The organism is Azorhizobium sp. AG788 (assembly GCF_943371865.1).
Classification (GTDB): domain Bacteria; phylum Pseudomonadota; class Alphaproteobacteria; order Rhizobiales; family Xanthobacteraceae; genus Azorhizobium.
Window position 1 is genome coordinate 56,627 of sequence record NZ_CALRWL010000006.1, and the last position, 97,181, is coordinate 153,807.

A 97,181-nucleotide genomic window follows, 5' to 3' on the forward strand; every position below is an offset into this window, starting at 1 on the left:
ACCCTGCGCCGATCCGGCCAAGCTCACGAACCCGTGATCGCATGACCTTGCGCAGGGTTTGGCCGGTCCAAGGGTTCAAACAGAGGAAGCGCGTTCTGCGGACCGGGAAAAATCCGCCGTCAGTGCGGAAGATTGGCCTTAACCGGCGAATGGGATTGAGGAGGAATGCACCATGGTGGCATTCTGCAACCAGGGGCGGGATCGAGTTCCCGGATGCGTGAGCCGAACGACGAAGACCTCATGGCGCGGGTCGCCGGAGGGGACGAGCCCGCATTCCGGGTGCTCAGCGAACGATACGCCGTCCGGGCGGTCGCACTGGCGCGCCGTTTTCTCGGCAACGAAGCCGACGCCGAGGAAATCGCCCAGGAGGCCTTGCTGCGGGTCTGGCGCGCGGCGCCGCGCTGGCAGCCCACCGCCGCCTTCGGCACCTGGTTCTACCGCATCGTGGTCAATCTCTGCCTCAACCACCGCCGCCGCGCCCCGTTCGCGGATCTGGCGGAGGCCGGCGAGCCGGTGGACCCCCGGCCCGACGCCCAGGCCCGGCTGGAGCGCCGGGACGAGGCGCGGCAACTGGCCGCCGCCATTGCCGCTCTTCCGCCGCGTCAGCGTGCTGTGGTCCTGCTCACGTATTGGGAGGGCCTGTCCAACAGCCGCACCGCCGACGTCATCGGCACCTCGGTGGGCGGCGTGGAAACGCTGCTGGTGCGCGCCCGCAAGGCGCTGCGCGGCAGCCTCGGCAGTCGCATCTTTTCGGGAGACTAGGCCATGAGCCGGACCCACAAGACCCCGCCGCTCCCCTCTGCGCTGTCCCGCCGCGCGCTGGAGGAGGCGCTGGCGCGCCACGGCTCCGAGATCACGTTGTGGCCGCCGCAGTTGCGCGCCGGTGCGCACGCTCTCTTCCTGGCCGATCCCCAGGCGCGGACGCTGCTGACCCAGGCGCAGCATCTCGACGGCCTGATCCATCGCGGACTGTCCGGCCCCGCCGCCGCCGAGGACCAGGCGGCAGCGCGGCGCGTGACGGCGCGGCTGGCGGCGCGCCCCCTCCCCGCCCAGGCGCGGCGGATGGCGGTGCTGCCCGGCTGGCTGCTGAATTTCGATCTGCGCCCGGCCTGGCCCAGCATCGCCGCCTTGGCGGGCATGGCCATGCTCGGCTTCCTGCTGGGCTCCCATGCGGTCGGCCCCGGCGGGCTTGCGCCACCGTTTGCCGCCCAACGGGTCACGGTGGCCGATGCGGACGTGAGCGCCATCATGTTCGAACCCGACCCGCTCGCGGAGACCGGCCTATGAGTGGACTGAGCCTGCGCCTCGGCGCCCTCCCCCCGCAGCGCCTGCTCCTGGTGGGCTCGCTGGCGCTCAATTTGTTCTTCGTCGGCGCCGCCGTGGCGGTGGGGTGGCGCCAGGCCCAGGCGCCGGCCCTGCCGGCGGCGGTGGCGTTGGACCGCAGCCCCGCCGCCCGCATCGACCGGCTGGCCGCCACCTTGCCCGGCCCCGACGCCAAGGTGCTCTACGCCCAGTTCCAGGCCGCCGAGCCCACCATCGAAAGCGACCGCGCCGTCAGCCGCCGGGCCCAGGAGGCGGTGCGCCGGGCGCTGGATGCGCCCACGTTCGACCCCGCCACCGCCGACACCGCGCTGTCCGCGCTGCGCGACGCCCGCCGCGCCGTGTGGCGCACCCTGCACGGGGCCCTGCTGCGGGCGGCCACCGAGATGTCGCCGGAAGGCCGCGCTCGCCTCGCCGACTGGGTGCCGCCCACCGAAGAGGGCAACCGGCCGGCACATTCATTCCCCCAAGGCCGCTGAGGACGCTTCCGCCATGCCCCTCTCCGCCCGCCGTCGCCGATCAGGTATCACCTCCGATGAATGACCCACGTCCGCTGCGCGATCTTCAAGGGGAGCCCGTCACCCTGCCGCCGCGCGAAGCCGCACCGGAAGCCAAGCCGCGCCGGCGGTTCGGCTGGACGCCGCTGATCTTCCTTTTGCTGCTGGCTCTGGTGGGGGCGGGCTGGTGGATCCGCCCGCAGGAAACCGCCCCGGCCGGCGGACGGCGCGGCATGGCCGGGCCGGTGCCGGTGGCCGCCGCCACGGTGGAGACCGGCGCCCTGCCGGTGACGCTCACCGCGCTGGGCACGGTCACCGCCATCAGCACGGTGACGGTGCGCAGCCAGATCACCGGGCGCCTCACCGGCATCTTCTTCAAGGAGGGCCAGGAGGTGAAGGCCGGGGACGCCCTCGCCGAGGTGGACCCGCGCCCCTATGAGGCGGCGCTGAAGCAGGCCCAGGGCCAACTGGCCCGCGATCAGGCGCAATTGCGCAATGCCCAGCTCGATCTCACCCGCTTCAAGACCCTGGTGACCAAGAATGCCGCCTCGCAGCAGTCGGTGGATACCCAGGATGCGCTGGTGCAGCAATATACCGGCACGGTGGAGATGGATCAGGCCCAGGTCCGCACCGCGGAGCTGAACCTGGAATATTGCCACATCGTCGCCCCGGTCTCCGGCCGGCTGGGCATTCGCCTGGTGGATGCGGGCAATTTCGTCCAGGGCGGGGATTCCACCGGCATCGTGGTCATCACCCAATTGAAGCCCATCACCGTGGTGTTCTCGCTGCCGGAAGATGCCGTGCCCGCCGTGGTGCGCCGCCTTGCGAGCGGCGCCGACCTGCCGGTGACGGTCTATGACCGCAACCGCCGCGCCAAGATCGCCACCGGCCGGCTCACCACCATCGACAACCAGGTGGACGTGACCACCGGCACGGTGAAGCTGAAGGCGGAATTCGCCAATGACGACAATGCTCTATTCCCCAACCAGTTCGTCAATGTGGACCTGCTGGTCAACACCCTGCCCAGCGCGCTCATCATTCCCTCCGCCGCCGTGCAGCGGGGGGCGCCGGGCACCTATGTCTATGTGATCGGCGCCGACAATGCGGTGAGCGTGCGCAAGGTCACGCTCGGCCCCTCGGCCAATGACAAGGTGTCGATCACCGACGGACTGAAAGCCGGCGAAAAGGTGGTGGTGGACGGCGCCGACAAATTGCGCGAGGGCGCCAAGGTCACCGAGCCGGACGCCCCCGGCGCCACGCCCCGCCCGGCCCGACCGCCGGGCGAGGGCGTGGGCGCGCCCTCCGCCCGCCGCCCGCAGGCCACTGCGCCGTGAACCCCTCCAAACCCTTTATTGAGCGTCCGGTCGCCACCTCGCTGATCATGGCGGCCTTGTTGATGGTGGGCATGGTGGCGTTCCGCTTCCTGCCGCTCTCCGCGCTGCCGGAGGTGGATTATCCCACCATCGCCGTGCGCACCTTCTATCCCGGCGCCAGCCCGGAAGTGATGACCTCGGCCATCACCGCGCCGCTGGAACGCCAATTGGGGCAGATGCCGAACCTCAAGCAGATGAGTTCGTCCAGTTCCGCCGGCGCCTCGGTCATCACCCTCCAGTTCGGCCTGGAACTGACCCTGGACGTGGCTGAGCAGGAGGTGCAGGCGGCCATCAATGCCGCCGGAAACCTGCTGCCCTCCGATCTGCCGGCGCCGCCCATCTATGCCAAGGTGAACCCGGCCGACGCGCCGATCCTCAGCCTCGCCGTCACCTCCAAGACCCTGAGCCCCACGGCGCTGGAGGATCTGGCGGACAATCGCTTGGCGCAGAAATTGTCCCAGGTGCAGGGGGTCGGGCTGGTGAGCATAGCCGGCGGTCAAAGGCCGGCGGTGCGCATCCGCGCCAATCTGGCGGCGCTGGCCGCCTATGGGCTCAATATTGACGACCTGCGCACCAGCATCGCCAACGCCAATGTCAATTCGCCCAAGGGCAGTTTCGATGGCCCCATGCGCGCCTACACCGTGCAGGCAAACGATCAGATCAAGGACCCTGCGGTCTATAACGATCTGGTGGTGGCCTATCGCAAGGGTGCGCCGGTGCGGCTCAGCCAGGTGGCCGAAGTGGTGGGCGGGGCGGAGAATGAGAAGCTCGCCGCCTGGATGGACACCACGCCGGCCATCATCCTCAATGTGCAGCGCCAGCCCGGCGCCAATGTCATCGCCGTGGTGGACGAGATCAAGGCGCTGCTGCCGGAACTGACCGCCACCTTGCCCGCCGCCATGGATGTGCAGGTGCTCACCGACCGCACCACCACCATCCGCGCCTCGGTGCGCGACGTGGAATTCGAACTGGTGTTCGCGGTGGTGCTGGTGGTGCTGGTGATCTTCGTGTTCCTGCGCAACGTGCCGGCCACCATCATTCCCAGCCTGTCGGTGCCGCTATCCATCGTCGGCACCTTCGCGGTGATGTATCTGGCCGGGTTCAGCCTGAACAATCTCTCGCTCATGGCGCTCACCATCGCCACCGGCTTCGTGGTGGACGATGCCATCGTGATGATCGAGAACATCTCGCGTTATATCGAGCAGGGCATGAAGCCGTTCGATGCGGCCCTGAAGGGCTCGGCGCAGATCGGCTTCACCATCGTTTCGCTCACCGTGTCGCTGATCGCGGTGCTGATCCCGCTGTTGTTCATGGCCGATGTGGTGGGGCGGCTGTTCCGGGAATTCGCCATCACTCTGGCGGTGACCATCCTGATCTCGGCGGTGGTGTCGCTGACCCTGGTGCCGATGATGTGCGCCCGGCTGCTGAAGCCGCACGCGCCTGCCCCGCAGACCGCCACGCCCGCGCGGCGCGGCTGGTTCGATGGGCTGGTGGCGCTCTATGGCCGCGCGCTCACCGTGGTGCTGCGGCATCAGCCGCTCACCTTGCTGGTGGCGGTGGCGACGCTCGCCCTCACCGCCGCGCTTTATGTGGTGATCCCCAAGGGCTTCTTTCCGGTGCAGGACACCGGCCTGATCCAGGGCGTCTCCGAGGGGCCGCAGTCGATCTCTTTCGCCGGCATGGCGGAGCGGCAGCAGATGCTGGCGGCGCAGATCCTGAAAGATCCGGATGTGGCCCGGCTCGCCTCCTTCATCGGCACCGACGGCACCAACACCACGCTCAATAACGGCCGCTTCCTCATCGAGCTGAAGCCCCGCGACGAGCGCACCTCCGGCGTGTCCGACGTGATCCGCCGCCTCACCGCCGCCGTTGCCCCGCTCACCGGCATCTCGCTCTACATGCAGCCGGTGCAGGATCTGACCGTGGATGCCACGGTGGGGCGCGGCCAATATCAGTTCGTGCTGTCCGACACCGACCCGGACGAACTGGCCAAATGGGTGCCCAAGCTGCTGGACAAGCTTTCCGCCCAGCCGGAACTGGCGGATGTCTCCAGCAATCTGCTGGACAAGGGCCTGGCGGTGGACATCACGCTGGACCGCGACACCGCCGCCCGGTTCGGCATCACCACCGCCACCGTGGACAATGCGCTCTATGATGCCTTCGGCCAGCGCATCATCTCCACCATCTTCACCCAGACCAACCAGTATCGGGTGATCCTGGAGGCGGACCCCACGCTTCGGGCGGGCCTCAAGGCACTGGAGGATGTGCATCTGCCCTCCTCCGGCGGCGGGCAGGTGCCCTTGTCGGCCATCGCCACCATCACCGAGCGCCCGGCGCCGCTGCAGATCAGCCACCTCAGCCAATTTCCGGCCATCACCGTGTCGTTCAACCTCGCCCCCGACGTGGCGCTGGGCGCGGCGGTGGAGGCGGTGCAGCGGGCGGAAGCGGAGATCGGCATGCCGCGCAGCATCACCACCGCCTTCCAGGGCGCGGCGCTGGCGTTCCAGGGGGCGCTGAGCAACCAGCTGCTGCTGATCCTGGCGGCCATCGTCACGGTCTATGTGGTGCTGGGGGTGCTCTATGAGAGCTACATCCACCCCATCACCATCCTCTCCACTCTGCCCTCCGCCAGCGTCGGCGCGCTGCTGGCGCTGATGGCCACCGGCGGGCAGTTGGACATCATCGGCATCATCGGCATCATTCTTTTGATCGGCATTGTGAAGAAGAATGCCATCATGATGATCGACTTCGCCTTGGATGCGGAGCGCACGCAAGGCCTGGCGCCGCGCGAGGCGATCTATCAGGCCTGCCTGCTGCGGTTCCGGCCCATCCTCATGACCACAATGGCCGCCATTCTCGGCGCCGTGCCGCTGGTGCTGGGCTCGGGCGCCGGATCTGAATTGCGGGCGCCGCTGGGGGTGGCGATCATCGGCGGGCTGGTGGCCAGCCAGATCCTCACCCTGTTCACCACGCCGGTGATCTATCTGGCCTTCGACCGCCTCGCCAAGCGCGTCGCCCGCCTCACCGGGGCGGCGCCGACGGAGGCGACGCGGTGAACATCTCCGCGCCGTTCATCCGCCGCTCGGTGGCGACCACGCTGCTGACGCTGGGGCTGGCGCTGGCGGGGGCGCTGGCCTTTTTCAAATTGCCGGTGGCGCCGCTGCCGCAGGTGGACATTCCCACCATCATGGTCAGCGCCTCCATGCCCGGCGCCAGCCCCGACACCATGGCGGCCACGGTGGCGACGCCGCTGGAGCGGCATCTGGGGCAGATCGCCGACATCAGCGAGATCACCTCCACCAGCACGCTGGGCTCCACCCGCATCACGCTGCAGTTCGGCCTCTCCCGCGACATCGACGGCGCCGCCCGCGACGTCCAGGCGGCCATCAATGCGGCGCGGGCCGATCTGCCGGCGGCGCTCCGCACCAACCCCACCTATCGCAAGGTCAATCCCGCCGACGCGCCGATCATGATCCTGGCGCTGACCTCCAACACGCTCAGCCGCGGCCAGCTCTATGACAGCGCCGCCACGGTGCTGCAGCAGAAGCTCTCCCAGGTGCAGGGCATCGGCCAGGTGACCATCGGCGGCTCGTCGCTGCCGGCGGTGCGGGTGGAGATCAATCCGCATGCGCTGTCGCAATATGGCATCGGCCTGGAGGATGTGCGGGCGGCGCTGTCCGCCGCCAATGCCAATGCCCCCAAAGGCGCCATCGAGGCCGGCGACCGGCGCTGGCAGATCTACACCAACGACCAGGCCCGCGAGGCCTCAGCCTATCGCTCGCTGGTGATCGCCTATCGCAACGGCGCGCCGGTGCGGCTGTCAGACGTGGCGACCGTCGAGGACTCGGTGGAGAGCGTGCGCAATGAGGGCCTGTCCGACGGCAAGCCCTCGGTGCTGATCATCCTGGCCCGCGAGCCCGGCGCCAACATCATCGAGACCGTGGAGCGGGTGAAGGCGGCGCTGCCGGAACTGCGCGCCTCCATCCCCGCCGACATCGACGTCGCCATCGCCCAGGACCGCACCGCCTCCATCCGCGCCTCCCTGGACGATGTGGAGCGCTCGCTGGTGATCGCGGTGGTGCTGGTGGTGGTGGTGGTGTTCGCCTTCCTGCGCGATGCCCGCGCGGCGCTGATCCCGTGCGTGGCGGTGCCGGTGTCGCTGCTGGGCAGCTTCGCGGCCATGTACATGCTGGGCTACAGCCTGGACAATTTCTCGCTGATGGCCCTGACCATCGCCACCGGCTTCGTGGTGGATGACGCCATCGTGGTGGTGGAGAATGTGTCGCGCCATGTGGAAGCGGGCATGGCGCGCATGGAGGCCGCGCTCCTGGGCGCCAAGGAGGTGGGCTTCACCGTCCTGTCCATGACCCTGTCGCTGATCGCGGTGTTCATCCCCCTGCTGCTCATGGGCGGCATCGTCGGGCGGTTCTTCCGGGAATTCTCGGTGACGCTGTCGGTGACGGTGCTGGTCTCGCTGCTGGTCTCGCTCACCACCACCCCCATGATGTGCGCCTATCTGCTGCGGGAAAAGCACGAGGAACGCCCCCCCGGCCGCATCGGCCGCGCGGCGGGACGGGTCTATGCGGGCGTGCTGCGGATCTATGGGGTGTCGCTGGACTGGGCGCTGCGCCATTCGGTGCTGGTGCTGATCCTGCTGGCGCTGACCATCGCGCTGAACGTGCATCTGTTCCGCATCATCCCCAAGGGCTTCTTCCCGCAGCAGGACATCGGCCAGTTGGTGGGCGGCATCCAGGCCGACCAGAGCATCTCGTTCCAGTTGATGCGGCAGAAGCTGGCGCGGTTCGTGGCCATCATCCGCGCCGATCCGGCGGTGGACAATGTGGTGGGCTATACGGGGGGCGGGCAGACCAATTCTGGCTATGTGTTCGTCTCGCTCAAGCCGCTGGCTGAGCGCGACGCCTCCGCCGATCAGGTGATCGCCCGGCTGCGCGGCAAGCTCTCCGGCGTGCCGGGAGCGAGCCTCTATCTCCAGGCCATGCAGGATGTGCGCGCCGGCGGGCGCCAGTCCAATGCCCAGTACCAGTTCACCTTGCAAAGCGACGATCTGGCGGCGCTGCGGCTGTGGACGCCCAAGATCACCGAGGCGCTGCAGCACATTCCCGAACTGGCGGACGTGAATTCCGACACCCAGGAAAAGGGCCTGGAGGTGGATCTCGACATCGATCGCGACACCGCCGCCAAGCTGGGGCTCACCATGAGCCAGATCAGCAACACGCTCTATGACGCCTTCGGCCAGCGCCAGGTCTCCACCATCTATGCGCCGCTGAACCAGTATCATGTGGTCATGGAGGTGGCCCCCGCTTACTGGCAGGATCCGCGCACCCTCGACGACATCCGCATCAGCACCAGCGGCGGCGCTTTGGCCGGGGCCGCGTCCACTGCCGCGGTCGCCGCCGCAGCCGCCAGCACCGGCGATCTGGCGGCGGATGCGGTGCGCAATGCCAATACCAATCGCCTCGCCAATACCACCCGCTCCGGCGCCTCCACCGGGGCAGCGGTGAGCACGCGGTTCGCGCCCTCGGTGCCGCTGTCGGCCTTTGCCACCTTCGGCCCCGGCGGAACGCCGCTGGCGGTGAACCACCAGGGCCTGTTCGCCGCGTCAACGCTGTCGTTCAACCTGCCTGAGGGCAAGACCTTGGGCGAGGCGGTGGAAGCCATCCACCGCACCATGGTGGAGATCGGCGTGCCGTCCTCCATCCATGGCACCTTCCAGGGCACGGCGAAACTGTTCCAGCAGTCGCTCAACAGCCAGCCGCTGCTGATCCTGCTGGCGCTCGCCACGGTCTATGTGGTGCTGGGCATTCTCTATGAGAGCTTCGTGCACCCTATCACCATCCTCTCCACCTTGCCTTCGGCGGGTCTGGGGGCGGTGCTGGCGCTGATCGTCTGCCGCACGGAATTCAGCCTGATCGCCATGATCGGCGTGATCCTGCTGATCGGCATCGTCAAGAAGAATGCCATCATGATGGTGGACTTCGCCTTGGATGCGGAGCGCACCCGCGGCCTTGCCCCGGCCCAGGCCATTCGCGAGGCCTGCATGCAGCGCTTCCGGCCGATCCTGATGACCACGCTGGCGGCGGTGTTCGGCGCCCTGCCTTTGGCGCTGGCCAGCGGCACCGGCGCCGAACTGCGCCAGCCGCTGGGCATTTCCATCATCGGCGGCCTGCTGGTGAGCCAGTTGCTGACGCTCTATTCCACGCCCGTGGTCTATCTGGCGCTGGACCGGCTGCGGCGGCGCGACCGGCGGGTGACGGGCGCCCCGCGCCCGCAGCCGGCGGAATAACTCTCATCTATTGATAGAGAACGCGTTATCCGATCAGCTGGCGATGCAAGCGGATCGGCGCGTGCTCTGGGTCACCGGTTCAGCCACCACACCCCGGCATTGACCGCGCTGGCGAACCCCACCCATACGGCCAGCGGCACCAGGCACCAGGCCGCCAGCGCATCCACCCGGCGGAAGGCGAAGATGGTGGTGAGGATCACCAGCCATTGCGGGATGATGTTCACCAGCCCGAGCATGGGGCTGTGCAGATAGAAGAACATCCACGACCAGGCGGCGTTCAGCACCAGCATGACGAAGAACACGGTCAGCGCCCGCCCCCGGCCCGGCGTGCCCGCCGGGGCGCTCAGGATGCGCCACACCGCATAGGCCATCAGCCCGAACAGCGCGGTCCACATGGGTCCGAAGATCCAGTTGGGCGGATTGTAGAAGGGCTTGGCCAGGCCCGCATACCAGGGGGCCAGATTGGGAAAGGTGGCGATCTGCCCCAGCACCGAGGCCGCCACCACGGGCAGGATCGCCAGGGACAGATTGCGCAAGCCGGTGGGGGACAGGAGCGGGGGACGTTCAACCATGGCCATGCTCTCCTCGCGGTGCCCAGGGTCCGCAGAGCCCGATCATTGAATCGGGCGCTCTTCTATAAAGACGATGGTGTGCGCCGAACAGCATGCACCGAACAAGACCTAAGTCATTGTTTTATCGCAATTCCAGACACGACGCGGCGGTCGGGTGGCTGGACGGGCGCTCAGGGCCGGGCCGAACGCACATCCGTGATCCGGCGGCGAACGGCCGCCGTACCAGATCCCATGGGCGCAACCGACGCGCCGAGGAGACATCATGTCCTTTTATGTGCTCGCCTATGTGGCCACGGCCCTCGTGTTCTTCGGCATCGATGCGGTGTGGCTCACGGTCATGGGCACCGCCTTCTACCGTCCCATGATGGGCGACATGGTGCTGGACAAGTTCCGCGCCGCCCCGGCCATCGCTTTCTATCTGATCTATGTGGCCGGCATCGTGGTGTTCGCCATCGCCCCCGCGCTCGCCTCGGGCAAATGGACCACCGCCCTGGTGTTCGGCGCCTTCTTCGGCTTCTGCGCCTATGCCACCTATGATTTGACCAATCAGGCCACCCTGAAGGCTTGGCCGCTGGCGCTGACCCTGGTGGATCTCGCTTGGGGCACCGTGCTGACCGCCGCCGCCGCGAGCCTGGGCTATGTCATCGCCCGCGCCATTCATGGCGCCTGGCTGTCCTGACGGGCGGGACCGGGAAAGAACGCATTGACCCGGGCCTGATAGGCCCGGAACGCCTCCCCCCGCGAGCGCAGCATATGCTCTTCCAGCGGCGGGATTCCGGAGATGTGCACCAGCAGCGCATACATGAAGGCCGGCCCGGTCAGGGCGAGCCAACCCCAGGGATAAGTGCCGACGCCATTGAGCGCGATCACCGCATAGGCCAGCCAGCCCAGCCACTGGAAGAAGTAGTTGGGATGGCGCGACACGCCCCAAAGGCCCACGTCGCACACCTTGCCCCGATTGCCGGGGTCGGCGCGAAATCGGGTCAATTGCCGGTCCGCCACGCCTTCGCCGAGCACGGCGACCAGCAGCACGCCCACGCCCACCGCGTCCAGCACGCCGAGGCCGGGGGCCGGGTTGCGGGCCGCCACCAGGATGGACACCACCAGCAGAAAGGCGCTGGCCGCCTGGATTTGCAGAAACAGGAACAATTGGGTCCGCGCATCCTCGCCCCATTTGTCCCGCAGGTTCGCATAGCGCGGATCATCGCCGCCGCCTTGGGTGCGCACGGCGATGTGGATGCCGAGCCGCAGTGCCCACAGCGCCACCAGCCCCGCCACCATGATTTGCCGGGCGCTGATCCCCGATGATCCGGCCACCGGCACCAGGGCGGCGGCCACGCCCACCACGCCCACGGTGAGGGACCAGATGCTGTCCACCCAGCCCGATTGGCCGGTGGATTCCGCGATGGCCCAGGCGGCGGTCATGAGCAGCGCGCAGGCGAGCGCCAGAGCCAGGATCAAGATTGGATAACTCATGCGTGCGCCTGCTGGGAGTGAAGCGGGGCAAGCCACGCCGGGGAATGACGGGTCACGGCGGTGATGAACTGGGCCACGTCTCGGGTCACCGGCGCCAGGGGCCGCAACAGCGGCGAGATCGCGCCGAGAAGGGTGGCGTGTCCGACGCGATCATAGGTCTGGACCTCCGCATGCCCCCCGGCGGCGTGGATGCGGGCGGCCAGGCGCACTGCATTTCCGGGGTCCACCACCGTGTCCACCCGCCCGGTGGCCAGCCAGGCCGGCGGCGCGGTGCCATCCACGAACCGGATCGGCTGGCTCTCGGGCCACCGGCTTTCCGGCCCGAAGATGGATTTCAGCACCGCGGTGCGCAGGGGCAGAAAATCATAGGGACCGGCAAGCCCCACCATGCCGCGCAAATCCCGTCCGGGAACCAGCCCGTAGGCGCCCAACCATTGCCGGTCAAAGCTCAGCATGGCCGCCAGATGCGCCCCGGCGGAATGGCCCATGAGCACCATCCGGTCCGGGTCGCCGCCAAAGGTGCCGATCTGGCCGCGCACCCATTGCACGGCGCGGGCGCCATCCTCCAGGAAGGTGGGAAAGCGGACCTCCGGATGGACGCGGTAATCGGGGATGACCGTAACGAAGCCCTGCGCCGCCAACGCCGCGCCGACGAAGCGATACAGCGCGCGATCGCCTTCCACCCAGCCGCCGCCATAGAAGAACACCACCACCGGGGCCGGCGGACGGCCCCGCATGTGCGGGCGGTAGATGTCGAGGCTTTGGCGCGGCCCCGGACCATAGGGCACGCTCCGGGTTTCGCAGTGCCGGCCCATACCGCCGAGCGCGTTGAGAAGCCCCAGGGGAGACAGCACGCGCCCCACTCCTCGTCTCCTGTGCGCGGCCACGGCGGGATGCCGGATCAGAGCCGGACGAAGGGCTGCAACAGGTGCCCGATCATCCCGTGCAGGCGCATCTGTCCCTCCATGGCGATGATGCAGACGCATTCGCCATCGGGGTCGACGATGGGCTGATGGTCCACCTCGCTGTCCGCCTCGGAGAAATCGCCGGGCCCATAGCGGCTGCGCCCATCGGAGAACGAGCCTGACAGAACCAAGGTGAACTCGCGGCCGGTGTGGCCATGCTCGGGAATCTTGGTGTTGGGGGCGATGCGCAGCAGCCGCGCGGTGGCCTTGGGTTGATCGGGCACGATCACCCGGCAGCTCCACACCCCCGGCCCCTGCCACCACCAGCGGCCGAAGTCATAGGCCCGCAGGCTCGCCGGCAGATCGACACCGCCGGGCTGGCGGCGCGGAGTCCGGCGGGGCCGCGGCAGCGGCGCCGGCTGGTCGAGACGGGTCTCCACACGGGCTAGGGCCTGGGGCGAGAGATCCGTGGGCGGCAAGTCATCCAGCAGCGCCCCGCCGGCCACCCGAAAGGCCGCAAGCCGGGCGCGACAGGGGGCGCAGGTCGCCAGATGGCTCTCCGTCACCACCGCCGGCCCCGCCTCCAGCGTGCCGGCGGCATAGCAGAGCAAGGTCTCGTCGCTGGGATGATGCCCGATCACGCCGCCTCTCCCATCCAGACCCGCGACGGGGTTGCGCCCGATCCCGGCTTTGCCTCGAAACGCACACGCGCTGCGGTATCCTGTTGCATCTGTCTTTTCGCGCCTCATCGCCCCCGGACACGCGCCGCGTCCCGACCGGAGCGGGGGCGGTGCAGAGCGGGAAGGATCTGTTCCTGAGGCGTTCTACGGCCCCTGCAACGACTTGGATCAAAGCTGAATGGGGTGATCCACCGTACGTCACCTGCCGTAAGACTCTCTCGACGACGCGTTTGGTATCTCACGCTTTTTAGAGGTTTTCGCATGTTCGCGCGGCCCGGCTCTGCCTCTTTCGATACGCCCTTGCGCATCGCCGTGATCGGCAGCGGGATCGCGGGCCTGTCCGCCGCCTGGCTGCTGTCGCAGCGCCATGAGGTGAGCGTGTTCGAGGCCGATGATCGCGTGGGCGGCCACAGCCATACGGTGGATGCGGGCGATACCCCGGTGGACACCGGCTTCATCGTCTATAACGAGGCCACCTATCCCAATCTGACCGCGCTGTTCGAGCATCTGGACGTGCCCACCAAGGCCTCCGACATGTCGCTGGGGGTATCGCTGGACAATGGACGGCTGGAATATTCCGGCGACAATCTCGCCAGCCTGTTCGCCCAGCCGCGCAATCTGCTGCGGCCGCGCTTCTGGTCCATGCTGCGCGATCTGTTGCGCTTCTATCGCGAAGCCCCCGCGCATGCGCCGCACCTGGGCGCGCTGTCGCTGGAAGACTATCTGCGCCGCAACGGCTATGGCTCAGCCTTTCGCGACGACCATCTCTATCCCATGGCGGCGGCGATCTGGTCCACGCCCGCGGCCGAGATCGGCGCCTATCCCGCCGCCTCCTTCATCCGCTTCTGCGTCAACCACGGCCTGTTGCAGGTAAAGGACCGCCCGGCGTGGCGCACGGTGGATGGCGCCAGCCGCGCCTATGTGCAGCGCCTCACCCGCCCGTTCGCCGACCGCATCGCGCTCAAGCGCGGCGTGCGGGCGCTGCGGCGGCTCGGCGCCGGAGTGGAGGTGATCGACACCGACGGCGTCAGCGCCCATTTCGACCATGTGGTGATCGGCGCCCATGCGGATCAGGCTCTGGCCATGCTCACCGATCCCAGCCCGGCGGAGCGCAGCGTGCTGGGTGCCTTCGGCTATAGCCGCAACGAGGCGGTGCTGCATAGCGACACCCGCCTGATGCCCAAGCGGCGGCGGGTGTGGTCCAGCTGGAACTACACGTCGGTGCGAGAGGGCGGAACCAACCATCTCTCGGTGACGTACTGGATGAACAAGCTGCAAGGCATTCCCGAGCATACCCCGCTGTTCGTCACCCTCAATCCCGTGCGCGCGCCAGATCCGGCCAAGGTGATCCGCACCGACAGCTATCTGCATCCCATGTTCAACAGCGCAGCGCTGGCGGCGCAGCGGCAGCTGTGGTCGTTGCAGGGGGTGCGCAACACCTGGTTCTGCGGCGCCTATTTCGGCGCCGGCTTCCATGAGGACGGCCTCCAGGCCGGGCTGGCGGTGGCCGAGGCCCTGGGCGGCGTGCGCCGGCCCTGGACCGTGCCGGACGAATCCGGCCGCATCGTCCTCGGGCCTCGCCCCGGCATGGCGCAGCCGTTGGACCTGGCCTCGTGAGCGCGCGCGCCTCCGCCCTTTATCCGGGCCTTGTGACCCATCACCGGGTCAAGCCGCGGGTACATCGGCTGAGCTATTCCGTGTTCTCGCTGCTGCTGGACCTGGACGAGATCGACGGTTTGTCGCGTACGCTGAAGCTGTTCTCCCGCAACCGCTTCAACGCCTTCAGCTTCCGCGATACCGACTATGGCGACGGCAGCGGCGCGCCGCTGAAGGCGCAGGTGGAAGCCCATCTGCGCGCCGCGGGCTTGGCCACGGACGGCGGCCCGATCCGGCTCATGACCATGCCGCGGATCCTGGGCTATGCGTTCAATCCGCTGAACGTGTTCTTCTGCTATCGCGCCGACGGCACCTTGCAGGCGATCCTCTATGAGGTGAACAACACCTTCGGCGAGCGCCACAGCTATCTCATTCCGGTGGAAGACCCCACCGTCTCGCCCATCCGCCAGGAAACCCGCAAGCGATTCTTCGTCTCGCCCTTCCTGGACATGGGCCTGACCTATGCCTTCAAGGTCATCCCTCCGGCGGAACGCATGGGCGTGCACATCGCCGCCCGCGACAGCGAGGGGCCGGTGATCACCGCCACCCTCACCGGCTCCCGCACCGACCTCACCGATCGCGCGCTGGCGAAAGCATTTGTTACTTTTCCACTGCTTACACTCAAGGTCATTGTCGGCATTCATTGGGAGGCAATACAAATATTCCTGAAGGGGATTCGGCTGCAGGATCGTCCTCCGCCGCCGGACCTGCCGGTGACCGTTTCCCGCCCTGACGCATAAGGATTTTCGCCGTATGTCCATCCACAGCGACAGTCGCAGCGAAGCGGCCACCGCCGCGCCGCGACCCGACGCCCGTGGCCTCGGCCCATTCGTGCTGAAGCGTTTGCTTTCCTGCCTCGACGCCGGCGCGCTCACCGTGGTGATGCCGTCCGGAACCCGCTTCGAGCATCGCGCCGCCAAGCCCGGCCCGCAGGCCACCCTGGTGCTGCACGACTGGCGCGCCTTCCGCCGCTTTGCCGCCCGCGGCGAGGTGGGCTTTGCGGAAGCCTATATGGCCGGGGAATGGACCACGCCGGACCTCACCGCGCTCATCGAATTGGCCGCCACCAATGTGGCGAAGCTGGAGGATGCCTTGGCCGGCGTGCTGCCGGTGCGCATTTTCCGTCGCCTGAAACACCTGCTGCGGTCCAACACCAAGGTGGGCAGCCGCCGCAACATCGCCTTCCATTACGATTTGGGCAACGATTTCTATCGCCCTTGGCTCGACCCCAGCATGACCTATTCCAGCGCGCTCTATCAAAGCCCCAACGCCACGCTGGAGGCGGCGCAGGAGGCCAAGCTGCACCGCATCGTCGATCTGCTGGACCTGGGGTCCGGCGACAAGCGGGTGCTGGAGATCGGCTGCGGCTGGGGGGCGCTGGCGGCGCGCATCGCCCGCACGGGCGCCCATGTCACCGGCCTGACCTTGTCCACGGAGCAACTGGGCCGCGCCAATGCTTTGATGGTGGAACAGGGCGTCCACGAACAGGTGGACCTGCGGCTCCAGGATTATCGCGACGTGACCGGCACGTTCGACCGCATCGTCTCCATCGAGATGCTGGAGGCGGTGGGCGAGCAATATTGGCCGATCTATTTCCAGACCCTGAAGGATCGCCTCGCCCCCGGCGGCATCGCCGTGCTCCAGGTGATCACCATCGATGAGCCGCGGTTCGAGGGCTATCGCCGCAGCCCCGACTTCATCCAGCATTATGTCTTTCCCGGCGGCATGCTGCCCACCAAGACCATCATGACCGAGCAGGCGGAGCGGGCCGGCCTTGAGCTGGTCTCGCGCGATTGCTTCGGCGCCAGCTATGCGCTGACCCTGGCGGAATGGCACCGCCGCTTCCAGGCCGCCTGGCCGCAGGTGGAAGCGCTGGGCTTCAACAGCAACTTCCGCCGCTTGTGGGAATATTACCTCTCCTATTGCGAGGCCGGTTTCCGCACCGGGGTCATCGACGTGGGGCTCTATGTCCTGAAGGCCTGACGCAAAACGGGCGCGCCCCGCGGGACGCGCCCTTTTTCATGCCAGGCGGGGTGGCGGTCCTCAGCGCACCCGCGTCCAGGTGGCGGTCTGGCAGATCATGCCTGCCACCACGCACCCTTTGGTGGACATGGTGTCGGTTTCCACCTGCATGTTCATGGCATAGGTCAGCGCGCGCTTGCGATCGAACGCCTCGCCGCTCATGTGGGTGTCCGACTTCGGCTTCACCTTCATGACCAACACATCGCCCACATCCTCGCCCTTGCTGGTGTCCTTGACCCAGATATTGGTGGCGCAGAAATCCGACCCGCACGGCTCCACGCGCACGCGGGCATTGCCGTCGCCCCGGTTCCACACGCCGGTGGGGTCAGGTCCGGCAATGGCACCGGAGATGGACAGGATCGAACCGGCGACCAGCACACCGGCCACAACAACAGATTTCATCATGATCGCCCTCGCTCGGCAGGGCGCGGATCCCAAGAGATACGGATCCCAAAGAGATACGGATCCCAAAGAGATCATGTCGCGCCGCAGGGTCCACAGGAGCGCCTCTCTACGGCAGAGCCTGAGGCGGCCTGACTTTCGTGTGTCGGAATGACAGACTTGAAAGTACAACCTTGTTACGCCCGCGGCGTTCCATTGGATCATCTGGCGAAACCCAGCCGTTTGCCGCGAATTGCTTCACGCCCCACGGCACGACGCTTCACCTGTGCGTGAGGGCGCTACTCCAGGAACGTAAACCCCATGGTGCGGGCGTGATAATGCAGCCCGCCATCCTGCACGATCAGGAACAGCGCCCGGCTGTCGCCCCCATTGTGATGGGAATGCGGGGCGCCGGGCGGGGTCACCAAAGTGGCGAAGGGCGACCACGGGCAGCGCACCCCATCCACCATGGAATAGCTATTCTCGCCATGCAGCACCAAGGTGATGGCGGCCGAATTGTGCCGGTGCGCCTTCTGGTGGCTGTGGGGCGGCAAGGTGTTCAGCGACAAGGTAAGGGTCGGCAGGATGTTGCGCGCCGCCTGCTGCCGGTCGGACGAAAAGATCAGCGCAATGCCCGACTGGCCCTCGGCGGGCGCGTGGTCATAGATGATGTCGATCTGCCGGGCGATCTCGGCGGCGGGATAGTGCACCGCTTCCACGGGGCGGCGGCCCTCGCCGGGCGGCAAGTCGCCATCAAACGCCAGTTGCGGCTCGTTGGAGACGGTCCACAGCACCGTCTGTGCGGCGCCGGCGGTCAGGGTTGCCGGGGCATCGGTGAGCAGGAACACATCCCCCGCCGCGAACGAGAGGGTATCAGCCCCCTGCACCGCCGTGCCGCCGCCGGAAATCACGTACCAGATCGACCCGGTGGCGATCATATCCACCGCCAGGGTCTCCCCCGGCGCGATCACCCCATAGCGGGCCAGCATCAAGGGCGTGGTGGCCGGAAACGGGCAGCCCATGGGCACCGATTGGTCGCAGGCGAAAAAGCCGGTGGGGGCGCCGGCCGCCAGGGCTGCCGCCGGTTCGTCCACGAACACCCGGCCCGGGACCGGCGGCAATTTGATGTTGAAGGCATTGCCGGAATTGAAATAGCGCGCCCGCGCTTCCGCCGGTGTGGCCGGGGCCAGCGCTTCCTGGGCGGGCAGATCCGCCATATCGGGCTTGGCGGCGGGCATGCGGGGCGCGGGCGCGGTCATGGCGGCTCCGATCAGGATTGGAGGACGAGTGGCGTGACAGGGGACTCTTGCAGCAGGTCCAGCGCGGGCGTGGCCAACACCTCGGCCAGCACATCGCTCAGCACCTGCGCACCGGCCGCCACATGGGCCGGTTCCGCCCATTCGCTTTCCGCGTGGCTGATGCCGTCGCGGCAGGGAATGAAGATCATGGCGCTGGGCGCCAGCTTGGCCAGATGGCGCGCATCATGGCCCGCCGCCGACAAAATGGGCATGGCGGGAAAGCCGTGCCGGGCGGCTGAGGCGGTAATGCGATCCTGCAGCGCCGGGCTGAAGCCGTTGGACGGGGCATCCACCAACAGATCCGCAGTCACCGTGCAGGGCGCCGCCTGGGCCGCGCACACGGCGCGGACGCGATCCGCCAGCAGATCCAGTGCCGCATTCTCCGGATGGCGCAGATCGATACTGAAAGTCACCCGGCCCGGAATGACCGAAGGCGCATTGGGCTCCACCTTCACCCGGCCGATGGTGACTTTCACCACCTCATCATAGCCGCCCACCTGGGCATTCAGTTCCACGCCCATGCGGGCGAAGGCGGCCACCGCATCCTGGCGCTCGGCCATGGCCAGCGTGCCCGCATGGCCTTCCGCCCCCTGGACGGTGATCTGGAACGTCTTCTTGCCCTGGATGCCGGTGACCACGCCGATCACCTTGTCCTGCGCCTCCAGCAGCGGGCCCTGCTCGATATGCAGTTCCACATAGGCCGCCAGCGGAAAGCCCAAGGGGCGGCGCGGCAGATGGGCAAAGGCCGCGTGCAGACGGCCCAGATCTTCGCCCACGCTGATGCCGGCCAGATCGGTGCGGCTGCGGATCGCCTCCAGGGTGCGCTCGCCGGCGAAGGCCTCCGAACCCATCATCCCCGGCGCGAACCGGCTGCCTTCCTCATTGAGCCAGGCCACCACCACCAGATCGCGGGCGCGCGGCCGATCACTGGCCGCCAGGGTGACGGCCGCCTCCAAAGCGGTGAGCACGCCGGCCGCACCGTCGAACTTGCCGCCGGTGGGCTGGGTATCCAGATGGCTGCCCGCCAGCACCGGCGGCAGGGTGCGATCGGCGCCCGGCAAGGCGAGGAACAGATTGCCCACCGCATCGGTGGACGGCTCCAGGCCCGCTTGCGCCGCCCAGCCGATGACCCGGTGCCAGGACTCGATCTCGCCCAAGGTGAGCGCCTGGCGATCCACGCCGCCATGGGGCAGCGCGCCGATCTGCGCCAGGTCCATGAGCCGCGCCCACAGCCGGTCGCCGTCGATGAGAGGCAGGCTCATGCTCAAGTGGTCCGCATGATCTGGCCGGGAATGGCGCGGGGATCGCGCGGCAGCCAGCGGCCGGCTTCCACCTGGGCGATGAACTCCGCTACCTGGGCATTGAAGGCGGCGGGTTCTTCCAGATTGAGGGTGTGGCCGGTCTTGGGGAACACGCAGAGGCCCGAGGCCGGGATGGTCTTCTTGAGGAAGATGCCCGGCTGGAGGCAATGGTCATCCTCATCACCCACCATGATCAGGGTGGGCACCGTCATGGCTTTCAGGCCCTCTTCCAGATCCCAGAACGAGTGCCGGCGGGCCTGCACGCCGCGCATGGTCATGGCCGCGCCGATGTCCGAATGGGTGGCGAGGCGATCGGCGAACTCCTGCCAGCCGCGCGGATCCTTGTTCTGGAACTGCACCCGGCTGGCGCCCAGCGCATAGATCTTGGCGAATTCCTTGGCGCCCTGGCGCTCGAAATTATCCGCCACCTCGCGGGAGACGCCCTTGAAATACTCTTCGAATTCCTTCTCGCAGCCATAGCCGGCCCCGGCGATGGTCAGCGAGAGCGCGCGCTCCGGCGTGCGCAGGCCGAAGTGCACGGTGGCGAAGCCGCCCATGGACAGGCCGACGATATGGGCCTTGGCGATGCCCAAGCCATCCAGCACCGCCACCGCATCATCCGCAGCCAGAGCCTGGGAATAGGACTCCATGTCGGCGGGGATGTCGGAAGGGGCATAGCCGCGCGCGGCATAAGTGATGACCCGGTGGCGGCGGGCGAAGAACCGCATCTGCGGCTCCCAGCTCTGATGATTGCCGCCGAATTCATGCACGAACAGGATGGGCGTGCCCTCTCCTGCCTCTTCCACGTGCAGTTGGATGCCGTCCTTGGTGGTCACGAACATGGGGGCCTCGGATTTCGTGTATACAAACGGATCAGAATTGTGCACCGACATCGTTCAGGGTGCGGGCCTCGGCCACCAGGGCCGGCAGGCGCTCGCAGAAGGTGTCGATCCAGGTCTCCGGCACCGAGGTGCTGACCTTGACGAACCGATCCCCGAACCGCTCGGTGTGGTAAGTGCCTTGGCGGATCATCATATTTTCCCGCCGGGCGGCTTCAACCAAAGCTTCCGGGCGGATGCCGGCGCCGATGGTCTCCAGCACCAGGAAATTGCCGTGCGAGGGATAGATCGGCAGCGCCAAGCCATTGATTTCACTGACCACTTGATGGATCTTGGCCTTGTTGGCGCGGTCGATGCGGCGCACCTCCCCCATCCACTCGCCCTTCACCGCCAGCCCCGCCTGCGCCGCCCTTTGGGCAATGACGCTGGCGCCCAGCACGCTGGTGGCGGCCTCGGCACAGCGATCCAGAATCTCCGGACAGGCGACCAGAGCGCCGATGCGCAGGCCGGCCAGACCCAGCCATTTTGAGAAGGACAGGGAGACCACCGAGCCTTCCGGCGAGGCGTGCAGCGCGGGATAATGTCCATCCGCGAAATCGCGGTATGTACAATCGTGTACCAACACTGCGCCGACGTCGCGGGCGATGGCGGCGAAGGCCTCGATCTCGTCCTGCGTATAGCGGATGCCGAGCGGATTGTTGGGGTCCACCAGATAGATAACCGACGTGCGCTCATCCACGGCGGCTTTCAGCGCCGCAGGGGTGAGACGGTAATGGCACGCGGCGTCGTAAATGGGGATTTCAATGACCAACGCACCCGCCTGACGGGCAAACAGGCACGGCCACTTCCACGTCGGGTCGGTGGTGACGAAGGTGGTGCCCGGCTTGCAATAAGCCCGGCACACCATGGCCAAAGCCGACACCCCGCCCTCGGTCACCAGCGCCTCCGCGCCGGGGGTTCCCAGGTCTTCGACGATCCCGGCCCTGAGCGCCTCGAACCCCAGCGGAGGCGCATAGGCGTTGAATTCCCCGCCCTCGATGGCCCCGATCATCGCCGCCTTGACGGCGGGGTGGGAGGGGATGTGATTGGTGTTCTGCCCCAGCCACATCAGGCCGGGCGTGGTGGAAAGCGCATCGAAATAGCGATTGCGCTGGCGTGCGCTGGACATGGTATTCCCCAAGACAAACGCCCGACCGCATGGGAGGGCCGGATCAAGGACAACGACGCCCCGCCGCCCGTGGCGGCCGAGGCGCGGGCTGGACGTCAGGCTCAGATCACCGAGCCGCGGGCAGAGATGCCGCCGTCGATGGTCACATTGGTGCCGGTGATATAGGCCGCCCGGGGGGACGCCAAAAACGCCACCAGATCAGCCACTTCCTCGGAGGTGGCGGGGCGCTTGCCGGGATATTTGTCGAACAATTCCTCCCAGCGGCTCTCGTCGCCGAGCATGTCGATGGCCTTGCGCTTCATGATCTTCAGCATGCGATCGGTGGCCACGGGACCGGGATTGACCCCCACCACCCGCACGCCGTCATTGAGGCTCGCACCGCCCAGCGCCTTCGTAAACGACATCAGCGCCGCATTTCCGGTGGAACCGGCAATATAGCTGGCATCCCAATTCTCGCCGGAATTGCCGATGACATTGACGATGACGCCATCGCGGCCCTTCATCATCTTGTAGAAGGCGCGCGACAGCGTGATATAGCCGAACACCTTCAGATCGAAACCTTGCCGCCAGGCGGCATCATCCACCACCTCCAGCGAGCCGGCGGGGATGTCGCCGGCATTATTGACCAAAATATCAACCGGCCCAACGGCTTGCACCAATTGTTCCATGGCGCTGGTGCTGGACAGATCCAGGGCATGGACCGTCACCCGCACCCCATAAGCCGCCTCCAGCTCCCCCTTCGCCACCTCCATCGCCGCACCATTGCGCGCCGCCAAATGCAGATGGCACCCCTCCGCCGCAAACACCTGCGCCACGGCCAGCCCAATGCCCTTGGAAGCCCCTGTAATCAGGGCGGTTTTGTTCGTCAGGTCCAACTTCAAGGCAGCTCTCCTGGCCTAGATCCGATATACAAATCTCTGCAATATGCATACCAAGATGGCGATAGAGGTCAGCCAAAGGCCGCGAGGAAGTCCACAAGGTTGTCGCCGAGCAGGTTGACATGGTCGCGCATGGCCCGATGCGCCCGCTCCGCATCATGGTCCTGCACCGCCGCAATCACCTCCGCATGCTCGCGCAACGTGTCGGCGATGCGGGTCGGCATCCGCGTCACCCGGCGCCGATAGGCGGCCACCTGATTGCGCAATTTGCGGGTCTGATCGGCCAGGAAGGCATTGGCCGATGCCTCATAGACGGCCTCATGGAACTCCTGGTTCACATCATAGAACAGGTCCACATCGCGCAGGGTCGCAACCTGTTCCAACTTCTGGTGAATCGCCTGCAGCTTCTCCAGTTGTTCCGGGCTGGCGCGGCGCGCGGCAAGCCGCGCACAGAGGCCTTCCAACTCGGCCATCACCTGGAACATCTCGATGAGCGCATGGGCGCCAATGGATCGAACCACCGCCCCCTGCCGCCCCCGCAACTCCACGAGATTGCTGGCCGCCAGGAGCCGAAACGCCTCGCGCACGGGCGTACGGGAGACACCATAGCGCGCGGCGATTTCCTGCTCGTCCAGCCGACTGCCCGGCTCCAGCCGCCCGGCGGCAATGGCCGCCTCCAGCTCACGCCGAAGCCGCTCGGCCAAGGTGATCCCCACGGCACGTGCAGGCATTTCCTGCTCATTCACCGGGCACGCTGCCTCTCCTTGTGCACGAAAATTGTCCATACGCGCACCTTTTATCAATCTCAGTATACATTGCGCCGCTGATCCAACTCAGCCAACGGCTTTCGTTCCAGATCTTTGCAAATCGCGGGCCGCCCGTCAGATCCAGCACTCTGGGCGCAGCAAGCCTGCATATCTCCGCGATCCCGGGCACGGCAAGGACGCTTGGCACGCGCATTGCTTTTCAAATCCCAGACTTGCCGGTTTGGCGCATGCCGAAATCGCCACTCATTATACATGCTGGGAAGGACCCGCGTTTGACCATAGGAACCAGCGGCACGGCGCGCCCGATGGGGCAGCCGGACGCAGCCTCAGGATCACCAACGCCCGCAACCTCCAACGTCGCCGCGCTCTTGGAGATGCGTGGCCTGTCCAAGCGGTTCGGCACCGTCACCGCGGTCGAGAGCTTCGACGCGACGATTGCGCCCGGCGAGTTCGTCACGGTGGTGGGGCCGAGCGGCTGCGGCAAGAGTACGCTGTTCAATATCGTGGCCGGGCTGGAGGAGCCCGATGCCGGCAGCGTCCTGCGCTTCGAGGGCCGCAGCGTCCATGCGCATGAATTGCTGGGCAAAGTCTCGTTCATGCCGCAGCGCGACCTGCTGCTGCCCTGGCGCACGGTAGTGGACAACGCCATTCTTGCCTTGGAGATCGAGGGCACGCCGCGCAAGGACGCCCGCGCCCAGGCCCGCGCCATGCTGCCGGAATTCGGCCTCGCCGGCTTCGGCGATCAATATCCGCACCAACTGTCGGGGGGCATGCGCCAGCGGGTGGCGCTGATGCGCACCTTCCTGTTCAAGCGTGAATTGATGCTGCTGGATGAGCCGTTCGGCGCGCTGGATGCCCTCACCCGCTCCATGATGCAGCGCTGGCTGCTGGATGTATGGCGCAAGCATAAGCGCACCATCCTGTTCATCACCCATGACGTGGACGAAGCGCTGTTCCTGGGCGACCGGGTCATCGTCATGTCCGCCCGCCCCGGCCGGGTGAAGCTGGAACTGACGGTGGACCTGCCGCGCCCCCGTGCGGCGGAGTTGGTGACCTCTCCCGAGTTCATCGGCCTCAAGCGCATCGTGCTGGAGGCCATTGAGGAAGAGGCCATGAAGTCCTTCCTCGCGTCCGGGGCCGCGGCCCCGCAAACCGATGCCATGCCCGAGGTGCAGCCGTGAGCGCTCAGACGATCTCCACAGCCCTCCCCGCCGACATGGATGCCTCCGAATGGGAGACACGGGTCAAGCTGGCCGCCTGCTATCGCATGGTGGCAAAGCTCGGCATGGACGATTTGATCTACAATCACATCTCCGCCCGCGTGCCCGGCCATGAGGACCAATTCCTCATCAATCCCTATGGATTGCTGTTCAACGAGATCACGGCCTCGTCGCTGGTGAAGATCGACACCGAGGGTCGCAAACTCCAGGAGACGCCCTACGAGGTGAATCTGGCGGCGTTCGTGATCCATGCGGCCATCCACAAGACCAGCCATGACGCCGCCTGCGTGCTCCACACCCATTCGGACGCCAGCGTCGCAGTCTCCGGCCAGCAAGATGGCCTGCTGCCGCTCAGCCAGTTCGCCATGCGCTTTTATCAGCGCCAGGCGTTCCATGATTATGAGGGGGTCGCCATCGACCTGGACGAGCAGGAACGGCTGGTGCGCGATCTCGGCCCCCACAAGGTGATGCTGATGCGCAACCACGGCATTCTCACCGTGGGCCGCACGCCGGGTGAGGCCTTCATGCTGCTGTATTATTTCGAGCGGGCGGCGAAGATCCAGCTGGCCATGCAGGCGGCCTGCGCGTCCGGCGTCAAGCTGGTGATCCCACCCCATGAGGTCAATGAGCGCGCCGCCCGCCAGTTCTGGGAGCAGCACGGCGACATCCTGATCGCCGGCGAGCGGGAATGGCCCGCCTTGATGCGCCAGCTTGACCGCGAAGACCCCTCCTATCGCCAATAAGAAACCGCCTTCCCTTCCGGAGATTGAACTCATGACCAACAGACGTAACGTGCTTGCCGCCCTTGCCGCTGGCGTGGCGCTGCTCGGTGGCGCAATGACCGCGGCGCCCGCCGCCGATCTCACCAAGGCGACCCTGCGCCTGAAGTGGCTGCCGCAGACCCAGTTCGCGGGCTTCTATGTCGCCGTGGCGAAGGGCTACTACAAGGACGAAGGCATCGACCTCACCATCAATCCGGGCGGCCCGAACCTGCTGGCGGAAAACCTGGTGGCCACCGGCGCCGACACTTTCGGCCTGTCCGGCGGCCTCGACAGCGTGTTCGCCGCCCGTGACAAGAATTTGCCCATCGTCTGCATCGGCATCTCGCACCAGATGACGCCGTTCGTGTTCGTGGCCCGTGCGGACGGCCCGATCAAGACCATCCAGGACTTCAAGGGCAAGACCGTCACCACCTGGTTCACCGGCGCCAACCATGTACTGAATGCCATCCTGACCAAGAACGGCATCGACCCCGCGCTTGTGACCATCCAGCCGCAGCAGGTCAGCGTCACGCCGTTTGTGGATGGCCAAGTGGATGTGATCACTGCCACGCGGTATAATGAGTATTACACCATCAAGACGCGCATGGGCGAAGAGAAGCTGCGGACCTTCGTGGCGGAAGACAGCGGCATCACCTTCCCGCGTGACACGCTGATCGTTTCCGAGACCACCGCCAAGGAGAAGCCGGACCTGGTGAAGGCGTTCATGCGCGCCTCGATCAAGGGCTGGAAGGACGCCTTCAACGATCCCAAGGGCGCCGTGGACACGGTGATGGCCATCGCCCCGACCCTGGATCGGGCCCACCAGGAATTCCAGCTGGCCGAGGCCAAGAAGCTGATGGTGGCCGGCAAGGTGGCGGAGAAGGGCCTGTTCTGGATCGACATGGATGCCGTGAAGGTGACCCAGGAGCTGTTCCTGAACGCCAAGGTGATCTCCAAGCCGGTGGATCTGGCCGCCACCTTCAACACCTCGTTCCTGGAAGCCATTCCGCTGGCGGATCGCAAGCCGTGAGCGCAGCGCCCCTCGTCCACCCGGCCTCAGGGCCGGGTGTCCCCTCCTCCTGGGCGGAATTCGCCGCGGGCCGCCTGGTGCGGTTCGCGCGCGGGCTCGCCGTCCTGGTGGCGGTGTTCGCCGCCTGGGAGGCGCTCGTCATCCTGTTCGCCATCCGGCCCTATTATGTGCCCCGCCCCACCGCCATTTTCGCCGCTTTACTGCAGACGCCGGCGCCTTATATCCAGGGCTTCCTGCGGACGCTGAGCGAAACCCTGATCGGCTTCATCAGCGGCGCCCTGTTCGGGGTCGGCATGGGCCTGCTGTTCTTCCGGGCGCGGGCGCTGCGGGAACTGGTGTTCCCCATCTTCATCGTGTCGCAGACCATTCCGGTGATCGCGTTTGGCGCCTTGGTGGTGCTGTGGTTTGGCAACACGCTGCTGGCGAAAGCCGCCATCGCCTTCTACCTCACCTTTTTTCCGGTGACCGTGAACACGTTGCTGGGCCTGGAGAGCGTCGACCCGCGCCAGGAGGCGCTGCTGCGCTCGTTCGGCGCCTCGCCGGGGCAATTGATGCGGCGGCTGCAATTCCCCACCGCTCTGCCGCAGATCTTTGTGGCGCTGCGGCTTGCCTCCTCGCTGGCCCTGGTGGGCGCCATCGTGGGCGAATGGTTCGGCGACACCGTCGGCCTCGGCGTGCTCCTGCTTCAGGGCATGTATACGGAGAATGTGGTGAGCATCTGGGCCACCCTCCTGGTCTCGGCTCTGCTGGGTACCGGCTTCTACTCCGCTGTGGCGTTTGCCGAGCGCGTCCTGGTGTTCTGGGGAGCCGAGCAATGAGCGCCGCCCCCGATATCATTGCCGCCGTGCCGCGCGCCAGCGGGCGCACGCTTCAACGCGGCGTGCTGGGCATGGTGCTGTTCGTTCTGGCGTGGGAAGGCGTGGCGCGGGGCTTCCAGCTGCCCGCTTATACGCTGCCCGCGGTGAGTGACATCCTCGCCAGCATCTATGCCAAGCGCGCCATCCTGTTCACCGCCGCCGGCTTCACCCTCACAGAGGCGGTGGTGGGCTATGTGATCGGCGCGCTGATCGGCGTCGGACTGGCGGTCATCATCACCTTGGTGCCATTGACCCGTGGCGTGCTGCTGCCGGCGGCCACCGCCATCAATTCGGTGCCGGTGGTGGCCTATTCGCCGCTGATCCTGCTGTGGTTCGGCATCGGCATGCCGTCGAAATTCGTCATGGTGGCGCTGGCGGTGAGCTTCACCGTGTTCCTCTCCACCCTGGCCGGCTTTGACCGGGTGGATCGCCGCTCCGTCGATCTGCTGCGCTCGTTCGGCGCCGGGCGGCTTGCCATCCTGTGGCGATTGCGCCTGCCCACCGCTTTGCCGCTGATGGCGGCGGGCCTTCGGGTCTCCACCGTGCGCTCCATCATCGTCGCCATCGTCACCGAAATGCTGGGCGCCTATGGGGGCCTGGGCTGGGTGATCTATCAGGCGGTGCTGCAGATCGACTTCGTGCAGGTGTGGGGCGCCATCTTCGTGGCCTCCGCCGCCAGCCTCGCTTTCTTCGGCCTGATCGGCTTTGCCGAGCGGCGCATCATCTTCTGGAAATAGAGCCATGACACGGCAGATGCATCTCGGCCTGTTCCTGTTGGGAACCGGAAGCCATATCGCCGGCTGGCGCACCCCCGGCGCCTTCGACAGCTTCCAGGACATCGATGCGGTCTGCGAGATCGCCCGCATCGCCGAACGGGGCAAGTTCGACCTCATCTTCATGGGCGACAACCTTAATGCCGATCCCGCCGCCCACCCCTCCTATACGGTGCGGTTGGAGCCGCTGACCCTGTTGGCGGCGGTGGCCACCGTCACCTCGCGCATCGGCCTCGGCGCCACCGTCTCCACCACCTATTCGGACCCGTTCACGGTGGCCCGCGCCTTCGCCTCGCTGGACCATATCAGCCACGGTCGCGCCGCCTGGAATGCGGTGACCACCGCCGCCCCCGCCGCCGCCGCGAACTTCGGCACGGTGCATCCCGACCATGCCCGGCGCTATGAAATCGCCGGCGAGTTCCTTGAGGTGGTGAAGGGCCTGTGGGATTGCTGGGCGGACGATGCCATCGTCGCCGACCGCACCACCGGGGTCTATATCGACCCCACCAAGGTCAAGCCGCTGGACCATGACGGGCCCTTCTTCAAGGTGAAGGGGCCGCTCAACATCGGCCGGGCGCCGCAGGGCCACCCCATCATCTCCCAGGCAGGCGGCTCGGAGCCGGGCCAGCAATTGGCGGCGCGCACGGCGGATCTCGTGTTCGCGGTGGTCCAGGATATCGACGAAGCCCGCGTCGGCTATGAGGCGTTGAAAGCCCGCCTGCCGGCCCTGGGGAGGAGGCCGGAAGACGTGTGCGTGATGCCGGGCGTGATGCCGGTGGTGGGCCGCACCGATCGCGAGGCGCGGGACAAGCTGAATGCGCTCATGGGTTTCGTCAATGCCACCAATGCCCTGGGCATGCTCTCGGAGCGCTTCGGCGTGGACATGAGCGGCTATGATCTCGACGGCCCCATCCCGGATATGCCCAAGGCGGACACCTACCACTCGTTCACCGGCGTGATGCTGGCCAAGGCCAAGCGCGAGCAGATGACCCTGCGCGATCTGTACAATCTGGTGGCCGCGGCGCGCGGGCACTGGGTGCTGTGCGGGTCCGCCGAGAGCATCGCCGACACGCTCCAGGACTGGTTCGAGACTGGCGCCGCCGATGGCTTCAACATCATGCCGCCCTACTTCCCGGCAGGGCTCGAAGACTTCGTGGATCTGGTGGTTCCTATCCTCCAGGCGCGCGGTCTGTTCCGCGCGGACTACACCGGAACCACGCTGCGGGATCATCTGGGGCTGGAGCGGCCAGCCAATAAGGCGTTTTCGCCGGACGTCTGAGCCGGCGATCCGCCGGAGCGTCGACCGCGCCTCATCCAGGATGCGATCGGAGCGCCATCACGGCATCCCCGATCGCAATGACGCCCCTGCCGCCTCAGCCGATGGTCTTCGGACCGACCAGCGCGAACATGGCGCCCTGCGGATCCATGGCCTGAATGATCCAGGTGCCACCGGGGACCGCCATGGGACCGTTCAGCACCTGCCCGCCCCCACTGAGAACCCGCTGCACCGCCGCGTCGATGTCATCCACATTGGTATAGTAGAGCCAGAACGGCACCGGCACGTCCGCCGGCTTGGTGAACATGCCGCCAATGTCTTTTCCGTCTATCGTGAAGAGCTGGTAGACGCCCATGGGGCCCATATCCACCGCAGTGCCCTTCTCCCAGCCGAACAGGCCATTGTAGAAGGGAAACACCCCTTCCCAATCTGCCGCCATCAGTTCGTGCCAGCCGGTCTGCCCCACGGCCATCTGGTCCGGTTGCGGGCCGGCCATGGTCTCGATCCATTTCATCACACCGAACGTGGCGCCTTGGGGATCGGCCACCACCGCATAGCGCCCGACATCGGGAATATCGTCCGCCGGCGCATGGACGCTGCCTCCAAGGCGCAAGACCTCGGCGACGGTGGCATCCACATCGTCTACCCCCACATAGCCGAGCCAATGCGGCGCCACGCTCTTGGCGACCAGATGCTCCGGCAGGGTCATCAGCCCCGCCACCGGCGTGCTGCCGGCCGAGGCCAGGATGTAGGTCATCCCCTGCGCACCGGAATCCCGCATCGTCCATTGCGCCACAGCGCCGTAGAAGGTTTGCGCGCCGGCGAGGTCCGACGTCATCAATTCGTACCAGGTGAACAATCCGTGCCGATGGGCCATGTTTGCGATCCTCCCTCAACCAGTGAAGCGTGGCGAGCATGGCACCCGTGCGACAGTCCGTACGCCCATCCCTCGAGCCACCCGCCCGGTCAAGGACGCACGGGGCGCACCGGTTCCGACAGGACACAGGCCTCCCCCAGCCGACGCCACCATAACCCCAAACGACAGACGGCCCGGCGCGATCAAACGCCGGGCCTTCTGCGCTCAGCAGAGTAGGTGGATCAGTTGACCACCCGCTCCGCCAGATCCTTCGGCAATTCGCGGCCGTGGAACTTGGCGAACATGGTGGGCAGGGCGCCACTGGCCATGTTCTTGCGGATCCACTCGTCCAGCCATGCCTTCAGCTTCGGCTCGCCTTGGGGCAGAGCGATGCCGAGGTTGAGTTCGCGCATGACGAACTTGGTCTTCAGCGGCCGGTCCGGACGCTTCTCATTCATCATGGCGATGAGCGGCGGCTGGGTGGAGACCACGTCGACCTGCCCCGATACCGCGGCGGCGATTAGGGTGGCGTCATCCTCGAAGCGCACGATCTCGGCGCCCTTGGCATTGGCGGTCACCAACTGGTCGTTGACGGTGGCGCGGGTGAGGCCCACCCGCTTGCCGGAGAGATCGGCATAATCCTTGATCGCGGTCCCCTCGGGGGCGGCGACGATGATGTCGAGGGTGGCGTAGGGAATGGTGAAGTCGATCACCTTCTTGCGCTCGGGCGTGATGCCCAGGGACGCCACCAGGATGTCGGCCTTGCCGGTCTGGATGGTGGGCACGCGAGCGGCGGTGGTGATCTCCACCCACTCCACCTCGACGCCCATGTCCTTGGCCAGCATGCGGGCGGTTTCCACGTCCGAGCCCGTGGGCTTGAGGTCCGGCCCGGCGAACGAGAACAAGGGCGTACCGAGCACCACCGCCACGCGAATCTTCTTGGCCTTCAGAATATCGTCCAGCTGGTCCGCGCGCGCGGCCGGGGCGGCGGCGAAGGCCAGGGATGCGGCGGCAAAGGCAATGGCACCGAATTTCGTCAACAAGGTCATGGCGTTGTCCTCCTGAGTGGTTGGGGTCGATCCCGAACTGCGCCGGGTTGGGGAAAGGCGTGGGGGCTAAAGCCCGTGGGACATGAAGGCCCGCAGTTCCGGGGTCTGGGGATCGGCGAGCATCTCGCCCGTCCCCACTTCCCAGACCAGGCCCTGGTGCATGAACACGATGCGGTCCGCGACACGGCGGGCGAAACTCATCTCGTGGGTCACCACCAGCATGGTCATGCCGGCCTTGGCCAGATCCTCCATCACCCGCAGCACCTCGCCAGTGAGTTCAGGATCGAGCGCCGAGGTCACCTCGTCGAACAGCATCACCTGCGGCTGCATGGCCAGCGAGCGGGCGATGGCGACGCGCTGCTGCTGGCCGCCGGAGAGCTGCTCAGGATAGGCCTGCGCCTTCTCCGCCAGCCCCACCCGCGCCAGGGCTTCGGCCGCCAGCTGGCGGGCATCGGCCTTCTTCTGTTTCTTCACCGTCACCGGGGCGAGCATGATGTTCTCTTCCACGGTCAGATGCGGAAAGAGATTGTAGCTCTGGAACACCATGCCCACGTCGAGGCGCAATTTGCGCACTTCGAGCTTGGGATCATGCACCGCATGGTCGCAGACGAAAATCTCGCCGGACTGGATGGTCTCCAGCCGGTTGACGCAGCGCAGCGCCGTGGACTTGCCCGATCCTGAGCGGCCGATCACCGCGATCGCCTCGCCGCGCTGGACGCTCAAGGACACGCCCTTGAGCACCTCCACCTGACCAAAACTCTTGTGGACATTTTTCAGCTCAATGACGGCCGACATGGAGCTTCCTTTCGAGCACGCGGCTCCAGGCGCTCAGGGGCCAGCACACCGCGAAATACATGGCGCCGGCAATTCCGAACACGAGGAAGGGTTGGAAGGTGGAATTGTTGATGATCTGCGCCGCGCGGGTCAGCTCTACAAAGCCCACCACCGAGGCGAGCGAGGTGCTTTTCACCACCTGCACCATGAAGCCCACCGTGGGCGGGGTGGCGATGCGCAGGGCCTGGGGCAGGATCACCTTGGTCAGGGTCTGCCAGCGGCTCAGCGCCACGCATTCGGCGGCCTCGAACTGGGTGCGCGGCACCGCCAGCACGCAGCCGCGCCAGATCTCGGCGAGGAAAGCGGCGCAATAGATCATCATGGCGATGCCGGCGGCCACCAGCGGCGGCACCTGCACGCCGACGATCCCAAGGCCGAAATAAACCGCGAACAGGATCACCAGCAGCGGAATGCCCTGGATGATCTGCACCACCACGAACGACAGCTGCCGCACGATCCGGAAGCGCGAGATGCGCAGCAAGAGCATGCCGAAGCCGGCAAAGCCGCCCAGCACGAAGGCGAGCGCGGAGAGGATCAGCGTCCACAGGACGCCTTCCAGCATGTAGCCCACATGGGCGAGGGTGAAGGTCTGGGCCATCCCGCGCTCCTACAAGGGGGTGCCGAGGCGCCGGCGCCGCGTGAACAGCGCGAGGCCCAGCAGCCAGAAGGCGAATTTCATGATCAGCGTCAGCAGCAGATAGATGCCCGCCACCACGATGAAGGTCTCGAACGAGCGAAACGTGTTCGACTGGATATTGTTGGCGACCCCGGTCAACTCCTCGGCCGACACCTGCGAGGTGACGGAAGTGGCCAGCATCATCAGGATGAATTGCGAGGTCAGCGCCGGATACACCCGCTCCAGCGCCGGGCGCAGGATGATGTGCCAGTAGATCTGCGGCGTGGACATGCCGAGGCTGTCCGCCGCCTCCAATTGCCCGCGCGGCGTGGCATCCATGCCGGCGCGGACAATCTCGGCGGTATAAGCGGCCACGTTGAACACCATGGCGATCACCGCCGCGATGAACACCGGCAGCCGCATGCCGGCGCTGGCGAGGCCGAAATAGATGAAGAACAACTGGATCAGGAACGGCGTGTTGCGCACCGTCTCCACATAGAATCCCGAAAGGCGCGACAGCACCCGGTTCTGCGAACGCCGGCCAATGGCCACGATGGTGCCAAGCGCAAGGCCCGACACGGTGGCGATGGCGGTCATCTCCATGGTCAGCAGCGCGCCGTCCAGCAGTTGCGGCCAGTATTCCACCAGGGCTTCGAAATCGAACTTGTACTTCATGGCCGGCGCGGACTCCGGCCATTCCATGCGATGGGGCCAGCGGCCCGGATGATGTCTCGTCCCGTGCGCATCTTGTCCTTCAGGCCTTGGTAAAAGGGATCGGGATCAGCGGGAGGCCACGTCGGCCAGGCGCTCGGCCTCGCCAACGTCGCCGATGAAGTAGCTGGGGTTGACGTCGCGGATTTCGCCGAGGCTGGCCCGCAGACCTTCCACATGGGCGCGCATGGCGGCGGCGGCACGGTCGGGGTCATGGGCGGCGATGGCGTCCACCACCGCCGCATGCTCGGAGATCACCCGCACCATACGGCCCGGCTGCGGCAGGGTGAGACGCCGATAGCGATCCACCTGCATCTTCAGTTGCAGCACCACCCGCCAGATGCCGGGATAGCCCGCCGCCTCGGCAATGGACTGGTGGAAGGCCTCGTCGGCCTCATAGAAGCGGTCCTGCTCGCCCTGGGCGGCGACCTCGGTCTGGCGCTCCAAGATGGCGCGCATGCCGGAGATGGCGCTGCCGGTGGCCAGTTCGGCCGCGGTACGGGCCGTGACCTCCTCCAGCGCGATACGGGCGACGATGGATTCGGGCAGCGAGTCCACCGGGATGCGGGACACGAAGGTCCCGGACTTGGGGGCGATCTCCACCAGCCCCTCGTCCGCTAAGCGCAGCAGCGCCTCGCGCACCGGGGTCCGGCTGACGCCATGGGCGGCGGCGATGTCCTTTTCGGAGATCGCATCGCCGGGGCTGCGTCGCATGGAGACGATTTCGTCCCGCAAACGCTGATGAATGATGGTGGCCGCGGTCAAGCCGCGGCTGCCGTCGCCGCCCCACGGAAGGGGGAGGCCAGCAGCAAGCCGGCGTCGCATGGTCGTTTCCTCGTGTGCGCCAGGACGATCCGCCGGCAAGCCGGTCGCCATCCCATGTCGCGTGCAGACTAGTATATCAGATATGCTAGATGGGCAAGGAGACTGCAGGCGCGTCGATGCGAATGCGGATGCAGGTGCAGGTGGAAAGGTCCTGATCCGCTGCCGGTGGCGGCAGTCGTCGGACGCTCAGCACGGAGAGGTCGAGCACCGATGGCGAACCGGAAATGGCCGCTGGACATCCAGACCGGTCGGTCGCACCCGTGAGCGGTCGGTCGCGCCGTACGACGCCATGGGCAGCTAAAGCGCCACTGTCGCACCACCGCAATTGAGAGTTCACACCACCGTCAAACAACCCCGCCACAAGGAGCGGCGATGCGCAGGCGGCGGGGGCCGTCCGCAGCGCGCGGGCATGGGTGGGAATGAGCGATACCGACATCGCCGTCTTCGGGGATCCGCGCTGCGCTGCTTTGGCGGCGCCGCTGTCGGCGGGCGCGCCGCTTGGCGTGGATGTGCGCGAAGACCCGGCGTTCGAAGAGATCGAAATCGAGGTCCGCCGCATCGATACCGAAGGCCCCGCCGGCGTGCGGTGGGCGCAGGTAGCCAATGGCGGCCTGGATCTGATCACCAACCGCGGCCGCGACCTGCTTCTGGTCAGTTGGACCCTCTACGCCCTGACCCAGACCGAGCGTTGGCGTGGCCTTGCGGTCGGCCTCTCCCTGTTGGGTCCGATGATCACGGACCATTGGGACGAAATCCTGCCCAAGCGCGAGCGGGCGCGGGTCGGCGCACTGGACTGGCTGACAGGCCGCATGGTGCCCCTGGTCAGCGAGATGGAGCTGGGGGCGGAGGATGCCGCCGCGGTACTCCATGCCAGCGCGGTGCTGGACCAGTTGCAGCAGTTGCTGCCGGGCAAGCTGGTCAAGGAACAGGTGGCCATCGGCGAACTGGTGCGCCTGATGCGGACAAAGGCCGCCCATGCCAAGGACCTAGTCGCCCGTGCGGCCGCAGCGGCCAAGGCCGCGACCGACGGGGCCGCGCAGGCAGAAGTCGCCGCGAGCGCGGTCGTGGCAGAGCCCGCTGCCATCCCTCAACCACTTGCTACCACGACGCCTGCCCCCCAGGCCCAGCCGGCTCAGACCTCACCGGCCGCGGCGCCCATGACACCTGTCACGCCCCCACCGGCGGCGCCCGCCTCTGGCGCGGACATGGACCGGGCCATGAGCGCGCTGGCCGAGAGCATGCGTCTGCACGCAGCCAGTTTGCGCGACGCAAATCTTGCCGACCCGCGCAGCTATCGCCTCACTCGCGTCTCCGCCTGGCTGGACATCACCATCCCCCCCCAGGCCGCGGGCACCACCACTCAGCTTTTCGCCCCCGGCGCCCAGCGGCTCCAGAGCCTGGAGGCCCTGCAACGGGCAGGCGAACATGACGCCGTCATCCGCATGCTCGAAGGCATGATCGCCGCGGCGCCGTTCTGGCTCGATGGCAATCGCCTGGTCTGCGATGCCCTGGCGGCCTTGGGGCCGCGCTACGGCACAGCCGTGGCTGCAGTTCTGGAGGCGGTGGCCGGCTTCGTCCGCCGCCTGCCGGCGCTGCTGGAGCTGACCTTTTCCGACGGCACGCCCTTTGCCGATGCCGCCACCCGCGATTGGCTGAGCCAGCATGTGGGCTCCGGCACGGCGGCGCCCGCCGAGGCGCCCGCCGAGGGCCTGTCCGAATTGCAGGACGATGTGCGCGCCCTCATCGCCGCCGGCAACAAGTCCGAGGCGCTGGATCGCCTCGCCACCGCCCGCGACCTCGCCCGCCATGGGCGGCAGGTGTTCGATATCCAGGCGCTTCAAGCCCAGTTGTGCCTCGACATGGATCTGCCGGGCGTGGCGCTGCCGCTGGTGGTGCATCTCCAGGCGGTGGCCGAGGCCCGAACCTTGGATTTCTGGGAGCCGGCGCTCGCGCTCAAGGCGGCCGGACTGGCCATGCGCGCCTTCCGCCATCCCTCCGCCGCCAAGGTGCTGGGAGACGATGGCCTGCGCGCGGCGCTGGAAGGCGCACAACAGCGGCTCGCCGCCCTGGATCTGCGGACCGCCGCGCGGTTCGCCCATGCGTAACCCATCCCAATTGCCGTGCATCGCGCACACTTTTTGAAGCCGGGGAGCCTAGACCATGAGTGAGTCCGTCGCGCCGAAGGAACGGGTAAACATCCGCTACCGGCCCGCAACCGGCAATGCCAAGGAAGAAGTCGAGCTGCCGCTGAAGCTCCTGGTGGTGGGCGACTATACGCTGCGCCCCGACGAGCGCCCGGTGGAGGAGCGCCCCCTTGTTTCCATCAACAAGGACAATTTCGACGACGTCCTGAAGAGCCAGAACCTGTCGCTGGACCTCTCGGTGGCCAGCAAGCTGGACGAGGCGGCCCCGGATGCGAAGGTGGCGGTGAGCCTCAAGTTCAGCCGCCTGAAGGACTTCGAGCCGGAAGCGGTGGTCAAGCAGGTGCCGGAGCTCAGCAAGCTGCTGGAGATGCGCGAGGCGCTGGTGGCGCTGAAGGGACCGCTGGGCAACATCCCGGCGTTCCGCAAGCTGATCCAGAGCGTGATCGAGGACGAAGCCACCCGGCAGCGGTTCCTCACCGAACTCACCGGCGAGGCCGGCACCGACAGCGCCAAATCCTGACCCCCGCGTGCAGCGACCTGCGCCCAGCGCGGTCGGGCACATTTGGAGACTTGATCCATGAGCACCGAAGCTTCCACGGAAACCCACGGCGCAGCGGGCACCACCGTCGCCGAAACCTCCATGCTCGACCAGATCCTGCTGGAGACGAAGCTGCGTCCGACCGACGACGGCTATGACGTCGCCAAGCGCGGCGTCGCCGCCTTCGTCGCCGAACTGCTGAAGCCCACCCGTACCGACGAAAAGGTGAACAGCGCCGTCGTCGACCAGATGATCGCCACCATCGATCAGAAATTGTCGGAGCAGCTCGACACCATCCTGCACGACGAGAACTTCCAGCAGCTGGAATCCGCGTGGCGCGGCCTCAAGTTCCTGGTGGACAAGACCGACTTCCGCCAGAACATCAAGATCGAGATGCTCTCCTCCTCCAAGGACGAGCTTCTGGCGGACTTCGACGATGCGCCGGAGATCGTCCGCTCGGGCCTCTACAAGCACGTCTACACCGCGGAATACGGCCAGTTCGGCGGCCAGCCGGTGGGCGCGGTGATCACCAATTTCGACTATGGCCCCGGCGCCCAGGACATCAAGCTGCTGCAATACATGGCCAGCGTCGGCGCCATGTCCCATGCCCCGGTGATCGGCGCTGCCAGCACCGAGATGTTCGGCGTGGACCAGTTCGAGGAGCTGGCCAACCTCAAGGATCTCCAGTCGATCTTCGAGGGCCCGAAATATGCCAAGTGGAACAGCTTCCGCCAGAGCGAGGACGCCCGCTATGTGGGCCTGACCGCCCCGCGCTTCCTGCTGCGCCTGCCCTATGGGCCGGACAGCAACCCGGTGAAGTCGTTCAATTATGCCGAAGACTCCGCCGGCACCACGGCCAATTATCTGTGGGGCAATGCGGCCTATGCCTTCGCCACCCGCCTCACCGACAGCTTCGCCCAGTTCCGCTGGTGCCCGAACATCATCGGTCCGCAGTCCGGCGGCGCGGTGGAAAACCTGCCGCTGCACACCTATGAAGCCATGGGCCAGTTGCAGAGCAAGGTCCCGACCGAGGTGCTGATTTCCGACCGGCGCGAATATGAGCTGGCCGAGCAGGGCTTCATTGCCCTGACCATGCGCAAGGGCACCGACAACGCGTCCTTCTTCTCCGCCAATTCGGTGCAGAAGCCGAAGTTCTTCGGCAACAGCGAAGAAGGCAAGGAAGCCGAGCTGAACTACAAGCTCGGCACCCAGCTGCCCTACATGTTCATCATCAATCGACTGGCACACTACATCAAGGTGCTCCAGCGCGAGAATATCGGCAGCTGGAAGACCCGCGTGGAGCTGGAAAGCGAGCTCAATAAGTGGATCCGCCAATATGTGGCCGATCAGGAGAACCCCTCCGCCGAGGTGCGCTCCCGCCGGCCCCTGCGCGCTGCCTCCATCCAGGTGGAAGACGTGCAGGGCGAGCCCGGCTGGTACCGCGTCTCCATGGCCGTGCAGCCGCACTTCAAATATATGGGCGCGGACTTCACCCTCACCCTCAAGGGCAAGCTGGACAAGGCCTGATCCCGCCATCTCCCCCGCGCCGGGCACGCCCCGGCGCAGGCCCTGTTCCGGCGCCGCGTGTCGCGGCGCCGTTTCCCGCTTGGTGACTGTCCCATGGCCCAGCGTACCCTGGTCGAGCGCCTGCTGGCGGCGGATGTCGATCGCCCGAATGCGCCGCGCATCAGCGGCGAGTTTGCCGACACCTCCGAACTGTTGGACAGCGTGCTGACCAACATGCGCAGCGTGCTGAACTCCCGCGCGGGCTGCTGCCAGATCCGCCCCGACTACGGCATGCCGGATTTCAACGGGCTGGTGGGCCGCTTTCCCGACGCCATCGGCATCATCGCCAATGCGGTGCGCGCGCAGGTGGAAGAATTCGAGCCGCGCCTGTCCGGCATTACCGTTCGCCATGTGCCCGATCGCAGCAACCCGCTGCGGCTCGCCTTCCGCATCCATGCGGCCCTGGTGGTGGGCGACCAGGTGGAGCGACTGTCGTTCGACACCGTGCTGAACAATGACGGCTTCGTCCGGGTGATGGGATAGGCCATGGCGCTCAACCGCTATTACGAGGACGAACTCGCCTATCTGCGCGACCTCGGCGACATGTTTGCGCGGGAGAACCCGAAGCTGGCCGGCTTCCTCTCCCGCAAGGCGTCCGATCCCGACGTGGAGCGGCTGCTGGAGGGGTTTGCCTTCCTCACCGCCAATCTGCGCCAACGTCTCGACGACGATCTACCCGAACTGGTGCATGGGCTGCTGCGGCTGATCTGGCCGCCCTATCTCCAGCCGATCCCACCCACCACCACCTTGTGCTTTCGCCAGACCGGCGGCGGCGATGGCGCGCCGACGACGGTGCCGCGGGGCACCCAGGTTCGCTCCCGCCCCCTGGACGGCACCACCTGCCCCTTTGTGACCTGCTATCCGCTGGACGTCCTGCCGCTGGACGTGACTCAGGTTGACCTGGAGAATACCGCCACCGCCGCCGAACTCACCGCCACCCTCACCGCTTTGCCCCAGGCCGGCTTCACGGCCTTCGCGGATCGGCCGCTGCGGCTGCATTTCAGTGCGGACCGTGATCCGCTGGTGGGACGCACCCTCTATCTGTGGATGCGGCGCCATCTGCGACGCGTCGTGGTCCGCTCCGGTGATGAGACGCTGCTGACATTGCCCCCGAGCGCGGTCTCGCCCGTGGGCTTCGGCACCGACGAGGCGGTGTTGGCCCAGGCACAGAATGCGGTCGAGGGGTTTCGGCTGCTGCAGGAATATCTGCTGGTGCCGCAGAAATTCCTCTATGTGGACATCTCCGGCCTCGGCGCCGCGGCGCAAACCGCCGCACGGACCCTGGACCTCGTGTTCGTGTTCGATCGCCCCCTGCCGCAGCAGGTGCGGGTGTCGCGCGACGCCATTCGGGTGAATTGCACGCCTGCGGTCAATCTCTTCCCCGCCGCCGGCACGCCGATCCATGTGGAAGTGGCCAAGACCGAGTATCGCATCACGCCGCTAGATGGCGATCCGCTGTCCATCCACACCGTCACGCAAGTGGCTGGCTTCGTGCAAGGCTCATCCGAGCGGATCGACTATGTGCCGTTCGAATCCTTCCGCCACGACCTGCCGGGCGGCGGCGGAGGCGCCTATTATCGCACCCGCATCACCCCCTCCGTGGTCGGCCGCCGCATCGATCACTACATCTCGTTCGTCAGTCGGCTGGATCGCCGGGTCATTCCCGCAGCCGAGACCGTCAGCATCGAATTGACCTGCTCCAGCGGACGGCTGGCGGAACGGCTGCCGGTGGGCGCGGTGAATCAGCCGGGGGTGAATACGCCCAGCGGGCTCACCTTCGAGAATATCGCCCGCGTCACCGGCGAAGTGCCGCCACCGCTGGCGGATGGGCTGCTGTGGCGGCTGGTGGCAAGCCTGGCGTGCAACTTCAACTCCATCGCCGATGTGGGCACGTTCAAGCAGTTGATCGCCACCTTCGACTTCCGCGCGGTGCAGGACGAACAGGCCCGCCGCCGGCTGGAATTGCTGCTGGACGGGCTGGAACAGTTCGAGCACGGCACCGGCGACGTGGTCCTGCGCGGCGTGCCGGTGCGCATCCGCCACTACACCCTGGTGTGCCAGGAAAGCAAGGTGGGCGGGGAAGCGGAAATGTTCCTGCTGGGCTGCGTTGTGGAGCGCATGCTCAGTGCATTCGCCACCGTCAACAGCATGCACCAGTTCGCGATCCGCGGCAGCGAGACCAATGTGCGCTATGAATGGCCGCCCCGGCGCGGCACGGCGCAGCCGCTGTGACCGGCACCGAGACCAGCGCCGGAGAGACCTCTTCCGGAGAGACCATCGACCAGCCAGCGCTTGATGCGCTGGATCCTCGTCGCGCGGCCTTCTTCGCCTTGGCGATGCATTTCGAGCGGCTGTTTCCCGATGCCCCGCCGCTGGGCACCACCGGCGATCCCGCCCGCGAGCGCCTGCGCTTCGGTGCCCATGCTTCACTCGGCTATCCGCCGGGCGAGGTGGAGGCGCTGACGTGGAATGGGGAGACCGGCCATGCCCATATGCAGGTCAATTTCCTCGGGCTCTATGGGCCATCGTCCCCCTTGCCGCCGGCCTACACTGAGCAAGTGATAGGCAGCGACGGGGCGGCGGGGGCGCTCGGGCTGTTCCTGGATCTGTTTAACCATCGCCTCACCGGCCTGCTGGTGCGCATCTGGAAGCAGCAGCGCCACCATCTGCGCTACAGCGCCGGCGGCGGCGATGCGATCTCGCAGGCGGTGGCGGCGCTGATCGGCCTGATGCCCGCGGGCGGCACGGTGCATCGGGCGACGCTGTTGCCTTATGCCGGGCTGCTGAGCTGCTACAGCCTGTCGGCCTCGATCATCGCCGGGGTGATTTCCCATTGCACCGGCTTGCCGGTGCGGATCGACGAGTTCGTGCCGCGCATCGTCACCATTCCGCCGGACAAGCGCACCCGTCTCGGGGACACCCCACCGGAACTGGGCGGCGACTTCATCGCCGGGGGCGAGGTGGTGGACCACGCCGGCATGTTCCGGGTGGTCATCGGCCCCCTGGACCAGGACTCATTTCGCGCCGTGTTGCCGGACCAGCCGACCTTCGCCGCGGTGGTGGATCTGGTGGAGCTTTCCCTGCGCGACCCGCTGGCCTTCGATATCCGCCTGGAACTGGCACCCGGCGCGGTACCCGCGTTCGTCCTCGGCGCGGCGCGCCTGGGCTGGGACACCTGGGCCGCCCCTACCGCCGCCCAGCCGGGGCGCGCCGACTTTGCCGGTGACCGGCGTATGGCAACCGTATGACCCTTATGTGCGTGATCTGCCCGGTTGTTATGCCTCTGTCACCGTTCGCGACGAAGGTACCTCTGCGGATCTTCCGGTGCGCAAGGGCAGTTGCGCGCCCCGACGTCGGGGCAGACCGCAACCAGGGCCATACGTGCGTGTCCTGGCGCGCGAGCGGTTCGGCTGATGTCGCACGCCGTCCCGGACTCTCCGGGGCACGAGGGGCAAGGCCGGGCGCGGCACGAGCGCGCTGGAGGGCTGCGGGGGCAGCGACGGGAGGATGGGTGTGCGAGCGCGGCTGACTGTCACCAGCGACCAGCGGCAGAGCCTCGGCGCTGAAGCCTCGCGGGATTTCCCGGAGGTCGGAGGGTTCATCGGCCGCTCTGCAACCTGTGATTGGCGCCTGCCCGATCCGAGCCACACGGTCTCCGCCCGGCATGCGGAGATTCGCTTCAACGGCCACGGCTTCGTGGTGGTGGATCTGAGCACCAACGGCGTTTATGTGAACACCACAGATGCCCCTTTGGGCCGCGGCAACAGCGCGGTTCTGGTCACGGGCGATACGCTCTATGTGGGCGTCTACGTCATTGCCGTGGAGGTTCTGCGCACCGAGGCGGCGCAACGTCCGCACAGCGGAGTAGCGCCCGGCGCCGGCCTTGGCGAACTGCCCGCGGCCTCGCCACGTCTCGACACACCATGGCAGACGCCCGCAGCCCGCCCGGCAGCCACCTATCGCCCGGCCAGCACACCGCGGCAGATCGACCCTTTGGCGGCGCTGGACGGGGCGGAGAGCGCGCCGGAGGGCGACAATCCCTTTCAGGAACTAGGCCTTGTGCGCAAGTCTGGCGAGACCACCACCGGGTGGCGGGACCTGCTGGACAGCCGCAGCCGGCCAGCGCCCGCGACCCCACAGCCCTATGCGCCGCCAGCGCCCGCCCCGCGACCGGCGGCGCCCCCCTATCCGGCCGCCGTGTCGCCGCCACCAGCGCCCGGTACGACAGCGGTCATTCCCGCGGATTTCGCCCTCAATCCGATACCCGGTGCGCCGGTATTCCCGCCACAGAGCGCAGGGGGCAATGCTGTTCCCCCGGCCGCGCCTTGGCCTTCGGCTCCGTTGGGCGGACCGCTGGAGGCGTCCGCCTATCCCCCCGTGCCGCTGGCCGCCCCGCCACCGGCCCAAAACCTGGCGCCGCCCATCCCGGCGCCTGCCTTCGCCCCGGTGCCACCCGCTGTGGGCCTGTCCGAGGGCGGCATTCCGCCCGGCTTCCTTGACGAATTGTCGGTGCTGATCCCGCAATTGACCCCGCGATCGCCTGTGTCCGCGGAGAATCTGCGTCCGCCAGCGGCCGCCCCGGAGGCACCGCTCGCCATCTCGCGCGGCGTGTCCACCCGCACCCCGCCCGAACCAGGTCTGGCCGCCGCCGATCCGGTCTCGCTGCTGCGCCAGCGCGCGGCGGCGCGGGGCGGCACGGTTGGTCAGACATTGCCCACGGCCACATCGCGCCTGCCTGCCGCCCTGGCCTTGGGCGACGAGCGGTCTGCGGCGCCTCGCGAAGCCCCGCCGATACCCCGGACTCCCTTACCCGGCCCGCCCCTGCCCCCCATGCCGCCGGAGGCGTCGGCGGCGGGTGGAGATCCTGCCGAACCGCTCTGGGCGCTGCTGGGCCTCGATGGGCCGAGCCTGTCGCTCCAGGCCCGCGCCATGCTGTTTGCCGATGTGGCCGGCCTGCTGCGCGAGATGGCCGACGGTTTGGTCTCGGTGCTGGAGGCACGGCGGCTGATCAAGGACGGCTTCAATCTGGATCAGACCCAGTTGCGGCCGGTGGAGAACAATCCGTTCAAATTCTGCAGCTCGGGCCGGGAGGCCCTGGACAAGGCGCTGGTGAAGCGCTCGCCCGGCTTCCTGGCGCCGGCAGATGCCGCCCGCGCAGGGTTCGCCGACGTGAAAGTGCATGAGATGGCGGCCATGGAGGCCATGCAGGCCACCATCGCGCGGCTGCTCCAGCGCGTCAGCCCGGCAGCGGTCACCTTCGAGCTGGAAGGGGAAGCCGCCGGCAATGCCAGCCTGTTCGCCCGCAAGCTCGACAAGGGCCGGCTGTGGGATCGCTACCTCGCCATGCACGAGCGTCTCGTGGATGCGCTCGACGTCATCAGCCCGGAGGTGGTGGGGGAAGAGTTCGCCCGCGCCTACGCCCACCATAGCCAAGACCTGCGCCGGAGAGACCCCTGATGCACGGCCCAACCCCCAAGGCCGTGGAGCCCCATGCCCGCCGCGCGGCTTTCCTCTGCCTGCTGGCGCTGCCGTTGGCGCTCACCCTCGGTGCGTGCGCGGCGCCGGGACCGCCGCCGCCGGTGATCACCCCCACCGTCATCACCATTCGGGCGGACGCCAACGTCAATCCGAACCAGGATGGCACCCCCTCCCCCATCGTCATCAAGCTGTATGATCTCAAGGCGCAAACAAACTTCATGAGCGCCAGTTTCTTCGAACTGCTGGATCACGACGTGACCAAGATCGGTCCGGAACTCTTGTCCAAGCAGGAAGTGGAGATCCTCCCCGGCACCACGAAGGATGTGGACCACGAGATCACCGGCGATGTGAAGTTCCTGGGCGTGATCGCCGGCTTCCGCGACCTCAATGCCGCCCAGTGGCGCGCGGTCGTCGAGGTGGTGCCCGGCAAGTCCAATTACTTCCTGGTCACCGTGACCAGCCTTTCGGTGAGCGTGGAGCTGAATGCCACGCGGGGCAAAGGCTGGTTCGGCCTGTGATTGCCCTTATCGCAGACCCGTATTGCCCGGAGCGCTCGACCTCATGTCGCTGACCAGCAAACCCCTCTGGACGGAAGGCATGTTCGTCAAGCCGCAGCACTTCCAGCAGCATGACCGCTGGCTGGAACATGCGCTGGAGGCCCGTGTGCGCGGTCTGGCGCCGTTCGGCTGGGGGCTGCGCCACTTGGAAATCGACCAGGAGATGCTCCGGCTCGGGCAGATCGTGGTGTCGCGCTGTCTCGCCGTGCTCCCCGATGGCACCACCCTGGATATTCCCGGCCAGATGCCGCCGCCCCCGCCCCGCCGGGTGCCGCCGGGGCTGAAGGAAGCGCGGGTGTTCATCGCCGTGCCCGCCCGCGCCCGGGACGGCGCGGAGATCGTCGAGCCCGGTGCCGCACAGCGCCGCTTCCGCGCGGCAGAGCATGCGGTGCGCGACACCAGCGCCCCGGACCGCGAGCCGGTGGAAATCCGTGTGGGCCGACTGAATGTGGGCCTGCTGTTCGAAGGCGAGCCCCAGGACGACCTGATCGCTTTGCCGGTCGCCCGCATCGCCGAGATGGAGCCCGCCGGGTCGGTGGTGCTTTCGCCGACCCATATTCCGCCCTGCCTCGACTATCAGGCTTCCACCCGGCTTGTGCAGGTGCTGAATGAAGTCCATGGCCTGGTCCATAACCGCGCCGAGGCCCTGGCCGAGCGCGCCGACCCAAGCCGCATGGCCGCCGACAGCGCCGGGCTATTGGATGTGCTGGTATTGCGGGTGATGAATGGCGCCGACGCGGTGCTGCACCATCTGTCCCATCTGCCCGGCTGCCATCCGGAAGTGCTGTTCCGCGAGATGGTGCGGCTGGTGGGCGATCTCTCCACCTTCGATACCCAGCATCGCCGCGTGCCACATCTGCCGCCTTATGTGCACGACGATCTGGAGACGGGCCTGGAGCCGCTGCTGGCGGCGCTGCGGCAGGCGCTCAATGTGGTGATCGAGCGCAATGTGGTGCCCCTGCCGCTCCAGGAGCGCGGCTATGGCATCCGCACCGCCACCATCCTGGACCGCACCATCTTCTCCGGCGGCCGCTTCATTCTGGTGGCGAGCGCCGGCATCCCGCACGAGACCCTGCGCACCCAGCTTCCCGCCACCACCAAGGTGGGCTCCATTGAGCAGATCCGCGATCTGGTGAACCTGCAATTGCCGGGCATCCCGCTGCGCTCGCTGCCGGTGGCGCCGCGGGAGCTGCCTTATCTCCAGGGCGCGGTCTATTTCGAACTGGACCAGGGGGTGGAGTTGTGGCGCAGCCTCGCGCGCTCGGCCGCCTTCGCCTTCCATGTGAGCGGTGACTATCCCGATCTCCATATGGAGTTCTGGGCCATCCGGGCGGGGCAGCCGTGACGCACGCATCCGACATGGGCGACGATGAACCCACCGTGATCGGCCACCGGCCGGTGGCGGTGGGCCGCGCTGGCGCGGGGCGGGACGGCGAGCGCCCGTCCGCGCCCAGTCCCGCCATGGACTCCGCCATGCCTTTGCGCCCGGCGCCCGCCGCGCCCGGACAGGCCACGCCACCGCCCGCCCCGGGGCTGCTGGCGGAACTGCCCTTGTCCTCCGACGCCAGCCGGCCGGAGGAATTGATCGCTGCCGCCGCAACGCCGCTGCTGGCCCTGGTGGCCCAGTTGCGCCAGGCGGTGGACTATGCGGACGTCACCGCCCTGCGCACCGAGACGGTGGCCCAAATCAAGAAATTCGACGAGCGCGCCCTCAAGCTTGGCGCCCGTGTGTCCGATGTGAGCGCCGCCCGCTATGTGCTGTGCTCGCTGCTGGACGAGACGGTGATGACCACCCCGTGGGGCGCCGCCAGCAACTGGAGCACCCACAGCCTGCTCAACCAGTTTCACGGCGAGACCTGGGGCGGGGAGAAGGTGTTCGCCATCTTGGACCGCGTGCGCGCCAACCCGCCGCAGCATCTGGCTTTGCTGAAGCTGATCGACCTGTGCTTGGCCTTTGGCTTCGAGGGCAAATACCGGGTCACGGAGGGCGGCCAGTACCAGCTGGAAGAATTGCGGGACGAACTGGGCCGGCTCTGGCGCAGCCATGTGAAGGCGCTGCCCGACGATCTGTCGCCGCAATGGCAGGGGGTGTCGGTGCGCCGGCAGTTGCGCTCGGCTTTGCCGCTCTGGGTGGTGTTCGCGGTGGCCGGTGCGTTGCTGCTGGGCATCTATGGCCTGTTCGCCTTCCGCCTGGACCAGGGCGTGACGCCCATTGAAAACCGGTTTGAACGCATCGGCGCGCCGAAGACCTGAGGAACGCTTATGCTCAACGCCGCCCTCACTGAACTGCTGCGGGTCCGCACCCTGCTGATCCTGCTCGGCCTGCTGTGCGTCGCCATCCTGATCTGGTTCGTCGGCCCGTCGGTGAGCATCGCCGGCGTCACGCCGCTCGCCGGTGTCGGCACCCGCATCGGCGCCATCGTGGGGCTGTTCGTGGTGGTGTTCGCGGCCATGGTGCTGCGCATCCTGCTGGCGCGGCGGGCCAATGCGTTGGCGATCCGCCATCTGCTGGACACCGACGGGCTGGCCACCCTGGCCAGCGAGAAATCCTCCGACGAGATCGAACTCATCCGCGAGCGGTTCGAAGGCACCATGCGGGTGCTGAAGGACACCACCATCGGCAAGGAGTCCGGCCGCAACTACATGATCCAGTTGCCGTGGTACGTCATCATCGGACCGCCCGGCGCCGGCAAGACCACGATCCTGAAGAATTCGGGCCTCACCTTTCCGCTGGCGGAACGGGTGGGCGACGACCCGGTGGCCGGGGTCGGCGGCACGAGATATTGCGACTGGTGGTTCACCGACGAGGCGGTGCTGATCGATACGGCCGGCCGCTACACCACCCAGGACGTCAACAGCGAGGTGGACAAGGCCACTTGGCGCGGGTTCCTGGAGTTGCTGCGCACCCACCGCCCCCGCCGCCCCATCAATGGCGTCATCGTCGCCATCAGCCTCGCGGACGTGGTGTCCGGCGACGAAGCCACCCGCAAGAAGCATGTGGAGGCGGTGAAGAAGCGGCTTCAGGAGTTGATGCGCTTCTTCGGCATGCCGGTTCCGGTCTATGTGCTGCTGACCAAATGCGATCTGGTGAGCGGATTCAGCGAGTATTTCGACGAACTGGACGACACCGGCCGCGCCCAGGCCTGGGGCACCACCTTCCCGCTGGACGACCCCACCGTCCAGCCCGGCGCCGATTTCGAGCACCGCTTCATGGGGCTGGTGGAGCGCCTCGAAGGCCGGCTGATGCGCCTGCTGCACCAGGAGCGCAGCATCGCCCGGCGCTGCCGCATGTTCACTTTCCCCAAGGAATTCGCCAGCCTGCGCGATCCCTTGGCCGGCTTCATCGCCGACGTGTTCAAGACCAGCCGGTTCGAGATGCGTCCGATCCTGCGCGGGCTGTACTTCACCAGCGGCACCCAGGAAGGCACGCCGGTGGACCGCCTTCTGGGGGCCATGAGCCGCAATTTCGGCCTCGCCGGCACCCGCCAGCTGGCGTTCAGCGGCAAGGGCAAGGCGTTCTTCATCAACCGCGTGCTCACCGACGTGGTGTTCGAGGAGCAGGGCCTGGTGGGCGTCAACCGCCAGTTGGAACGGCGGCTCTCCACCGTGCGGGGGCTGGCCTATGTGGCCACCGCCGCCTTGACCATCGGGCTTGCCTCCACCTGGATCTTCGGCTCGGCCCAGAGCGAGATCCGCATCGGCGAAACCCGGGTGGCGCTGGACGATCTGGATCGGCATTTGCTGCACCTGCCGCCGCGCTCCACCTTCAACGACCTGTTGCCGGTGCTGAATGCCGCCACCCGCCTGGACGAGATCACCGGCGGTCCCAACGGCTGGATCAGCACCGAGAGCTTCGGTCTCTCCGCCGCCCCGCGCCTGAGCGCGGCCTCCACCGCCGCCTATGACCGGCTGCTGGTCGCGCGCCTGCTGCCCGCTCTCGGCAATCGGCTGGAGGACCGGATCGATCAGGACCAGCGGCTCGGCACGCCGGCCGCGCTGGAAAATTTGCGTGCCGCGCTGCGCAATTACCTGATGCTCGGGGAGCCGGAGCGCTTCGACCGCGCCACCATGACCCAGGTGGCCAAGACCGAGGCAGTGCTGGCCTTTCCGCTGGATACCGCCAAGCAGGCGCAGATGGCCGAGCATTTGACCGCTTTGATGGCGCTGATGCCCAAGCCCTATCCGCTCAACCAGGCCTTGATCAGCAACGCTCGCGCCAAGCTCGCCAAGGTCCCGCAAGTGGATCAGGTCTATGCCCGGCTGCTGCGGGAGGGCTACCAGACGCCAGCCCTCACCAGCATCGACCTTGGCCAGTTGCTGGGGGCGCGCAGCCTGACCGGCACCCCGGATGCCCAGGCCAATGGCGGCCTCGTCATCCCCGGCCTGTTCACCCGTCCCGGCTTCTACAATTACTTCCTGGTGCAATTGCCGATCCTGGTCAGCGAGGAATTGGGCTCGGACTGGGTGGCCGGTGGCAGCACCCAGCCCCAGGCCCAGGCGCTCGCCCGCCAGATCGCCGACCGCTATGTGAAGGATTATGTGGCCATCTGGCAGGGCGCGCTGGCGCGCATTACACCGGTGCGCTTCAACGACATGCCCCGCGCCATGGCGGTGCTGCAGAACCTCGCCGGCCCGCAATCGCCGGTGGATGCCCTGGTGGCCAGCATACGCGAGAACACCGATCTGCCGCCGCCGGGGCAGGACACCAATGTGCCGCCGCCACCGGGCGCCGCTCTGCCCCAGGTCTCCCCCTTGGCGGTGGCGGCCAGCAAAGCCGGCGGCGCGGTGACCAATGCCGCCACCAGCGCCGCTCTGGGCGATGGCCCGTGGCCGGGCAAGACCATCACCCAGCCGTTCATTCCGCTGATCCAATTGGCTGCGCCGGGAGCCGCCGGCCAATTGCCCGCCCTCGGCCGCATCCGCGACCTCTTGAGCAATGTCTATGGGGTGATGTCCGGCGTCGCCAATGCGCCGCAGCCATCGGTGGCCGCGTTCCAGATCGTCGCCAGCCGGGTCAAGGACCAGAAGAACGATGCGTTCGCGGCCTTGCGGGCGGATTCCGCGCTGCGGCCGGAGCCGGTGCGCACCATCCTGCAGGTGGTGGACGACAGCGCATGGTCCACTTTGCTGTCGCTGGCCTACCAGAATGTGAACCAGGCCTGGAAGCAGGACGTGCTGCCGGTGTGCGAGAGCGCCATCGCCCGGCGCTATCCCATCTATGCGGACGCCAAGGACGAGGTGACGCTCACCGATTTCACCGACTTCTTCCGGCCCGGCGGCACGCTGGATACCTTCTTCACCCAATATATGGCCGGCTTCGTGGTAGACCAGCGCGGCACCTATGTGCCGGTCACGGTGGATGGGTCTCGGGTGCCGGTGAGCCAGGCGGCGCTGGCGCAGTTCAGCCGCGCCCGCCAGATCCGCGAGGCCTTCTTCCCCAACAAGGGGCCGACCCTTTTGGTGAAATTCAGCGTGCGGCCGACCTTCCTGTCGCCCAATGTGCTACGGGCAACCTTGGCGGTGGATGGCAACGACATCGTCTATCGCCACGAGGCCCCGCGCAGCTATGATCTGGAATGGCCCACCCGCAGCGACGCCAGCACGGTGTCCGTGACCCTTACCCCCGTGGACGGCAATGACATCAAGGTGCAACGTTCCGGTCCCTGGGCCCTGTTCCGCTTCATCAGCGCCTCGTCGCCGCGCGGACGCTCGGAGCGGCAGTCGTTCACGGTCAACGGGTCGGACGGCGCCAGCGTCACCTATGATCTGCGGTCGGGCAGCGTGAACAGCCCGTTCAATCTCGGCGCCCTTGCCAGCTTCCGCTGCCCGGACGACCTATGAGCCCCCCGGACCTGCCCCGGGGCGGGCTCTTCGGGAAGATCCCCACCACCGATGACTTCATCCGCCGGCATCTGCCGCTGAGCTTCGTCACCCCCTGGGAAGGCTGGATCGCCCGCGTGCTCGGCGGTGACGGCACCGTGCCGCGGGAGATATGGAACCAGCGCTATCTCATGAGCCCGCCCTGGCGCTTTGCGCTTGATCCCGGCGTGGCCGGCCCCTGCGGCTGGGTGGGGGTGCTGGCCTCGTCCGTGGACAGCTTCGGGCGGGCGTTCCCCCTGACGCTGGCGGTTCCCTTTTCCCGTGCCAGCGGGCTCCTGGACCTGACCGAGGAGACCCATCGCCTCGCCGGAACGCTGGAGACCATGGCCCTGGACCTGATCGGAGGCGACATGCCCGTCGATGCCGCCGCCGAGCACATCGCCGCCATGCGCCTCGCCCCGCCGCCGGAGCGCCATCCGGTGTGGCGGGCGGTGCGGGGCGATGCGGGCCGTGGCAGCCGGGTCTGGGTGCTCACCGGCCGCAGCCATCACTCGGTGGGCGGTGCGGCCAGCGACCTTTTGACCGGCGTGCTGCGGGAAAAGGCCCGCGGCCCCGCCGGCCTCACCTGCTGGTGGCACGAGGAGTGGGGCGACCTGCCCCCGGCAAATGTGCTGGTGCAAGGCCTGCCCAGCCTGGAGACCTATGTGCGCATGATGGATGGCGCCTGGACCGGTGATGCTCCGGCCCCGCGGGCGTTCCCCTCGGAGGCGCCGCAATGATGGATGCGCCCCTGCTCCCGGCCAGCCCCTGGCAACTGGACACCTCTGCCGCCACCCGGACCGGGGTGGCGCGGCAGGTGAATGAAGATTCGTTTGCGGTGATGGCGGATCAGGCGCTGTTCGCGGTGGCGGACGGCATCGGCGGGCTGGTGGAAGGGGCGGTGGCCAGCCGGGCCATCGTCGAGGTGCTCGCCCGCGTGGTCACGCCCGGCGCCACGCTGGAAACCCGGGTGCGCGAGGCGGAGGACGCCTTGCACCAGGTGAATGATGCTCTGTTCCAGGAGGGCATCGGGCGGCGGCCGCCGGTGCATATGGGGTCCACCATCGCCTTGCTGTTGGTGGGAGAAGCGGCCGGCGTGTGCCTCTGGGCCGGGGATTCCCGCGCCTATCTGCGCCGCGGCGACGAACTGCACCAACTCACCCATGACCATTCCTTGTGCGCGCAGCACGGGGACATCCACCCGCGCAACATCATCACCCGTGCCATCGGCCCCAGCCATGAGGTGGAGATCGATTGCTGCGTGGTGGAGATCGTGCCCGGCGATGTGCTCTTGCTGTGCACCGACGGGGTCAGCAATTTCCTCGATGACGCTCGCCTCACCCAGCTGCTGCGCGGCCCCATGGCCGGCATGGCCGACCGGATCGTCACCGAGGCGGTGGCGCGGGGCTCGCGCGACGATGCCACCGCCGTCGCGGTGCGCATCCCGTTGGGAGGCGATCTGCCATGAGCCGGGTGGTCCCGCCGCAGCGGATGGTGGGTCGCGGCACCGGCCAGGCTGCGACGCCGACCGTTCTGCCCCACCATCTCGGCACCCGGCTCAAGGGCCGCTATGAACTGATCCAGGTGATCGGTCGCGGCGGCATGAGCACGGTCTATCATGCGGTGGACCACATCCGCCTGCGCGGCCGCGCCGCCCAGCCCCATGTGGCGGTGAAAGTGGCCAGCATGCCAGCGCCCTATGCCCATGCCGCGCATGAACTGATCCATCGCGAGGCCCAGCGCATGCAGGGCCTGGTGCATCCCAACATCGTGCGGGTGTTCGACAGCGACCATCAGGACGACACCCATTTCATGGTGATGGAACTGCTGACCGGGCGGACGCTGGCCACCGTCCTGCCCGAGGGCACCGGCAAGGGCCTGGACTGGCCGCAGGCGCGGCGGGTGATCACGGGCGTCGCGGCGGCCCTCGCCCACGCCCATGGCGCGGGCGTCATCCACACCGACCTCAAGCCCGGCAACGTGTTCATCAGCGGCGACGGCACCGTGAAGGTGCTGGACTTCGGCCTGGCCCAGCGCACCGGCGGCGCGGAGGATGCCCACCAGGAAGACGCCACCATCCGCTATCTGGACCTGGTGGGCGGCCTGACCCCTTCGTTTGCGTCGCCCGAACGCCTGGCCGGGGCCGACCCCACCCCCGGCTGCGATTTGTTTGCTTTCGGCCTGCTGATCTATGTGGTGCTGTGCGGGGCACACCCGTTCCAGCGGCGAACCTCGCAGGAGGCGCAGAGAATGGGCCTGCAACCGCTGCGGCCGCAGGGCCTTGCGCCGCATCGCTGGCGGGCGCTGAAGGCGTTGATGGCCTTCGACCCCGCGGCGCGACCGGCCAGTGTGGACGCGTTCATGGCCGGCTTCCTCGGCCCGCGCTTCGGCCCGCGGGCGCTGTTGAACGTGTTGCGGATGGGAGCCTGATGCGGTGACGGACCCTGGCGACGATACCCCTCCCGACCTGCCACCCCCGGCGGAGGTTCCGCGCCCGGAGCGGCGGCAGGCGCTGGCCCGGCTGGACCGGGTGTGCCACGAGATCGCCCGCGGCAATTATGGCAATACCGACGATCTGTTCGCGCTCACCGTCGATCCCGACGCCTCCCAGACCATTCGCGAGCTGGCGGAATCCTTCGGCAGCATGCTGGTGCAGGTGGAGGCGCGCGAGTTTCGCCTCAACGGCCTGATCGACGACTTGCGCGAGGCGCAGCGGCAGTTGGAAGAAGCCAACCGGCAATTGGCCCGCGAGAATGTGACGCTGACCCAGAAGGTCCAGACGCTGACCATCGAGATCGACCGCCAGCGCTTCAAGCGCGAGGTGGGCGAGATCGTCGAGAGCGACTATTTCCAGGACCTTCAGAAACGTGCCCGGACCATGCGCGCCCGCGTCAAGGGCGTCGGGGGCGCGCAAGACGAGCCCAAGGGCGAGGCGGGCAAGAGCGACGCAAGAACCAGCGACGCATCGACCAGCGACGCACCCAACGAGCCCACACCGAACGGCGAACCGCAGGACGGTCAGTCATGACGCGTATCGTATCCACCCATTCCTATCGGGGCGGCACCGGCAAATCCAACATCACTGCCAATGTGGCGGCCCTGCTGGCGGAGCGCGGCCATCGGGTGGGCGTGGTGGATACGGACATCCATTCGCCGGGCATCCATGTGCTGTTCGGCCTGGATCCGTCCGCCATCCGCTTCACCCTCAACGACTATCTCTGGGGTCGGTGCGCGGTCGAGGATGCCGCGGTGGACGTGACCGACGCGGCCTTGGGCGACCATTCCCGCAACGGCACCGGCAAGGTGCTGCTGGTGCCCTCCTCCATGCGCACCGGCGAGATCGCCCGGGTGCTGAAGGAAGGCTATGAGGTCGATCTGCTCAACGACGGCTTCCACGCGCTCTGCGACCGGCTGCGGCTGGATTATCTGCTCATCGACACCCATCCCGGCGTCAATGACGAGACCCTGCTCTCCATCGCCATTTCCGATTGCCTGCTGCTGGTGCTGCGCCCGGACCATCAGGACTATCAAGGCACCGCGGTGACCCTGGAGCTGGCCCGCCGCCTGGAGGTGCCGCAATTGCTGCTGGTGGTGAACAAGGCTTTGGCCTCGTTCGACGCCAAGGCGCTGGCCGAGCAGATTTCGCTGGCCTATCGCTCGCCGGTCGCGGCGGTGCTGCCGCTGACGGAAGATCTGGTACGCCTGGGCAGCGCCGGCGTGCTCAGCGCCCAGATGCCCGACTGCGCCTATGTGACCGGCCTGCGCCGGGTCGTGGATCAGCTGGAATCGTAAAGGTCCCGCTCAGAGCTGCCAGTTCGACGCCTGGAGGAAGGCATAGGCATCCGCCAGCCGCTGCTCGGGGTCGAAGGCCAGTGCGGCGCGCAGCGCCGCCTGCTCCTGTGGCCGCAACTGCGGCAGAGGCTCCGGTGTCAGCCCCTTGGCCAGCGCATCCAGCGCCGAGATGCGGCCAAACGGATGGCGCCCGGTCATCATCAGATGGATCAGGCAGCCCAGAGCATAGATGTCGTCGCGCGGATCGCGCGGATCGCCCCGCAGGCGCTCGGGGCTGGCATAGACCGGGGTGAGGGCATCCAGTTGCGAACCATCGAAGCCCCCCTCGTCCCGCGCCGCGCTGGAAATGCCGAAATCCAGGATCTTCAGAGTGCCGTCGGTGCATAGAAACAGATTGGCGGGCTTGAGGTCCGCATGCACCACGCCGCGCCCATGGGCGAGCGCCAGCCCCGCGCACAATTCCCCCACCGCCCGATAGGCGTCCGGACTGCCGATGAAATCGAGGGTGCTGTCCTTCAGCACCGCATCCAAAGAGCGGCCTTCCAGCAGTTCCATCACCATGAACACATGGTCGCCGTCGCGATCGAAATCATGCACGGTGACGATATTGGGATGGGGCAGGTCCTGGGTGCGGCGGGCCTCCGCCTCCATGGCCCGCAAGGCGTCGGGATGGGCGCGGAAATCTCCCGCCAGCAGTTTCACCGCCACATAGGGGCGGCGGGCCTGCGCCTCCAGGCGGCGACGATCCACGGCGCGATAGACCACGCCCATGCCGCCGCGCCCCAATTCCTTGTCCAGCACGAAGCGCTCGCGCAGCATCTCGCCGATCATGCTGCGTTCGGGCGGCGCCTCCGCCACCGGATAGGCGCGGGCCTCCCCGGCCGCGGCTTTGCGGGCATCATGGCGGGTGCGGGCGCCGCGGAACGACGCCAGCGCCGCATCCAGTTGCCGCTGCGGCTCCGGGGGCCGGCTGGGGGCCGCCTTCCGTCGATCCTTATATTGCCCCACCAGGGCCTGGAGCACCACGGCATCCACCTTGCGCCGCAGATCGTCGTCCGGCGCCGGGGCATCCACCGCGCCGGGCGCGGCGGAACCGGGCCGGGGCTGAACCGCTTGGGCGCCGGATGCGGGCGGTGCCGCCTCGGCCACCGGCGCCTTCGCCACGTCCTGATAGACCAGCACACCCAGATCGTACGGCAGGCGCCCCACATCGATGAACGCCTGCAAGCGTTGCGAGAGATGGGCCAGGCCATCCGCGCGACCCTGCACAAGGGCGCGCATATCTTCCACCAGCCCCTCGAACGGACGCCGGCCGGTGAGGAAGGTGGTCAGCGCCCCGTCGAATGGATCTGAGCCGGTCGGGCCCGCAGGCGAACGCTCGGAAATGGTCACCCTCCCGTCCTCACGCCCGCTCCGGTTGCCGGATGGCGTAGCGCTGGACCTTGTCCACCAGACTGCGGCGCGAGATCTTCAGCAGGTCCGCCGCCCGGCTCTGGTTCCAGCCGGTCTCGCGCAACTGCACCTCGATCAGCGCCGCCTCATAGCATTGCACCATGGCCCGCAGCCCGCCAACCGTCTGCGGATCGGCCGGAGGCACCGGCGCCGGCACCGCCGGATCGCTCCGCAGTTCCGGCGGCAAATGCCCCAGTTCCAGGCGTCCTTCGTCGCACAGCAGGATGGCGCGTTCCACCACGTTCTTCAGTTCGCGCACATTGCCGGGAAAACGCCATTTCATCAATGCGTCCAGCACGCCGGGGCTGAGCGCTGGCGGCGTGCGGCCGATGGCCTGGCACGCCCGCCCGAGAAAATGCTCGATCAGCGCCGGAATATCCGAGGGCCGTTCGCGCAGGGCCGGCAAGGTGATGGGAAACACGCTGAGGCGATAATAGAGATCCTCGCGAAACTGCCCGGCGGCGATCTTGGCGGGCAGGTCCGCATTGGTGGCGGCGACGATGCGCACATCGACGATCTCGGTGCGGGTGTCGCCCACCCGGCGCGCCTCGCCCTGGCCCAGCAGGCGCAGGATCTTGGCCTGCAGGCCCAGCGGCATGTCGCCGATCTCGTCCAGGAACAGCGTGCCGCCATGGGCTTCGTGCACTAGGCCCTTCTTGTCCGCATGGGCGCCGGAGAACGCCCCCTTGCGATAGCCGAACAATTCGCTCTCCAGCAGGTTTTCCGGCAGCGCGGCGCAATTCTGCACCACCAGCGCCTTGCCCTTGCGGGGGCCGAGGCCGTGCAGCAACTTGGCGAACACCTCCTTGCCGGTGCCGGTTTCCCCCAGCAGCAGCACCGGCACCTCGGCGGGCGCGGCGCGGCGCAGCAAGGCGACCGCGGCCTGGAAGGCCGGGCTGTCGCCAATCACCCCCTCGCCCACGCCGATTTCGCTGCGCAGGCGGGAGTTTTCCAGCGTCAGGTCCGCATTGGCGCGATCCAACTGGCGGATGAGCTGGCGGTTCTCCTCGAACAGCCGCGCATTGGAGATGGCCACCGCCGCATGGGCGGCGAAGGCGCGCACGATGCGCTCGAACTGCGGCGTCAGCGCCACCGGCGGGCCGCCGGGCTCGGTGCGGGTGTTGATGAGCTGGAGCACGCCCAGCGTCACCCCCTCCAGGCTGCGCAGCGGCAGCACCATGAAGGAGCGGGTGCGGAACGGGCCGCGCGCCTCCTGGCGGTAGAGTTCGGCAAAGTCGAAGCCGCTATAGGCGCGCACATCGGCGATGTTCACCACCCGGCCGGTGACCGCCGCATAGGCGCTGGGATCTTCCATGTGGAAGCCGCCGCCGGCGCGATAGAGCGCCACCGGCTGCCCGAGCCCTGCGGCAGCGGGGGCGCCGTCATTCTGCGCCACCATGCAATAGAGCTCGCGCCCGGTGCGGTCGAGCACCAGCACCCGGCCGCCATCCGCCTGGGTGAGGCGCCGCGCGGAGCTGACCACGGCGCTGATGACGCTCTCCAGCCGCCGCTCGGTGGAGAGGGCGGTGGTGAGCTCGATCAGTTCCTCGATCACCCCCAGCGGGTCGCGCACGGAGAGGTCCGGCGGGGACGCCGGGGCCTGGGTCACGTTTGCGGGGCTCACGTTCACGGTGTCCGACACCGCTCAGGCATCCTGCCGGATGCCCGGCGCCGCGGTGCGCCCGCCCGCCTCCTCCAGGCGATAGATGAACCGCCCCTCCGCAGTGGTGTCCACATGGATGGCGCTGGCCTGCTGCTCCCGGCCCATGCCGTGCAGGATTTCGGTGGCGATGTCCGGCAAGAGGGTCTTGTTGACGATGTGATCAATGTTGCGGGCGCCGGTCTCCACATCGGTGCAGCGGGCGACGATCTGCGCCACCACCGCATCGGAATAAGCGAACGCCATCTTCTGGCTGTCGCGCAGCCGGCGGCCCACCTTGTCCAGCTTGAGGCGCACGATCTCGCCCAGAATGTCGCCCAGCAGCGGATAGAACGGCACGATCTGCATGCGCGCCAGCAGGGCCGGCTTGAAGTGCCGCGACAATTGCGGGCGGATCGCCTCCACCAGCGTGTCGGTGGCGGGGCGCGGGGTCATCTGGCCCATATGGGTCAGGGTATCGGTGGCCAGATTGCTGGTGAGGATGACAATGGTGTTCTTGAAGTCCACCACCCGGCCCTCGCCATCGGACAACACGCCCTTGTCGAACACCTGGTAGAACAGGTTCATCACTTCCGGATCGGCCTTCTCCACCTCGTCCAGCAGCACCACGCTATAGGGCCGCTGGCGCACCGCCTCGGTGAGGATGCCGCCTTCCCCGAAGCCCACATAGCCGGGGGGCGAGCCCACCAGCTTGGAGACCGTGTGCTTCTCCTGGAACTCCGACATGTTGATGGATATCAGGAAGCGCTCGCCGCCGAACAGCAGGTCCGCCACGGCGGTGGCCAGCTCGGTCTTGCCCACGCCGGAGGGGCCGACGAACAGGAACACGCCCATGGGCTGGGTGGGGCTGTTGAGGCCCGCCTTGGCGGCGCGCATGCCCTCGTCGATGGCGGCGATGGCCTGATCCTGGCCCTTGATCCGGCGCTCAAGGTCGCGGGCCAGCGCCAGGATGGAGGCGGCCTCGTCGCGCACCATGTTGCCGGTGGGAATGCCGGTCCAATCGGAAATCACCTGCCCCACTGCCTCGGGGGTCACTTCATAGTGCAGCAGCCCGGTGCGGCCCTGGATCGCGGCCAGTTCGGCCACCACCTGCGCCAGTTCCGCCCGCACTGCGCACGTGGCGTCGTCCGCCGCGCTGTCATCGGCTGGCGCCAGCGGCGCGTCGGTGCCGGGGTCGGCGACGGTGGCGTCCGAGGCCGGCTCGGGATCAGCCAACGCATTGAGCTGCTGGCGCAGGGCGAGGATGCGGTCCACCAGGGCCTTCTCCCGGCCCCAGCGCACCTCCACCTCGGCGATCTCGGTGCGCAGATGCGCCACTTCGTCGGCGATCTCCTGGGCGCGGGGATTGTCGCCGCTGCCCAAGGTGTCCTGGTCGCGGGCCAGCGCGGACAGCTCGCGCTCCAGCGTGGCGATGCGCCGCTCGCGGCTGTCGAGGGCCTGCGGGCGGTTGGTCAGGCTCAGCTTGACGCGGGCGCAGGCGGTGTCGAGCACGTCCACCGCCTTGTCCGGCAACTGGCGGCCGGAGATGTAGCGGGCGGCCAATTGGCTGGCCGCCACCACCGCATCATCGCGCACATAGACATTGTGGCTGCGCTCATAGATGGGCCGGAGGCCGCGCAGAATGGTGGTGGCCTCCGCCGGGCTGGGCTCGTCCAGCTTCACCACCTGGAACCGCCGCTCCAGGGCGGAATCCTTTTCGAAATACTTCTTGTATTCGCTCCAGGTGGTGGCGGCGATGGTGCGCAATTCGCCGCGCGCCAGCGCCGGCTTGAGCAGATTGGCGGCATCTCCGCCTCCCGCCGCACCGCCCGCGCCCACCATCATGTGGGCCTCGTCGATGAACAAGATGATGGGCGTGGGCGAGGCCTTCACCTCCTCGATGATGCCCTTGAGCCGGTTCTCGAATTCGCCCTTCACCCCGGCGCCGGCCTGGAGCATGCCCAGATCGATGCCCACCAGTTCCACCTGCCGCAGGAATTCCGGCACGTCGCCCTGGGCGATCTTGAGCGCGAGGCCCTCCACCACCGCGGTCTTGCCCACGCCCGGCTCGCCGACGCAGATGGGATTGTTCTTCCGGCGACGGCCGAGAATATCGATCATCTGCTGGATTTCGCGATCGCGGCAGAACACCGGATCGATCTTGCCCGCCCGCGCCTGGGCGGTGAAATCGGTGGCGAAGCGGGCGAGCACGCTGTCGGGATTGCGCGCGCCGTGGCCCGCAGGCCGGCCCGCGGCAGGTCCGGCAGGCGCCGCCGTGGCCACACTCTCGGCCGAGGTGGCCAGGAGGGTGTGGAACTCGGCCTTGAACCGGGCGCTGGGCACGGCGCGCAGGGTCTCCCACCACTCGGTGAGGCCGAAGCGGTTGCCGTTGGCCAGCACTGCCAGCAGCACCGCGCCGGAGCGGGTGGCACCCTGCCCCAGCTCCACCGAGGCCAGCAGCCAGGCATCGGTGAGGATCTCGATCAGCACCGGCGCGAACACCGGGCGGCCGGGATTACCGGCCTTCATCTCCTCCACCGCGCGCTGCAACTGGCGCTTCAAGGTGGGGGTCTCCACGCCGTAATGGCGCAGGGCAAGGCCCATGTCGCGGTCGGCATCGTCCACCATGGCCAGGAGGAAGTGCTCGACGCTCACGTCATAATTGCCGCGGCCCACCGCAAGGCCTGCCGCCATCTCCAGCCCGCGCTTGGTGTAAGGCGACAGGCGATCCAGAAGCGGCTTGAGATCCAGCGACAGCATGGCAATGTTCCCCCGCACGGGGCCACGCCGTCCCGCCGAAATCGGCGGGCACCGGCGCACGGCCCATCACGGGCTGAGAGGCGGAGCCGGGCACGGTTCATCCCCCCTGGCCCGGCGCCGCGATCCCATCAGCCCGCGCGCATGGAAGACAGGTTCGATGACCTGGAAATGACACCCATGCAATATACTACCGCACTCCCGTACGGCGTGCGGCGGAATGGGAACCCGAGGAAGCGCCTGCGCTCCCTCGGGCTTGCGGCCGCCGGCTGCGGCGACCGCCATCAGCCAAAGCCGATCAGGTGACGGGCTTGCGCCAATCGTCGGAACCGGAGGTGCCGGCCTTCTCGTGCGTCCAGGTCACCTTGCGATAGGTGAAGGACCAGTCTTCCATGTGCTGGAGCTGGGCATTTTCGGGCAGCAGGCAGTTGGGGATCATCGCCTTGCCGTCCACCAGCACGGCGTCTTCCCACTTGATGGTGTAGTACTTTTCCTGCTGGCCGGTCTTGGACGTGCGCCAGAAGAACAGTTCCACCGTGCTCAGCACTTCGCCGGTGGCGAGGGCCTGCCACAGCAGCGGCGAGGCCTTGTCCTGATACTTGGTGAAGGTGGCGGGCTGGTGCACGCGCCCGCCGGTCGGCTGGCCCGACTGCGGATCGCGGGGGATGATCACGTTGCTCAGGAAGCCCTGGACGATGCTCTCGTCCTCATGGCCTTCCTGATAGGAATTGCCCACGCTGTCGGCGGTGAAGGCGCCCTTGGTGATCAGGCCCTGCTTTTCGCCGGTGATGCTGATGTAAGCGGGAGTCGGCATTATGCCCTCGGTCTTGGGTGCCGGCCGGTCGCCGGTGATCTCCCTTCCGCAAGTCCGATGCCAGTTTTATTTCACGGTTTCGTCATGATGGCCGGTTTGTATTTGCCGCAACGCTTTGATGATTGCTTCTGCCCCCCAGATGACGGCTTTTGGTGCCCCGTTTGCTTCACCCAACTGCGCAGATTTCTGCGCAGTTGGAGCGGGGTTGCCGGCTTCTGCGCACATGACAGCGGTGCGACCCGGCCTCAAACGGCCTCCACAACCCCGAGCGGCGCGAGCGTGCACTGGACATCGAGAAATGCACGCGTCTTCAGATCCAGAACCGCCTCGCCCTGGCAGGCAAAGCCTTCCGCGCCGATCACCGCCTGCCCCGTCACCGCATAGGTGATCACCGCGCGCAGACCGAATTTGGTGCGGATCTGCGGGCTGGCGGCGAGGCGCAACTGCAGGCTGCGCCCATCGTCCAGAAGCACGCTCTGCCAGGCGGGCGCCTCCGGCCCGCCGGCGGGATGCGCCGCCACCAGCGCCCGCACCGATGCGGAAAGCTGCACCTCCAACGCGCTTACGTCGTCCTTCAGCGGCTGCCAGATCATGGGGCGGGGTCCTCGGTGAGTGCCACGGCATGAGGCCCCAGGCGCTCGGCCAGCGCGGTCAGGGCCTGGAGCGGGGCATCCCATGCCCCGGCCCGGGTTTGCGGCAGCACGCGGACGCCGGGATACCATAGGGCCGCGCCCTCCCGGTGGGCGAACGCCCAGGGCTGCGCGGCCGCAACCAGTGCGACCGCGGGAACGCCCATGGCCCCGGCCATATGCAGGGCAAGACCCGCGCTGCCGGCCACCAGATCCAGATGGGACAGGATCGCCGCCAGATCACGGGCGTCGGCCACGTCGGCGCCCGCGTCCACCACCTGCGGACAGGACGGCAATTGCCCCCGCGCCGCGTCGAAGGCCAGCGAGATCAGCGTGCCTCGCCCCGCCAGCGCCGCGACCAGGGGCCCAAGAGTCAGCCCCAGCGGCCCGGCCTCATAGGCCAGGCCGATCCAGGGTTTCGGCAGATGCGCCATGGCCGCGCCCCAGCGGGCACGCCGCGCCGCATCCACCGCCAGATAGGGGGCGCACGCCAGATCCTGCGGGCCGACGCCCAACAGGCCGGGCAGCGTGGGCAGCGCCACGGCATCAAGCGGCGCGGGCGCATCGGTAGCTGCAAGGCCCACCATGCCCTGCACTAGGGGCAGCAGCGCCGCCTCGCAATGGCAGGGCACCCGTGCGCCGTCTCGGCGCAGGCCGATGGCAAAGCGGGCCAGCAGAACCACCTCGCCCGCCGGCAGGCCCTCGGGAATGACCAGTGCCGCTACGGTCAACGGCGACGGGTCCGCGCGCACGGACCAGACCTGCCCGATCCGGCCCAGCGCCAGCCGCAGATGGGCCTGAAGCTGGATCGCCGCGAGTTCGTCGGGCGCGCGCTGCAACGCCTGATCGGCGAAGGCCAGGGCCTTCTCCAGATCCCCGCTCAGCCGCAGCAGGCGGGCCATGGCCAGCAACGCCCCCGGATCGCCTTCGGCCCGGCGCACCACCTGCGCGAACGCGGCGATGCCCGCCGCCCCCTCCCCCTTGAGGATCAGCACCCGCGCCAGGGCATCGGTGGCCAGCGCATCATGCGGCGAGAGGGCCAGCACCCGCCGGGTTGCCGCTTCCGCCTCCGCCAGACGCCCCACATCCATCAGCCGTCCGGCGCGGGCAATGGCGCGGGCAGGATCCGCCGGCGCGGCCAGATAGGCAGCCTCGGCAGCGGCCAGCGCCTCGTGCGGACGCTCCAGGGTGGCGAGCAGGTCCGCCAGCAGCGCAAGGTCGGGCGCATGGGCGGGGCGCAGCACCAGCGCGCGCCGCAGCGCCGCCTCGGCCATCGCGGGCCGATCCCCGCGCAGCATCAGGCGCGCAGCCAGCGACCAGCCTTCCGCGGCCAGCGCCGCATCGTCCGCCGCCTGCGCCAGATGCTGCACGGCGAGGATCTCCGCGCGGGCGCGTTCGGGCGCATCGCGGGCCAGCAGCAGCGCCGCCAGTTCCGCCCGCCGCAGCCCGTCGTCCGGGGCCAGCAGCACCGCCTGTTCCAGGCAGACGAAGGCCTCCTCCGGACGCCCCAGGGCCGCATGGGCGGCGCCCAGATTGGCGATCACATCCGCACGACCGGGATAGCGCGCGGCCAGCGCCGCCAGCAGATCGAACGCCGGCGCCAAGGCGCCGCGCGCCAGCGCGCCGGTGGCGCGCAGCAGCAGCGCATCCACCTGCTCCGGCGCGGCGGCGAGCACCTCCGCCACCAGGATATCCGCCTCGTCGAACCGCCCGGCGGACATCAATTGACCGGCCGCGGCCACATGGGCCGCGAAAGGCGCCGCGGCGCCGGTGAGGTCGATGGTCCTCATCCCACCGTCACCCGCTTGCCGTCGAAGCGCACATCCTCCTTGGCCACCAGCACCGCGGTGGCGGCGGTGGTGCTGGTGATGCCGGCCACCGATTGCATCACCGTGCCGGCCTCCAGCACATCGGTGTCGCGCACCAAGGCAACCCGCGACTGCGCCTGCACCGCGATCTGGTCCGCCACCACCTCCCGCCGCCGGGCGGTGGAGCGCAGATGATCGGCGACCAGAGTGACAAGGCGCCCGACCAGTGAAAAGGCATGGGCGCGGATGGCCACGGTGCGGCTGTCGATGGTTACGTCCCGCGCCGCGACCAGCGCCAGTGTCTCGCCGGCCGCAAGTCCCAGATGCGGGGCTGACACCGTGAGCCGCTCGACACCGGGCGCCGACAAGGTGGCAGTGCCGGGCAAAAGACGATCCAGCACCGCCAGCACATAGGTCTCGCCCTCCACCTGGGCCAGCAGCACCCGGTCCCCCACGGTTGGCTCCACCAGGCAACTGAAGGCGCGGGCGGCCCATAGTTCCGCCTCGTCAACGGCGACCCGCGCCCGCCCATCCGCGGCCATTTCAATCACCCGTGCGCACGGGAACGTGCCGGGCGCAGATTGCGCGGCCGCGGTCGGCGTGGCCGCACCGGGCGCAGCGTGTGAACTGGCGCCGTTGGTGGGCAAGGCGAGCCTGGACGGTGACATGGCGACGAGCCCCTTGCGTCAGCTGATGACTTCAAAATCGACCATGCGCGCGGCCATGCTCTTCTTGGCCGCGGTAAGCCCCTGCTTCACCACGCCGGTGGCATAGTCGCGGATGAAGGCCTCCCCCTTGGTGCCCTTCACCTTTTCAATGCTGATGGAGACTTGGCAGACCTTGCCGTCGATCCCCGCGACATACTTGATATCCGACTCGGTTATTTTGGAATCCGAGCCACAGATTTTGAGATCTTTGGTCGCCACCTTCATGTCCCCGGCGCCGATGCAGTATTTGGCCGACAGACCGAGGATCACGTCCGCCTTGGCCCCCAGCGTCATGGAGGTGGCGGCGCCCAAAGTGATGGTGCTCACCGCCGACAATTGAATGGTCAGGGAGATGGAGGCCTTCAGCGTCTGCTCGAAGCCCATGAAGATGGTGAAGGATTCCCCCATGGAATATTTGGTCGTGGTGCCATAGGTGAAGAAGGTGGTGTCGCCCTGGGACTTGGTCTTCACCATGTTGGTGGCGGTGATGGAGACATCCGCCAGCGCGCCGTCGACGCCGCCGTTGATTTTCACGCCATTGGTGGCCTTGAGGGTATATTGCCCGGCCTTCACCGCATGGGTGGAATCCCCTTGCGTGGTCTGGGTGGCGTAACCGGCGCCGAACTTCATGGTCGCGGCGCCGACGATGTTCACGTCCAGATCCTGCTCGCTATAGAGCAGCACGCCATTGCCGGAGGTGGAATGCGTGGTCGGCGTTACCGTGACCGTATTTTCGGAATTGGCAGTCTTGGTGTCGAAGCCGGTATAGGCCAAGCCGCCCTTGGTGGAACCATAGGCATCTGAATCCGCGGTCGTGACCACGGACGTGGTATAGGTCAGGCCAGACTGCGCGGGCTTTTCATCATCGCCGGCAAAGGAGCCCAGCCGCAGATAGTTGCCCGTGGGCGGCTTGTCGCCCACCACCTTGGGCACATCCATGCGCAGAAAACGGGTGCCGGTGTCGCTGGACCCGTCCTCCATCTCCAGCAGGGTCCCCGCCGTGGTACGCAGCCGGTTGAGGGTGCGCGAGGCCTTCACCACCGGGTCCGCATTGGTGCCATTGTATGCCGCCCCCACGATCACCGGGCGGTCGGGGTCGCCATTCACATAGCCCACCAGCACTTCGGCATTCTTCAGCAGCGGCATGTGCAGGCCGGCGACCGCGCTGTTGGTGGAGGCCCCCGCATAAGGCTGCAACTGCCGCAGCGGCGCGCTGGCCTTGCCGGCGGTGGTGTGGTTGCCGCCGTCATTATAGATGAAGCGCACCCGATAGCGGCCGGCATCATCCAGCGGCGCGCGCTTGTCATCGGTCTCCGCATCCACCTGGGCATTGAACACACCCGACATCACCGGCCGGGGCGTGACCCGCCGCGGACGGAACGGGCGATCCTTGCGGATGGCCACGAAGCTGTTGCCATAGGCGGCGGCGTGCCTGCCGGCGGTAAAGCCCAGCGGGGCCGGATTGCCGGCCTGGTGCGTCACCTCCACCACCACATAAGCGGCGTTGAACGCATCGATGGGGTGCTCGTCCAGCGTGAAGGTGGTTCCGGCCCGCAGCGCGGTGACGGTGCTGCGGCCCTCGAACACCGCCGCCTGCCAGGCCAGTTCCTCGGCGCGGATGGCGGCCAGCTTGCGGCCTTCCCCGTCATTGGGGAAATGGTCGCCATATTCCACGATCTCGCCCACCCCTTCGGTGCCGGTGCTGGCGGAGATCAGATCGGTGCTGGGCGTCGCCTCATTATAGTCGCGCAGGCGCACCTTCTTGATCTGCGGCCGCTCAACGCTGGAGAAGGAGGTGATCGAGCTGTCGTCGCATGACATGGCGTCGCCATCGCCCTTGAACCGCAAGGTGCCGATGTCGACGAAATCGGTGTTCATCGCCCCCACGGTGATCTCATCCTTCGGATCCGTGTCGGACTCATCCGTGGAGATGAAATAGAAGATGCCGTAATGCTCACAGACCCGCGCAAAGAAAGTCAGGTCCGTTTCATTGTATTTGGTGATGTTGGAGCGCTGATATTCCGCCGGCACCGTGGATGAAACGGTGAAATCCAGTTGCTGCCCGTGGCCGCTGGTGGTGCTGCCCTGGGACAGGCTGCCGTCCAGGATGCCGCTGAGCAGCGCCTTCACATCCAGCGGCGTGTCGGCGGCAAAGACCTCGGTCTGCTGGCTGTAGTCCAGCAGCGAGAGGCGCGGCGCGATCACCAGCGCATAGGCAAAATCATTGTGGTTCGGCTTGTCATTGACGCGGAACTCCAGCACCACGCCGGCAAAGGTGGTGCTCTCGCCCTTGGCGGTCACCGTCAGCCAGGCCGGCTTGCCGGCGGCGGACTGGCCGGCCAGATCCATGGGCGTGACCAGGAACACCTCGAACCGGTAGGGCATCGAGATGCCCTCCCGCCCCCGGAAGGCTTCACAGGCGAGATCCTCCACCTCAAGGGCGGGAATCGACACCGAAATACTCAGTTCGGCCGGCATGGGAAATCCCTCGCGGTGAAGATGGGACGCTCGGTTCGGGTGGCCCGCGTCACCGCAGCGCCATCATTTTGATCTGGGACGGACTGATGCGCAGGCCCGGCTCGTTCGGGCAGCTGCCGTTCTGCTTGGTGGGCGAGGTCAATTTGGTGGCGGGCGTGCCGCCCACCATGAAATTGGTGGAGCCCATGGCCGCCTGCGCCGGCCCCATCACCATGTTGGACACCACCCCCATCAGAACGCCCGGCTGGTCGCCATTGGTCATGGGGGTGATGGTGGCCAGGTTATGCGCCGGCATGGCGCACAGCAGCAGCTTGGTCTGGCTGGGAATGGCGGTGGTGGACAGGCCGATGCAGGCATAGGGGATGGGCGTCACCACCGGCCCCATGGGGGTCTTGCACACATCGGGAAAGCCCAGGTCGGTGGCCGGCATGGGGCCTTGGGAGGTCACGAACATCTCAGCGCTCCGGTGCGGCGCGCCGCACCTGTTGGGGATTGTAAAGCTCCGCCGCTGCGCGGTGGGGATCGGTGCCGAGCGTCTCGCCGGTGGCGCCGAAATGCAGCGTGCCGGTGGTGTTGGCCCGATGCAGATCGGTGCGCTTGAAGGTGGCGCCGGTGAAATCCGCCCCCTCCAGCCGCGCCCCGGCCAGCGCCGCATAGGCCAGATTGGCGCCCTGAAACCGGGCCGCGGGGGCGATGGCGCCGGTCATCACCGCCATCTCCAGATCCGCGCCGGAGAAATCCGCCTGGCCGAGGCGGGTCTCCATGAGATTGGCGCCGCTGAGCTTGGCATCCACCAGCGATGCGCCGGTGAGATCGCTCTGGGCGAAATGGGCCTGGGGCGCCGTGATCCCGCTGAGGTTGGCGCCCGCAAGGCCGCAGCCCTTCATGAAGCTGCCGGAGAGATCCACCCCGGCAAGGTTCGCCCCGGTCAGGTTCGCCCCCATCATGTTCACCCGCGTCAGCACCAGCGAGGTGAGGTCGCGACCGGAGAGATCCGCATCCACCAGCAGGACAGTGTCGCAGCGCAGTCCCACCAGTTCGGCGGCCCGCAGGTCCGCCTTGGTGAGCATCAGCCGCGTCGCGCTCACCTCGGACAGATCGACGCCGGACAGGTCGCACTCCATGAGCACCGCGCCATCGATGCGGGCGGCGGAAAACCGCGCCTGCGACAGATCGCATTTCATGAAGATGGCATCGCTCAGTTGCGCGCCCGCCAGCCGCGCCCGGGGCATGGCGCATTGCATGAACACGGTGGCGGCAAGCTGTGCGCCGTCGAAATTGGCGCCGCTGAGGTCGCACTCAATGAATTGGACATCCCGCAAATCCGCCCCGGCAAAGCCGGCGCCGGCCATATCGCATTGCGCGAACACCGCATCCACCGGCGCGGTGCGATCGAGACGCGCGCCGCGAAAGCCGGTGCCGACGCAGCGCACCCCGGCCAGCGGCGGCGCCTCTGTCCAATCGGTGAAGGAAAAGTCGCCGCCCTCATACAGCAGGCCCAGGCGGGCGTGCTCCAGCAGGTCCGCGTGGGCGGGATCACCCATGGCTGGTCTCCAGAGCGAGCACGGTATTGGTGAGGTTCGCGCCGGTGAGGTCCGCTCCGCCCAGCTCCGCGTCGCTGAGGTCGGCGCCGTAGAGATTGGCGCCGCGCAAGGTGGCCCGGACGAGGTTGGCGCGGTGCAGTTGCGCCTCCATCATCTGCGCGCCGACGAAGTCGGCCCCGGTGAGGTCGGCGCCATCGGCGAACACCCGCCGCAGGGACGCCAGGCGGAAGTTCGCCCCGGCAAGGTCCGCCGCCCCGAATGCGGTGCGGTCCAGCACCGCGCCAGCAAAGCGGGCGCCAGACAGAATGGCGTCGAAGAAGCTGCAATCGCTGGCCAGCGCGCCGGAACAGTCCGCGCCGGTGAGCACGGCCTTGCCGACGAAATTGGAGCCGCGCAGGTCCGCATCCACCGCCCGCAGGCCGGGGGCGTTCACCGCCAGCAGGCCGCAGCGATCCAGGAAGGCGCCGGAAAAATCGATGTCCACCATCTCCGCTTGCAGGAAATGGCATTGCCGCAGTTGCGCACGGGCGAACATCGCCCCGCGCAAGGTGCCTTTCAGCACCATCACCTCCTCCAGCCGGGCCTCGGTGAGGTCGGCGCCGTCCAGATCCACCTCCAGCGCCTGGATGTCGCGCAGGATGGCGCCCGCCATCCGGGCGCCGCGCAGCCCGGCCTTCATCAGGCGCGTGCCCTCCAGCCGCGCACCGGCGAGGCGCACCGCCGGGGCATCCACGCCGCACAGATTGGCGCCGGTGAGATCGGTCTGGGACAGATCCGCATGGTCCAGCCGCGCCTGGGTCAAGGTGGCATCCACCAGACGGGCGCCCGTCAGCCGCGCATTGGCGAGGTTCGCCCCCTCCAGGAACACGCCGGTCAGGTCCAGGCCCGAGAGGTCGGCGCCGGCCAAATTCGCCCCCGCCATGTCGCGGCCGCGCAGATCCAGGCCGGCGCGGGCTTCCGCCAGCACCAGATCGCCGAAGGTGCGGGCCACATGGGGGGAGAACAGCTCCTGCGGATAGGCCGCCTCCGGCGCGTTCAGCCGCAAGGCGGCAATGCCGGCCATCAGACGCGGCTCCGCCGCCTCGATCTCCGCGCGGGCGAGCGTCAGGTCGCCCTTGCCCTGCGCCATGCGGGCGTCGGCGCTTTGATCGGCGGCGGCGGGATCGGTCGGGGCCAGTTGTTCCAGCAGCAGGTCCAGCGCCGAGCGGCCCGCTTGCGGCGCCAGGCCCGGCAGGGCCTCGATCAACTTCCGTTCTACGCCGGCCACTTGCGCAGCCAGCGCCGCCCCCTGCTCCGGTGGCATATCCGGGCTGGCCGCAAGGGAGGCGAGCAGCGCGGCCACCGCATCGGCGGGCGGCGGCGGCGTGGGCCGCGCATCCTCCGGCGGCTCCGGCATGGGCGGCAGGGCGATGGCGTCGATGGTGTCCAGGCTGGCCCGCGCGTCCGCCAATGGGCTCGATTCCGGCAGTTGCAGGAAGCGGGCGCGGGCGGCGGCCAGCACCGCCGCGTCGTCGGCGCCCTGGAGGGCATCGGCCAAGAGCGCGCGCCAATCACCCGCCACCGCCGCCGCCGCGAGAGCGGTGTCGAGGGCGGGCGGCATGGGATCGCCATCGAGGTCAGGCGCCGGCGCGGGGCGCTGGGACGCAGCCTCGTCCAGGCTGGCGGCGATGTCCGGCCCGCCCAGCGGCGCCAGACTGGCCAGCAGGGCGTCGATCTGTGCCGTGCCGACGCCGGGGCGCTTGAGATCCGCCATGGCATCCAGAACCGGCTGGCCCTGTTCCGCCAATTGCCGCAGGCTCTCATGGGCGATGCGGGTCTTGGCCTCGATGGCGTCCAGCATGGCGCCGAGATCGAACGCGCCATCCGCCAGGTCTTCCGGCGTCGGCAAAGGCAGCGGATCCGGGTCCGGCGTCGTCGGCGGCGGCCGCAACGCCATCGGCACGGAGAGACGGTCCAACTGGCGGGAGATCAGGAAATCGGTCGCCTCCGCATCCCGCAGGGCACGGTCCCGCGCCTGGGTGGTGCGGGCGGCGACGCGGCGCGCTGCCTCACGGGGGTCCGGCTCCGGCGAGAGCTGGCCCTCGGAGAAGGCGTAGCGCGGGGCGGTTTCAGGGTCGGTGCGCAGACGCCGCACCTCGGCATAATGAGCATGGGAACGGGGCGGGTCGGCCATGCGCTCATAGGCCAGCATCAGATCGGTGACATCCTTGCCGTCCATGTCGGCCACGGGCACGCCGCCGTGCCAGCACAGCACGCCCCGGCGGGCGCCGGCAAACAGCCACAGGGTGTCCAGTTGCAGGGTCAGCTCCACCCACTCCTGCCCCGTGCGGCCCACGAAGGCGCGCGGGCGCAGCGCCGGCAGCTGACCGGACAGGTCCGGCATGTCGCGGGAGAAATTGCGCAGGCGATAGGGCTCGTCGCCGCGCAGATAGGCGGGGAAGCGCTGGTCGGGGGGCGCCGTCATGAAGAAATCGGGATGGATGTCGTCGGCCAGCGCCGGTGCCACATGCTCCACCCAAGCCTGGTCATAGGTGCCCGCCAGGCGCGCGCGCTCGGGATGCAGCACATCCATGGGGCCGAACACCGCCGGGGCGGGTTCGTCGTCCACCGCATAGATCAGGGCTGCGGGGTCTTCCACATTGGGCAGCGCCACTGGCGCGCCGTCCCCGATCCGCGCGGCGGCGCCAAAGCCAAGCCCCGCGGGATTGAGCCGGTGCCCCGGCCCGCCGAAGGCCCGGTCCGGCCCCAGCAGGAGATCGCTCAGCGGCTGCGCCGCCGTCGCCTCATAGCCCATGGCCCCCAGCCGCCACCAGCGATCGCCAAACACCGCCAGCCGCTTGGTGAGGCCGCCCACCTGCGCCTCCAGCAGCAGGCCGGCGCTGTCGGGGGCCTGGATGCGCCCGCCGATGAGCAGTTCGGCCCGGGGCTTGGGCATGCCGGTATCCAGCGCCCCGCCGGTCGGCAGGGCCTGCGCCGCCATCACCCACAAGCCCTGGTCGCCATCGAGGCGGGAACTGTCGGCCAGATCGAACGCCGCCATGACGGTGACGAGGTATTGCGCCCCGCGCCGGCGCCGTTCGACCTTGGTGAGCACCGCCAACGGGCGCGGCTTGATGACGAGGGGCATCGGTCCTGCGGAATCCAGGTTGAACGATGCCTTGTAGAGGTGGGGTCTTACAGTGGTGCGACGCTCGCGTGGCGTGCAGGCGCGCCGATGCCACTCACGGCTTCGGCGTCACCTCATAGAGGCAGAAAGCGTGGCCCTCGGCGGCGCATTGCACTTCGCGGGACGCCAGCGTGCGCGGCGCACCGGCTTGAGCGCAGACGAATTCCAGCGCCCCCGCCAGCCAGGGGGCGAACATGTAGCAGAGCTTGCGCCCGGCGTTCTTGGTCTCGGCGGTCACAAACGAAGAATGGTCGAGGCGCACGGTGGCGGTGCCGGCGGCGGGATCGATGGCCAGGATGGAGAATTTGCCCCAGCCGCGCTGCGACAGGCGCTTCATATAATGGGCGAACACATCCACGCCGACGAGGCCATAGACCTCGCTCTGCTTCTGGCACCACACATAAGCGGACTTGTGCCCGGCGGGCGCCAGCGCCGCGCCATAGGCTTCCGCGCCGAGGGCGGCTTCTATGGCGAAGTGGTTGTTGTTGTAGAAATGCTGCGGCACCAGGATCATCGGCATCTGGTCGGCGAACCAGCGCCCGGTGTCCGGGTCCACGTCGAGCTCGATTTCCGGCTTGGCCATGGGGGCTCCTGAACGCAGGGAAACAGTCGACCACTCCCTTACCAAGGGAGTGGTCGCAAGAGGCTTAACGGTTCACGCCCGCCAGACATCCTTGAGCAGTTGCAGCCAGTTGCCGCCCATCACCTTCTCGATCCGGCCGGTGGACCAGCCGCGCTGTTCCATGGCGGCGGTGAGGTTGGGGAAATCGCCGATCTCGCGGAAGCCTTCGGGATTGATCACCGCGCCGAAGTCGGTGAGCTTGCGGCCGAAGCCCTTGTCATGGGTGATCCAGTCAAAGAACGGCTGGCCATAGCCCTGGGTGAAATCGGTGCCCACCCCCACCACATCCTCGCCGACGATGTTGATCACATAGTCCATCGCCTCCACATAGTCCGCGACGGTGCTGTCCGGCCCCTTCTTCAGGAACGGCGGGAACATGGTCACGCCCACGAAGCCGCCCTTGTCGGCGATGAAGCGCAGTTGCTCGTCGCTCTTGTTGCGCTTGTGTTCCTTCAGACCCGACGGCAGGCAATGGGAATAGGCCACCCGCTGCTTGGAGGCGAGGATCACGTCTTCCGAGGTCTTCGGCCCCACGTGCGAGAGATCGCACAGGATGCCGAGGCGGTTCATCTCCGCCACCACGTCATGGCCATAGTCGGACAGGCCGCTGTCGGTGCTCTCATAGCAGCCGGAGCCGACGAAATTCTGGGTGTTGTAAGTGATCTGGATGATCCGCACCCCCAGCTCGTGGAACAGCTCCAGATATTCCAGATGGTCCTCGATGCCGGTGGTGTTCTGCCAGCCCAGGATGATGCCGGTCTTGTTCTCCGCCTTGGCGCGCAGGATGTCGGCGGTGGTGTAGACGGGGGTGATGAGGTCGCCATGGGCGCGGAAGCTCTCCTTCCATTTGGCGATGTTGCGCATGGTCTCGGTGAAATTCTCCCACACGCAGCAGGTGCAATTGGCCGCGGTGAGGCCACCCTTGCGCATGTCCTCGAAGATGGCGCGGTTGAAGTCGGAAATGATCAGGCCGTCGATGACGATCAGTTGGTCGTGCAGATTGGACACGGGCGTTTCCCTCTTGAAACGGTGGGGTTTGAAAAACTAGAGCGGCACCAGCACCGCCGCCTCCGGCCGCCAGGACAGGCGCACCGCCTCCCCCGCGCGCAAGGGCGGCGGGCCGCCCACGGCGGGGGCCGGGCAGCGGGCGATCAGGGTGAGGCCGGACGCGGCCTTCACCCGATAGTCAATGACCAGGCCGCGATAGGTGGCGAGATCAATCTGCGCCGCCATCCCCTCCCCGTCCGGCCCGCGCAAGTCGATGCGCTCCGGCCGCACCGCCAGGGCCAGCTCCCCCGGCTCGGCGGTTCCCGGCGCCACGCTTCCCGGCGCCACGCCCACCATCTCGCCGCTGGCGAGGCGGAAACCGTCGGCCTCGCGCCGGCCCGGCAGAAGGTTGGTGACGCCCATGAATTCGGCGACGAAATGCGAACGCGGGGTGGCGAACACCTGATCCGGCGTGCCCTCCTGCTCAATGCGCCCGGCCCGCATCACCACCACCCGGTCGGCCACCGAGAGCGCCTCGTCCTGGTCGTGGGTGACGAAGATGGTGGTAATGCCCAGGGACTGCTGGATCTGGCGGATCTCCAGCTTCATTTCCTGGCGCAATTGCGCATCGAGATTGGAGAGCGGCTCGTCCAGCAGCAGCACGTCGGGCTCGATCACCAGCGCGCGCGCCAACGCCACCCGCTGCTGCTGACCGCCGGAGAGCTGCTTGGGCAGGCGTTCGGCCAGATGGGCGAGGCGCACCCGCTCCAGCGCCAGTTGCACCTTGCGGGCGATGTCGGCCTTGGTGACCTTGCGCATCTCCAGCCCGAAGGCGACGTTCTGCGCCACGCTCATGTGCGGAAACAACGCGTAATTCTGGAAGCCGAAGCCCATGTTGCGCTTGTGCGGCGGCAGGCCGGTGACATCGCGCCCACCGACGATGATCCGCCCCTCGCTCACCGGCACGAAGCCGCCCACCATGCGCAAGGTGGTGGTCTTGCCGCAGCCGGAGGGCCCCAGCAGCGCCACCAGTTCGCCCTCGGCGATGTTCAGCGACACATGGTCCACCGCCAGCATGTGCTCATAGCGCTTGACGATGGACTGGAGGATCACGTCGGACATGGGGGGCAAATCCTTGCCTGTGCTTTCGGGCGCGCTCTAGAAGGCGCGGGCCAGTTTGGCGTAGCGGTCGCTGACGATGAGCAATGTGCCGATGATGAGGATCTGCACGGTCGCCACCGCCGCCACGGTGGAATCCAAATTCCACTCCAGATAGGAGACCAGAGCGATCTGCAGCGTGGTGCGGCCCGGCCCCACCAGGAAGATGGATTTCTCCAGATCGATGAAGGAGATGACGAAGGAGAACAGCGCCGCCGCCACGATGGCCGGGCGGATCAGCGGCAGCGTCACCCGCCGGAACACCGTGAACGGCCCCGCCCCAAGGGACGCGGCCGCCTCCTCGAACGAGAGGTTTGAGCCGGCCAGCGATGCCGTCACCAGCCGCACCGTCCAGGGCAGCGCGATGAGGCCATGGGCGATCAGCAGCCCGCCCAGCGTGCCGGCGATCTCGAAATCGGTCAGCACTTCCACCTCGATGAAGGCGATGAACAGCGCCGCGCCGCCGACAATGCCCGGCACGATCATCGGCGCCAGCAACAGGGTCTGGATGGCGTCCCGGCCCGGAAAGCGATAGCGCACCAAGGCGAGGCTCGCCGGCACCCCCAGCACCAGCGAGATCGCCACCGCGCACAGCGCCGTCTCCACGCTGGTGATGAAGCCGTTGCGGAACGCCTCCTGCTCCCACGCCCGCCCGTACCAACTGAGCGTGTAGCCCGTGGGCGGAAACGACAGGATGCGGTTGGCGAAGAAGCTCACCCAGACGATGGCGCCCAGCGGCAGCAGCACGAAGGCCAGCACTAGAGCGGACAGAGCGGCATAGAGCCGGTGGATGCCAATCGCTCCCATCATTCGCTCCAGCGTCGATAGTGCCGCTGCACCAGCACATTGGCGGTGGTGGTGAGCACCAGGGTCACGGCCATCAGCACGAAGGCGAGCGCGGCGCCGAACGGCCAGTTCATGGCTTTGGCCACCTGCTGGTAGACGGTGGGCGCCATCATGTGGAAGCTCGGCCCGCCGATCAGCACCGGGGTGGCATAGGCATTCATGGACAGGATGAAGCACAGCATGGTGCCGGCCAGCAGCCCCGGCAGCGCCAGCGGCAGCACCACCCGGCGCAGCACGACGCCGTGGGGCGCGCCCAGGCTGGCGGCGGCGGCCTCCAGATTTTCGTCGATGCCCTCCAGCACGCTTTGCAGCGTGACGATCATGAACGGCAGCATCACCGAGACCAGGCCGATCACCACCGCGGTCGGGGTGTACATCAGCCGCACCGGCGACAGGCCGGTGAAGGTGAGCACCGCATTGAACAGGCCCTTGTCGCCCAGGATCACCATCCAGGCGGCGGTGCGCACCGCATTGCCCATGAGGAGGGGCAGGATCACCAGGATCAAGAGGCGCGGCTTCCATTTGGCGCTGGCGTGCCGCACCAGGAAATAGGCCACCGGAAAGCCCGCCAGCAGGCACAGCACTGTGGAGAGCGCCGACACCCACACGGTGGTGAACAGCACCTCCTGGTAGAAGCTGTCGGAGAAGAATTTCTGGTAGTTGGCGAGCGTCAGCGCCTCCACCATCAGCTGCCCCGGCACGAAGCGGTTGAGGCTGTAGCGGAACATCAGCGCCAAAGGCGCCACCAGCGCCAGCAGCACGAACAGCGTCCCCGGCGCGGCCAGGCCGAACGCCGGAGACACACGCCGCCGCGCCCGCGCCTGAGGCGCGGGCCGGTCCGTCTGGACGGGACTATTCAAGGTGGAAGCCGACATCGCTCTGCCGCTCAGCGAGCGATGTTCTTGTTCCACCACTCCAGCCACTCGGCCGTATTCTTGGCCACGTGCTCATAGTCCGGGAATTTCAACGCGGCGGCTTCCGCGGCGGTGAAGTCGATCTTGGCCTTCAGCTCCGGGGAGAGCTCCGCCTTGGCATTGGCCGGGGCGTAGAAGCTGGCGCCAGCGAGGCCCGCCATGGCTTTGGGATCCAGCATGGCGTTGAAATAGATCAGCGACAGCTCCGGGCTCGGGGCGCGCTTGGGCAGAGCGGCGCCGAACATCACCGCGATGGCGCCTTCGCCGGGATACTGGATCGCCAGCGGCGCGCCATCATTGGCCCATTGCAGGCCGCGGGCCTTGTAATTGACCGCGATGTCCACTTCCCCGGTGGCAAGGCCCGCCGCCAGTTGCTGGTGGGCGGCATAGATGCGCGGCTGGGTCAGCTCCTTCAGCTCGATCAGGCGCTTCTTGCCCTCTTCGGTATTGGTGACATTGCCGCCCTTGATGAGGCTGGCCATCATGATGTAGTTGAAATAGAGCTGGTTGGTGAGGCCGATCTTGCCGGCCCATTTCTTGTCCCACAATTCCGCATAGGTCTTGGGCGGGTTGGGCACCTTGTCCTTGTTGTAGATGATCGACACGCCGCTATAGAGCCACGGCACGAAGAAGGGCTTGGACTTCAGCGCCGGCACCACGTCGGCATAATTGGCCACCTTGGCGAAGTCGATGTCGGAGAGTACGTCCTGGCTGTTCAGCTCGACGCTGTCGCCCTCATTGATATGGATGACGTCGATGCTGCCGCGCTTGAGCCGCTTCTCGGCGATCAGCTTGGCCTTGCGCTCCGGCTCCATGCCGAGATCGCGCACGATCTTGATGCCCTGGCTCTCCACCAGGGGCGCTTCCACGAACTTGATGGTGCGCTCGTTCCAGTCTCCGCCCCAGTTGGAGACCACCAGCGTGCCTTCGATGGCCGCTGCGCTGCGGGGCGCGCCGAGCAGCGCGGCGCCGGCCGTCAGGCCAAGGCCGGCGAGGACCGCGCGGCGCGAGGGAGTGCCGAACAAAGTGTCTTTGGCTGTCGTCATGTCCGCCTCTGGATTTTGATTGGGGGATGGCGTCAATCGGAGGTCAGGCCGCAGCGCGGGTGCCGACCTCGTCCAGATAGGAAATGCAGCGCGAGAGCGGCTCCACATCGGCGAACTTGGCGTCGATGTCGAACAGGTTCCAGGCCACCGCGCCCGGCACCCGGTCGCCGATGCATTCCTTCACCGCAATGGTGCGGAAGCCTTCCGCCAGGCCGTCGCACAGCGTGGTGCGCACGCAGGCGGAGGCGGTGACGCCGGTCACCAGGATGGTGTCCACATTGTTGGCGCGCAGGAAGCCGGCCAGATAGGTGCCGTGGAAGGCGGAGGCGCGCTTCTTGATGAGCACCTGCTCACCCTTGATCGGCTCGATGCGGCTGTCGATGGCCCACAGTTCCGGCTTGGCCTGATCGACGATCTCGATCGGGATCTTCTTGTGCCACAGCCCCATGTCGGTGGCGTCGCTGTTCATGTCGGTCACCTGATAGCAGGTGGTCACATGCACAACCGGGTGGCCGTTGCGCCGGCACGCCGCCAGCAGCGCCTGCACGCCGGGAATGATCTGCTCGTCGATATTCTCGCAGGTGAACGGATTGCCGGGACGGGTCCAGGCATTGGCCAGATCCACATTGATCAAGGCCGGGCGGCGGCCGAAGCCGACGCGGCGCTGGAAGCCGTTGCGCTGGTAGAGGTCGCTTGCCTTGCTGAAGGCAGCCGTCAGGGCTGCGTCGAGTTCCGCGTCGAAGGCCATGTCTGTCGTCCCTCTGGAGAGGCCGCGCCCCTCTGCGTGAGCGCTTGATCCGAACGATGGGGCCAAAGGATCGAGAAGGAGAAATTCTTATTTCCGCATTTTTCATACCAATACTGGTATGAATGCCCATGCGCTTCGACCTTCGCCATCTCCGCAGCTTCATCATGCTCGCGCAGGAACTGCACTTCTCCCGCGCCGCGGCGCGGCTCAACATGACCCAGCCGGGCATGAGCCGCCTCATCGGCGAGCTGGAGGCGGATGTGGGCGTGCCGCTGCTGCGCCGCACCACCCGCACCGTGGAACTCACCGAGGCCGGCAAGGCGTTCCTCGGCGAGGCCACCCTGGCGCTGGAGCGGCTGGAACGGGCCGTTCGGGTGGCCCGGCGCACCGCCAGCGGCGAAACCGGGGTGCTGCGCATTGGCTATATGGATTTCGCCATCAACGGCCGGCTGCCCGAATTCCTGCGCACCTTCAGCCGCACCCGGCCGGACACCCGGCTGGAACTGTCCTTCATCCCCACCTTGCAGCAGCAGGAAGCCCTGCTGACCGACCGCATCGACATCGGCTTCATGATCGGCCCGTTCGACCAGCCGGGCATGGCCAGCTACACCTTCGACACCGAGCGCTATGTGGCCCTGCTGCCCATCACTCATCCTTTGTCCAACGTGCGCGCGCTGCGCCTTGCGGATCTGGCCGGCGAGCCGTTCGTGCTGGGGTCGGGGGAGAATTGGGGGGCGTTCCGGGCCAAATTGTTCTCGCTCTGCCACCGCGCCGGCTTCACCCCGGAGATCGTGCAGGAGGCCTCCTCCTCGGAGGGCATTTTCGGGCTGGTGGCGGCGGGCGCGGGGGTCAGCGTCTATGCCAGTTGCGTGCGCAATGTGCAGCGGCGCGGCATCGTCATCCGTGAACTGGATGACGTGTCCGATAAATTGCTCACTTGCGCCGCGTGGTCGACGCCGATCCAGTCCCCCAGCGTGCGGGTGTTCACCGAGTTCCTGTCGCACATCTGGGGCGGCGAGGCCTCGCCCCCCTGAAACGCAAACGGGCGACCCGAAGGCCGCCCGTTGCCGTCAATTCGAAGACCTGCGCCTCAGGCGGCGCGCACGGTGGCCAGGAAGCGGGCCATCTCGGTGCTGAGCGCCGCGGCCTGGTTGGACAGGTCCGAGGACAGATGCAGCACTTCGCTGGCCGCCGCGCCCACGCTCTGGGCGGTGATGGCGACGCCGGTGATGTTGCCGGTGACCTCGCTGGTGCCGGCGGAGGCCTGGGCCACGCTGCGCACGATCTCGCCGGTGGCCGAGCCCTGCTGCGACACCGCCGAGGCGATAGCGTTGGAATAGGAGTTCATCTCCTGGATGGTGGCGGCAATGGTGCCGATGGCGCTCACCGCCTTGGCGGTGGAGGACTGGATCGCGCCCACCTGCCCGGAAATCTCGGCGGTGGCGGAGGCGGTCTGGTTGGCCAGTTCCTTCACCTCGGAGGCGACCACCGCAAAGCCCTTGCCCGCATCGCCGGCCCGCGCCGCTTCGATGGTGGCGTTGAGCGCCAGCAGGTTGGTCTGGCCGGCGATGTTGGAGATCAGGCTCAGGATGTCGCTGATCTTGTTGGCGGCCTGCGACAGCTCCTGCACGATTTCGCCGGTGGAGCGGGCTTCGTTCACCGCGGTCAGCGAGCAGGCGGCTGCCTGCTCCACCTGCCGACGGATTTCCTGCACCGAGCTGCCCAGTTCCTCGGCCGAGGACGCCACCACATTGACGTTGGCCGCGGCTTCTTCCGCCGCCGCCGCCACGGTGTTGGAGCGACCGGCGGTCTCGTCGGCGCTCTTGGCCAGCACGTGGGAGGAGGCCTTCAGCGCATCAGCGGACGCGCCCACGGCCCCAACGATGCCACCCACGGTGGCCTCGAACATGGAGGCCAGTTCCTGCATGGTCTGGCGCCGCTGCGCTTCGGCGCGGGTGCGGGCGGCGATGGTCTCGGCTTCCAGGGCGGCATTGCGCACCAGGCTGTCCTTGAACACCTGCACCGAGGTGGCCATCTGGCCGATCTCGTCGCCGCGCCCAACGCCGGGAATCTCGGTCTCCAGCTGCCCATCGGCGATCTGGCCGATGGCCGCGGTCATGGAGAACAACGGCTTGATGGCCCGGCGGGACACCAGCAGCAGCACCGCCACCACGGCCACCACCACCGCCAGCAAGCCCACCAGCGACAGGATGAGGCTGGAGCGAGCGCTGTCGGTGGCCTTGTCGATGGCCGCTTCCGCGCCAGCGAAGGCGGCGTCGCGCAGCGCGATCACCGGCACCCACATGCGGAAGGTCTTCTCGCGATAGGCGGCGCCGTCCAGCGGGAACTCGCCATTGTCGAAGAAGGGCAGCATCTCCTGGCGGATGCCGGCGAAATACTGGATGTACTCCTGGTTCACCTTCTCCAGCGCCGGCTTGAAGCTGGCGGCGCCGCCGGCCACCTCGCGCATGCCCCACAGCGCGCCCCACACCTGGTCCACGCGGCCCTGGAGGGTGAAGAAGTCGGTGCGCTGCTGCGGCGTCACCGGCTTGTGCGCCGCTACCAGCGACTGCAGCATGCCGGCCTGACGGCCGCCGAAATCGCGCAGGTCCAGCACCGTGGCCGCCACATTGCCCCAGGCGAAGGCGACGCCATTGACGCCGGCGAGCTTGCGCAGCTGGGTGCTCATGGTCCGCGCCGCCAGCATGCTCATGGCGGTGATCTTCTCCGTCACCACGGTGGCGGCCGTGCCGCGCGCGGTGATCGGCTGGGCCATGGCCGCATCCGAGGTCTCGCGCATGGAACGATAGGTGGCTTCCAGTTCCTTGGCCGCCGCCACCAGGGTGTCGGCATCGTCCAGTTCGCCCACCGTGGCATGGGTGCGGGCGCGGATCTCCGCCAGTACCTTTTCGGTCTCGGCGCGATAGGCCGGCAGATCGGTGCGGGCCGCCTGCTCGTTGGTCTGGGTCTGGATCGCCAAAGTGGTGAGGCCGCGCTCGGGATTCATCACCCGGGGAATGTCGGCCAGGGCGCGGATGGTCTGCAACCGCAGATCGGCGCTGGCGCTGGCGGTCAGCTGACCATACTGGCGCACCGCCATGGTGAGGGCCAATGCGCAGGCAATCGCGGCAATGAACAGGATGGAGAGCGACAAGAGGCGTTTGATCGTCACGGCAGTGTCCCCGAGTACACGCGACGCGCTGCACCGCTCCGGCGCGCAAATCGCGAATAATCCGGTTTTCGGCCCGCTATCTTGCATCAGGGTTGCATCACCCTCCCGTCCCCATGCTGCGTTGCACAACCAAATGAAGCGTCGCCCGGATCGCAGCACGGCCAGGGGGGGCCGCCGCGGCGGCGGGCACCGGCCCCGCGCCCTCCTCGACGCCCTCCCTCGGCCCTTGCGCCTCAGCGCCGGCCCCGCGCCGCCACCAGCGGCTCGCGCACCAAGTCCTTGCCGGTGCGCGACAAGGCCTCCAGGAACACCGGCTCCCAGGCGCGGATGTGCCGCCGCAGCAGGATGGCCAGGGCCGGGGCATCGCCGGCCTTGGCCAGATCGGCAATCTCATAATGTTCGGGCACGGATTCCTGCTGGCGCGCCAGGCCGGAGCGGGAGGTGATGCCGTAGAGCCGCATCTTGTCGCGCAGGCCCATCACCATGTCCGTGAGCATGGGATTGTCCGCCGCCGCCGTGAGCACCCGGTGATAGGCGCGATCAGCCTCCAGATAGAGCCGCATATCCTCCTCGCGCACCGCGCGGGCAATGTCGTCGGCGCGGCGATAGAGGTCATCCAGCACAGCGCCGGACTTGCGGGCGACGACGTCGGCGGCGTGCAGTTCCAGCACTTCGCGCAGGTCGAACAGATTGCGCAGGTCCGCCTCGGAGGGCTCCACCACCTTGAAGCCGCGATTGCGCATGGGTTCGATGAGCCCGCCGCGGCTCAACTCCAGCAGGGCTTCACGCACCGGCGTGGTGGAAATGCCGAGGCTCTCCGCCAGGCTCGGCACCGAATACATGGTGCCCGGCGGGCTCTGGCCGGAGATGATCTCGGAGCGCACCTGCTGCACCACCTGCTCGCGCAAATTCTGATCCATCAACCCGCGTGACCTCCTTCGGGCGGCATCTTCCGGCCGAGCCGCGGCCCGCCTGACGCGCCGGGCCCGTCGCTCGCCTCCCCCGCAAGGACGCTCTGCCCCGCGCGGCGGCGCGCCCGTGCCGCTTCGTGACTCTCAGCATAGCAAATCTCTTGACGATCCAGGTAGCGCGTGACCAGAATGTGTAGCGCGCTACTTAAATGCGCTACACCTCCACTCCTTTGGGGCGCCTGTCTTGGCCGAACGGATTCCGGGCTATTGCACCCTGTGTCGCTCCCGCTGCGGCGCCACCATGGTGGTGGACGACGGCCGGCTGCTGGCGGTGGAGCCCCTGCCCGGCCATCCCACCGGCGGCGCTTTGTGCGCCAAGGGCCGGGCGGCGCCGGAACTGGTTCATAGCCCCCGCCGCCTCACCCGGCCGCTGCGGCGCACGGCTCCGCGCGGTGCCGCCGATCCCGGCTGGCAGGAAATCTCCTGGGATGACGCCCTGGATGAGATCGCCGGGCGCCTGGCGCAGATTCGCGCCACGTCCGGCGCGGAGGCGGTGGCGTTCGCCATCACCACCCCCAGCGGCACCCCCATGGTGGACAGTTTCGATTGGGTGGAGCGCTTCGTGCGCTGCTTCGGCAGTCCCAACCTGATCTATGCGGTGGAGATCTGCGGCTGGCACAAGGACTATGCCCATGCTTTGACCTTCGGGCGCGGCATCGGCTTTCCCGACTATGACCATGCCGATGCCATCGTGCTGTGGGGCCACAACCCCGCCCGCACCTGGCTGGCCCAGGCCACCCGCATCGCCGATGCCCGCCGGCGCGGCGCCAAGGTCGCCGTCGTCGACCCCAAGCCCAACGGCTCCGGCCAGCAGGCGGATGTTTGGCTGCGCATCCGCCCCGGCGCCGACGGCGCCCTGGCCATGGGCGCCATCCACCACCTCATCGCCCGACAGACGTTCGATGCCGCGTTCGTGGCGCGCTGGACCAATGCGCCGCTGCTGGTGGACATCGCCACCGGCGATCTGCTGCGCGGCCGCGACCTATGGCCGGACGCCGACCCCGAGGCGTTCGTCGTGCTGGATGCCACCGGCGCGCCGCAGCCCTGCGATACGCGCCTCGACCCACCGGACGCGGCCACCATTCAACTGGACGGTACCGCCCACCTCACCTCGGCCGATGGCGGCGCGATTGCGGCGAGCACCGTGTTCCGCCTGCTGCGGGCGCAGGCGGCGCCTTACACTTTGGCCCATGTGGCGCAGACCACCTGGCTGGATGAAGCCGACATCGCCGCCTTCTACGCTTTGTTCGAGAATAGCCCGCGCCTCGCCTATCATTCCTGGACCGGGGTCGGCCAGCACACCAACGCCACCGCCACCGAGCGGGCCATCGCCACGCTCTATGCCCTGACCGGCGCCTGTGACCGCCAGGGCGGCAATGTCTGGGCGGTGCCACCGCCCACCCGCGCCCTCAACGATTACGCCCTTCTGCCCGAAGCCCAGCAGGCCAAGGCGCTGGGACTGGCGGAGCTGCCGTTGGGGCCGCCGCGCTTCGGCTGGATCACCGCGCGCGATTTCGCCCGCGCGGTGCTGGAGCAGAAGCCCTATGCGGTGCGGGCGCTGATGAGCTTCGGCACCAATTTCGTGGTGACGCAGGGTGATAGCGCCCGCAACGCCGCGGCGCTCCAGGCGCTGGAGTTCCATGTCCATGTGGACATGTTCATGAACCCCACCGCCGCGGGCGCCGACCTCGTGCTGCCCGCCAACATGCCGTGGGAGCGGGATGCGCTGAAGATCGGGTTCGAGATCACCCAGGCAGCGGCGGAAACCCTCCAGTTCCGCCCCCGCATGCTGCCGCCCGTGGGGCAGAGCCGGGCCGACTATGACATCGCCGCAGCGCTGGCGGTGCGGCTGGGCCATGGGGAGGCGTTCTTCGGCGGCGATATTGAGGCCGGCTGGAACCATCAATTGGCGCCCTTGGGCCTTACGGTGGCGGAGCTGCGGCAGCACCCGGAAGGCGTCCGCGTGCCGCAGCCGGCCGGGTTCGAGAAATTCGCCCGGCCCTTGCCGGATGGCACCGTGACCGGCTTTGCCACCCCCACCCGCCGCGTCGAACTCTATTCCCAGAGCCTGCGCCAGCACGGCCATGCGCCGTTGCCGGACCATGTGGAGCCGGCGGAAACACCCCTTGCCGGCGCTGACCCGCGCTTTCCCTTGGTGCTGACCACCGCCAAGAGCGGCTGGTTCGTCCATAGCTCCCATCGCCACGTGGCCTCCCTGCGCAAGAAATCGCCGGAGCCGGCGGTGGATATCGCCCCGGCCTTGGCCGCGTCCCGTGGTCTGGCGGCGGGGGACTGGGCCATGGTGGAGACCGCCCGCGGCGCCGCCCGGCTGACCGTGCGCCTCAATCCGGCCCTCGACCCGCGGGTGGTGGTGGCGGAGTTCGGCTGGTGGGAGGACTGCCCGCCCCTGGGCCGTGCCGACACCGCCGCCACCGGACCACTGACCCACAACATCAACGCCGTGCTGGGGGATGCCGCCCGCGACCCGGTGAGCGGCTCGGTGCCGCTGCGCGCCACCTTGTGCGACATCCGCCGCGATGTGCGCGCCAACCGGGGCCGGTGGAGCGGCCAGCGGGCGTTCCGAGTCGCCCGCATCGCGCCCGCCGCCGCTGACGTGGTGGCCCTCGACCTTGCCCCCTGCGACGGCGGGGCGCTGCCCGGCTTTCTGCCGGGCCAGCATGTCATGACGACGCCACCCGGAAGCGCCACGGCGCGGGCCTATTCCCTCACCGGGGACGGAACCGCGCCGGAGATCCTGAGCATCGGCGTCCAGCGCCGGACTGTTGCTGCCGGGCAAGAGCCCGGCACGTCCCATCGCATGCATGCGCTGGCGGTGGGCGCTGAACTGCTGCTGGAGGCGCCGCAGGGGCTGTTCACGCCGCCGCTGGGCGGCAACCGGCCCCTGGTGTTCCTGGCCGCCGGCATCGGCATCACGCCCTTCCTCGGCCATCTGGAAGCACTGGCCCTGCGGCCTCCCGATCAGCGGGTGCCCAAGGTGCTGCTGCTGCACGGCTGCCGGGATGGCGGCGCCCATCCCTTCGCCGCCCGGCTGTCCGCCCTGGGGGCGATGCTGCCCGAACTGGAGCGCGTCACCGCTTTCTCCGCCGCGCGCCCCGGCGATCTGGCGCCCCCCGGACGCCGCGCCGGACGGCTGGATCTAAGCCCCGTGCGCGCCCTGCTGCCGCAACGCCCGCTGGCCTATCTGTGCGGCGCGCCCGCCTTCACCGCCGACATGACCCGGCACTTGGTGGCGCTGGGCGTCCATCGCTTCGACATTTTCACCGAAGCCTTCGCCGACCCGCCGGCGGTGCCGGCCACGCTATCGCGCCAGACCATCCAGATCGCCGGCACCGCCGACCGGTTCCAGTGGTCACCAGATCAGGGAACGCTGCTGGATGCCGCCACCGCCGCCGGCATTGCCCTGCCCAGCGGTTGCCGCGTCGGCCAGTGCGAGAGCTGCGCGGTGCGGATCGTCGCCGGAACCGTAGCGCATCTGGGCGAGGCCCAGGTCGAGCCCGGCACCTGCCTCACTTGCCAGGCCGTTCCGCTGAGTCCGCTGACGCTTGCCCTTTAACTCGCACCCAGATGCGAGATCGTGCCGACCAAAAACCTCTCCAGAGCAAAGGGTTGACCTATGACGATCGCGACACGACGACCCCTCCCCCCCGGATCCGCCCCCGATCATTCCGGCGACGCGCCCAATATTCTCGGGCGCTTCTCCGGGCGCATGGTGCAGTTTGCCGAACGCTGGTTTCCCGATGCCTATGTGTTCGTGCTGATCTCGGTCATCGTGGTGGCCGGCGGCACCATGCTGCATGGCGGCTCGCCCTTGGCGGTCAGCCGGGCCTTCGGGGACGGGTTCTGGAACCTCATCCCCTTCACCATGCAGATGGCGCTGGTGGCCATCGGCGGCTATGTGCTGGCCATGTCGCCGCCGGTGGCAGCCTTGCTGCGGCGGATGGCGCGCATCCCCGCCACCAGCCGCGGGGCGGTGGTGTTCGTGGGCGTGCTCAGCATCCTGCTGTCGCTGGTGAACTGGGGCCTGAGCCTGATCTATTGCGGCCTGCTGGTGCGCGAGATCGCCCGGCGCACCGACATTCGCCTGGATTATCGCGCCGCGGGCGCCGCCGGCTATCTGGGACTGGGCTGCGGCTTCACCTTGGGCATCACCTCCTCGGCGGCGCAATTGCAAGCCAATGCGGCCAGCATTCCCGCCGGCCTGCTGCCCATCACCGGAGTGATCGGCTTTTCCGAGACCATCCTGACCTGGCAGAATCTGGTGGTCACCACGGCGGTGACCCTGCTCTCGGCGGCCATCTGCTATTTCACCGCGCCGCCCGCCGGCCGGGAAGTCACCGCCGCCGACCTGGGCGTTGCCCTGGACAGCGACCGCATCGAGCCGAAGAAGCCGACCCGCCCCGGCGACTTCCTGGAATTCAGCCCGATCCTGACCATCCTCATCGTGCTCCTGGCCATGGGCTGGCTGTGGCAGACGTTCCAATCGGGCAATCCGCTCATCACCCTGTCGGGACTGAACACCTACAATTTCGTCTTCCTGCTGCTGGGCATCCTGCTGCACTGGCGGCCGCGCAGCCTGCTGGAATCCTTCTCCAAGGCAATGCCCAGCGTCTCCGGCGTGCTGCTGCAATTTCCGTTCTATGCCGGCATCGCGCAGATCCTGACCAAGGTGCCCAATGCGGCCGGGGCCACCTTGTCCGACACCATCGCCCATTGGTTCGTGGGGGTGTCGAGCAATTCCACCATGTTCTCATTCTTCGTGGGCATCTATTCGGCGGTGCTGGGGTTCTTCATCCCGTCCGCCGGCGGCAAATGGATCATCGAGGCGCCCTACATCATGAAGGCGGCCAATGTCATCGAGGCGCATCTGGGCTGGACGGTGATGGTCTATAACATCGCCGAGACCTTGCCCAACTTCATCAATCCGTTCTGGATGCTGCCGCTGCTGGGCATCCTCGGCCTGAAGTCGAAGGATCTGATCGGCTATACCTCGGTGCAGTTCTTCGTGCACTTTCCCATCGTCATGGTGCTGGCGGCGGTGCTCATGAGCACCTTTGCCTATCACCCGCCGATCCTGCCCTGATCCGGTGCCGGGGGCACAGCGCCCCCGGCCTCCGGCCGTTCCGGCCGAAACGCTCAGGCGGCGCCCACCTGCCGGCCATCGTCCAGCACGAAGCCGGTGAAGCGGGCGGCCAGCGCCGCCGCCGCATCCAGATCGGCGGCGGTGGAGGAGTGGATCACGAACAGCGGGTCGCCCGCATAGAGCGCATCGCCCAGTTGCGCCTTGAGATCGATGCCGGCGCCCTTGTCGGCGGGGGCGCCCGCCAGCCGGGCGATGCCGGCCACCGCGAAGCCGTCGATGTCGCGCACCACCCCCGCATGCGCGGCCATCACCGTGTGGGTGAGGCGGCCGGGCCGCACCGGCTCGGGCCAGCGGCCCTGGGCGTCGACGATCCGGTCCAGGGCCTCGCGGGCGGCGCCGGAGCTGAGCAATTCCTCGGCGCGGGCGCGGGCCTTGCCGGGGCCGACGGACGGGTCCCAGGCGAGAATCCGGCTGGCGAAGAACAGCGCCTTCTCGCGCAGATCCTTTGGCGCCTCCGCATTGCCTTCCAGCACCCAGAGCACATCGCGCACTTCCAGCGCCGGGCCGATGCCGCGGCCGATGGGCACGCTGCCGTCGGTGGGAATGGCTTCCACGGTGAGGCCAAGGCCGGCGCCCACCTGCTCGAACAGCCGCGCCATCTCGCGCGCTTCCGCTTCCCCCTTCACCCGCGCGCGGGCGCCAAACGGCAGGTCGATCACCACGTGGGTGGAGCCGGCGGCCAGCTTCTTGGACAGGATCGAGGCCACCGACCAGCGGTTGGAATCCAGCCCCAGCGGCCGGGTGATGGCATTCATCACGTCATCCAGCGCCGAATGGCTGAGCCGCCCGTTCCAGGCGATGCAGCCGCGCGCCTTTTCCACGGCGTGGCGCACGCCGGCGGCGTCCAGATCCACCCGCGCCAGGGTCTCCATGGCATCCGCCGTGCCCGCCGCCGAGGTGATGGCGCGGGACGAGGTCTTGGGAATGGCGAGGCCATGGGCGGCGATGATCGGCACCACGATCATGGTGATGCGCGAGCCGGGAATGCCGCCCATGGAGTGCTTATCCACCACCATGGGCTCGTCCCAGATGATGCGATTGGCGAAGCTCGCCCGCACCTTGGCCAGGGCCAGCACTTCACCGTCGCTGAGGCCGCGATCGGCGGCGACCAGGAAGCCGGCCACCTCGCTCTCGGGATAGCGGCCTTCGACGATGTCGCCCACCACCTGGAAATAAGCCGGCTCATCCAGCGCCTCGCCGCGGATCTTGCGGCGCAGAGCGGCGCGGCTTTCCGGGATCGGGGTGCGGGTGAGCACCACGTCGGTGCCCTCCGGCAAACCCAGCGCCTCGAACGCTTCCACCGACAAGCCCACCGCATCCTTCGCCAACGAGGCGTCCGCCACCAAAGCGATTTCGGCGCGGATGCTGCGGCCGCGAGCGGCGAGATCAATGCGCCCCGGCCCCAGATAATCGGGCGCGGCCACCACACTGCAATCACGGGCGAGGAAGGCGACATTGCGCCGTCCCGCCTCGATGGGCATGCGCACCAGCCGCAGCCGGGCCGCCTGGGCCTCCAGCGCGGCGACGAAGCGCTCGATGCCCGCGCGCGCGGTGCCGTCATTGGCCACCTGCACCAGGGCCACGCCCGGCGGCATGGGCGGCACCTGCCGTTCCAGACGGGCGGCGATGCTCTCCGCCCCCTCGCGCCCACGCCCGGCGAGGCGCGCGGCCAGCACCTCCGGCGGGGCGGTGATTTCCACCACCACCATGCGCGGCACCCGCGGGGCGAGATCAGCGATCATCGCCCGAGAGCCATTGGCCACCACATGGCGGCCGGCGGCCATCTGGTCCAGGAGGTCCGCCCGCAGGCCGTAGCTGAGGCCATGGGCCTGCCAGTCAATGAGAAATCCACCCGCGGCGCGGACGGCCTCGAACGCCTCGGGGGTGAGGGCCTCGTGGCTCTCTCCGCCCGCATCGGCGGGGCGGGTGATGGCGCGGCGCGCGAACACATAGCGGCCGGAGGAACCGAGCGCCGCCTTCGCCCCGTCGATCAGGGTGTCCTTGCCGGACCCGCTGGGGCCGACCACGAAAAAGAAAAGTCCCGATCCCATCACCGTTTCCTATGTGTCCGGCACTTTCAGACGGTCGTCATCCCAAGCCGCAGGTGGTCATACCGCACAACGGTCGTCATCCCCGGACTTGATCCGGGGATCCACGCGGCGCCGCTTGATGCGACCTTCGGAGGTCCGCGCGGTCGGCCCGGCGTGGATGGCCGGAGGTCGGCTTTTGCCGACCTCCGCTTAATCAGATCAAAGTCGGAAACTTCCGACTTTGATGACGAGCCCGGCCATGACGATCGGAGAGGTCACCGACAAACCTGCCAAGGCCCTCTCATCAAAAGCCGCTGCCCGTCCCCTCACTCGGCCTCGTCGAGGCCGATGTCCACCGCAGGCGCCGACTGGGTGATCTTGCTGGTGGAGATATAGTCCACCCCAGTCTCGGCAATGGCCCGGATGGTGTCGAAGCGGATGCCGCCGGAGGCTTCCAGCGGCACGCGCCCGGCCACCTGCGCCACGGCGGTCTTCATGTCGGCGATGGACATGTTGTCCAGCATGATGACGTCCGCGCCGGCAGCCAGCGCTTCCGTCACCTGGTCCAGCCGGTCGCATTCCACCTCGATCTTGGTGAGCGTCGGCAGGCGCTTGCGGGCGCGGGCCACCGCCGGGGCGATGCCGCCGCAGACCGCGATGTGGTTGTCCTTGATCATGACGCCGTTATCGAGGCCGAGGCGATGGTTGAGGCCGCCACCGCAGGTCACCGCATGCTTTTCCACCATGCGCAGGCCGGGGGTGGTCTTGCGGGTATCCAGCAGGCGCGCCTTGGTGCCGGCGATCGCCGCCACATATTTCGCCGTCTCGGTGGCGATGCCGCTCATGCGCTGCATGATGTTGAGCGCGGTGCGCTCGGCGGTCAGGATGCCGCGGGCGGGGCCGCGCACGGTGAGGAGGATGGCGCCGGCCTCCACCACATCGCCGTCCTTGACCTTGGTTTCCACCTCAAGATTGCGGTCATAGCGCTTGAACACCGCGGCAGCGATGTCGATGCCGGCGATGGTCATGGGCTCGCGGGCATTCATGTAGAAATGCCCCTGCTCATCAGGCTCGATCATCACCTGCACGGTGAGATCGCAATAGCCGATATCCTCGGTGAGCCACAGATCGATCAGGCGGTCGAGTTGGAACGGATCATACATGGTCGGATCTCTCCCAGAAGGCGCAAGCGCGGGCCTGGGCCGTCCTGGTGGGCGGCCCTATGGTTAAAGCAAACAGATGTCGTAGCGCCGTCAGGCGGCGGCGCGCCGCGAAAAGGGGGCTAGCAGACGCACCTCCGCATCATGGCCGCCGCGACCGGTCGAGGCTGAGCAGGAGGGCGTTGACCGCCAGCGCCAGCGCCGCGATCAGCACCGCCACCGCCAGCACGGTATCCATGTCGCCCCGCTCCATGGCGTGGGTGACCATGTAGCCGAGGCCGTTGCGGGCGGCGAACATCTCGCCGATCAGCACCCCCAGCAGGCACAGCGAGACGCCGAGCCGCGCGCCGGTGATCACCTGCGGCAGGATGGCGGGCAGCACCACGGTCATCGCCGTCTGCCAGGAGGTGAGCCCCATCACCGCCGCGCTGCGGCGATAGACCGGCTTCAACTGCAGGATGGCGTTCATGGTGAACAAGGTCAGCGGGATCAGTCCGTGCATGATGCCAAACGCGATCCGCGCCGAGATGCCGAGGCCGAAGATCAGCAGCACCACCGGATAAAGCGTCACCTTGGGCAGGGAATAGAGGTTCACCAGGATCGGCTCGGCCACCTCGCCCGCCAGGCGCTTCATGCCCAACAGGATGCCGAGCGTGATGCCGCCCAAGGTGGACAGCACCACCGCCACCGCAAACGCCTGCCCGGTCTGCGCCGCCTGCTTCCAGAAGTCCGGATCGCGCAGCAGCACGCCGATCTCCACGAAGGTCTCCAGCGGCGAAGGCAAGCTGGAATTGGCCACCATCAGGTGCAGGATCTCCCAGGCCAGGAGGCCGGCGAGGAGAACCAGAAAGGGTCCGAGGACATGCCGCATCAGATCAGCGCCTCAGCCGCGATTGCAGGCGACGGTCGACCACGTCCAGCGCCGAATTGATCAGGGTGACCGCCAGCACGATCAGCAGCATCAGGCCGTACATGGTGCGGTTGTTGAAGTTGTTATAGGCATAGGCGATGGCATAGCCGATGCCGGCGCCGGACAGGATGAATTCCGAGGCGATGACGCCGATGAAGGCATAGGCCACCGACAATTTCACCCCGGTGAACAGATAGGGCATGGCCGCCGGCAGGCTGATCTTCAGCGCCCGCTCGGCGGGATGCATGCGGAACATGCGCGCGGTCTTGGTCAGCACCGGGGGAATGCGGTCGAGGCCGTTCAGGGTGGCGGTGATCATGGCGACGATGGCCAGCAGCACGGCGATGGCGATGATCGCGCCGCTGCCCACCCCGAACAGGATGATGAACACCGGATAGAACATGAAGGTGGGCACCGCATAATAGCTGGCCAGCAGCGGCTCCACCGCGCCGCGCACCGGCGGCAGCGCATGCAGGATGACGCCGATGGCAAAGCCCAGCACCACCGCCAGCGCGGCAGACAGCGCCACGTTGGAGAAGCTCACCGCAATGTCGCGCCCATAGGTGCCGCTGAGCAGCAGCTCCACAAGACTGCCCACCATGGCCGAGGGCGGGATGACGATGGTCATGGGCACCCAGCCCATCCGGCAGGCGATCTCCAGGGCCGCCACCGCGCCGGCGATGACGGCGAGGCGGATCCAGGTGGCGGGGTTGAGGGCGGGGTGGGAGGCGGCCATGGGCTCAGCTGCCGCGCATGTGCTTGAGGGATTCCGCGCGCAGCTTCTCCCACAGATGGGCGGTCAGTTCGCCGAAGCGGGGATGGGAGACGATGCGGCTGTCGCGATCCCGCGGCCAGCCGGTGTCCAGCACGTCGATGAACAGGCCGGGCCGGGCGGACATCACCCCCACCCGGTCGGACAGCATGGCCGCCTCGTCCAAAGCATGGGTGATGAGCAGCACGGTGGCATTGGTCTCGCGCCACAGCCGCAAGAGTTCGTCGCCCATGAGCAGGCGGGTCTGTTGGTCCAGGGCGCCGAACGGCTCGTCCAGCAGGATCAGGCGCGGCTGCATCACCAAGGTGCGGGCGATGCACACCCGCTGGCGCATGCCGCCGGACAATTGCGCCGGAAAGGCGTTCTCGAACGCTTTCAGCCCCATGAAGCCCACCGCATAGTCCACGCGGCGGGCGATCTCGGCGGCATCCACGCCGCTGCGGCGCAGGCCGAAGGCGACATTGTCGCGCACGGACAGCCAGGGGAAGGAGGCATCCTCCTGGAACACCACCCCCACCCCGGCGGGCACGCCATCCACCGGCTGGCCCTCGAACTCCGCCGTGCCAGCGGTGGGCTTGGCGAGGCCCGCCAGCACATCCAGCAAGGTGGACTTGCCGCAGCCGGACGGGCCCACCACCGAAAAGAACTCGCCCCGCCGCAGATCGAGATCCACCGGCCCCAGGGCATGGACCCCGGTGCCGTTGCGCGGCCCGAACACCCGGGTCACGCCGGTGAGGCGGGCGTGATGGTCCGCCATGGCGGTCTCCTGGGGCTTCGGGGCGAGGGCGACGCTCATTTCACGACCTGGAGATCGGCGGGCAGATAGGCCGGCTCCAGCAGCTTCGACCAGTCCACGTCGGTGGTCACTTCGCCGATCAGCTTCAGGCCGTCCACGGTGCGATCCAGCTCGGCGATGGAGAACTGGCCCCGGCTCCACATGCGCGGGCCGATCATGTTGTTCACCGCGATCTTGGCGATGTCCGGCTCCAGCTTGAAGTCCTTGGCGATGATGGTCGCCGCCTTGGCCGGGTCCGCATAGAGCGCATCCACGCCGGCGGCGCGGCCGGCGATGATGGCCTTCAGCTTGGCGGGATTGGCCTTGGCGAAGGCGCTGGTGGTGATGCCCACCGAGGTGGCCATGGGCGGCAGCACCTTGCCGTAGGAGATCACGGTGCGATATTTGTCGGCGCGGATGATGGACAAAGGCTCGATCAGCACCGCCGCGGCCACCGCGCCCTGCTCCAGCATGGTCAGGCCATTCACATAGCCGCCGGAGGCCACGCGCTCCACCTTGGAGGCGTCCACGCCCTGCTCTTTCAGGGCCATGAGCAGCAGCATCTCCGAGACGCCCTTGGGCGAGGTGATGGCGACCTTCTTGCCTTCCAGATCCTTCAGCGACTTGATGGGCGAGGCCGGCATGGTCACCAGCGAGGCCTCGGCCACCGAACGGGTGCCGGCATTGACGATGATCACGTCCAGGCCCTGGCGCTGGGCGGCGAGCGCGGCGGCGATGGCCACCTCGCCATAGGGGGTGTCGCTGGCCAGCAGGTTGCGCACGGTGGTGCCGCCGCCGCCGGAGCCGATGATGGAGGTGATGTCCACGCCGGCCTTCTTGAACAGGCCGTCGGCCATGGCCACCGCATAGGGCGCGCCATAGAGGCTGGTGCCCCATTGGGTGACGGAAATCTCATCGGCGCGGGCGCCGCCCACAGTGGCGACCGCAACCGTTGCGGCGATGACGAGGGACCGTAGCGACTGATGGAACGACATGAATTTCACCCCACTGGATGTTGTGGCCGCTGATCCTGCGTAACCGGCTGCGGCGACATCTGCTTATGGCAGATCCTGTTCGCCGACGGCACAAGTCATCGCCAAATCACGCCGCTGGAAATCGCGCTTCGGCGGATAAACTAGAGTACACACTTTTTATTCCGTCAATCTCCAATCTCAAATGAAATCGTTTCGCGACCGCATATATAATTTGTGCAGCGCATGATTAAAGCTACGCCAGCCTGCTGAAAATATCACCGCCGACTGTTGAGCAGCTCACATCGCTTGCGGGCATCCCAGTGTATGCACTACGATTAGGCGATTGCGTGGAGTCCCGCCCGGCCACAGCGGCCAGGGTTTCCGCGCGGCAGATCCCCCTCCCGTGGCGCCGTGGTGTCGATGGATTCCGTGCCAGCCAACCCTGTTCGCAGGCCATCGCCCCGTCCCCGCTCGGCGGAGGCGGCGCCCGATTATGACTTCCGCGAACAGGTGGGCCACCTGCTGCGCAAGACCTATCAGCGCCACGTCGCCATCTTCCAGCAGCATGCGTCCGATCCCAATCTCACCGCAGTGCAGTTTGTGACCTTGTGCGCCCTGCGCGACCATGGCCCCAGTTCCCAAAGCGAGCTGGTGCGCGCCACGGCGGTGGACCAGGGCACCATTCGCGGCATCATGGATCGCCTGAAGGCGCGGGCGCTGATCTCGCTGTCGCCGGACCCGCAGGACCGGCGCAAGGTCATCGCCGCGCTCACGGCGCAAGGCGCCGCGGCGCTGAATGAAATGGTGCCGTGCGCCCAGCACATCACCGAACTGACCCTGCAGAACCTCAATGCCGGCGAGCGCGTCGCCCTGCTGTTCCTGCTGCGCAAGATGATCGGCCCGGACAGCGAAGCCTGAGCGCGTCCGGCGCCGGCTGACGCCCCCAGCCCGTCCCCCCATCCGTCTCGAACCAGCGCCCACAGCGCCCCGGCGCGCCCGCTCGCCTGCCCGAAGCGGGACGCAAGCGGGGCGCTGGATGCCATGCATTGGACCTTGTGCCGGAGAAAAAACGTATGTAGCGTAATTCGATCACTGTAATCGTTATGCGATTACTTTAGGGATCGAACGGGCGGAGGAAGCCGGGCGTGGGCATGGATGTGACCGCAGCACTCAAGTCTTGCCTGGGTCCGGGAGGCGTCCTTACCGACGCCGCGGATCTCGCCGGCCACATCGAAGATTGGCGCGGGCGCTACACCGGCCCGGCCCTGTGCGTCGCCCTGCCCCGCACCACCGCCGAAGTGGCGCAGGTGGTGCGTCTCTGTCGCGACGCCGGGGTGCCGGTTCTGCCCCAGGGCGGCAACACCAGCCTGTGCGGCGGGGCGGTGCCCGACGCCGAAGGCCCGGCGCCGGTCATCGTGGCCTTGTCCCGCATGCGCACGGTGCGCTCCGTTGATGCGGTGAACAATACCATGGTGGTGGACGGCGGCTGCGTGCTGGCCCGCGTGCAGGAGGCCGCGCGCGACGCCGGCCGGCTCTATCCGGTGAGTCTCGGGGCCGAGGGCTCGTGCCAGATCGCCGGCACCATCGCCACCAATGCGGGCGGCACCGGCGTGCTGCGCTATGGCAATACGCGCGAGAATGTCCTCGGCCTGGAAGTGGTGCTGCCCGACGGCGCCATCTGGGACGGGCTCACCGCCTTGCGCAAGAACAACACCGGCTACGATATCAAGCATCTGTTCATCGGCTCGGAAGGCACGCTGGGCATCATCACCGGCGCCACGCTGAAGCTGCATGCCCTGCCCACCGCCTATGCCGTGGCCTGGATCGGGCTCGACAGCCCCGAGGCGGCCTTGGCCCTGCTGGGGCGCTTCCAGGCCGCCTGCGGCGCGCGCATCTCCGGCTTTGAGCTGATCAATCGCCTTCAACTGGATCTGGTGCTGGCCAACGTGCCGGACCGGCGCAATCCGCTGTCCGGGCCGCACGCCTGGCATCTGCTGGTGGAATTGTCCGACAGCGGCACCGACGCCGCCCTCGCCACCGCGCTGGAACAGGTGCTGGAAAGCGCCCTCGCCGACGGTCTCGTGGGCGATGCCACCATCGCCGCCAGCGAAACCCAGCGCGCCGCCTTGTGGGAGATCCGCCATTCGGTCTCCGAGGCCAACAAGAAGGCGGGCGTCGGCCTCACCACCGATTGCGCCGTGCCGATTTCCGCCGTTCCCGGCTTCATCGCCACCGCCACCGCCGCGGTGCAGGCGCTCGTGCCCGACCTGCCGGTGATCGTGGTGACGCATCTGGGCGACGGGAATGTGCATTTCATTCCCTTCTTCAGCTTCGAGCAGTGGGCGCAGGTGGCCGACCCCGAAGCGATGGCGCGGCGGATCCGCCACACGGTCAACGACATCTCGCACGCACTGGGCGGCACCTTCAGCGCCGAGCACGGCATCGGCCGCACGCTGGTGGGGGAGATGGCCCATTACAAATCGCCGGTCGAACTCGCCTTGATGCGGTCCATCAAGCAGGCGTTCGATCCCGACAACCGCTTCAACCCCGGCCGGCTGCTGCCGGAGCCGAAAGCCTAGGTTTCCGCGCCCCCCTTCATCGCGTCTGCGTTCCGCGTCAGTGCCAGTCAACCACAACAAACCATCCAGAGGGCTCTGCCATGACTGATCTTTTTGCCGGCCGCGCATCGCGGCGCACCATCCTGAAGGGCGCCGCAGCGGGCGCCGCCGGGCTCATGATGCCGGCGGTGTGGTCCCCCTCCCGCGCGGCGGGCAAGCGCATCGTGGTGCGCGATGACGGCGGCATCTACACCAAGGCCTATGGCGCGGTGTTCTACAAACCCTTCACCGAGAAGACCGGCATCGAAGTGGTGGGCGTGCAGGCCAATGCGGAACCCACCGCCCAGATCCGCTCCATGGTGGAAACCAAGAATTACACCTGGGACATGGCCAAGATCAGCAAGCCGGCCATCCTGCTGCTCACCAGCGGCAACACCAAGTATCTGGAAAAGCACGGCATGGAAGCCGACCCGGTGATCGCCTCGATCCCGCAGCGCTACATGTCGCCTTACGGCGTCGGCACCAATGTCTACACCACCGTGCTCGCCTATCGCACCGACACCTTCAAGGGCAAGAAGGCCCCCACCTCCTGGGCCGATTTCTGGAACGTGAAGGACTTCCCCGGCCGCCGCTCCGTGCGCAAGCACGCCTTCGACACCATCGAGGAAGCCCTGATGGGCGCCGGCGTGCCCACGGACAAGGTCTATCCCTGCGATCTGGACAAGGCGTTCGCCAGCCTCGACAAGATCAAGCCCAACGTGGCGGTGTGGTGGACCTCCGGTGCCCAGGTTGAGCAGATGCTCACCTCCGGCGAAGTGGACCTGATCCCCACCTGGGTGTCCCGCGCCCAGGCGGCGCAGGCCAATGGCGCGCCGGTGGAGATCATCTGGGACCAGGGCATCTGGGGCGGCGACCATTGGTCGATCCTTGCCGGCACCCCCAATGCGGACGCCTGCCGCGAATTCATCAAGTTCGCCTCCGATCCCAAGCGCATGGCGGGGCTGACCGAGTTCTTCCCGGCCGGCGTGACCCAGCCGGCGGCGTTCGACTATATCAAGCCGGAGATCGCCAAGAACTGCCCCACCTTCCCCGCCAACATCCAGAGCGGGCTGCCCATCGATGCCGGCTACTGGCTGCAGAACCAGGCGGCGGTGATCGAGCGCTTCAACACCTGGGTGCTGAGCTGATCTGAGCGCCGGGGGGG

The 97,181-nt window shown here is 67.7% G+C and carries 81 protein-coding genes; 38 read left to right on the forward strand and 43 right to left on the reverse strand.

The window, feature by feature from the left end:
• Nucleotides 1-213 precede the first annotated feature (213 nt).
• Genes AAG816_RS05805 through AAG816_RS05830 form a run of 6 tightly spaced genes read left to right on the forward strand, consistent with a single transcriptional unit; the run spans nt 214 to nt 9,494 of the window.
• Complete coding sequence (locus AAG816_RS05805; RefSeq protein WP_341988600.1) at nt 214-762, forward strand: sigma-70 family RNA polymerase sigma factor; 549 nt, start codon at nt 214-216, stop codon at nt 760-762.
• A gap of 3 nt (nt 763-765) precedes the next feature.
• Complete coding sequence (locus tag AAG816_RS05810; RefSeq protein ID WP_341988602.1) at nt 766-1,287, forward strand: hypothetical protein; 522 nt, start codon at nt 766-768, stop codon at nt 1,285-1,287.
• Nucleotides 1,284-1,799: a periplasmic heavy metal sensor gene (locus AAG816_RS05815; RefSeq protein WP_341988603.1), complete on the forward strand. Its 516-nt coding sequence runs from the start codon at nt 1,284-1,286 to the stop codon at nt 1,797-1,799. The genes AAG816_RS05810 and AAG816_RS05815 overlap by 4 nt, the downstream gene beginning before the upstream one ends.
• Before the next feature lie 56 nt (nt 1,800-1,855).
• Complete coding sequence (locus tag AAG816_RS05820) at nt 1,856-3,151, forward strand: MdtA/MuxA family multidrug efflux RND transporter periplasmic adaptor subunit (RefSeq protein ID WP_341988604.1); 1,296 nt, start codon at nt 1,856-1,858, stop codon at nt 3,149-3,151.
• On the forward strand, nt 3,148-6,246 hold the full coding sequence (locus AAG816_RS05825; RefSeq protein WP_341988605.1) for an MdtB/MuxB family multidrug efflux RND transporter permease subunit: 3,099 nt from the start codon (nt 3,148-3,150) through the stop codon (nt 6,244-6,246). Before AAG816_RS05820 ends, AAG816_RS05825 begins: the two co-directional genes overlap by 4 nt.
• Nucleotides 6,243-9,494, forward strand: coding sequence for an efflux RND transporter permease subunit (locus AAG816_RS05830; RefSeq protein WP_341988606.1), 3,252 nt, complete (start codon nt 6,243-6,245; stop codon nt 9,492-9,494). The genes AAG816_RS05825 and AAG816_RS05830 overlap by 4 nt, the downstream gene beginning before the upstream one ends.
• A gap of 71 nt (nt 9,495-9,565) precedes the next feature.
• Here AAG816_RS05830 and AAG816_RS05835 read toward each other — a convergent pair whose 3' ends face one another.
• Nucleotides 9,566-10,066: a TspO/MBR family protein gene (locus tag AAG816_RS05835; RefSeq protein WP_341988607.1), complete on the reverse strand. Its 501-nt coding sequence runs from the start codon at nt 10,064-10,066 to the stop codon at nt 9,566-9,568.
• Between the two features lie 262 nt (nt 10,067-10,328).
• On the opposite strand from AAG816_RS05835, the gene AAG816_RS05840 reads away from it, so the two are divergent.
• Complete coding sequence (locus AAG816_RS05840) at nt 10,329-10,745, forward strand: DUF2177 family protein (RefSeq protein WP_341988609.1); 417 nt, start codon at nt 10,329-10,331, stop codon at nt 10,743-10,745.
• Here AAG816_RS05840 and AAG816_RS05845 read toward each other — a convergent pair.
• From AAG816_RS05845 to AAG816_RS05855, 3 genes are read right to left on the reverse strand one after another with little or no spacing between them, the layout of a single operon-like run.
• On the reverse strand, nt 10,724-11,542 hold the full coding sequence (locus tag AAG816_RS05845; RefSeq protein WP_341988610.1) for a DUF1295 domain-containing protein: 819 nt from the start codon (nt 11,540-11,542) through the stop codon (nt 10,724-10,726). The genes AAG816_RS05840 and AAG816_RS05845 overlap by 22 nt on opposite strands.
• A complete protein-coding gene (locus tag AAG816_RS05850) occupies nt 11,539-12,396 on the reverse strand; it encodes an alpha/beta hydrolase (protein ID WP_341988611.1) in 858 nt (285 codons plus the stop codon). The genes AAG816_RS05845 and AAG816_RS05850 overlap by 4 nt, the downstream gene beginning before the upstream one ends.
• 47 nt (nt 12,397-12,443) lie before the next feature.
• Nucleotides 12,444-13,088, reverse strand: coding sequence for a ChrR family anti-sigma-E factor (locus tag AAG816_RS05855; protein WP_341988612.1), 645 nt, complete (start codon nt 13,086-13,088; stop codon nt 12,444-12,446).
• Between the two features lie 300 nt (nt 13,089-13,388).
• Here AAG816_RS05855 and AAG816_RS05860 point away from each other — a divergent pair, with 300 nt between their 5' ends.
• Genes AAG816_RS05860 through AAG816_RS05870 form a run of 3 tightly spaced genes read left to right on the forward strand, consistent with a single transcriptional unit; the run spans nt 13,389 to nt 16,766 of the window.
• On the forward strand, nt 13,389-14,744 hold the full coding sequence (locus AAG816_RS05860) for an NAD(P)/FAD-dependent oxidoreductase (RefSeq protein ID WP_341988613.1): 1,356 nt from the start codon (nt 13,389-13,391) through the stop codon (nt 14,742-14,744).
• Entirely contained in the window at nt 14,741-15,523 is a 783-nt protein-coding gene (locus tag AAG816_RS05865; protein WP_341988614.1) for a DUF1365 domain-containing protein, read from the forward strand. Before AAG816_RS05860 ends, AAG816_RS05865 begins: the two co-directional genes overlap by 4 nt.
• A gap of 13 nt (nt 15,524-15,536) precedes the next feature.
• Nucleotides 15,537-16,766, forward strand: coding sequence for a cyclopropane-fatty-acyl-phospholipid synthase family protein (locus AAG816_RS05870; RefSeq protein WP_341988615.1), 1,230 nt, complete (start codon nt 15,537-15,539; stop codon nt 16,764-16,766).
• Between the two features lie 60 nt (nt 16,767-16,826).
• Here AAG816_RS05870 and AAG816_RS05875 read toward each other — a convergent pair whose 3' ends face one another.
• The 7 genes from AAG816_RS05875 to AAG816_RS05905 form a co-directional block, all read right to left on the reverse strand.
• Nucleotides 16,827-17,207: a DUF2147 domain-containing protein gene (locus tag AAG816_RS05875; RefSeq protein ID WP_341988616.1), complete on the reverse strand. Its 381-nt coding sequence runs from the start codon at nt 17,205-17,207 to the stop codon at nt 16,827-16,829.
• 278 nt (nt 17,208-17,485) lie between these two features.
• The gene (locus AAG816_RS05880) at nt 17,486-18,445 is read right to left on the reverse strand and encodes a cupin domain-containing protein (protein WP_341988617.1); all 960 of its coding nucleotides are present in this window, start codon (nt 18,443-18,445) and stop codon (nt 17,486-17,488) included.
• 11 nt (nt 18,446-18,456) lie between these two features.
• Nucleotides 18,457-19,746 (reverse strand): Zn-dependent hydrolase, encoded by a 1,290-nt coding sequence (locus AAG816_RS05885; RefSeq protein WP_341988618.1) that lies wholly within the window; start codon nt 19,744-19,746, stop codon nt 18,457-18,459.
• 2 nt (nt 19,747-19,748) lie between these two features.
• Nucleotides 19,749-20,627, reverse strand: coding sequence for an alpha/beta hydrolase (locus AAG816_RS05890; protein ID WP_341988619.1), 879 nt, complete (start codon nt 20,625-20,627; stop codon nt 19,749-19,751).
• A 31-nt stretch (nt 20,628-20,658) separates the two neighbouring features.
• Entirely contained in the window at nt 20,659-21,792 is a 1,134-nt protein-coding gene (locus AAG816_RS05895) for a pyridoxal phosphate-dependent aminotransferase (RefSeq protein ID WP_341988620.1), read from the reverse strand.
• A gap of 101 nt (nt 21,793-21,893) precedes the next feature.
• Nucleotides 21,894-22,673 (reverse strand): SDR family oxidoreductase, encoded by a 780-nt coding sequence (locus AAG816_RS05900; protein WP_341988621.1) that lies wholly within the window; start codon nt 22,671-22,673, stop codon nt 21,894-21,896.
• Between the two features lie 68 nt (nt 22,674-22,741).
• On the reverse strand, nt 22,742-23,401 hold the full coding sequence (locus AAG816_RS05905; RefSeq protein WP_341988622.1) for a GntR family transcriptional regulator: 660 nt from the start codon (nt 23,399-23,401) through the stop codon (nt 22,742-22,744).
• A 308-nt stretch (nt 23,402-23,709) separates the two neighbouring features.
• Here AAG816_RS05905 and AAG816_RS05910 point away from each other — a divergent pair, with 308 nt between their 5' ends.
• Genes AAG816_RS05910 through AAG816_RS05935 form a run of 6 tightly spaced genes read left to right on the forward strand, consistent with a single transcriptional unit; the run spans nt 23,710 to nt 29,357 of the window.
• Nucleotides 23,710-24,618: an ABC transporter ATP-binding protein gene (locus tag AAG816_RS05910; RefSeq protein ID WP_341988623.1), complete on the forward strand. Its 909-nt coding sequence runs from the start codon at nt 23,710-23,712 to the stop codon at nt 24,616-24,618.
• A complete protein-coding gene (locus AAG816_RS05915; RefSeq protein ID WP_341988624.1) occupies nt 24,615-25,400 on the forward strand; it encodes a class II aldolase/adducin family protein in 786 nt (261 codons plus the stop codon). Before AAG816_RS05910 ends, AAG816_RS05915 begins: the two co-directional genes overlap by 4 nt.
• A 31-nt stretch (nt 25,401-25,431) precedes the next feature.
• Entirely contained in the window at nt 25,432-26,448 is a 1,017-nt protein-coding gene (locus tag AAG816_RS05920; RefSeq protein ID WP_341988625.1) for an ABC transporter substrate-binding protein, read from the forward strand.
• Nucleotides 26,445-27,266 (forward strand): ABC transporter permease, encoded by an 822-nt coding sequence (locus tag AAG816_RS05925; RefSeq protein WP_341988626.1) that lies wholly within the window; start codon nt 26,445-26,447, stop codon nt 27,264-27,266. Before AAG816_RS05920 ends, AAG816_RS05925 begins: the two co-directional genes overlap by 4 nt.
• Complete coding sequence (locus AAG816_RS05930) at nt 27,263-28,042, forward strand: ABC transporter permease (RefSeq protein ID WP_341988627.1); 780 nt, start codon at nt 27,263-27,265, stop codon at nt 28,040-28,042. Before AAG816_RS05925 ends, AAG816_RS05930 begins: the two co-directional genes overlap by 4 nt.
• Before the next feature lie 4 nt (nt 28,043-28,046).
• Nucleotides 28,047-29,357 (forward strand): LLM class flavin-dependent oxidoreductase, encoded by a 1,311-nt coding sequence (locus AAG816_RS05935; protein ID WP_341988628.1) that lies wholly within the window; start codon nt 28,047-28,049, stop codon nt 29,355-29,357.
• A gap of 94 nt (nt 29,358-29,451) precedes the next feature.
• Here AAG816_RS05935 and AAG816_RS05940 read toward each other — a convergent pair whose 3' ends face one another.
• The 6 genes from AAG816_RS05940 to AAG816_RS05965 form a co-directional block, all read right to left on the reverse strand.
• Nucleotides 29,452-30,231 (reverse strand): VOC family protein, encoded by a 780-nt coding sequence (locus AAG816_RS05940; RefSeq protein WP_341988629.1) that lies wholly within the window; start codon nt 30,229-30,231, stop codon nt 29,452-29,454.
• 221 nt (nt 30,232-30,452) lie between these two features.
• A complete protein-coding gene (locus tag AAG816_RS05945) occupies nt 30,453-31,259 on the reverse strand; it encodes a transporter substrate-binding domain-containing protein (protein ID WP_341988630.1) in 807 nt (268 codons plus the stop codon).
• Between the two features lie 66 nt (nt 31,260-31,325).
• The gene (locus AAG816_RS05950; protein WP_341988631.1) at nt 31,326-32,054 is read right to left on the reverse strand and encodes an amino acid ABC transporter ATP-binding protein; all 729 of its coding nucleotides are present in this window, start codon (nt 32,052-32,054) and stop codon (nt 31,326-31,328) included.
• A complete protein-coding gene (locus AAG816_RS05955; RefSeq protein WP_341988632.1) occupies nt 32,038-32,691 on the reverse strand; it encodes an amino acid ABC transporter permease in 654 nt (217 codons plus the stop codon). Before AAG816_RS05955 ends, AAG816_RS05950 begins: the two co-directional genes overlap by 17 nt.
• A gap of 9 nt (nt 32,692-32,700) precedes the next feature.
• On the reverse strand, nt 32,701-33,384 hold the full coding sequence (locus AAG816_RS05960; RefSeq protein ID WP_341988689.1) for an amino acid ABC transporter permease: 684 nt from the start codon (nt 33,382-33,384) through the stop codon (nt 32,701-32,703).
• A gap of 105 nt (nt 33,385-33,489) precedes the next feature.
• On the reverse strand, nt 33,490-34,245 hold the full coding sequence (locus tag AAG816_RS05965; protein ID WP_341988633.1) for a GntR family transcriptional regulator: 756 nt from the start codon (nt 34,243-34,245) through the stop codon (nt 33,490-33,492).
• Between the two features lie 419 nt (nt 34,246-34,664).
• Here AAG816_RS05965 and tssA point away from each other — a divergent pair, with 419 nt between their 5' ends.
• From tssA to AAG816_RS06045, 16 genes are all read left to right on the forward strand, one after another.
• The gene (gene tssA, locus AAG816_RS05970) at nt 34,665-36,350 is read left to right on the forward strand and encodes a type VI secretion system protein TssA (RefSeq protein WP_341988634.1); all 1,686 of its coding nucleotides are present in this window, start codon (nt 34,665-34,667) and stop codon (nt 36,348-36,350) included.
• 55 nt (nt 36,351-36,405) lie between these two features.
• The gene (tssB, locus tag AAG816_RS05975; RefSeq protein ID WP_341988635.1) at nt 36,406-36,909 is read left to right on the forward strand and encodes a type VI secretion system contractile sheath small subunit; all 504 of its coding nucleotides are present in this window, start codon (nt 36,406-36,408) and stop codon (nt 36,907-36,909) included.
• 57 nt (nt 36,910-36,966) lie between these two features.
• Nucleotides 36,967-38,454: a type VI secretion system contractile sheath large subunit gene (gene tssC, locus AAG816_RS05980; protein WP_341988636.1), complete on the forward strand. Its 1,488-nt coding sequence runs from the start codon at nt 36,967-36,969 to the stop codon at nt 38,452-38,454.
• A 93-nt stretch (nt 38,455-38,547) separates the two neighbouring features.
• Nucleotides 38,548-38,976 carry a type VI secretion system baseplate subunit TssE gene (tssE, locus tag AAG816_RS05985; protein WP_341988637.1) on the forward strand — a complete coding sequence of 143 codons (429 nt, stop codon included), beginning with the start codon at nt 38,548-38,550 and terminating at the stop codon, nt 38,974-38,976.
• A gap of 3 nt (nt 38,977-38,979) precedes the next feature.
• Entirely contained in the window at nt 38,980-40,725 is a 1,746-nt protein-coding gene (gene tssF, locus AAG816_RS05990) for a type VI secretion system baseplate subunit TssF (RefSeq protein WP_341988638.1), read from the forward strand.
• Nucleotides 40,689-41,741: a type VI secretion system baseplate subunit TssG gene (gene tssG, locus AAG816_RS05995; protein ID WP_341988639.1), complete on the forward strand. Its 1,053-nt coding sequence runs from the start codon at nt 40,689-40,691 to the stop codon at nt 41,739-41,741. The genes tssF and tssG overlap by 37 nt, the downstream gene beginning before the upstream one ends.
• Nucleotides 41,742-42,006: 265 nt before the next feature.
• Complete coding sequence (tagH, locus tag AAG816_RS06000) at nt 42,007-43,950, forward strand: type VI secretion system-associated FHA domain protein TagH (protein ID WP_341988640.1); 1,944 nt, start codon at nt 42,007-42,009, stop codon at nt 43,948-43,950.
• Nucleotides 43,950-44,489 (forward strand): type VI secretion system lipoprotein TssJ, encoded by a 540-nt coding sequence (tssJ, locus tag AAG816_RS06005; RefSeq protein ID WP_341988641.1) that lies wholly within the window; start codon nt 43,950-43,952, stop codon nt 44,487-44,489. The genes tagH and tssJ overlap by 1 nt, the downstream gene beginning before the upstream one ends.
• A gap of 43 nt (nt 44,490-44,532) precedes the next feature.
• Complete coding sequence (gene tssK, locus AAG816_RS06010) at nt 44,533-45,873, forward strand: type VI secretion system baseplate subunit TssK (protein ID WP_341988642.1); 1,341 nt, start codon at nt 44,533-44,535, stop codon at nt 45,871-45,873.
• On the forward strand, nt 45,870-46,781 hold the full coding sequence (gene icmH / locus AAG816_RS06015) for a type IVB secretion system protein IcmH/DotU (RefSeq protein WP_341988643.1): 912 nt from the start codon (nt 45,870-45,872) through the stop codon (nt 46,779-46,781). The genes tssK and icmH overlap by 4 nt, the downstream gene beginning before the upstream one ends.
• Before the next feature lie 9 nt (nt 46,782-46,790).
• A complete protein-coding gene (gene tssM / locus AAG816_RS06020; RefSeq protein ID WP_341988644.1) occupies nt 46,791-50,369 on the forward strand; it encodes a type VI secretion system membrane subunit TssM in 3,579 nt (1,192 codons plus the stop codon).
• Nucleotides 50,366-51,127 carry a type VI secretion system-associated protein TagF gene (gene tagF, locus AAG816_RS06025; protein WP_341988645.1) on the forward strand — a complete coding sequence of 254 codons (762 nt, stop codon included), beginning with the start codon at nt 50,366-50,368 and terminating at the stop codon, nt 51,125-51,127. Before tssM ends, tagF begins: the two co-directional genes overlap by 4 nt.
• Nucleotides 51,124-51,855, forward strand: a complete 732-nt coding sequence (locus tag AAG816_RS06030; protein ID WP_341988646.1) for a protein phosphatase 2C domain-containing protein — start codon at nt 51,124-51,126, stop codon at nt 51,853-51,855. The genes tagF and AAG816_RS06030 overlap by 4 nt, the downstream gene beginning before the upstream one ends.
• On the forward strand, nt 51,852-52,817 hold the full coding sequence (locus AAG816_RS06035; protein ID WP_341988647.1) for a serine/threonine-protein kinase: 966 nt from the start codon (nt 51,852-51,854) through the stop codon (nt 52,815-52,817). The genes AAG816_RS06030 and AAG816_RS06035 overlap by 4 nt, the downstream gene beginning before the upstream one ends.
• Before the next feature lie 4 nt (nt 52,818-52,821).
• Complete coding sequence (locus tag AAG816_RS06040; RefSeq protein WP_341988648.1) at nt 52,822-53,415, forward strand: hypothetical protein; 594 nt, start codon at nt 52,822-52,824, stop codon at nt 53,413-53,415.
• A complete protein-coding gene (locus tag AAG816_RS06045; RefSeq protein WP_341988649.1) occupies nt 53,412-54,179 on the forward strand; it encodes a MinD/ParA family protein in 768 nt (255 codons plus the stop codon). Before AAG816_RS06040 ends, AAG816_RS06045 begins: the two co-directional genes overlap by 4 nt.
• A gap of 9 nt (nt 54,180-54,188) precedes the next feature.
• Here AAG816_RS06045 and AAG816_RS06050 read toward each other — a convergent pair whose 3' ends face one another.
• From AAG816_RS06050 to AAG816_RS06135, 18 genes are all read right to left on the reverse strand, one after another.
• A complete protein-coding gene (locus tag AAG816_RS06050; protein ID WP_341988650.1) occupies nt 54,189-55,571 on the reverse strand; it encodes a serine/threonine-protein kinase in 1,383 nt (460 codons plus the stop codon).
• Between the two features lie 10 nt (nt 55,572-55,581).
• Nucleotides 55,582-57,255 (reverse strand): sigma 54-interacting transcriptional regulator, encoded by a 1,674-nt coding sequence (locus AAG816_RS06055; protein WP_341988651.1) that lies wholly within the window; start codon nt 57,253-57,255, stop codon nt 55,582-55,584.
• Between the two features lie 21 nt (nt 57,256-57,276).
• The gene (gene tssH, locus AAG816_RS06060; RefSeq protein WP_341988652.1) at nt 57,277-60,030 is read right to left on the reverse strand and encodes a type VI secretion system ATPase TssH; all 2,754 of its coding nucleotides are present in this window, start codon (nt 60,028-60,030) and stop codon (nt 57,277-57,279) included.
• Nucleotides 60,031-60,325: 295 nt separating this feature from the next.
• The gene (locus AAG816_RS06065) at nt 60,326-60,841 is read right to left on the reverse strand and encodes an Hcp family type VI secretion system effector (RefSeq protein ID WP_341988653.1); all 516 of its coding nucleotides are present in this window, start codon (nt 60,839-60,841) and stop codon (nt 60,326-60,328) included.
• A 245-nt stretch (nt 60,842-61,086) separates the two neighbouring features.
• Nucleotides 61,087-61,434 (reverse strand): hypothetical protein, encoded by a 348-nt coding sequence (locus AAG816_RS06070; protein WP_341988654.1) that lies wholly within the window; start codon nt 61,432-61,434, stop codon nt 61,087-61,089.
• Nucleotides 61,431-63,260: a hypothetical protein gene (locus AAG816_RS06075; RefSeq protein ID WP_341988655.1), complete on the reverse strand. Its 1,830-nt coding sequence runs from the start codon at nt 63,258-63,260 to the stop codon at nt 61,431-61,433. The genes AAG816_RS06070 and AAG816_RS06075 overlap by 4 nt, the downstream gene beginning before the upstream one ends.
• Nucleotides 63,257-63,820 (reverse strand): DUF3540 domain-containing protein, encoded by a 564-nt coding sequence (locus tag AAG816_RS06080; protein ID WP_341988656.1) that lies wholly within the window; start codon nt 63,818-63,820, stop codon nt 63,257-63,259. Before AAG816_RS06080 ends, AAG816_RS06075 begins: the two co-directional genes overlap by 4 nt.
• Before the next feature lie 144 nt (nt 63,821-63,964).
• Nucleotides 63,965-66,463, reverse strand: coding sequence for a type VI secretion system tip protein TssI/VgrG (tssI, locus tag AAG816_RS06085; RefSeq protein WP_341988658.1), 2,499 nt, complete (start codon nt 66,461-66,463; stop codon nt 63,965-63,967).
• A 49-nt stretch (nt 66,464-66,512) separates the two neighbouring features.
• The gene (locus AAG816_RS06090) at nt 66,513-66,917 is read right to left on the reverse strand and encodes a DUF4150 domain-containing protein (protein WP_341988660.1); all 405 of its coding nucleotides are present in this window, start codon (nt 66,915-66,917) and stop codon (nt 66,513-66,515) included.
• A 1-nt stretch (nt 66,918) separates the two neighbouring features.
• Nucleotides 66,919-68,007 (reverse strand): pentapeptide repeat-containing protein, encoded by a 1,089-nt coding sequence (locus tag AAG816_RS06095; protein ID WP_341988661.1) that lies wholly within the window; start codon nt 68,005-68,007, stop codon nt 66,919-66,921.
• A complete protein-coding gene (locus tag AAG816_RS06100; RefSeq protein WP_341988662.1) occupies nt 68,000-71,134 on the reverse strand; it encodes a DUF2169 domain-containing protein in 3,135 nt (1,044 codons plus the stop codon). Before AAG816_RS06100 ends, AAG816_RS06095 begins: the two co-directional genes overlap by 8 nt.
• Nucleotides 71,135-71,228: 94 nt before the next feature.
• Nucleotides 71,229-71,756 carry a DUF5943 domain-containing protein gene (locus tag AAG816_RS06105; protein ID WP_341988663.1) on the reverse strand — a complete coding sequence of 176 codons (528 nt, stop codon included), beginning with the start codon at nt 71,754-71,756 and terminating at the stop codon, nt 71,229-71,231.
• Nucleotides 71,757-71,828: 72 nt separating this feature from the next.
• Nucleotides 71,829-72,803 (reverse strand): dipeptidase, encoded by a 975-nt coding sequence (locus tag AAG816_RS06110; RefSeq protein ID WP_341988664.1) that lies wholly within the window; start codon nt 72,801-72,803, stop codon nt 71,829-71,831.
• A gap of 36 nt (nt 72,804-72,839) precedes the next feature.
• Nucleotides 72,840-73,904, reverse strand: a complete 1,065-nt coding sequence (locus tag AAG816_RS06115; RefSeq protein ID WP_341988665.1) for an ABC transporter ATP-binding protein — start codon at nt 73,902-73,904, stop codon at nt 72,840-72,842.
• Nucleotides 73,905-73,940: 36 nt separating this feature from the next.
• Nucleotides 73,941-74,747, reverse strand: coding sequence for an ABC transporter permease (locus AAG816_RS06120; RefSeq protein WP_341988666.1), 807 nt, complete (start codon nt 74,745-74,747; stop codon nt 73,941-73,943).
• Nucleotides 74,747-75,589, reverse strand: a complete 843-nt coding sequence (locus tag AAG816_RS06125; protein WP_341988667.1) for an ABC transporter permease — start codon at nt 75,587-75,589, stop codon at nt 74,747-74,749. The genes AAG816_RS06120 and AAG816_RS06125 overlap by 1 nt, the downstream gene beginning before the upstream one ends.
• A gap of 83 nt (nt 75,590-75,672) precedes the next feature.
• Entirely contained in the window at nt 75,673-76,746 is a 1,074-nt protein-coding gene (locus tag AAG816_RS06130) for an extracellular solute-binding protein (RefSeq protein WP_341988668.1), read from the reverse strand.
• Between the two features lie 43 nt (nt 76,747-76,789).
• Complete coding sequence (locus AAG816_RS06135; RefSeq protein ID WP_341988669.1) at nt 76,790-77,494, reverse strand: isochorismatase family protein; 705 nt, start codon at nt 77,492-77,494, stop codon at nt 76,790-76,792.
• 128 nt (nt 77,495-77,622) lie between these two features.
• Between AAG816_RS06135 and AAG816_RS06140 the strand changes: the two genes are divergently transcribed.
• Nucleotides 77,623-78,528 (forward strand): LysR family transcriptional regulator, encoded by a 906-nt coding sequence (locus tag AAG816_RS06140; RefSeq protein ID WP_341988670.1) that lies wholly within the window; start codon nt 77,623-77,625, stop codon nt 78,526-78,528.
• Nucleotides 78,529-78,584: 56 nt separating this feature from the next.
• Here AAG816_RS06140 and AAG816_RS06145 read toward each other — a convergent pair whose 3' ends face one another.
• On the reverse strand, nt 78,585-80,666 hold the full coding sequence (locus AAG816_RS06145) for a HAMP domain-containing methyl-accepting chemotaxis protein (protein WP_341988672.1): 2,082 nt from the start codon (nt 80,664-80,666) through the stop codon (nt 78,585-78,587).
• Between the two features lie 233 nt (nt 80,667-80,899).
• The gene (locus AAG816_RS06150) at nt 80,900-81,586 is read right to left on the reverse strand and encodes a GntR family transcriptional regulator (protein WP_341988673.1); all 687 of its coding nucleotides are present in this window, start codon (nt 81,584-81,586) and stop codon (nt 80,900-80,902) included.
• Nucleotides 81,587-81,821: 235 nt separating this feature from the next.
• Between AAG816_RS06150 and AAG816_RS06155 the strand changes: the two genes are divergently transcribed.
• Together AAG816_RS06155 and AAG816_RS06160 are read left to right on the forward strand one after the other, a co-directional pair.
• Nucleotides 81,822-85,211, forward strand: coding sequence for a molybdopterin-dependent oxidoreductase (locus AAG816_RS06155; protein WP_341988674.1), 3,390 nt, complete (start codon nt 81,822-81,824; stop codon nt 85,209-85,211).
• Between the two features lie 60 nt (nt 85,212-85,271).
• Nucleotides 85,272-86,738: a TIGR00366 family protein gene (locus AAG816_RS06160; RefSeq protein ID WP_341988676.1), complete on the forward strand. Its 1,467-nt coding sequence runs from the start codon at nt 85,272-85,274 to the stop codon at nt 86,736-86,738.
• Between the two features lie 53 nt (nt 86,739-86,791).
• Here AAG816_RS06160 and phnN read toward each other — a convergent pair whose 3' ends face one another.
• The 6 genes from phnN to AAG816_RS06190 all read right to left on the reverse strand — a co-directional run bounded on the left by phnN (nt 86,792) and on the right by AAG816_RS06190 (nt 93,440).
• Complete coding sequence (phnN, locus tag AAG816_RS06165) at nt 86,792-88,849, reverse strand: phosphonate metabolism protein/1,5-bisphosphokinase (PRPP-forming) PhnN (RefSeq protein WP_341988677.1); 2,058 nt, start codon at nt 88,847-88,849, stop codon at nt 86,792-86,794.
• 305 nt (nt 88,850-89,154) lie between these two features.
• A complete protein-coding gene (gene nadC / locus AAG816_RS06170) occupies nt 89,155-89,991 on the reverse strand; it encodes a carboxylating nicotinate-nucleotide diphosphorylase (RefSeq protein ID WP_341988679.1) in 837 nt (278 codons plus the stop codon).
• Nucleotides 89,992-90,130: 139 nt separating this feature from the next.
• On the reverse strand, nt 90,131-90,859 hold the full coding sequence (locus AAG816_RS06175) for an ABC transporter permease subunit (protein WP_341988680.1): 729 nt from the start codon (nt 90,857-90,859) through the stop codon (nt 90,131-90,133).
• A 4-nt stretch (nt 90,860-90,863) separates the two neighbouring features.
• Nucleotides 90,864-91,634 carry an ABC transporter permease gene (locus AAG816_RS06180; RefSeq protein WP_341988681.1) on the reverse strand — a complete coding sequence of 257 codons (771 nt, stop codon included), beginning with the start codon at nt 91,632-91,634 and terminating at the stop codon, nt 90,864-90,866.
• Between the two features lie 4 nt (nt 91,635-91,638).
• Complete coding sequence (locus tag AAG816_RS06185) at nt 91,639-92,466, reverse strand: ABC transporter ATP-binding protein (RefSeq protein ID WP_341988682.1); 828 nt, start codon at nt 92,464-92,466, stop codon at nt 91,639-91,641.
• Entirely contained in the window at nt 92,463-93,440 is a 978-nt protein-coding gene (locus AAG816_RS06190) for an ABC transporter substrate-binding protein (RefSeq protein ID WP_341988683.1), read from the reverse strand. The genes AAG816_RS06185 and AAG816_RS06190 overlap by 4 nt, the downstream gene beginning before the upstream one ends.
• Nucleotides 93,441-93,929: 489 nt before the next feature.
• Between AAG816_RS06190 and AAG816_RS06195 the strand changes: the two genes are divergently transcribed.
• The 3 genes from AAG816_RS06195 (at nt 93,930) to AAG816_RS06205 (ending at nt 97,164) form a co-directional block, all read left to right on the forward strand.
• Nucleotides 93,930-94,337, forward strand: a complete 408-nt coding sequence (locus AAG816_RS06195) for a MarR family winged helix-turn-helix transcriptional regulator (RefSeq protein WP_341988690.1) — start codon at nt 93,930-93,932, stop codon at nt 94,335-94,337.
• Nucleotides 94,338-94,570: 233 nt separating this feature from the next.
• Entirely contained in the window at nt 94,571-95,998 is a 1,428-nt protein-coding gene (locus AAG816_RS06200) for an FAD-binding oxidoreductase (RefSeq protein ID WP_341988691.1), read from the forward strand.
• Between the two features lie 80 nt (nt 95,999-96,078).
• A complete protein-coding gene (locus tag AAG816_RS06205; RefSeq protein ID WP_341988684.1) occupies nt 96,079-97,164 on the forward strand; it encodes an ABC transporter substrate-binding protein in 1,086 nt (361 codons plus the stop codon).
• Nucleotides 97,165-97,181 lie beyond the last annotated feature (17 nt).

What these genes read in the sequence shown, in the direction of transcription:
- AAG816_RS05805 (WP_341988600.1), top strand. Translation starts at nt 214, where the DNA reads ATGCGTGAGCCGAACGACGAAGACCTCATGGCGCGGGTCGCCGGAGGG.
- AAG816_RS05810 (WP_341988602.1), top strand. Translation starts at nt 766, where the DNA reads ATGAGCCGGACCCACAAGACCCCGCCGCTCCCCTCTGCGCTGTCCCGC.
- AAG816_RS05815 (WP_341988603.1), top strand. Translation starts at nt 1,284, where the DNA reads ATGAGTGGACTGAGCCTGCGCCTCGGCGCCCTCCCCCCGCAGCGCCTG.
- AAG816_RS05820 (WP_341988604.1), top strand. Translation starts at nt 1,856, where the DNA reads ATGAATGACCCACGTCCGCTGCGCGATCTTCAAGGGGAGCCCGTCACC.
- AAG816_RS05835 (WP_341988607.1), bottom strand. Translation starts at nt 10,066, where the DNA reads ATGGTTGAACGTCCCCCGCTCCTGTCCCCCACCGGCTTGCGCAATCTG.
- AAG816_RS05840 (WP_341988609.1), top strand. Translation starts at nt 10,329, where the DNA reads ATGTCCTTTTATGTGCTCGCCTATGTGGCCACGGCCCTCGTGTTCTTC.
- AAG816_RS05845 (WP_341988610.1), bottom strand. Translation starts at nt 11,542, where the DNA reads ATGAGTTATCCAATCTTGATCCTGGCTCTGGCGCTCGCCTGCGCGCTG.
- AAG816_RS05860 (WP_341988613.1), top strand. Translation starts at nt 13,389, where the DNA reads ATGTTCGCGCGGCCCGGCTCTGCCTCTTTCGATACGCCCTTGCGCATC.
- AAG816_RS05870 (WP_341988615.1), top strand. Translation starts at nt 15,537, where the DNA reads ATGTCCATCCACAGCGACAGTCGCAGCGAAGCGGCCACCGCCGCGCCG.
- AAG816_RS05875 (WP_341988616.1), bottom strand. Translation starts at nt 17,207, where the DNA reads ATGAAATCTGTTGTTGTGGCCGGTGTGCTGGTCGCCGGTTCGATCCTG.
- AAG816_RS05880 (WP_341988617.1), bottom strand. Translation starts at nt 18,445, where the DNA reads ATGACCGCGCCCGCGCCCCGCATGCCCGCCGCCAAGCCCGATATGGCG.
- AAG816_RS05885 (WP_341988618.1), bottom strand. Translation starts at nt 19,746, where the DNA reads ATGAGCCTGCCTCTCATCGACGGCGACCGGCTGTGGGCGCGGCTCATG.
- AAG816_RS05890 (WP_341988619.1), bottom strand. Translation starts at nt 20,627, where the DNA reads ATGTTCGTGACCACCAAGGACGGCATCCAACTGCACGTGGAAGAGGCA.
- AAG816_RS05895 (WP_341988620.1), bottom strand. Translation starts at nt 21,792, where the DNA reads ATGTCCAGCGCACGCCAGCGCAATCGCTATTTCGATGCGCTTTCCACC.
- AAG816_RS05905 (WP_341988622.1), bottom strand. Translation starts at nt 23,401, where the DNA reads ATGCCTGCACGTGCCGTGGGGATCACCTTGGCCGAGCGGCTTCGGCGT.
- AAG816_RS05920 (WP_341988625.1), top strand. Translation starts at nt 25,432, where the DNA reads ATGACCAACAGACGTAACGTGCTTGCCGCCCTTGCCGCTGGCGTGGCG.
- AAG816_RS05930 (WP_341988627.1), top strand. Translation starts at nt 27,263, where the DNA reads ATGAGCGCCGCCCCCGATATCATTGCCGCCGTGCCGCGCGCCAGCGGG.
- AAG816_RS05935 (WP_341988628.1), top strand. Translation starts at nt 28,047, where the DNA reads ATGACACGGCAGATGCATCTCGGCCTGTTCCTGTTGGGAACCGGAAGC.
- AAG816_RS05940 (WP_341988629.1), bottom strand. Translation starts at nt 30,231, where the DNA reads ATGGCCCATCGGCACGGATTGTTCACCTGGTACGAATTGATGACGTCG.
- AAG816_RS05945 (WP_341988630.1), bottom strand. Translation starts at nt 31,259, where the DNA reads ATGACCTTGTTGACGAAATTCGGTGCCATTGCCTTTGCCGCCGCATCC.
- AAG816_RS05950 (WP_341988631.1), bottom strand. Translation starts at nt 32,054, where the DNA reads ATGTCGGCCGTCATTGAGCTGAAAAATGTCCACAAGAGTTTTGGTCAG.
- AAG816_RS05955 (WP_341988632.1), bottom strand. Translation starts at nt 32,691, where the DNA reads ATGGCCCAGACCTTCACCCTCGCCCATGTGGGCTACATGCTGGAAGGC.
- AAG816_RS05960 (WP_341988689.1), bottom strand. Translation starts at nt 33,384, where the DNA reads ATGAAGTACAAGTTCGATTTCGAAGCCCTGGTGGAATACTGGCCGCAA.
- AAG816_RS05965 (WP_341988633.1), bottom strand. Translation starts at nt 34,245, where the DNA reads ATGCGACGCCGGCTTGCTGCTGGCCTCCCCCTTCCGTGGGGCGGCGAC.
- tssA (WP_341988634.1), top strand. Translation starts at nt 34,665, where the DNA reads ATGAGCGATACCGACATCGCCGTCTTCGGGGATCCGCGCTGCGCTGCT.
- tssB (WP_341988635.1), top strand. Translation starts at nt 36,406, where the DNA reads ATGAGTGAGTCCGTCGCGCCGAAGGAACGGGTAAACATCCGCTACCGG.
- tssC (WP_341988636.1), top strand. Translation starts at nt 36,967, where the DNA reads ATGAGCACCGAAGCTTCCACGGAAACCCACGGCGCAGCGGGCACCACC.
- tssE (WP_341988637.1), top strand. Translation starts at nt 38,548, where the DNA reads ATGGCCCAGCGTACCCTGGTCGAGCGCCTGCTGGCGGCGGATGTCGAT.
- tssF (WP_341988638.1), top strand. Translation starts at nt 38,980, where the DNA reads ATGGCGCTCAACCGCTATTACGAGGACGAACTCGCCTATCTGCGCGAC.
- tssG (WP_341988639.1), top strand. Translation starts at nt 40,689, where the DNA reads ATGGCCGCCCCGGCGCGGCACGGCGCAGCCGCTGTGACCGGCACCGAG.
- tssJ (WP_341988641.1), top strand. Translation starts at nt 43,950, where the DNA reads ATGCACGGCCCAACCCCCAAGGCCGTGGAGCCCCATGCCCGCCGCGCG.
- tssK (WP_341988642.1), top strand. Translation starts at nt 44,533, where the DNA reads ATGTCGCTGACCAGCAAACCCCTCTGGACGGAAGGCATGTTCGTCAAG.
- tssM (WP_341988644.1), top strand. Translation starts at nt 46,791, where the DNA reads ATGCTCAACGCCGCCCTCACTGAACTGCTGCGGGTCCGCACCCTGCTG.
- tagF (WP_341988645.1), top strand. Translation starts at nt 50,366, where the DNA reads ATGAGCCCCCCGGACCTGCCCCGGGGCGGGCTCTTCGGGAAGATCCCC.
- AAG816_RS06030 (WP_341988646.1), top strand. Translation starts at nt 51,124, where the DNA reads ATGATGGATGCGCCCCTGCTCCCGGCCAGCCCCTGGCAACTGGACACC.
- AAG816_RS06035 (WP_341988647.1), top strand. Translation starts at nt 51,852, where the DNA reads ATGAGCCGGGTGGTCCCGCCGCAGCGGATGGTGGGTCGCGGCACCGGC.
- AAG816_RS06045 (WP_341988649.1), top strand. Translation starts at nt 53,412, where the DNA reads ATGACGCGTATCGTATCCACCCATTCCTATCGGGGCGGCACCGGCAAA.
- tssH (WP_341988652.1), bottom strand. Translation starts at nt 60,030, where the DNA reads ATGCTGTCGCTGGATCTCAAGCCGCTTCTGGATCGCCTGTCGCCTTAC.
- AAG816_RS06065 (WP_341988653.1), bottom strand. Translation starts at nt 60,841, where the DNA reads ATGCCGACTCCCGCTTACATCAGCATCACCGGCGAAAAGCAGGGCCTG.
- AAG816_RS06070 (WP_341988654.1), bottom strand. Translation starts at nt 61,434, where the DNA reads ATGATCTGGCAGCCGCTGAAGGACGACGTAAGCGCGTTGGAGGTGCAG.
- AAG816_RS06075 (WP_341988655.1), bottom strand. Translation starts at nt 63,260, where the DNA reads ATGAGGACCATCGACCTCACCGGCGCCGCGGCGCCTTTCGCGGCCCAT.
- AAG816_RS06080 (WP_341988656.1), bottom strand. Translation starts at nt 63,820, where the DNA reads ATGGCCGCGGATGGGCGGGCGCGGGTCGCCGTTGACGAGGCGGAACTA.
- tssI (WP_341988658.1), bottom strand. Translation starts at nt 66,463, where the DNA reads ATGCCGGCCGAACTGAGTATTTCGGTGTCGATTCCCGCCCTTGAGGTG.
- AAG816_RS06090 (WP_341988660.1), bottom strand. Translation starts at nt 66,917, where the DNA reads ATGTTCGTGACCTCCCAAGGCCCCATGCCGGCCACCGACCTGGGCTTT.
- AAG816_RS06095 (WP_341988661.1), bottom strand. Translation starts at nt 68,007, where the DNA reads ATGGGTGATCCCGCCCACGCGGACCTGCTGGAGCACGCCCGCCTGGGC.
- AAG816_RS06100 (WP_341988662.1), bottom strand. Translation starts at nt 71,134, where the DNA reads ATGCCCCTCGTCATCAAGCCGCGCCCGTTGGCGGTGCTCACCAAGGTC.
- AAG816_RS06105 (WP_341988663.1), bottom strand. Translation starts at nt 71,756, where the DNA reads ATGGCCAAGCCGGAAATCGAGCTCGACGTGGACCCGGACACCGGGCGC.
- AAG816_RS06115 (WP_341988665.1), bottom strand. Translation starts at nt 73,904, where the DNA reads ATGTCCGACGTGATCCTCCAGTCCATCGTCAAGCGCTATGAGCACATG.
- AAG816_RS06120 (WP_341988666.1), bottom strand. Translation starts at nt 74,747, where the DNA reads ATGGGAGCGATTGGCATCCACCGGCTCTATGCCGCTCTGTCCGCTCTA.
- AAG816_RS06130 (WP_341988668.1), bottom strand. Translation starts at nt 76,746, where the DNA reads ATGACGACAGCCAAAGACACTTTGTTCGGCACTCCCTCGCGCCGCGCG.
- AAG816_RS06135 (WP_341988669.1), bottom strand. Translation starts at nt 77,494, where the DNA reads ATGGCCTTCGACGCGGAACTCGACGCAGCCCTGACGGCTGCCTTCAGC.
- AAG816_RS06140 (WP_341988670.1), top strand. Translation starts at nt 77,623, where the DNA reads ATGCGCTTCGACCTTCGCCATCTCCGCAGCTTCATCATGCTCGCGCAG.
- AAG816_RS06150 (WP_341988673.1), bottom strand. Translation starts at nt 81,586, where the DNA reads ATGGATCAGAATTTGCGCGAGCAGGTGGTGCAGCAGGTGCGCTCCGAG.
- AAG816_RS06160 (WP_341988676.1), top strand. Translation starts at nt 85,272, where the DNA reads ATGACGATCGCGACACGACGACCCCTCCCCCCCGGATCCGCCCCCGAT.
- phnN (WP_341988677.1), bottom strand. Translation starts at nt 88,849, where the DNA reads ATGGGATCGGGACTTTTCTTTTTCGTGGTCGGCCCCAGCGGGTCCGGC.
- nadC (WP_341988679.1), bottom strand. Translation starts at nt 89,991, where the DNA reads ATGTATGATCCGTTCCAACTCGACCGCCTGATCGATCTGTGGCTCACC.
- AAG816_RS06175 (WP_341988680.1), bottom strand. Translation starts at nt 90,859, where the DNA reads ATGCGGCATGTCCTCGGACCCTTTCTGGTTCTCCTCGCCGGCCTCCTG.
- AAG816_RS06180 (WP_341988681.1), bottom strand. Translation starts at nt 91,634, where the DNA reads ATGGCCGCCTCCCACCCCGCCCTCAACCCCGCCACCTGGATCCGCCTC.
- AAG816_RS06185 (WP_341988682.1), bottom strand. Translation starts at nt 92,466, where the DNA reads ATGAGCGTCGCCCTCGCCCCGAAGCCCCAGGAGACCGCCATGGCGGAC.
- AAG816_RS06190 (WP_341988683.1), bottom strand. Translation starts at nt 93,440, where the DNA reads ATGTCGTTCCATCAGTCGCTACGGTCCCTCGTCATCGCCGCAACGGTT.
- AAG816_RS06200 (WP_341988691.1), top strand. Translation starts at nt 94,571, where the DNA reads ATGGATGTGACCGCAGCACTCAAGTCTTGCCTGGGTCCGGGAGGCGTC.
- AAG816_RS06205 (WP_341988684.1), top strand. Translation starts at nt 96,079, where the DNA reads ATGACTGATCTTTTTGCCGGCCGCGCATCGCGGCGCACCATCCTGAAG.